The following is an 86,656-nucleotide window of genomic DNA, read 5'->3' as shown; positions in this document are numbered from 1 at the left end:
AACGACGACGACCGCATTGACCGAGATCTTTCTCCGTGAACTGCGCGAGAAACACGATGTCGAATCCGCAGTGTTTCTGGTCGATGGCGCTCAACACCTCCAAACTGCGCTGGCCAGAGCTTCACTCCGATTTCAAACCGAACGGAATGGAAATCGGAATGCCATCGAGCGAATCTTTCGAGAACTCAAGCGTCGCACCTCGTCGTTCTCCAACTGTTTCAGCCACGTTGAGCCGCAAACCGCCGAAAATTGGCTCCAAGCATTTGCCGCCTGGCTCAATGCTCCAAACTAAACACGACCGCCCACTGACAGCAAACATACAGGTGGGTTCGGTGAGATATGAACCGTATGGACCTCCAATCAACGCGAGCCAGGTCCGACGTGGACGACCTGTCTCCACAGGACGTCTTCTCGGAGTTCCTCGAGCGCGAGCTCCCACGACACCTCGCGTTGTTCTACGAATCTGTCGACACGCAACTGGCAGTCTGTGCAGCGTTCGCGAAGCGCGAACTTCAGCGGGGACGACAGTTTCTCTACCTCTACGAAGACAACGACGAGGCGGCTATCAGGGCGGCGCTCCGTTCGGTCGATATCGACGTCGCCGAACGGCTCGCCGACCGAGACGTGCGAATCGAGGACGCCGGCAACGTCTACCTCGAAGAGGGCTTCGACCCCGAGCAGATGATCGGCGAACTCGAGCGCGCTGCGCGCGCCGCGGTCGACGATGGATACGAGGGGCTCAGCGTCGCCGGCGAGAACACGTGGTGCTTCCACACGACGTACTCGTTCGACCGGATCGTCGGCTTCGAGTCTGACTTCGACGCGCGAGCGCCGGACCTCCCCGTCACGGCGCTCTGTCAGTACGACCTCGATCGATTCGATCCGGAATCCATCAGCAAAGCGCTGTGGACGCACGAGCAAATCATCTACCGGGGGCAGCTCTGCGAGAACCCGTTCTACATTCCGCCCGCCGAGTTCCAGTCGATCGAGTCCGAAGCGTCGCAGTTCGACGCTCGGTTGATGCTCGAACAGACCTACAGCCTCTCGCAGGCGCGACGAGACCTCTCGAACCGGGAACAGCGGATCGACGTCCTGAATCGGACGCTACGACATAACATCCGCAACGAGATCAACGTGATTCTCGGCTACCTCAGAGAGATCCTGAGCGACGGAGCGCTGACGCCGGAGGACCGCGAGCGGGTCGAGATCGCGCGACGGTACGCAGAGAACATCTCCCGAACGTCCGAAAAGGCTCGGTTCGTGCAGCAGACGCTCTCTAAAGAGGAGTTGCAGCCGACCGACCTCGGTCCGACCGTCCGCGAGGCCGTCGACGTGGCTCGCTCACGGTATCCCGACGCCACGATCGACGTGTCGGTCGCCGACTCCCCGACGTTGCTGGCGGACCGCAACCTCCGACGGGCGGTCGAGGAACTGCTCGAAAACGCCATCCACCACCAGAACCGCACCCCGGCGGAGGTCGGGGTGACTGTCGAATCGCGGAGCGATACGGTCGTTATCGACGTCAGCAACCCCGGCCCGCCGATCCCCGAAGACGACCAGCGGGCGCTTCGTGAGGGCCGAGAGACGTCGCTACGGCACGGGCGCGGACTCGGCCTCTGGATGGTGAAGTGGGTCGCCGAGAACTCGCACGGATGGGTGCGGTTCCCCCAGCGGGAAGACGAGTGTCGGGTCCGCATCGAACTGCCAAGGACGGCCGCTTCGTAGCCGTCTCGTCCGCGGGACCGACGGGCCCCGTGAACTCGGTCTCCGCCGTTCGAGACGCTTATCCTCTCGTAACCCCGACAGCAACGTATGAGCGAGACAGCCGGTGACGACGCGGCGCTTTCGGATCTCGATCGCGCCGTGATCAACGCGTTCCAGGGTGGGTTTCCGGTGGTCGAACGACCGTTCGAGCCGGCTTCGGCCGCCCTCCGGGAACGCGGGATCGACGTGACCGCGGCGGAACTTCTCGAGCGCGTCCGGGAACTCGACGAGGACGGGACACTGAGCCGCTTCGGCGCGCTGGTCAACGCCGAGGAGATCGGCGGGAGCGCAACGCTGGTCGCGATGCACGCGCCGGCGGACCGCTTCGACGAGATCGCAGAGACGGTCAACGCCCACCGCGAAGTCGCACACAACTACGAGCGGGAGCATCCGCATCTGAATATGTGGTTCGTCGTCAGCGTCGCCGACGAGGACCGCGTGCGAGCGGTGCTTGATGAGATCGAGGCCGAGACGGGTCAGCCGACGTACAACCTCCCGAAGCAGCAGGAGTTCCGCGTCGAGGCCAAGTTCCTGGTCGACGGCCCGATCTCCGAGGGCGACGTCGACCTCTCGGGCCTCGGCCCCGACGTGACCCCGACAGACGCGCAGACGCTCTCGCCGGCCGAACGCGACCTGGTGGTCGAAATCCAGGGCGGGTTGCCCATCTCGCCGACGCCGTACGCCGACGTCGCGGCGGCCATCGAGCAGCCGACCTCGTGGGTCGTCGAGACGATCAAGCGCTTCGAGCGCGAGGGGAAAATCCGCCGCGTCGGCGTCGTGCCGAACCACTACGCGCTCGGCTACACCGAAAACGGGATGACCGTCTGGAACGTCCCCGACGAGCGCGTCGACGAAGTCGGCCCGGCCATCGCGTCGCTGCCCTTCGTCACCCACTGCTATCAGCGCCCCCGACACGAGGGCGTCTGGCCGTACAACTTCTTCGCGATGACGCACGGGCGCTCGGCGGCCGAAAGCGACCGTCGGATCGAGCAGGTGCGCGAACGGATGGCCGAGTACTGGGACGTCGGCGACGACGACTGGGACTCGCTGTTCTCGACGCAGATCCTGAAGAAGACCGGCATCAGGCTCGACGAGCGGGCCGCGGCGAACACCGAGTGACCGCGGCGTGAGAGCCGACAGCGAAGGAGACCGATGATCCCACTGTATCACGACTTCACCGGCGAGACGGTCTTGATCTTCGGTGGCGGCCCGGTCGGTGCGCGGAAGGCCCGTCGGTTCGCGGGCGAGGCCCGGGTCGTCGTCGTCAGTCCCGAGTTCGCCGACGCCGACTTCGGCGACGCGGAACTGGTGCGCGCCCGGCCCGCGCCGGCCGACGTGGCGCTATGGATCGACCGGATCGAACCGGCGCTCGTCGTGGTCGCGACCGATGCCCAGGCGGTCAACGACGAAGTCGCCGCCGCCGGAGCCGAGCGCGGCCTGCTCGTCAACCACGCCAATCGGAGTGCGAGCGCCGGGTCCGCCGCGGACGACGGAGCCGACAGGGAGGACGTGGACGCCGCTGACGACGGTACGCCCCCGGCTCACCGCGACGTCGTCGTGCCCGCGACGGTCGAAGACGGCGACGTCCGCGTCGCGATCTCGACGGGCGGGCGGAGCCCCGCGCTGGCGAAGTACCTCAGAGAACGGTTGGAGAGCGAACTGGAGGGTGCAGAGGCGATGGCGGCACTGACCGCGACGCTCAGAACGGAGCTCAGAGAATCGGGCCTCGATCCGTCGACGCGTCGTGATGCGATTCGTGCCGTGGTTCGGGACCCGATGGTTTGGAAGGCTTTACGTACGGGGACATCCAATCCCCGTCGAGAGGCGACACGCGTGATACGGAACACGGCGGGGGGTGACCGATGGACACCGGAGTGATTTGTGGGGCTCGTGTGTCGCACCGTCGCGCTACCGTCGACGAGATCGAGGCCGCGGCGGGCGAGGACACCCGTACGGTTATCGAAGAGCTCCTGACAGCCGACGGCGTCACCGAAGCGTTCGCCATCCAGACGTGCAACCGCGCCGAGGCGTACGTCGTCGCGAGCAGCCGCGCGAAGGGCCGCCAGGCACTATCCGCTTTCGGCGACGACGTCGACGACAGCGTCGTCGTCGAGATGAGCCACGAGGAGAGTCTCAAGCACCTGATGCGTGTCGCTGCAGGGCTCGAATCGCTCGTCCTCGGCGAGGACCAGATTCTCGGCCAGTTCAAGCGGGCCGTCGAGATCGCCCGCGGCGCGGGCGCACTCGGCCCCACGCTCGAAACCGGGCTGACGAAGGCGGTCCACGTCGGCGAGCGAGCCCGCACCGAAACGCAGATCAACGAGGGAGCGATCTCGATCGGATCGGCCGCCGCTCGGCTCGCCGAGACGGAGATCGACCTCGAAGGGACGACGGCGCTCGTGGTCGGCGCGGGCGAGATGGGCAAACTCGCCGCTGAAGCGCTCGCCGACGCCGGCGTGACCGAACTGCTCATCGCGAACCGGACGATCGCGCACGCGGAGCGGCTCGCGGAGTCGATCGCGGTTGCCGCCCGGGCGCTCCCGCTCGATTCGGTCACCGACGCGCTCGCGTCGGTGTCGGTCGTCGTGACCGCGACGAGTCATCCCGAGTACCTCCTCGTCCCCGAGGACGTCGACGGCGCGGGCGAGACGCTCGTGATCGACCTCGCTCAGCCGCGGGACGTCGACCCCGACGCGGGGACGGTCGACCAGGTCGCCGTCCACGACATCGACGCGCTCGAATCGGTGACCGAGGCGACCAAAGAGACCAGAGAGCGGGCCGCCGAGACGGTCGAGGCGATGATCGACACCGAGTTCGACAGGCTGCTGGACGCCTACAAGCGACGACAGGCCGACGAGGCGATCAGCACGATGTACGAGGCCGCAGAGCGGGTGAAAGATCGCGAAGTCGAGACCGCACTCTCGCGGCTCGAATCGCAGGGCGATCTCTCTGACGAACAGCGCGAGACCATCGAGTCGATGGCCGACGCCCTCGTCGGACAGTTGCTTTCGGCCCCGACGAAGAGCCTCCGCGAGGCGGCCGTCGAGGACGACTGGTCGACGATCCAGACGGCGATGGCGCTGTTCGACCCCAACTTCAGCGGACGCCCGCGGACCACCGGGCCGGCGACCCCCTCAGAGGACGACGCCGAGGCGGCGACCGAAGAGGCCGCCGACGAGATCCCCAACTACGTTCTCGAGAGCGTCTCCGACGACTAACCGGTCGCGGGCGTCGGGCTTTTTCGAGCCGGGATCCCGATACGTTGAGGCGAAACGTTAACTCCTCGGCGAAAGACATTCACCGATATGGCCGAGTTACTCTCCGATGACGAAATCAGCACGCAACTGCCGAGCGAGTGGGAGCGCGACGGTGACGAAATCGTCCGGACCTACGAGTTCGACGATTATCTCTCGGGGATCTCATTCGTCACCCAGGTCGGCGAGGTCGCCGAAGAAGAGTTCCACCACCCCGAGATCGTGATCGGATACAAAGAGGTCGAAGTCCGACTGACTAGCCACGAGGAGGGCGGCATCACCGACCAGGACATCCGTCTCGCGAACCTCTTCGACGCCGAATTCTGACGTGTCGGCGGCGTACGTTTTCCGAGTCACGGTCCGCCTCAGCGCCGCCAGTGACGTGACCGTCACGCCCGACACCGTCGAGACGGTCGTCGACGTCGAGGCCGCACCACCCGGAGACGACGGGTGGTTGCTCTTTCGCGACGCTCTCTGGCACGGCGATGTCGCCGACGAGCGGCACGCTCGCGACCTCGCGGCGTCGTGGGTGGCGGCTCCCGTCGTCGACGTCTCGTTCAGCGAACTCCGACTCGACGAGGCGTACCGCGACGCGTTACGAGCGGCGATCGCGGCGAATCCGTCGTCCTTCCGCGGCGATCACCCACAGGATGTGCTCCACCGACACCTCGGCTCCAGCATCCGCGTCGTCGACGAGTGACGGCATCGACAGGCGGTCGGCCGCGCCGTCGAGACGGCACGCTCGGAGACCCAGTGCGAACAGTCGGCACCCGCCGTTCCCGGGATCGCTCTCCGGGTTGCCCCGCGCCGGTGTGCCGAACACCCGCTGTCCAACGGAGGCAATCGCTCGACGCACACGGGTGCTGGCCGCGGCTTCGTATATAAACCTCACACCGGTGCCGGCGAAACCCACTTACCCCGGTGTCCCGTACTTTTGGTTCAATGGGAGCCGACGGATCCGCCGCTTACGACTTCTGGCTGTTCGATCTCGACGGGACGCTCGTCGACGCCGAATGGTCCTACACCCGGGACGTGTTCGACCGGGTCGGCGACCGGTTGGGCCGGACGTTCACCGACCGCGAGGCCGAGATCATCTGGCACGGCCTCGGCGGCGCGCGCGATCCGCAACTCCGCGCGTGGGGAATCGACGCCGACGCGTTCTGGACGGCCTTTCACGACGTCGAGGACCCCCAGGCCCGCGCGGAGGCGACGTACCTCCACGACGACGCCGCGGCGCTCGTCTCAGACCTCGTCGCCGCCGGCCGCCCGGTCGGCGTCGTGACGCACTGTCAGGAGTTCCTCGCGGACCCGGTGATCGACCACCTCGACGTCGGCGACTGGTTCGACGCCTTCGTCTCCTGTACCCACGAGACCGGCTGGAAGCCGGATCCGACGCCGGTCCGACGCGCGATCGAAGACCTCGGTCTCGACCCCGACCGACCGGGCCGCGGCGTCCTCGCCGGCGACGGGGCGAGCGACGTCGGGGCGGCCTGGAACGCCGGCCTCGACGGTATCCACGTCGAGCGCCACTCGCCGACGCGCCGGGGGCGGTGTGTCCTCGCCGACCACCGCGTTTCGTCGTTCGCGGACCTGTCGCTGAACGGTGAGCCGTTCAGTCGCGACGTGGCCGCCGACGGCGGCACCGTTCGCGAGTGAGGACCGACCGCCGGGAGACCGACGATTACTCCACGCGTTCGTAGCCGGCGAGCGATTCGAACACGTCCGTCTCCGCGATCACTTCTCGCAGTTCGGCGACACCCGCCTTCTCCGCCCGCTCCGGGTTCGCCAGCACGCGCATCGACTCAGTCCCCAGCGAGACGAACCCCAGTCCGGGCCCGTCGGCTGTCGCCCGGAGACCGACTCCCGCGTCGGCGTCGCCGCGGGCGACCGTCCGCGCGGGACTCTCGAACCCCTTCGTGCCGATCTCGTAGCCGCGGATCGACTCGACGAGTTCCCGCCGCTCGACGCCGCGGTCGGCGGCGACTTCCGAGAGCGCGGCGTCGAGCGTCCCCCGTAGACCAGCGTCGCGCCCACGGTTGACGAACGCGAGGTCGCGATCGACCAGGTCGGCGAGGCCGTCGATGCCCGCGGGATTGCCCTCGGGAACGACGAGCCCCCACTCGCGCTCCCACCCGCCGAGATCGACGCTGTCGACGTCGCGTTCGATCGGTCCCGCGGTGACAGCGACGTCTGGAACCGCGTTCGAGAGGCGTCGCAGCCCCTCACGGCTCCCGACCGGCAGGAACCGGGGTCGTTCGAGTCGATCTAGCAGTCGCGAGAGCGCGGGATCGTCCTCGCCGGCGGCGAGCAGCGTCGGGGCGCGAACGTCCGGCGAGAACAACTGGACCTCGACGTCCTCGCCCGCATCGAGGTACTCGGTGTCGGGATCGACCGCGACGACCCCGTCGGCTTCGACGAGTGACGTCGTCGCGCCAGAGCCCTTATCCACCGGATACACGAGCGTCTCGCCGTCGGCACCGGTGACGAGGCCCGCCGGCATCAGGCGCAGTCGGCCCTCGCTGTAGCGTTCGCGAACGGCCATCCGCCCGGTCGCGATCGCGGTCTGTGGTTCGGGCAGGCCCGCCGCCTCGCGGATCGCCGGGGCCACGAACGTTCGGAAGATGGTGAGCGCCGAGACCGGGTAGCCGGGGAGGCCGACGTACGCGCTGTCACCGAGTTCGCCGATCAGCATCGGCTTCCCGGGCTTGACCGCGACGCCGTGCAGCAGGAGTTCGCCGCGCGCTTCGACGACGCGGTAGATCACGTCGACCGCCGAGGCCGACGTCGAGCCAGACGAGAGGACCAAGTCGCACTCGTCTGCAGCCTCCAGCAACAGGCGTTCCATCTCGTCGTAGTCGTCGCCGGCGTGGGGGTAGAGCCGTGCTTCGCCGCCCGCCTCCTCGACGCCCGCGGCGATGGTGTAGCTGTTCACGTCGTAGATCTGGCCGCGCGCGCTCTCGAGGTCGCCGCCGGGACGGACCAGTTCGTCGCCCGTCGAGACGATGGCGACCGTCGGCCGGCCACGAACCGGGACCGCATCGCGGCCGAGCGCCGAGAGCAGGCCGATGTCGCGGGCGGTGAGGCGCGTTCCCGGCCCGAGCGCTCGCGAGCCAGCGGCGATGTCGCTGCCGGCGAGCATCACGTTGTCCCCGGGCGCGACGGCGGTGCGGACGGCGACGGCGTCCGGGCGATCCCCGCCGTCGCCGACGGTCTCGGTTCGCTCGACCATCACGACCGCGTCCGCGCCGTCGGGCATCACCGCACCGGTCGAGATCTCTGCGGCCTCGCCCTCGCCGACGACGACCTCGGGTTCGACGCCCGCGTGGACGTCGCCGACGAGATCCAGCGTGATGGGATCGGCCTCGTCGGCTCCGAAGGTGTCGCGTCCGCGGACGGCGTACCCGTCCACCGACGCGCGGTCGAATCCGGGCACGTCGAGGCCGGCGTCGACCCGCTCTGCGAGCACGCGCCCGCGGGCCTCGGCGAGCGGGACCGTCTCAGCGTCGGGCGTGAGGTCCAGGCCGTCGATGGCGTCGTGAGCGACCGCGGGATCGACGAGGTCGCGGAACTGTTTGCGATCGCTCACGCCGACCACTCCCAGTGCTCGACGGCGACCGTCTCGCCCTCGTCGAAGCCCTCGCGCTCTTCGGGGACGGCGACCCAGCCGTCCGCGAGCGCGACCGAGGAGAGGACGCCCGACCCGGACGCGCGGGTCGGGGTCGCCGTCGCGCGATCGGGGTCGGTCTCGTCAGCCTCGGCGACGTCGTCGAGTTTCACGCGGGCGAACGTCCGCACGCCGGGCTCGCTCGGGATCTTCCGCGACAGGACCGCCTCGGTTGTCGGCGGCGCGTCGTCGGGGAAGTGACCCAGGTACTTCACGAGCGGACGGAGGAACTGCACGGCGTTGATGATCGCGGCGACGGGGTAACCCGGGAGCATCACCACGGGCGTCTCCTCGACGATCCCGAGGGCGACGGGGTGCCCGGGCTTGAGCGCGACGCCGTGGACCAGCACCTCGCCGAGTTCGTCGACCACCTCGGGGATGAGATCGCGCTCGCCGACGGAGGAGCCGCCGGTCGTCACGACGATGTCTTTGGTCAGGTCGCGCTGGATCGCCGCCCGGAGCGCGGCTTCGTCGTCGGTGACGACGTTCCGATACGTGGGCACCCCGCCCCAGCGCTCGACCAGTTGCGAGACGGTGAGGCCGTTGGTCTCGATCACTTCGCCGGGACCGGGGTCGTCCTGCACGAGTTCTTCGCCGGTCGGAATGACCCCGACCGTCGGTCGCTCGTAGGCCGTCACGCGGTCGACGCCGACGGATTTCAGGAGGCCCAGATCCGATGGTCGGAGGCGGTGGCCCGGCTCGAAGAGCTGCTGGTCCTCGGACACGTCCTCGCCGACGGGCGCGACGTTCTCGCCCTCGGTCACCGCGTCGAACACCTCGAGGTCGTCGCCGACCTTATCGGCGTGTTCGATCATCACGACCGCGTCGGCACCCTCCGGGAGTTCGCTCCCGGTGTGGACGCGGACCGCCGAGTCGGGGCCGACGGCCGTCTCTGGGGCCGTCTGTGGCTCTGCATCCGCCACCCGGAGGAGACCCGGCGAGCGGTCCGACGAACCGAAGGTATCGCGGGCCCGGACCGCCCACCCGTCCATCGCCGCGCGTTCGTAGCCCGGTACCGCAGTCGGCGAGGTGACTGTCTCGGCGAGCGCGCGGCCGTCCGCGGGGATGAGCGAGAGGCGCTCGGTCCGCTCGTGGGGCGTCGCCGCCGAGAGCAACTGCTCCCGCGCGGCGGCCAGCCTTGTCCGATCTTTGAATCCAGCCGACTTGCGGTCGGGGGCCGTCTCGTCGGTATCCGGGGAGGTCATACAACCCAATCCGCGCGCGAGTACAAAAAGAGCCGCGGCACGAACCGCGTCAGCCCGCGTCGGTCACTCCGAACTGTGCAGTCGAACGCCTCGGCGATCCACGGCGATTGATACTGTCGGACAGAAGTTCGTGAATCATTTTGGCACCCACGAGGTGCCGATGATTTTCACATAGTTCTGTCCGACAGTATCACGTGTCGTATAGCCCTTTTGGCCGGTGCTGCCGGCACGCAACCGCGACCTTTTTCGATCCGCCGTCCCAAACTGTTCGTATGACAGCACTGCGGGACGCGCTACAGGAGCTTCCGGAGTCGGTGTTCGCCGACCTGCTGGAGTCCGACGACGCCTATCTGATCGTGCTCGATCTCCCTGGTGTGACGGCCGACACTGCCGAACTCCGCGTGGAGCGCGGGCGACTCATCGTCGAGGCCCGCCGCGAGAAGGCGGTGCCGCCGGAGTTCCGCTACGTCAGCGAGGATCGGCCGCTGTTCGTCGACGCCGAACTCCCGCTGCCCCCGGACGCCACCGGCGCGGGCGCGTCGGCGGAGGTCGACAGCGGCGTGTTCACCGTTCGCGTACCGAAGCGCGACGCCGCACCGGAGCAGACGATTCCGATCACGTCGGCTGGGGACGACGCGTAACCGCCGGGTGGTCACGCTAGTGAATCTCCGTGCGTACTGGCGGTTCTTCGTCGTCATCCGACAGTTCTTCCCGTTGATCGTCGCGTACAGCCGCGACCGTCGGAAGTACCTCCTCTTCGGCGGGAGTCGACAGGTGGACCCGGAGACGAGATCCCGACGAGCGGAAATCCTCCTAGACTCGCTCTTGACTCTCGGTCCGACGTTCATCAAACTCGGCCAACTCCTGTCCACCCGGCCGGACATCCTCCCAGCGGAGTACATCGACGTCCTGTCGAGTCTTCAGGACGACGTGCCGCCGGCTCCCTGGGACGAGTCGAAGACCGTCATCGAGGACGAACTCGGCCCCGTCGACGAGGCCTTCGACGACTTCGACCGCGAGCCGATCAGCGGCGCGAGCCTCGGACAGGTATACACCGCCAAACACGAGGGGGACCCCGTCGCCGTCAAGATCCGCCGGCCGGGGATCGAGGACCTCGTCGAGGCCGACCTGCGGGTGATCCGGTGGTCGCTGCCGATCGTCCGCCGGTTCATCGGCCAGGGCCGTGCGTTCTCTCTGGAAAACCTCGCCGACGAGTTCGCGAAGACGATCCGCCAGGAGATGAACTACAGTCGGGAGAAGCGGATCTTAGCGGAGATCCGCGACAACTTCGCCGACAACCGACAGATCCGGATCCCGAACCCGATCGACGAGCGTTCGGGACCCCGGGTGCTCACGATGGAGTACCTCCCGGGGACGAAGATCAACGACGTCGAGGAACTGGACCGGAAGGGCATCGATCGCACCGAGTTAGCGACGACGCTACAGCGGGTCTACCTCCAGATGATCGTCGACGACGGCGTCTTCCACGCCGACCCACACCCCGGAAATCTGGCCGTCGACGACAGCGGGCGGATCATCTTCTACGACTTCGGGATGTCCGGCACGGTCGACCCGTTCATCCAGGACAAGATCATCGACTTCTACCTCGCGGTGGCGAACCAGAACATCGACGCGATCCTCGACACGCTGATCGAGATGGGAACGCTCTCGCCGGAGGCCGACCGGCAGGTGATGGGTGACGTGATGGAACTGGCCATCGCGGACGCCCGCGGCGAGGATATCGAGCAGTACCGCGTCCAGCAGATCATCGAACAGGTCGAATCGACCATCTACGAGTTCCCGCTGCGACTCCCGCGGAACCTCGCGCTGGTCCTGCGGGTCGCGACCGTCGTCGAGGGCGTCTGTGTCACGCTCGACCCCGAGTTCGACTTCATCTCGGTCGCCACGGACTACCTCCAGGACGAGGGGTACTACGAGCAGACCGCTCGCGAGTTCGTCGAACGCGGCGGCGAACAGCTTCAGGAGACCACGCGGGCGCTCTTCGAGGTACCGCCGAAACTGGACAGCGCGCTCGACCGGGTCGAAAACGAGAATCTCACGGTCAACGTCAGACTCGAAGACGAGAACGACGTCCTCTCACGGCTCGCCCGGCGCATCGTCTACGGCCTGTTCGTCGCGGTCGGCGCGCTCTCGACGTCGATTCTGTACGCGTTCGAGGGCGCGAGCGTCGTCCCTGCCGCCGTCGCGGCTGCGCTGACGATCCCCCCGCTCGTGGCACTGTACCGATCGTTCCGTCGACAGCGCGGCATCCGTGCGAAGCCGCAGTTCACCCGGCAGAGTATGCGCGAGCGTCGCGACGGCCGGGAGTAGTCTCCGACTCCGCCGCGGTTCCAGTTATCACAGTTGATCACTTGACACGTACCTTTATTCGGTGAGACGAGGTACGGGTGGGTATGACGCGGTGGCGCGCTGTCGTAGCCGGGTTCGTTCTCGCGGCCTGTAGCGAGGCGCTCGTGTTCGCGTGGACCGGCCGCGTCACGCTGGTCGGGGGACTCGCCGGGAGCGCGCTGGCCGGCTATCTGGCCGGCGGCGAACCCGCAGACGGCGCGTGGTACGGCCTGCTCACGGCGATGGCGTGGGGCATCGTGCTGATCCCCGGACTGGTCGTCCTCTCGGTTCTCACCGATGCACCGTTGCCGTTCCCGATGGAGTTCCTTCTCCCGTACCTCGAAACCGCCGGTGAGGCCACGGTGATCATCCTCCTGTCTGCGAGCCTGCCGAACGTCGCCGCCGGCGCGATCGGGAGTCACGCCCGCCGCCAGGACGATCAGTCGAACCGGAGCGAACGGTCCTCTCGGACGTCCAACAGCGACGTCGAGGAAGCGTAGCCGACCGCCGCGATCCGCCTGTCGAGTGATCTCGATTCCGGCGCGTTACACGGCCGACCGGTATCCAAACCGTTTATACCGGGCACACAACAATCCCGAAGTATGCCGAAAGAGCAGAAGCAGGTCCGTGAACTCCAGGAAGGCAGCTATGTGATGATGGAGGAGTCGCCGTGCAAAATCAACGCGTACAGCACAGCCAAGCCCGGGAAACACGGAAGCGCGAAGGCGCGTGTCGAGGGGCGCGGCGTCTTCGACGGCAGGAAGCGATCGCTGAGCCAGCCGGTCGACGCGAAGGTCTGGGTTCCGATCATCGAGCGCAAGCAGGGTCAGGTCGTCTCTGTGACCGGCGAGGACGCACAGATTATGGACCTCGAGACCTACGAGACGTTCACGATGCGCATCCCCGAGGAGGAGGAACTCTCCCCCGACGACGAGATCGAGTACCTCGAGTACGAAGGTCAGCGGAAGATCGTCTGATCGGAGATGTTCCCCGGGGCGACTGCATCGCGTGACGACGCCGCGTACGTCGTCGTGGGCGCCCCGCTGGACCTCTCCACTTCGTTCCGACCTGGGACCCGTTTCGGTCCCGAGAGAATCCGGCGGTTCGCCCGGCCGTTCGACGACTACGACCGGCGAACCGACCTGCACTTTTCCGACTGTTCCGTCCACGACCACGGCGACGTCCGCGCGTGGGACGACGCCTCGGAGTACCTCGCGTGGCTCGCGGGCGAACTCCGAGACGTCGTTGCCGACGACGCCGTCCCCCTCGTGTTGGGTGGTGAACACACCGTCTCGGCGGCCGCCGTCGAGGCCGTCGCCCCAGAGGTGTTCGTCTGCCTGGACGCCCACCTGGACCTCCGACGGGACCTCGACGGCAACGAACACAGCCACGCGACAGTGACGCGGCGCATCCTCGACGGCGGTGACCCGGCTGACTCGTCCGACGACGCGGCAGCAGGTGTCGAAGCGGCGGTCGTTCTCGGTGCACGGACCGGCTCCCCCGAGGAGTGGGACCGCGCCGCGGCGGCCGACGTGACCGTCGTCGCACCCGAAGACGTCGCCGAATTCGACCTCCGCTCGTGGCTCGACGGTCGGACGGCGTACCTGAGCGTCGACGTCGACGCCGCGGACCCGGGCTTCGCGCCCGGCACTGGCACGCCGGAACCCTTCGGCCTCGAACCCCGGGTCCTCCGCGACGTGGTCCGGACCGTCGCCCCGCACGCCGCGGGGTTCGATGTCGTCGAGGTAAACGACCGCGACGACGGTCAGGCGGCGTCGCTCGCGGCCAAACTCTGCCGCGAGTTCGTCTACTCGCACGCCGCAGGGCGCGAGTGAGCACTCGGGTCTCGCAGCCGTGAGGCAAGACCTATCGGCCGGAAGGCCGAGAAGTCGGGTATGGATCTGCCGACGCTCACCGACCGCCTCGACGATCGCCTCGAGACCGAGGACTACGCGGACGTCGACGCCAGCGCGAACGGACTGCAGGTCGGTCCCGGCGAGTTGCATCGCACGGCCCGCGAGTCGCCGCCAGAGATCGAACACGTCGCGTTCGCCGTCGACGCGGCGGCGGCGACGATCGAGGCCGCGGCCGACGCGGGTGCGGACCTCCTGGTGACTCATCACGGCCTCGTCTGGGGCGGTCTCGACCGCCTCACCGGGCGGGAGTACGCCAACGTCGCCGCGCTCATCGACCACGACCTCGCGCTGTACGTCTCACACCTCCCGCTGGACGGCCATCCCTCCCTGGGCAACGCCGCCGGCCTCGCCGACCACCTATCGCTCCGGGAACAGGTGGCGTTCGGCCACCTCGGTCCGGTGACCATCGGGCGTCGCGGCCGCACGCCCGAGGCGGTCGACGTCGCAGAACTCGAAGCGTCGCTCGCCGATCTCGACAACGACGGGCACGCACCGCAGGTCCTCGAATTCGGCCCCGATGAGATCCGCGACGTCGCCATCGTCACCGGGTCGGGTGCGGACTGGCTCGGCGAGGCCGCCGACGCCGACGTCGACGCCCTCGTGACGGGCGAAGGCAAACAGCAGGTGTACCACGAGGCCCGCGAGGCCGGTGTGAACGTCTTCCTGGCGGGCCACTACGCCACCGAGACGTTCGGCGTCGAACGGCTCGCCAGTCTCGTCTCCGAGTGGGGCATCGAAACGACGACTCTGTCGCACCCCACGGGGCTGTAACGCAGTATCATCCAAGATAATTAGGGGGGTGGCTTTTTACTTTAAACGTCGGAATACTGCGTAGATGCAACGCAACGGACTGTTCGAATCCATCCGATCGAGTTTTGGGGCCAAACTCGCCGTGGCGCTGTTAGCCGTGGTCGCCCTGGTCGTGGGGTTCGGCGTCGTCGTCCAAGAGCAGACGTCGGCGACGCTTCAGGAAGAGGTCAGAAACGAACTGAGTACCTCTGCTGAGGCGCGGGCAGCCGAACTCGACACTTGGATCAGTGGTATCGAACGCCAGACGCGGCTCCACTCGAGCCGTACGGTACTCCAATCGGGAACGGACGAGGAAATATCGACTCACTTACAAGAGACAGTCGAGAGCGAAGCGGTTCCGGAGGGGGTCGTCGGTATCCACTACTACGACACCGAGTCGCAGACGATCCTCGCCAGTTCGATGTCGCAAATGGAAGGCGTGAGCCCCGCCGAACAGGGCGCGCCGTTCGCGACTGACCCGCCGAGCTTCTCGGGGACTGACGACACGCACGTCACCGCGCCGTTCACGGTGCCGGTCGTCGACTTCCCCGTGGTTTCGGTGATTTCACCGATCGAGGGTGCTGACGGCAAGGCGCTCGTGTACATGATCAACCTCCAGGACCACGCGGCCGGCTTCGCCGACATCGCCGGGCAGGGATCGACCGTCGTCGTCGACGGGCAGGGGCGCGTCGTCGCCCACCCCGACAGCAGCGAGGACGGTCACGAGGCGGAACTGCTCAGCGAGTACGAGGGTAACGTCGGCTCGCTCTCGGAGGGCGGCATCGAACGCCAGGGCGACCTGCTCGTGGCGGGGGCGGGGATGCAGACGCTGGACTGGACAGTGCTCGTCCGGGCTGACCGAGCGAGCGCCTTCGCGCTGGGATCACAGATCACGTCTTCGATCCTGGGACTGATCCTCTTGGCGCTCGTGAGCCTCTCGTTCGTCGGCGTCGTCGTCGGCTCGAACACCATCGTCTCGCTCCGGTATCTCGCTCAGCGCGCGAACGCGATGGCCGAGGGCGACCTCGACGTCGACCTCTCGACCACCCGGACCGACGAGTTCGGGACGCTGTATCACTCCTTCGACGAGATGCGCGGTGCCCTCCGCGAACAGATCCGCGCGACCGAGGAGAAGAACGAGCGGCTCGAAGCCACCGCGGCCGAGTACGGCCGAGTGATGGACGACGTCGCCGACGGCGACCTGACCCGTCGGCTCGACCCCGACACCGAGCACGAGGCGATGTCCGACATCGCGGTCTCGTTCAACGAGATGCTGGACGCGGTCGCCGACACGATGGCGGAGGTGAAGGCGTTCTCCGAACACGTCGTCACGACCGCCGAGCGCGTCGACGACGGCGCAGAGGAGGTCCAGGAGGCCTCCGCGAAGGTGACGACGGCGACGACTGAGATCTCCGACGGGGCCGAAGAGCAGACCGAGGCGCTCCACGAGGTCTCGACGGAGATGGACGCGCTGTCGTCGTCCGCCGAGGAGATTGCCGCGACCGTCGACGAGGTCGCGCAGGCGTCCGAGCGTGCGGCCGAAGTCGGTACCGAGGGACAGTCCCACGCCGAGGCGGCCGTCGAGGAGATGGACGCCGTCGAGCAGACGACTGCGGAGACCGCCCAAGAGGTGACCGATCTCGCCGAGGAACTCGACGCCGTCGGCGAGGTCGTCGAGGTGATCAGCGACATCGCCGAGGAGACGAACCTCCTGGCGCTGAACGCCTCGATCGAGGCGGCGCGGACGGGTGAGGCCGGCGACGGCTTCGCCGTCGTCGCCGACGAAGTCAAACAGCTCGCCGAGGAGACCGCCGAGTCCGCAGCCGAGATCGAAGACCGGATCGAGCGGATTCAGTCCCGCGCCGACGAGACGACGACCGCGATGCTCTCGACGCAAGAGCGGATCGAGAGCGGCGTCGACACCGTCGAGGACGCGATCGACGCCCTCGAAACCGTCGCCAAGGCGGTCGAGGAGACCGACGGATCCATCCAGGAGATCCGCGACGCGACGGCCCAGCAGGCCTCCTCGGCGACGGCGGTCGTCGACCGCGTCGACGACGTGGCAGCGATCGGCGATCAGACCGCCGAGGAAGCGACGGACGCGGCAGCCGCGGCCCAACAGCAGACGAGTACGATGACGAACGTAAGCGAGGCAGCGGAACGGTTGACCGGACAGGCACGCGAACTCAGAACGGCGTTAGAGGACTTCACCGTCCCCGAGGACGCCGGCAGCGGCCTCGGCGCGAGCGGCGCACCGAGCGGGCCGGGAACCGAGAGTGCGTCGTCCGAACCGGCGCTCCGGACCGACGGCGCTGACTGGCCCGGCGAGTGGGACTCCGAGGGGGGTGCCTGAGATGGAGTTCACGATGAACCTCTGGCTGTGGATCGGCGCCGCGGGGATGACCGCCGGGACGCTGCCGACCGCGTATCGGCTCCTGACCGGTGGCAAGTACCGGACCCTCACCGCGACGCTCTTCGGGATCACCGGTATCGCCGCCGTCGCGTACATCATTATGGGGTTCGGCTACGGCATCGTCTCGATCGGCTCACAGGAGGTCGAAGTGGTCCGCTACGCCGACTGGCTCCTGACGACGCCGCTCATGGTCCTGTATCTCGGGCTGCTGTCGCGTCCGGGACGGGCCATCCTCCAGCGACTCGTCGCGGTGGACGTCGTCGTCATCCTCGCCGGCGTCGCCGCGACCGCCGTCCCCGGGATCGTACAGTACGTGTTCTTCGGGATCGGGATGATCGCCTACCTGGCTCTCGTCCGACTCCTCGTCGACACGCTCCCAGAGCGGGCGACCTTCACCTCGCCCCGCGAGGAGTCCTCGTTCGTGACCCTGCGGAACCTCACGGTGATCGTCTGGACGCTCTACCCGGTGGTGTGGGTGCTGGCGCCGACGGGCGCTGGATTGCTCCTCCCCGAGACCCAGGCGCTGGTGTTCACCTACCTCGACATCGTCTCGAAGGTCGGCTTCGTCCTCGTCGCGCTCCGCGGGATGACGGCGCTCACGGACGCGCCGTCCGAGATGTCGGTTAGCGCCGACTGAGACACCCGGCCGACCCCGTCGACGCTCAGCTTTGGTTTCTCTCGACGCTCGCGATGCGCGCTGTCCCGGGTCGTCAGCGGATCGCGAGACATAACCGATCGGACCCCCCACCACGGCGTATGAGCGACGAGCCGTCCGAGTCCGAGACGGGCGAGGGATCGCCCCACGAGCACGATCCGAGCCGCGACGAGTTCCACGAGGCACCGATCGGACACGCCCAGGTCCGCGGCGGGATGTCCGTCGGCGAACTGGCGACAGAGTACGGCAAGGCCGGTATCGGTGCGGCCAGCGTCGAGCGCGCCGTCGACGTCTACGCGGAGATGCTCCGCGAGGACGACGTGACTAACTTCTTCGGACTGGCGGGCGCGATGGTGCCGACGGGGATGCGTCAGATCGTCGCCGATCTGATCCGCGACGGACACATCGACGCGCTCGTGACGACCGGAGCGAACCTCACCCACGACTCGATCGAGGCGATCGGCGGCAAGCACCACCACGGCCGGGCGGAGCCGCACGACCCCCACCCCGCGAACCCCGACGCCGAACCGACGGGCGAGACCGCGCGCGATCACGACGAACACCTCCGCGACGAGGGCGTCGATCGGATCTACAACGTCTATCTCCCACAGGAGCACTTCTCGCTATTCGAGTCGCACCTCCGCGACAACGTGTTTCCGGCGGTCGAGCGTCGCGTGTCGATCCAGGAGTTCACCGCGGAACTGGGCCGCGCGAACGCCGAGCAGAACCGCGAGCGCGACGTCGCAGAGGACGCCGGCATCGCCGCCGCCGCGTACGAGAACGACGTGCCGATCTACTGCCCGGCGATTCAGGACTCCGTGCTCGGCATTCAGGCGTGGATCTACGCACAGACCTCCGACTTCGGACTGAACGCCCTCGGCGATATGACGCACCTCTCGGATCTCGCGTTCGACGCCGAGCGAGCCGGGGCGATGCTCGTCGGCGGCGGCGTCCCCAAGAACTACGTGTTACAGACGATGCTGACCATCCCCGACGCCTACGACTACGCGGTCCAGTTGACGATGGACTCACACACCACCGGCGGTCTTTCGGGCGCGACCCTCGACGAGGCCCGCTCGTGGGGGAAACTAGAGAAGTCGGCCCGAAACGTCACCGTCGTCGCCGATGCCACTGTCACGCTCCCGCTTGTCGTCGCCGCCGCTCGGGAACGGGCCGGCGAGAATCAAACATAAACTTTTATTATATTTACCGCCGAGCACAAGCGTATGCCCCTCGTACGCGGACACGAGTAATCCCCTTCTCCACGCCGTGTACCGCCGTACGACCGCCTGCGACGTTCCACGACCCGATCTACTGTGAGCACAACTCCCGGACACGCACGCCAGACTCGCACCGACCGACCGACCACGACGACGAGCGAAGACGCTCCGGCGACGCCGACTGACTCGACGGCGACCGCATCCGAGACCGCGGCCGCGACGAGAGATGCAACGACGACAGACGGAACGACGGGGAACGCCGGCAGGACGGCACCGAACGCCGGAACTGCGGCCGCCACCGACTCGACACCGGGAGCCGCACCCGGTGCCTGGACCCGTCGCTGTCAGCGCCAGTTCGACGCCACCGCGACAGACCGCCTGGGGAATCTCGTCGACGAGGCGAACCAGGTGAGCATTTCGCCCGGCGACGACTGACAGCGCACCCCCGGTCGTGCGCGAACGCGACTCACGGAATGGCTATACGTCCCCGCCCATTCTGGAGCGTATGAACTACGCTGATTCGCTGGACCGAGCGCTGGAGGCGCTCCCGGAGCGGAACGAAGAACAGTCTCGACTCGACGTGCCGGATCCCGCCGGCGAGACCGACGGGGCGTTCACACGCCTGACGAACCTCGGCGAGATCGCCGACGCCCTCGGCCGCGAAGCCGAACACGTCCACAGCAACGTTCAGCGCGAACTCGGCACCAACGGCCAGTTTAACACCGACCGCGCACGGTACAATGGCTCGTTCACCGTCGCGGACTTCCAGGCGGCGCTCGATGAGTACATCGCCGAGTACGTCACCTGCAGCGAGTGTGGGCTGCCCGACACCCGCCTCGTCACCGAGGACGGCGTCGACATGCTCCGCTGTGAGGCCTGCGGGGCGTTCCGCCCCGTCACGAAGCGCTCGGCACAGACCCAGTCGTCCTCCGGCCCGGCCGTCGAGGAGGGAACGACCTACGAACTGGAGATCACCGGCACCGGACGGAAGGGCGACGGCGTCGCCGAGAAGGGCAAATTTACGATCTTCGTCTCCGGGGCGCGCGAGGGGCAGACTGTCCGTGCCATCGTCGAGCGAACCAGCGGTACACTCGCATTCGCCCGGGTCGTCTGAACCCACGAGCGCGCCGAAGCTTCTTTTCACCGGCGGCCGTACTTTCGACCGGCCGATGACGACGGCACCACTCCGAGCCGGGGTGGCGCTCGGCGACGACGAGCCCTATGAGTGCTGAGGCCACTTCCCGACACAGGTGCGAGGCGTCGCGGACGCCCACGGCGATCCTGTGCAACGGTCCCCGAGCGAGTGCCGAACGACTCTGTACAGGAACGAGACGGTTGTGCTGTCCGACGGTGTTACTCGCCACTCGCGTTCGCTGTGGATCGAAAAATCACGGAGTTACCTGTGTGGGGGCGCCGGGCTACTCGTCACGCTCCGCCAGCAGCTGTTTGATCTCTTCGAGCTTGAAGTACGACGCGAGGCTGAGTATCGTGACGGGCCAGAAGCCGACGAACTGGCCACGCTGTTTGTCGCCGCGCACGTAGTAGAAGTACAGCGCCAGGGCGACTGAACCGACTGATGCCAGCACGGCGGGGGTGAGACCGTCGGCACTCATTCCGTCCGCGGTCTCTATCGTCGTCTCTTCGGATGTTTCGCTCACGTCTATTGATACGTCCGTGCAGGTAAAGCACTTCCCCAGGAGACGGTCTCCCGACCGTTGCCTCCGGCCGGCGTGTCCATTCCTCACGAACGGCCCGGGCATAGCGACCGGAGCGACCCCGAATCGGCCTCTCGTTGAGACGGACCGCGAGAAACAGCACCGCCAAGAGACGAATCGCCCGAAGGGCGAACACCGCTTCGCTGCTGCGCCGATCGCGCTCGCTCGGTACAGTCGTTGCCCGTCCGGTTCTCTGCTCTGTGTGTGCATATCGCTTCCTTTTGACGGCGTTATTCCGACTGGGGGCCGTCCGCTTTTCCGACGGGACCAGAAGCACCGGGAGGCCTCAGGTGTGCCAAACTGTTTCATATCTCCGACACCCTGTGTTCGTATGGACGAAACCGACTCGGATACCACGATGATCGTCGCCGGCGTCGTGATCAGCCTCATCGCCATCCTGGAGTACTATCTCGCCTGGAAGCGAACCCGACAGACGTGATCGCCCCACGGATCCGTACGAGGACGTGAGCCGTCGAGTCGGCGTTCGCCACCGACGACAGAGACGAGCAGTCCAACAACACCGACCGCGAGAACCGAGCCAGTGTCCGTGACGGAGGAGACTCGCTGGAGACCGTTCGGGGCCCCGCCCCGGTACCGCTGCTTCGACGATCCGCCACTTTCGACCCCGACTGGTGCGCTTAGGCGCCCGTTCCCCCGTCGGCCCGCGGGAGTTCGACGACGAACGTCGCTCCGCCGCGCTCGTTGTCCTCGACCCAGACGTTCCCCTCGTAGCGGTTGACCAGCGTTCTGACGAGGTAGAGTCCGAGTCCGGTACCCTCACTGTCGATGCCGCGCTCTCCCTCGTCGAAGATCTTCTCTTTCCGCTCGTCGGGGATTCCGGGTCCGTTGTCCGCGATGAACACTCGGACGCGGTCTTCTGATCCCGTCGTCGAGACGCGTATCTCCGGGACGTCGGCGTCGTTGTGAAGAATCGCGTTCTGGAGGAGGTTCCGGAAGACCGAACCCAGCATATCGTCGGCCAGCACTGACGCGTTCGAGACGCCGCCGACCGTCGTTATCAGCGCGTTGTGGTCTCCCGCCTGTGCGTCGTCGATCCGGTGCTGGAGGACGTGACGCAGATTCGTCGGCGTACGTTCCGTTTCGGCCTGCAGCAGCAGTTCGGTCACTTCTCGCGCCGAAGTCGTGATGTCGACCGCCTCGCGCGCGGCGTTCAAGACCGGGTCGAGGTACTCGGCACCGGCCTCGTCGACGTGCGCTTCGAGGTACTCGGCGTAGCCCAGCACGATGTTCAGGTTGTTCCGGATGTCGTGCCGGACGATCTGATTGAGGATCTTGAGGTTGTCTCGCTGTTCTTCGAGTCGCTGTTCGTACGATTTGAGATCGGTGATGTCGCGGGCGTAACCGAGCACGGCGTTCGTGTCGCTTCCCGCGACCGTGTAGGGGATCTTCGTCGTCCGGAGGAGACGCGTCTCGCCGTCGGCCCTCGTCAGTTCTTCCTGCGGGATCTCGAGCGGTTCGCCGGACTCGATCACCTGGCGGTCGTCCTTGCGGAAGTCGGCCGACTCGTCGGCGTTGGGGATGATCTCGCGTTCGGTCTTCCCCTCGACGGCCTCCGGCGTCAGACCGTACGCGTCGGCCGTGGTCTCGTTGGCGAGCAAGTAGACTCCCTCTTCCTCCTTGGCGAAGATCAGGTCCGGAACCAGATCGATGATCTGTCGCAGTTCCTCGCGGGTCTGTTCGAGCGTTTCCTCGTACTGCTTGCGCTGATCGATGTCCAGATGGATGCCGACGGCCCGAACCGGAGTCCCGTCGGCGTCGCGCTCGACGACCCGCCCGACGTCCCTGATCCACTTCCAATCGCCGTCGGCGGTACGCATCCGATGTTCGCAGTCGTACAGTTCGGCCTCGCCCTCCAGATGCGCCGTGAGGCTCGCCTCGACGTGAGCCATATCGTCCGGGTGGACCCGCTCTTCCCACGAGTCGAGGTGCGGTTCGATCTCATTCGGCGACAGTCCGAGCATCGTCGCCCACCGATCGTTGAACGTGACGGCGTCGGTCTCGAGGTTCCAGTCCCAGATCCCGAGATTCGCGCCTTCCACCGCGAGATCGAGGCGTTCTTTCGTCTCACGCAACTCCTGTTCTCTCTCCTTGCGCTCGGTCACGTCCTGAAAGATGCCCAGGGCGCCGACCACTGTGTCGTCTCCGTCGAACTGAGGTTCGCCGACGGCCCGGATCCAGCGGGTCTGCTCGCTCGTCGTCTGGATCCGCAGTTCGCGGTCGAAGGACTCCCCCTCGGACTGTAGTCGCTCGAACGCCTCGGCCATCTCCTGTCGGTCGTCGGGATGGTAGAACCCGAACGAGTCCGTCACTGAGACGTCGGTGTCCGGTGTCACCCCGTGGATTCGGTAGACCTCGTCCGTCCAGCGGAGGGTGTCGTCCCGAACGTCTACCTCCCACCCGCCGATCGACGCGGTCTCCTGTGCCTTCTCGATGAACTCTCGGGTCCGCCTGAGTTCCCGCTCGCGCGTCTTCCGATCCGTGATGTCGCGATCCAGCGCGATGTACTGCTCGGTCCCGTCGACGATCACCTTGTTGACCCAGATCTCGACGGGGAACACTTCCCCGTCGGATCGGCGGTGCTCGCCCTCGACTTTGAGCACTTCTCCCTCGTCCATCTCGGCCCACATCGCTTTGAGGTCCTCGCGGTCGTAGCCGACCTCGAACTCGGCGACGTTCTTCGAGAGGAGTTCCTCTCGGTCGATTCCGAGGGTCTCGCACTCGGTGTCGTTCGCGTCCAACACGTTGCCGTCGGCGTCGTGGACGACGATGCCGTCGGGCGACTTATCGAACAGCGCGCGAATCCGCGTGCGCTGCTGTGCGAGCTCTCGCCCGTACTGCTTCCGCGAGGTGATTTCTCGGCCCGTCCAGACCACGCGGCCGTCGGCTACCTCCGAGACGGTGACCGCTTGCTCGACCGACTCACCGTCCCGGCTCTCACCGACGAGTTCTCCCTGCCATCGACCACGCTGGGCGACGGCCGGCAGTACCTCGGTCTCGATGCGTGCGGTCGTCGCGTCGTCGTACAGTCGCCGCCAGTCGTGGCCGACCAGGTCGTCCGAGTCGAATCCGAACGCGCTCGCGTAGTCGCGGTCCACGTGGACGAACTCCCCGTCGTCGAGCACCGCGATCCCGTCTACACCCTCGGTGACTGCGCTCGGCGCAAGCGCCCCCGTCTGCTCGGCGTACTCACGCACTCGGACGGTGAGACCGTCGCGAAACGGGAACGCTGTGACCCGAATCCACGACCCGAGCGGATCGGCGTACGTCTCGAATCCGGTCTCTTCTCCGGCCGCTATCGCCTGGTCGAGTTTGTCCTGGACGTACGAGCCCAACCGGTCGCTGAGCCGCCCTAAGAGCGGCTCGCCGGTAAGTGCCGCACGATCCGCCTCTAGCAGGTCCGCCCCTCGGTCGTTGACGAACACGGTGGTCCCCGCACCGTCGAGCGCGAACAGCGGTTCGTCGAGGCTTCGCAACACGTCGTCGGGTGGCGCTGTCGAAGAAAACTGATCCGTACTCACGTCGTCAGATCTCCTTGGAATACTAGCCACAGACGGTTCACGCTCTATTGACTGTTCGGGTCCGGTTATCGGAGATAATAGCCCCTTCGCCCCTCCGATACCACCCTCGGGTGTGTATGCTTTCGGCCGCTCGAATCCGTCGGGCGACAGATGAATCAGGCGGCAGTGTACGGGCCAGCGTCAGCGGCGTGCACTGGATGCGGCCGCTCGTCGGTAGTCGAGCATTTTTGTAGGAGCATCGTCAGATGAGCGTATGGATACAGTACGAACACACCGTCACCCCTCCCCGCCGCGATGGTAAACGTCGCGCTCTCCGTTGGACAACTCGTCGTCGCCCTGCTGCTCGTCCTGCTGAACGGCCTGTTCGTCGCCGCCGAGTTCGCCTTCGTTCGAGTGCGCGGGACGTCGGTCGACCAGCTCGCCGAGGAGGGGCGACCGGGATCGGGGTCGCTCCAGGCGGTGATGACAGATCTGGACAACTACCTCGCGGTGACACAACTGGGCATCACGCTGGCCTCGCTGGGGCTGGGGTGGGTCGGTGAACCCGCCGTGGCGTCGCTTCTCGAACCGGTGTTGGCCTCGGTCCTTCCGTCGAGTCTCATCCACGCGGTCGCGTTCGCGGTCGGATTCGGGATCATCACGTTCCTCCACGTGGTCTTCGGCGAACTCGCACCGAAGACGTTCGCGATCGCCCAGACCGAGCGGATCTCGCTGCTGCTCGCGCCGCCGATGCAGTTCTTCTATTACCTGTTTTACCCCGGAATCGTCGTATTCAACGGGACAGCGAACGCGTTCACGCAACTGCTCGGCGTCCCGCCCGCCTCCGAGACCGACGAGACGCTCGGCGAGCGGGAGATCCGCCGGGTGCTCGCACAGTCCGGCGATGAGGGCGCCATCGACGCGTCGGAGGTCGCGATGATCGAGCGGGTCTTCGACCTCGACGACACGCCCGTGCGTGAAGTAATGGTCCCGCGGCCGGACGTCGTGAGCGTACCCGCGGACGCGTCGCTCGCCGACATCAGATCGCTCGTCTTCGAGTCGGGACACACGCGCTATCCCGTGCTCGACGCCGACGATAGCGACCAGGTGATCGGATTCATCGACGTCAAAGACGTGCTGCGAGCGAGTCACGAGGACGAGCACGCCACGACGACTGCGGGCGACATCGCTCACGAGATCTTAGTCGTCCCCGAGACGACGGCGACAGACACGCTCCTGTTGCAGTTCAGCGACGAGCGGCGACAGATGGCCGCCGTCATCGACGAGTGGGGCTCTTTCGAGGGAATCGCGACGGTCGAAGACGTCGTCGAAGCGGTCGTCGGCGACCTCCGCGACGGGTTCGACGTCGACGAGCGCGAACCGACGATCCATCAGCGCAGCGACGGCTCCTCCGACGTCGACGGGAGCGTCCCGATCTCGGACGTCAACGACGCGATCGGTGCCGACTTCCAGAGCGACGAGGTCGAAACGATCGGCGGCCTCGTGCTCAGCCGACTCGACCGCGCGCCGGCGGCCGGCGATACCGTCACCGTCGCCGGGCACACCGTCGAAGTGACCGCGGTCGAGGGCACGCGTATCTTGACGGTCCGAGTCCGTCCCGAAGCGGAAGCAGACGCAGAAGCAGCAGACGAGGAGAGCGGCGAGTAGATTTCGGAAGCAGCAGACGAAGAGAGCGCGGAGCGGGCTGCGGAATTACCAGACGTAGAACAGCGCGGTGAAGGCGAGGTACGCCCCGAGGGTCGAGAGGATCGGGACGACGTTCTGCATCACGATCACGCGGCCGGTCGTCGTCGGGTCGAAGAGATCGGCGGCCGAAGGAATCGCGTCGTCCTCTTCCTCGCCGATCGGAGGGGCCGCGTCACCCGGTTCTTCGGCCGTGAGTGCCCCGACGGAGACGTTCGGCGACTGATCGCCCCGAGCGACCTCCGCGAGCGTGGCGGTCCGGGTTGCCCGCCCCCACCCGAGGCCGACGATGGACGTCGTGGCGATGATGACGAACGAGGCGGGAATGCCGATCGCCGAGAGCCCGACGACGATCACCGACGAGACGATCGCGACGATGATAGCGGCCGTCAGCGGGAGGTCGGTGATGTCGCTGCCGAGCGTGTCGAGCGTCCGGCGAGCGATGGTGAATGCACCGACCGCGACCGCGGCGCAGCCGAGCAGGATCAGCACGTCGATGTCGATCCCGACGCCCACGAGCGGTGCGATCGCGTTCGCGATGTTCGAGGTTCCCGAGGAGAACGCCATCAGACAGCCGATGGCGACGACCACGGCCGCGCCAGTCAATTCCCTGCGCGTGGTGTTCGGCCCGGCTCTGGGTCTGGGGAGAGTCCCGGAGCGGTCGAACTCGAGGAGCGGCCCGGGCGTACTGACGATCGCGACCCAGCGGTTGATCCGCGGGTAGAGATACCGGCCGATCATCCCGGACACCCAGAAGCCGACGATCGGGGCGACGATCCACCAGATCGCGATCTCGCCCATCACCGCCCAGTCCAGTTCCCCGGCCGCGACTCCGAGACCGGCGATGGCGCCGACAGCGGTCATCGACGTCGACGCGGGGACGCCGTAGTAGTTCCCGACGAACAGCGCGCCGCCGATGAAAAAGAGTACGACGATGCTGGCTTCGATGCTGAAGACGCCGGGATCGGTCACCAGTTCCGTCCCGAGCGTGTCGACGACCCGTCGCCCGATGGTCCACGCGCCCACCAGGAAGAATACCGACATCAAGGCTGCCGCGCCCGTCTTCGAGATCGCGTCCGAGCCGACCGCCGGTCCGAACGCCGGTCCGGTCGTCGACCCGCCGATGTTGAAGCCGACGAACAGCGCGACGCCCACCCCGACCAGAAGAAGAAGTTCGACCATACCGATGTGAGACAGCGCAATCGCTTAAGCAACCGGACTGAGGTACGCCCCTCCGGAGAACGGACGGTATACCCGTCTCGGGTTCGAATAGCCGATATGGACGTCAGAAACCAGCCTTTCGACCCGACAGTGACGGAGTACCGATGACGCCGGCCCGCGCCGACTTCATTGTCGATCTCGCGTACGGGATCACGATCTTCATCGCGATCGGCCTCATTCTCCTCGTCGAGACGGCCGTCGGGATCGCGTTCGGTCTGGGCGTACTGCTCTCGTACATCATCCACATCGGGTGGAAGATGTCCCGGTTCGACCCCGACTGGATGACGCGAGAGGTGGCCGAGAAGATCGAGGATACCGTGGGCGAGACGGTGACCGAGGAGGTCGAAAAGACGGTCGGCGAGACGGTGAGTGAGGAAGTCGAAAAGACGGTCGGCGAGACAGTGAGTGAGGAAGTCGAGAAGACGGTCGGCGAGACGGTGAGCGAAGAGGTGGAAAAGACGGTCGGTGAGACGGTGAGCGAAGAGGTGGAAAAGACGGTGGGTGAGACGGTGAGCGAAGAGGTGGAGAAGACGGTCGGTGAGACGGTGAGCGAGGAAGTCGAAAAGACAGTGGGCGAGACGGTGAGTGAAGAAGTCGAAAAGACGGTCGAAGACACCGTGAGCGAGGAAGTCGATCAGGTCGCCGAGAAGGTCGGTGAGACGGTGACTGAGGAGGTCACCGAAGAAGTCACCGAGACCGTCGAGGAGACCGTCAGTCAGGAGATCGACGAGGCGATGCACGACGACGGCGGCAGCGAGGCCGGTGACGGCGACTCGCGGGACGATGCGGGCGATGGACCTGCCGACACCGACGACGACAGCGGCACCGACGACAACAGCGACTCCGACGCCGAGTCGACGACGGGGGCGTAACGGACCGCCACACCTGCCGGATTCGTCCACGGCGGTGTCGCCGCGAAGGCGACGCGTTCCGAGTCAGACCGCGCGTCTCGTCGACGCGGGCGCTCCCGCTATCTCGCGGCGTCCCTGATCCGGTCTAAGACGACCCGTCTGTCGCCACCGGGGCGGGCCTCGATGGTCACGTCGGTCGTGCCGTCGACGCGTTCGACCGCCGCTTCGAGGTCCTCCAGCGGGTAGATTCCACCGGCCATCTCGAAGGAATCCGCGGTCGGCCAGATGGCGGCCCACACGCGCACGGCGAGCGTTGGCGTCGCGTCCGGCCTGCCGACCGCCGCGCCGTCGAGCGGGTAGTCGGCGTCGTACTGGAAGGCACTCGCCGTCCGGCGGCCGCGGAGCCGCAGGTCCTGTGAGTCGGCCTGTCGGACGTTCCGGAGGCCGTCCTCGGCGAGACTCCGCTCGAACTCGCGGCTGGCGTACTTCGCCGCGATCGGGAGCAGGCGCTCGGGGGTCTTGTCTCCCGGCGGGGGCGGGTCGAAGGCGAGGCCGGTGGTGAACATCGCCCGCGGCGTCTGATCGATGCCTGTGGGGACGAGTTCCTCGACGGCATCGAGGAACTCGGGGTCCTCGTAGACGGCGTTCGTCGCCTCGACGGTGACGAAGCGGTTCTGGAACGCCGTCTCTGTCCACTCCTCGGTTTGCGTCCAGGGCGCAGCGTCGATAGCCGGGGGATCGGACACGTCCGGTAGTGGGAACCGAACGGTGGTGAACGCACCGGCCGGATCCTCGCTGCGGACCGGATTCGCTCAGGGCACATACCAGATGCCCCGCTCGGTGTCGAGGACCGACCCGACGACGACGTGCGGGAGTGCGATGACGCTGATGAAGACGCTCCAAAAGGCCACCGCTCCCGGGAGGATCCCGGCGTTCGCCAGCGGATTCGGGACGGCCCAGTAGACCGCCCCCAGCACGGCGAAGGTCGCGAACGCCCCGGCGACGAGGATGGCCCACGCCCGCAGCGCCACCCGTGATGCGGACGCCCCGCCGACGATGTCCCACTCGGCGTCCCCAACGGCGTCGTCGTCGACGGTCACCGTCCGGGCCACCTGGCGGGCCGAGTACCAGAACGGGAAGTAGAGACCGACCGCCACAAGCACCGGCACGACGGCGAAGTACGCCGCCAGCAGCAGGCTCTCCCCGGCGTCGATCAGCCACGACCGACCCCCGCCACGGACGTACCCGAGGCCCACGTGGGCCGCCAACGCGAGTCCGTATCCCCCCGCGGCGAGCATCCGGGTGGTCTCGAAGTGCGCGGCGTACGGTTCGAGCGCCCCGGATTCGACCAGCCCGACCATCAGCGAGCTGAACGTGTGGAAGGTGTCCGGATGGAACACTAACGGGACGAGCATCACGGCTCCCCCTCGGACGGCAATCGCCAGGAAGCGCTGCGTTCGCGTCTCGAGGTGCTCCGTGCCGGACGTCGCCTCGAGGACTTTCAGCCCGCCGAGGCCACCTTTCGCCATCGCGACGCCGATAGCGAGCGCCACGCCGGCGACCGGGGCCGCGAGCAGGAGGGCGACGAACCCCGCGACGACAGCCAGATAGACGGCGACGTACCGCCAGCGGAACGACGGCCGTCGCCGGCGAAGGTTCTCGAAGTGCTCGTAGCCGCCGTGCGGGAGGTTCAGCGCCACCATCCCCACCAGGTAGACGACCATCTGGGCTCTGAACGGGATCGTCACGCCGGCCGCGGTCGTTGCCGCAAACCCGACGAGCAATACGAAGAGCGCGGCCCGGGAGAGGCCGAGCGAGGGGTGTGCGTCACTGTACACCAGCCGTCGACGCACCGCACCGAGTCCGATCGCGCTCATCGTGGAATCGTTAGGATGTACCACACATAAACGACCGACGAGAATCCAAGTGACTGGGAACCGCGGTGAGGCCGAAGGCGGTCGCGTCCGTTGAATCGGGTATGGCACCGTCTGATCGGCTTCCAGCGGATGCGACGATCACCGTCGTCGGCGGCGGGTTCGGGGGGCTCTCGGCGGCCGCGTACCTCGCTGCGAACGGGGCCGACGTGCGACTCCTCGAACAGCACGATCACCTCGGCGGGCACGCCGGCGTCCTGGAACGCGAGGGGTTCCGGTTCGACACCGGGCCCTCCTGGTATCTGATGCCGGACGCCTTCGAGCGCTTCTTCGGGCACTTCGACAGCGACCCGACAGACTACTACGACCTGGAACGGCTGGATCCGCAGTATCGCGTCTTCTGGAAGGACGGCGACCGGGTGACGATCCGCCCGAACCGCGAGAACGTTCACGAGGTGTTCGAGTCCTACGAGTCCGGCGCAGGCGAGGCACTCCGGACGTATCTCGACCGGGCCGAACGAAACTACGAACTGGCGATGGACCGGGTCGTCTACGAGCGCCGCGAGCGCCTCCGCGACTTCGTGGATCCCGACCTGCTCCCGCTGGCTCCCCGAATCCGGCTGTTCGGCACGATGGACGACTACGTCTCCCGGTACGTCGAGCACCCGAAACTGCGGCAACTCCTCGAATACACGCTCGTTTTCTTAGGTGGCTCACCGCACAACACGCCGGCGCTGTACAGCATTATGAGCCACGTCGATCTGAACCTGAACGTGTTCTACCCCGGGGGCGGCATCGCGGGCGTGGTCGACGGCCTCGCCGACCTCGCGCGAGAGCAGGGGGTCGAGATCGAGACCGGAGTCGAGGTCCAGGCGATCACGGGCGCCGCCGGCGACTTCGTGCTCCAGACGGACGCGGGCCCCTGCGAGTCCGAACTCGTCGTCAGCAACGCGAACCCGGCCTACACGGAGCGGGAGTTACTCCCGCCGACGGCCCGGTCGCACGACGCCGACTACTGGGAGTCGCGGACCTACGCGCCCTCGGCGTACCTCCTGTATCTCGGCGTCGAGGGCGATGTCGACCCGCTTGCGCACCACACGCTCGTCTTCCCCACCGACTGGGACGACCACTTCGAGGCCATCTTCGAGGAACCGCGCTGGCCGGACGATCCGGCCTATTACCTCTCTGTGACCTCTCAGACCGACGACGACGTCGCGCCCGACGGGCATCACGCCGTCGTCGTTCTCGTCCCCATCGCTCCCGGACTCGACGACGGGCCGGAGATCCGCGAGCGCGTTCGCGACACGATACTCGACGATCTCGCAGCGACCACCGGGGTCGACCTCCGCGATCGGATCGTCGTCGAGGAGGCGGCCTGCGTCAGCGACTTCGCGGCGCGGTACGACGATCCGCGCGGGTCGGCGATGGGACTGGCGCACACGCTCTCACAGACCGGGCCGTTCCGGCCGGCTCACCGGGCCGGACTGGACGGACTCTTTTACGCCGGCGCCTACACCGCACCGGGCATCGGGATGCCGATGTGTCTCATCAGCGGCGAACACGCCGCTGAAGCGCTCCTGGAGGAATATCCACGGGCTGCTGATCGCCCGCAACCGACCGTAAAATAACTATAGAGCATATATTCTGAGAATTTACTACCATAAGTCATATTAGGGGCGAAATCGACTGTCAAGACGACAAATGACTGAGGACCGAATTCTGACGACGCACATCGGAAGTCTCCCGCGAGCGCCGGACCTGCTCGAACTGCTGAAGCGTCGCCAGGAAGGGGAGGACGTCGACGAAGACCAGTGGCACGAGACGGTCGTCGAGGCCACCGAACACACCATCCAGAAGCAGGCCGACATCGGCCTCGATATCGTGAACAACGGCGAGCAGCCGCGCGTCTCGTTCAACTGGTACGTCGCCAATCGCCTGACGGGCATCGGAGACGAACGCGACGCGCCGCTGTGGGACGACCTCGCTGACTTCCCCGGCTACGCCGATGACGCGTTCTCTGCGGAGGGGATCGACCTCACGAAGCAGCCGTCAGTGGTGGGCCCCGTCGAGTACGACGGTGAGGCGGCCGCCCGCGAGGAGATCGACACGTTCTACGACTGCTTGGCGGAGTCCGAGGCCGACTTCGAGGGGACATTTATCACCGCCGCGTCACCCGGCGTCGCGGCGGCGACGCTCGTCGACGACCACTACGGCTCCCACGAGGAGTTCCTCTCGGTCGTCGGCGACGCCCTCAAGCAGGAGTACGAACTCATCGCGGAGACCGGCGCGACGCTCCAACTCGACGCGCCCGATCTGCTGACGACCGGGCACCGCGGCTTCGGCGACCGCCCCATCGAGAAGCTCAAACCCGTCGTGCGGATGCACGTCGACGCCCTCAACGAGGCCACTGAATCGATCCCCGACGAGCAAATCCGGGTCCACACCTGCTGGGGGAGTTACGAGGGGCCGCACCACCGCGATAAGCCGCTCGAGGCGGTCTTACCGATCCTCTACGACATGAACATCGGCGGGCTCTCGATCGAAGAGGCCAACCCCCGCCACCAGCACGAGTACCGCGTCTTCCGCGAGCACCCCCTCCCCGAGGACTGGACGCTCATCCCCGGCGTCGTCGACGTGAAGACCAACGTCGTCGAGCACCCGGAGGTGATCGCCGACCGCCTAGAGCGCGTCGCCGACGCAGTCGAGGACCCCTCCCGGATCGTCGCCGCGCCGGACTGCGGATTCGACACGCAGGCGGGCCTCGCGATGGTGCACCCCGACATCGCCTGGAAGAAACTCGACGCGCTCGTCGAGGGCGCGGCGGTCGCGACCGAGCGGCTCTTCTGATCGCGCCGGCTGCCACTCCCGTTGCTGTCGCGCCCGGACGGATCCTCCCCCGCCACGGGCGTCGAGCAGTCACTGACCACCACCGGCGGCCGGTCGTCGCCGGCGAATAGTTTTTTGCCTCCGTTGGGATTGTACCCGATATGGACGATCCGATCCGGACGCTGTTCGTTGTCGAAGATCCGGGAGCCGACCCGAGCGGTCCGGACCGGTTAGCGCGTGCGAGCGACTGTATCGAAGTGACGACAGAGCCGGTAGCCGACGCGATCGAACACCTGTCGACGTCGGAGGTCGACTGTGTCGTCGCCGACTACGACCTCCCGGGGTACGACGGGTTGGCGTTTCTGGAGGCGGTCCGAGACTCACACCCTCAGGTGCCGTTCGTGCTGTTCACCGACGACGGTTCCGAGCAGCTCGCCGGGGCGGCCGTCGCCGCCGGCGCGACCGGCTATCTGCCGAAGTCCGAGGATCCGGACACCTACCAGACGCTCGCTGCGCGGATCGAAGAGAGCGTCGATCGGGTCCGCGGCAGCGTGGGCCCCGGCCTGGAAGGCCAGACGACGATCGAACTGCTCAGTGACCTCTATGCGGTCACCACCGATACCGAACTCACGTTCGAGGAGAAGATCACACGGCTGCTGGGACTGGGCTGCGATCGGCTCGGGCTCGCGTACGGGTTCCTCTCGAAGATCGATCCCGGGGACGGAGACGAGACCGACGGCACCCAACGAATCGTGCTGTCACACGGCGACCACACCCTGCTTCAGCCGGGCTCGTCGTGTCCGCTTTCGGAGGCGTACTGTCGGAAGACGATCCAGAGCGACGGCCTGCTTGCGGTCTCGGACGCGCTCAGAGAGGGCTGGGCCGATGACCCGGCCTACGACGTCTTCGAACTCGGCAGTTACATCGGAGGGAAGGTGATCGTCAGCGACGAACTCTACGGAACGCTCTGCTTCGCGTCGACGGATCCCCGCGGCGCAGCGTTCACCGACGCCGAGCGGACGCTCATCCGCCTGATGAGCAAGTGGGCGAGTTACGAACTCGAACACGACCGCGTGACGTCCGAACTCGAACGGCAGAACGAGCGTCTCGAGGACTTCGCGAGCGTCCTCGCGCACGACCTCCGGAATCCGTTGAACGTCGTCGACGGCCGGCTCGAACTGGCGCGAGCGGAGTGCGATAGCGAGCACTTGGCACCCATCGGCCAGTCGGTCGCCCGGATGGAGGTACTGATCGAAGACGTCCTCGACCTCGCCCGGGAGGGCCGGACCGTGACCGAGACAGCGTGGGTCGATCTGGCCGCGGTGGCCGAGGAGTCCTGGGACCACGTCGCGACGGCCGAAGCGACGCTCCAGATCGAAACCGACTACGCCGTGATGGCCGAGCGCAACCGGCTCAAGCGGCTCTTCGAGAACCTCTTTCGAAACGCCGTCGAGCACGCCGGCGAGACCGTGACGGTCACGATCGGGTCACTCGACGACGGGTTCTTCGTCGCAGACGACGGCCCGGGCGTTCCCGAGTCAGACCGTCAGCAGGTCTTCGAGCTGGGTTACACGACCGACGAGGACGGCACCGGGTACGGGCTGGCGATCGTGAGCGAGATCGTCGACGCTCACGGGTGGTCGATCGAGATCGGTGACAGCGACGACGGCGCCCGGTTCGAGATCCGCACGCGGTGAGCGCACCGGGGCTCGTCGGGCCGCCGAAGTTATCACGAGGAACCTGACTTAGTATATAAATCGGGCGCTCGTCCTCCCCCAGAATCGCCGGACGTGACGGCAGTATCCGACGGCACAACGCATATATGCGGTGAAATACCTATATACGGGTATGTCGCGGTCCGCGCTAGTCGGAAACGTCACGTCGATGCTCGAGGACGCCGGGTTCCTCGTGAGCGACCGCTGTGCGATCCGGCCAAAGAGTTTCGACGTCGCCGCGAGGCGGGGCGAGGACCTGCTTCTGTTGAAGGTCCTGGGGAACATCGACGCGTTCGACGGCACCACCGGCGAGGAGATGCGACGGCTCGGGACCTACCTCGAGGCGACGCCGATGGTGATCGGACTTCGAACTCGCGACGAGGACCTCGAACCGGGCGTCGTCTACTTCCGTCACGGCGTCCCGGTGTTGAACCCCGATACCGCGCTCGACCTCTTCGTCGAGGGCGTGCCGCCGCTCATCTACGCCGCGCCGGGCGGGCTCTACGTCAACATCGACGGCGACCTCCTCGCCGACGAACGCGAAGAACGCGGGTGGAGTCTCGGGCAGTTGGCGACCGAACTCGGCGTCTCGCGGCGCACCGTCTCGAAGTACGAGGACGGGATGAACGCCAGCATCGAGGTGGCCATCCAGTTGGAAGAGATGTTCGACCAGCCGTTCTCCAGCCCCGTCGAAGTGATGGACGGGGCCGAAGAGGTGCGAGACGCCGACCCGATGCCGGACGACCCCGACCCCGAGTCGGACGACCAGCACGTCGTACACGTGTTGACCCGGGCGGGCTTCACGGTCCACCCGACTGCCCGCGCGCCGTTCAAAGCCGTCAGCGAGGACGACGGGCGCCGGCGGGACTTCACGCCGATGCTCACGGGTCACTCCTCGTTCACGCGCAGCGCAGAGAAGCGCGCCCGGATTATGTCCTCGCTCGGCGAGGTCACCCGGACGCGATCGGTCTACTTCACCGAGGATCAATCCAAGCGCGACTCCGTCGAGGGGACGGCGCTGGTCAGCTGTGAGGAGTTGGCCGCGATGGACGATCCCGAACGGATCCGAGAACTGATTCGGGACCGCTCACAGGAACCGAGCGAGGCCTGACGGCCGGGTCGGGATGCTGTTTTCGGAAGTCGGGAGCGTAGCGCTCAGGACGCCTCGCCGTACGTCTTCTCCAGATAGGCGACAATGTCGTCGCTCTCCGGCATCCCGTCGACGTCGTTCGCCTCATCGACTAAGACCGGAACGCCGGTCTGGCCGCTGATCTCCTCGACTTCGGTCCGTTCCGCGTGCGCCGAGGGTACCATCACCGACTCGTATTCGAGGTCGAGGTCGGCGAGTTTGTCCTTCACCTTCGCGCAGTACGGACAGCCTTCGAGTTCGTACAGGACGAGATCTGACATCGGTATCCGCTATGGGGGCCCCGCTAATGAGTCGCCCGGTCCCGTGCGCCGGATGCGCACGTGAGCCGCCGCAGTCAGTCAATGAGTCGCTTCGCTCCGGCGGCGATCCGGCCTCGACGAGCCACCAGTTCGCCGCTCGCCCAGGCCAGTCCGACGAGCCCGGCACCGATGGCCCAGACGAACTCCCAGCCCGACATCCAGATCGGGCGAAGCCACGGCGTCACGTGTGCCCAGCGCGTCGCGAACTCGGTCATCGGTCCCTCCAGTAGCGTGCCCGAGAAGGTGGCGCGGATCCGCCCCGCGAAGCCGACGCTGTCGCTTCCGCCCGCCGTGAGATTGGCGCTGCCGGTAATGGCGTACTTCCCGCTCGCGTTCAGGTCCCGGATGGTCGGCCCGGAGGACTCCGGTCCGGTCCCGATCCGTTCGGCGTCGTAGGGGCCCCAGGTGGCGTAGTACTCCCAGACGACCTCCCCGGTCGGGGTGATCTCTATCACGCGGTGGTTCAGCGTATCGGTGACGAGCGTGTTGCCGTTCGGAAGCCGGTCGGCGTCCCGTGGCCAGTTCAGCGAGTCGGTGCCGACTTCCCAGGTCCGCACCCACTCGCCGTTCTCTTTGGCGTACTCGACGACCCGGTTGTTGCCGCTGTCTGCGACCAGGATCGTCGGCGTGCCGTTCTCGCTCACGAGCCAGTCGGGGTTGTGCTGCTCGCGCATCACGTCGTACTCGTCGTCGGAGCCGAGTCGCTCGACGATCTCTTTGCTCTCCATATCGACGACGATCGCCTGATCGAAGTTGCGCGGCGACAGCAACAGGCGGTTCTCGCCGACGGGATCGACGTCGTTGACGTGCGACCAGTCGTCGTTGTAGCCGCCGTCGGTGCTCGCCGGGAAGTGGTTCTTGAAGTACCACTCCCACGTGATCTCGTCGGTCGAGCGGTTGTAGACGACGACTCGGTCGTCGCTCACCCCTGCGGATTCGTTCCACTCCCGCATATTCGCGATCGCGATGCGGTTCTCTCCGATGGCAGTCACGTCGTGGGTATCGGTCATGTTGAACCGCTTCTCCCAGACGCGCTCTTGGGTGTCGGGATCCAACTCGAAGACGAGCGTGTCGCCGGCGCGCGGCGAGGAGACAAGCAGATTGCCGTTCGGCAGCGGGTCGACGTCGAAGAACCACGCGTCGCCGCCGACCTCGTCGTCGTGCGTCCACTCGAGGTCACCACGTCGACCCACCGAGATCACCCGCGCGGGCTTCTTCGGGTTGGTGTTGCCCTGGAACGTGTATCCCTGGGTACTGATGACGGTCGAGTCGTTCGCGGGGCTCGTGATCGTGCCTTGCTCCAGACTCGTCTCTTCGGCGGGGTCGTAGGTCAGTGCGGAGACCGCAGACGGCGCGAGGAGTCCGAGAACGAGCAGCAACGCAACGGCGCGCACCGCAGTCGTCCGAGAGATCGAGAGCGGAGTCACACGAGCGATTCGGGATGTGGCTCCTGAATCTCTTGCGGTCCGCAGCCCGCAGCGGCCCGGGCGGATCGCCGTTACACCTGCGCGGTGAGGATCCCGCCGGTCCGCACGACGAAGTAGACGACGAACGCGCCCGCCAGCGCCCAGTGGCCGAGTCGAACGTCCCTGCGTTCGCCGGCGGCGAGTTTGATCAGGGGGTATGAGACGATCCCCGCGGCGATGCCGTACGCGATAGAGTACGCGAAGGGCATCACGAGGATGGTCATCCCGGCCGGGATCGCCTGCGTGAGGTCGTTCCACGCGATGTCGACGACGTTCCTGAGCATCACGACGCCGATGACGACCAGGGCGATGTGGGAGGCGTACTGCGGGATCGCCGCCGCGAGCGGCACGATCGCCAGCGAGAGGACGAACAGCACGGCGACGGTGAGCGCGGTCAGTCCGGTTCGACCGCCTTCCTCGACGCCGGTAGCGGACTCGATGTACGTCGTGACCGTCGAGGTCCCGAGCATCCCCCCGACGGTGGTGCCGATAGCGTCAGCCATCAGCGGTTTGTCGATGTCGGGGAGATTTCCGTCTTCGTCTAGGAAGCCGCCGGCCTGACCGACTCCGACGAGCGTGCCCGCAGTGTCGAAGAAATCGACGAAGAAGAACGTGAAGACCACGAGGGCGAACGTGAACGCCTCGACCTGCGCGAGTCCCGAGACGAACGCCCCGGCCAGCGGCGTGATGTCGTAGGTGACCGACGTCGACCCGGCCACGAGACCGGCCTCCGGCGTGATCGGGCCGAACGTGGTGATCGCCCACCCGACGACCGTCGTCCCGAGGATCCCGAGGATGATCGACCCCGGGACGTTCCGGGCGTAGAGCGCGAACGTGAAGAACAGTCCGACGACGGAGATGATCGCGACCGGGTCCGACGCGACCGAACCCAGCGTCACGAGCGTCGTGCCGTCGTCGACGACGATGCCCATCGCCTGGAGGCCGATGATCGCCAGAAAGAGCCCGATGCCGGTTCCGACGGCGAACTTGACCGGTTCCGGGAACAGGCCGATGACGTACTCTCGGGCACCGATCGCGGTCAGGATGATGAAGATGATTCCTTCGACGACGACGGCAGCGAGCGCCGTCTGCCAGGGGATGCCGAGTGCGCCGACGACCGTGAACGCGAAGAACGCGTTGAGACCGAGCCCCGGGGCCTGTGCGAACGGGCGGTTGGCGTAGACCGCCATGACGAACGTCGCCGTCGCGGCCGCGATGATCGTGACCACCGCGATCATCGACTGGACCTCCCCCGCCGACATCCCAGCGATCGCGATGCCGTCGGGGCCGGGGATCCCCGGTTGATCAGTCAGGATCGAGGGGTTGACGACGACGATGTACGACATCGTCAGGAACGTCGTCACCCCGGCGAGAATCTCGGTCCGGACCGACGATCCGTGTTCTTGCACATCAAAGAAACGTTCGAGGGATTCAGAGACTCCCATAATGCACGTCTGAGCATACCTTCGATGAAACCGATAAGGGTTTCTATCGGGATCGACAGCCGCTCAGGCCGCTCACTCGGCGTCGAACGTCGAGAGCGCACCCACCGGAGCGTCGGTGAGTTCACGCGCTCGCCCGGTCCCCTCGTCTCCGACCGCGATGAGCGCGAAGACGCCCGTGACGTCGGCTCCCGCCTGCGCCACGATGTCGAGGAGCAGTTCCTGTGTCTCACCCGAACGGATGAGGTCGTCGACGACGAGGACGTTCTCTCCGCGGGCGATGGCCCGGCTCGGGAGGTAGTAGGTGAGTTCGATCCCGGAGGCGAGGCGCTGGCGCGACTCGATGAACTCTTCGACGGCCGTCTCCTTGGATTTCTTCGCGTACGCGACGCGGGCGTCGAAGTAGCCGGCCATCGCCGCGCCGAGCGTGATGCCGTCTGTCGCGGCGGTCAGGACGACGTCGGGGCGCTCGAAACCGAGCGCGTTGGCGGCGACCGGAGCGACGAGATCGAGGAAGGACTGATCGAAGACGATACTGGAGTTGTCGACGTATCCCTCGTCGTCGAACTCGACGCGGGCGCGCAGTTCTGCGGCGAGTGCGTCGCGACCGACGCCGTCGACGACGTCGCGGGCGCGCTCGATGCCCGGGAGGACGTGCCCGTTGACGTACCGGTTGAGATCACCGGGGGGAAGCTCGGTGAGTTCGGCGAGTTCGTCGTACGTCCGGGTCTCCTTGAGCATCCGAAGGACGGCGACAGCCTGCAGTTGGAAGGCCGCTTTCTCCGCTCTGTTCATATCACGATGTGCGAAGGTACGCAAGTATGAATACGTCGATACGGAACGCCCGCGAAATAACCACGAACGTGGTCAGACACCGCGCGGCTGGGGCCTCGACTACTCAGTTCGACTCGTCGGCCAGCAGATCCTCGGCCGTGACGAGCGCGTCGAGTGCCACGTCGGCCTCGGCGAGTCGCTCCGCTGCGCCCTCCTGTCGGTCGACGACGACGCAGACGCGATCCACGACTGCGCCCGCCTCGCGCAGCGCTTCGACCGCATCGAGCGCGCTCTTGCCGGTCGTGGCGATGTCTTCGAGGACGACGACCTCCTCGCCGTCGGCGAGTCGGCCTTCGATACGGTTGCCGGTGCCGTACTCTTTGGCTTGCTTCCGCGCGATGACGTAGGGCTTCCCCGTCTCGACGCTCGTGACGGCGACGAGCGGGACGGCACCGAGGGCGACGCCGGCGAGCTTCTCCTCGGTGAGCTCCGCCGCGAACGCCTCGGCGATGAGGTCGAGGCAGTGCGGGTCGGTCTCGAAGAGGTACTTGTCGACGTAGTACTCCGAGGTGCCGCCGTGCGAGAGTTCGAACTCTCCGAACTTGACAGCGTCCGCGTCGCGGAGCGCGGCGATGAGTTCGTCGTTCGTCATTAGCCACAAGAGCGCGTGGGAGGCGTTTAAACGGGACGGTTCGGGTCAGCGGCGGACCCAGCCAGCCGTCGAGCCACACAGAAACGAACAGCGGCGTCACAGGCAGTCCCCACAGAAGGCCACACTATCGCGGTGCGGCCGGAGTGCGGAAGCGGAGCGGTGGCGGTAGCGGAAGCGGAGTCGCTAGGTGGCAGACCGCGAGGCACGCAGAGCGAGCCGAGCGGCCTTTTTCCCTCCAGGTTTTTGTCGGGGGTTCGAGGCCGCGCTTCGCGCGGCCGAGGACCCCCGAGAAAAAGGTGGGTTAGTAGGGCTCGTCTTTCAGCCCGAGCACGTACGCGACGACGTTGGTGGCGACGTGCAACACCGGTGTGAGGACGACGACGACGCCGAGCACGGGGAGGGAGAACGTCGTACTGAACCACGCGAAATCCAAGAGTGCGGCGCAGCCGAGCGCGCCGGCGACGAAATCGAGTTGATCGACGACCGGGAACGACGCCCCGCGTTCGCGGCCGGTCCGGCGCTTGAGGAACGAGGCCGTGATGTCGCCGAGCATCGCGCCGAACGCGAGGCCGAACGCCGCCGTGACCGGAAACGTCGGGACGGCGACTCCCGTCGTTCGGAGGACGACCGGCGCGAGGGCGGTGAGAGCCTGTGCGAGGACGAAGCCGGCGAGGGTGCCGACCGCCGTCCCGCGCCAGGTCTTTCCATCGCCCAGGAGGCGGCGACCGCCCATCGTCCGACCGCTGTCGATCGGCGTGCCCCCGCCGGCGAGGACGGCGACGTTGTTGGGAACGTACGCGGGCAACATCGCCCAGAACGCGACGGCCACCAGCTCGAGCAGCATAGTACCGCGTCCAGCGGGCGACCACAAAAGTGTCCACGGTTCGCGCGTCGCGTCCGCCGATCCCGTGTCGACCGTCGACGGAATCGGGGTGCTTCCGCTCGACCGGTCGCGTCAGGTCGCCTCCTCGAGCGAGTCGAATCCGTCCCAGCATTGACAGTCGAGATCTTCCAGGGAATCGACCTCGTCGGGGAGGTCAGAGATCGGCATCCCATCGCCGTAGCGTTCGCACCCGTCGGTGTGGATGGAAAAGTCGTCGGTCGACATCACGGGCATAGCCGTCGTTGGACGTGGTCACGCAAAAGTGTTCAGGCCGCGCCACGGCTCTGCGATTACTCGACGAGCGCCGCGATATGACGGGGAGCCGATCACGACGTCGCAAGCGTGGGAAACAGACGATCTCGTCGGTCGCGAACGAGGTCGTCCGGCACGTGTCGGGCACCGCCATCGGCCGTGGCCTGTTCGACGAGACACGGTCTGGCCTCCGCAGGGCGGCAGCCTCTTTACCCCCGCGGGGGCAGTTACAGTCGACAGATGTCTTCGTGGAGGCGTGATTTCGCAAGCGGGCTGATCGTCCTGGCACCGGTACTCGTCATCCTGTTCGTCCTGAATTACTTCTACTCGCGGATCGTCGACCTCCCCGTCATTCAACAGCTCCCGGGTCCGATCGGGTTCGTCGTCGCCGTCACGGTGTTCGTGATGCTCGTGTTCTCCGTCGGCTACCTGATGCGGACCACCGTGGGACGGTTGTTCGAGTCGTATCTCGACGCGGCGATGAACCGGGTTCCGCTCATTCGCGTGCTGTACAACGCGTCGAAACTGGCCGTCGAAACGGCCGTCTCCGGTACCGAAGACCTCCAGAAGCCGGTGAAAGTCGAACCCTGGGACGGGATGCGAATGACGGCGTTCAAGACGGGCAAGACCACCGACGACGGGCGCGTGGTGCTGTTTATGCCGACCGCGCCGAACATCACGACTGGATTCGTGATGGAAGTCGATCCCGCGGACATCACCGAGACCGACGAACGCGTCGAGGAGGCCCTCACCCGAGTGCTGTCTGCCGGTTTCGGCGAAGAAGAGCGCACCCCACCGATCGATATCGACACCCGCTCTGAGGACTAGCCGTCCGCGACGAAAAGCTACAATTATTTGATTCGGCTCAAAGAGACACCTGTATGCCCTCCCCGCTCGACAGTCCGGTGGTTCGCTACGGAATGAGTCTGATGAGTGCCGCTGCGGTCGCGGTTGTCGCGTTTGCGTTTCTCGACGGCACGATACGCTGGGTCGCGCTCGGGATTGCGGCCCTCGAACTCGTGGTCACTCCCCAGATTCTGAAACAGGCGGCGTAGCACACCACACAGCGGTCGCCGTCGGCCCGTTGTGCTGGACGCCGATCGCGCTAGCGTCGGGAGTCCGACTCAGACGTAGGTGAACCACTCGTCGTGGTCGTCATTCCGCCGCTCGACCAGATCGAAGAACGCCTGCTGGAGTTCCTCGGTAACGGGGCCGCGCGATCCGTTGCCGATCTCGACGTTGTCGACCTTGCGGATCGGCGTCACCTCCGCCGCGGTGCCCGAGAAGAACAGTTCGTCCGCCGTGTTGAGTTCGCCGCGGGAGATCGTCGCCTGGTCGTGGACCGTGTAGCCCCGCTCGCGAGCCAGTTCGATCACGGTGTTCCGGGTGATGCCGTCGAGGATGCTCTGGGCGAGGCCAGGGGTGTAGATTTCCCCGTCGCGGACGAGGAAGATGTTCTCGCCGGGGCCCTCGGCGACGTTGCCCTCCTTGTTGAGGACGATCGCCTCGGTGTAGCCGTTTCGGCGGGCCTCCTCGCCGGCGAGCATCGAGTTGACGTAGAGACCGGTCGTCTTCGCGTTCGTGGGGATCTGACTGGAGGCGTGCTTGCGCCACGAGGAGATCATCACTTCGACGCCCTCTTCGAGCGCGGCTTCACCCAGGTACGTACCCCACGGCCACGCCGCGATCGCGACGTTCACGGGGTTGTCCTTCGGGCTGACGCCGAGCGATCCGTACCCGTAGAAGGCCACCGGGCGAATGTAACACGACTCCAGTTCCTCGCGACGGACGAGTTCGAGTGTCGCCTGGGTGAGTTCCTCACGGGAGTACGGTAACTCCATATCGTACGGCTTCGTCGACTCGAAGAAGCGATCGAGGTGCTCCTCCCAGCGGAAGAGCGCTGGACCGTTCTCGGTGTCGTAGCAGCGGACGCCCTCGAAGACGCCGCTCCCGTAGTGGAGACCGTGCGTGAGAACGTGAACCGTCGCGTCGTCCCAGTCGACGAACGAACCGTCCTGCCAGATCGTATCGACGTCCATCTCGTCGAATCCCATATACTCCCGAATTGCACCCTGGGGTATATAACAGTAAGCGAACGAGGCGCTGGGGGTTCAGCGTCGGTACGGGTGCGGCACCGCGGTGTTCGGTCACGCCCGGGTCACGGGCGCACCGTCCTCAGTTACTCCAACCGCTCGATCAGTGCCGCGCCCTCGACGTAGACGAAATCGTTACGACGCGCGTACTCGCGCGCGGCGGCCGGCGTCCGCGCACCGCCGGACTCCTCGTCCAGCATCTCACAGACGACGACCGCGGGAGGGAGCCCCGCGGCGTCCGCGAGCGCGAGGCCCAGTTCGGTGTGCCCGCGGCGGTCCGACAACAGGTCGGGCGCGCCTCGGAGCACGTGCACGTGGCCGGGCGTCCGGAAGTCGGCCGCGAAGTCCTCGGCGTCGTAGTTGCCGGTACTCGCCTGCTTTGCGACCCCCGCGAGCCGACGGATCGTGAGCGCACGGTCGTCGTCAGTGATGCCGGTGAAGGTCTCCCGGTGGTTCACCGGCAGCGAGAACGACGAGCGATCGTCGTAGCCGAGTTCGTGATCCGCGGCCGCCGGGTGATCGAGTTCGTCCTCCAGGAACGGAAGTTCGATCGTCTCCGCGACGTCGTGAGAGACGGCCGCACAGATCAGTCCGCCCGCGTCGGCCCGGAGGTGGACGATAGCCTCGGCGTCGACCGCGCCGCCCGGATAGATGATGTCGGTCTCGCCTTCGCGATCGGCAGCGTCGTGGACGAGCACCGGTTCGCCGCGACGGAACGCGTCGATGGCCCGATCGACAGCGCTCGCGCCGTCGCCCTCGGCGTCGCTCGTGACGTCGGTCGTCGTCCGCGTCATTCGACCGCCTCCACGTCGACCGTCACCGTGTCGCCGTCCGCGAGGTCCAGATCGTCGCGGAGTCGGACCGGAGCGATGATCTCCAGTTGGGTCTCGTCGTGATGCGTGCGCTCGGGGACGATGATGTGGGTCGGCTCGGCGGTTCCGTCCTCGGCAGCGACGGTCGCGGCGTAACAGGTCGCGGGGCCAAACGTCCGTTCCTCGTCCTCCCAGCCGTCGATCGGAACCCCCGACAGCGACGCCATCGCCGAGCGCGATCGGATGCTGTCCTCCGTGAGATCGACGTTGAGCGTGCCGGGGAAGGGCTCGTAGCCGAGGCGCTCTGTGAACTGCTCCATATAGCCCGGCAGCGAAATGTAGTGTCGCCCCTCGCCCATCCCGCTCGTGACCGTCCCCTCGAGTTCGACCGTCGAGGGGTCCGTCCCCTCGAAGATTCGCCGGTAGTGAGAATATTCGCGGTGCAGGGCGGCTTCGCCCGATTCCGTGAGCGATACCCACTGCCCGTCGGCGACGACGTCGCGTTCGACGTGTCCGGCTTCTTCGAGGCGCTGAAGCCGTCGCGAAGCGGTCTGACTCGACGCGTCGAGCCGCGACGCGAGGCTGGAACAGGAGATCTTGACCGGCTCCGACCGACCGCCTTCGAGCGCGACGAATTTCAGCGCCGCCAACTCGTCGTGGCCGACGGTGGAGACTGCCGATTCTGACATTATCGGTACTTGGGAGTGGCCCCTGTTAAGAATAACGGCTTTGAGAAGCGTAACAGAATCGTTACACGAGCGGCATCAGTGAATCCCGGATTCGAGACTTAGTTCAGGCTTGCACCAGGCCGGTGGTAAAAGCGTCGGTGCAGCGGTCTCCGCGGAAGCCGGTGAGGCTCGCGGCCGTCGCCCTCCGCGAAGCGTTCGGAAAGGCCTTTAGTCGCCGTTCGACAACGGCGGGTATGTTCAGAGCCTTCCGCTCCGAGGTCGCGGCCGCGGTCGAGTCGGCGCTGACTGCGCTCGACCTCCCGACCGACGACCTCGGCGTCGAGGAACCGCCGGCGGAGATGCCGGCGACGCTGGCCTCGAGCGTCGCGTTCCGCCTCGCCAGCGAGGTGGGTGCGCCCCCGCCGTCGGTCGCCGAAGACGTCGCCGCTGAGATCGATGCCGACGACTACGAGTACGTCGCCCACGTCGACACGCAGGGCCCGTACGTGAACTTCTACGTCTCGGAGGCGTACTACGCGGATACGCTGACCGCCGGACGAGACGAGGCGTACGGCGAACTCCCCGCGACGGGGAAGTCCGTGGTCGTCGAACACACCAGTGCGAACCCGACCGGCCCGGTCCACGTCGGACGTGCGCGCAATCCGATCTTCGGCGACGCTGTCGCCCGGCTGCTCGAGTACGCGGGCAACGACGTGGAGACGCACTACTACGTCAACGACGCTGGCCGACAAATCGCGGTGTTCACGTGGGCCTACGAGACGTTCGACGAGTCGGAACTCCCCGAACCGGAGCGTGACCGGGCCGACTACGACCTCGTCCGGTACTACCGCGAGGGCAACGCCTTCCTCGAGTCTGCCGACGAGGCGGACGTCGCGGCCGCCGAGGCGGAGATCGCCGAGATTATGCAGGGACTCGAGGCGGGCGACGAAGACACCTACGAGCGGGTCGCGACCGTCGTCGATCAGGTGCTCGGCGGGATGCGGACGTCGCTCGAACGCCTGCCCGCGACGTTCGACGAGTTCGTCAAAGAGACCACGTTCATCCGAAACGGCGACGCCGACGAGATCGTCGCGCGCCTGAAGGAGTCCGACCACGCCGTCTACGAGGAGGACGCCTGGCAACTGGATCTCTCCGCGTTCGATCTCGAGAAGAACCTCGTCTTCCTCCGCTCGGACGACACCACGCTCTATACGACCCGCGACCTCGCACACCACGAGTGGAAGTTCGAACACTTCGACGAAGCGGTCACCGTGCTCGGCGAGGACCACAAACTCCAGGCCGAACAACTCGAAGCCGCACTGGAGATCCTCGGCAACGACACCGACCAGTTGCGACAGACGTTCTACTCGTGGGTGAACCTCCCCGAAGGCGGAATGTCGACCCGCGAGGGGACCGGCGTGGATCTCGACGACCTCCTCGACGAGTCGGTGCAGCGCGCTCGCGAGGAAGTCGAAGACCGTCTCGACTCGCGGATCAGGAACGACGAACTCGACGAAGCAGACATCGATCGGATCGCTCGACAGGTCGGGCTCGGGGCAGTCCGCTACGACATCGTCTCGAAACAGCCCACCAAGGGGATCACCTTCGAGTGGGAGCGCGCGCTCGACTTCGAGGCCCAGTCGGCCCCGTACGTCCAGTACGTCCACGCGCGCTGTTGCGGTATCGAGGGCGAAGCCGCTGACGCGGGCATCGAGCCCTCGGCCGACGTCTCGGTCCTCGACAGCGATGCCGAACTGGCGCTCCTCGAAGACGTGGCGCGGTTCCCGGTCGTGATCGAGCGCGCCGCAGCCGACCTGGAACCGCACGTCGTCGCGACGTTCGCCCGGGAGTTCGCAGAGACGTTCAACACCTTCTACCGCGAGTGTTCGGTGCTCAACGCCGAGGACGACGCGGTCGCGGCTGCCCGACTCGGCCTGGTCGAGGCCGCCCGCCACACGGTGGCCAACGCGCTCGACGTCCTCGGAATCGAGGCCCCGGAGTCGATGTAGCACGGGCCCGTCCGGGGCCGCTCGATGCGACTACAGGAGCGGTGCGACCGGGCCGACCGTGGCCGGAAGCAGCGAGCCGCCGACGGCGAACACCGTCGCGGCCCCCGCACCCAACGCCAACAGTAGGAATACGACGACCCACCAGAAGGGAACACCCGAATTTTTCTCTGCCATACCGACGACTCACCGCACCCGCATAAAAGAAGGTCCCGCTTCGCCGCGCGGCGTCGACGAACGACACTTCATCCGAAGAACCGGCTGAACAGGCCGCTCGCACCCTCGTCGTCTGACTCCTCGTCGTTGTCATCCACAGACGGGGAGGTGTCGCCCTCAGGGCCCTGTTGCTCGTCCGCGTCGACTGCGTCGGACGCCGCGTCACTGGTCGCGTCCGGCGCGGCCGTGCCCTCGACCGCCTCGTCGCTCGCGTCGGCACTCGCCTCCTCGGAACCGTCCTCGTCGGCCAGCGAGGTCGTGTAGACGCCGCTGTCGGGACTGTCAGCCGCAGCGGCCTCGCTGCCCGACTCGATCTCCTCGGGTTCGGCGGGTTCGACGAGGGGCTCGGACACAGCGCGCGCCACATCGTCGCCGTTGGACGGCTCCGCTTCGTCGGGACTGTCCGCAGCACCCGCCTCCTCCATCGCTTCGACCGTTTCCGGATCGAGATCGGACTCGTGGGAGCCGGCGACGACGATGTCTTCCTCTCCGGTGTCGACCGCGGGCGCATCGGTGCCTGCGGTCTGTGTGTCGTCGCCGTCGGTGGGGGCCTCCTGAGCGCCGGCCGACGCCGCGCCCGACTCCACCTCGTCCGGCTCCACTCCGTCCGATTCGGTGGCGCCTGTCTCGGCCGCATCTGGCTCAGTCGTATCAGACCCGGCCGTATCCGATTCGGCCGCATCCGGCTCAGTCGTATCAGATCCGGCCGTATCCGATTCGGCCGCATCCGGCTCAGTCGTATCAGACTCGGCCCCATTTGATCCCGCCGCATCCGAGTCGATCGCATCCGACTCGGGCGTCTCGGACTCCGTGGCTACGCTGTCGGGGCCCTCTCCCGTGGCTTCCCCCGCTTCGGCGTCGGTCTCGGCGGGGTCGTCGGTCGCGTCGGCCGACACCGAACCGGGTGCCGTGGCGCCGTCGTCGATCGTTTCGCCGGTCAGCGCCGTCGCGAGCGAGCGGAACGCCGCGGCCGCCTCGCTCCCGGGCGCGAACGTCGTGACCGCCTCGCCGGCGTCGGAGGCCTCCCGGATCGCGGCGGCGTCGGGGATCGTGCCCAGCACCGTCGCGTCGAGGCGGTCGGCCACGGCCACCGCGTCCGCGTCGCCCAGACTGGCCCGCGTGAGGACGGCACCTGCGATGTCCACGTCGAGTTGCTCGGCGACCTGGCGAGTCTTGTCCGTGTCGCCGAGCGCGTCCCGGTTCGGCGTCGAGACGAGCAGCACCTCGTCGACGTAGGTCAGCGGAAGGACGGTGTCGTTGCTCAACCCCGCGCCGGTGTCGAGGACGACGTACTTGTACTGGTCGGCGAGCGTATCCAGCACCGCCTCCAGTCCCTCGGGATCGGCACGTGAGAACGCGTCGAGGTCGGGCGATCCGGGGACGACCGCCAGCCCGTGGGGCCCCTCCCGGATCGCCTCCTCGATCTCGGCTCCGTCGGAGTCCCCCGCGTCGTCCGAGGCGCTCTGTGCGTCGCCGGCGAGGACGTCGTGGAGCGTCACCTCGCCGACGGAGACGCCGAGCGTCGCCGTGAGGTTCGCCATCCCCAGATCACCGTCCACGACGGCGACGCTCGATCCCGCGGCGGCGAGCGTCGCCGCGAGATTTGCCGCCGTCGTCGTCTTACCGACACCCCCTTTCGCACTGACGACTGCGTACACACGGCCCATTGTCTTATCTGAGACTCCCGCGTCGGGGTTATAAATCTGTCCGGGGATGTGGCCGTCTGGCGGACAGATCCGGTGCGAACCGGAGTACATCCCGTAGTCGCAGGTTACTTACCCGCTGGAAGGTCTATTAATAGTAATGAGTACCGACGCCGAAGAAGTAAACGAGGACCGTCGGAAGTACGAGTTCCGGAAGGTCATCGAGGAACTCAAAGAGTACGAGGGTTCCGGGACCCAACTCGTCACCATTTACATCCCCGAGGACAGGCAGGTCTCCGACGTCGTCGCCCACGTCACCCAGGAGCACTCGGAGGCGTCCAACATCAAGTCCAAGCAGACTCGGACGAACGTCCAGGATGCACTCACGTCGATCAAGGACCGACTCCGCTACTACGACACGTACCCGCCCAAGAACGGCACCGTTCTGTTCTCCGGCGCGGTCGACGCCGGCGGGGGCCAGACGGATATGGTGACGCGCGTGCTCGACAGTCCGCCCGAACCCATCCAGTCGTTCCGCTATCACTGCGACTCGAACTTCCTCACCGAGCCCCTAGAGGAGATGCTGACCGACAAGGGCCTCTTCGGCCTGATCGTCCTCGATCGCCGTGAGGCGAACGTCGGGTGGCTGAAGGGCAAGCGCGTCGAGCCTGTCAAGTCCGCCTCGTCGCTCGTCCCCGGGAAGCAGCGGAAGGGTGGTCAGTCAGCCCAGCGGTTCGCCCGCCTCCGACTCGAAGCCATCGACAACTTCTATCAGGAGGTCGCGGGGATGGCCGACGACCTGATGGTCCCGAAGCGCCACGAACTCGACGGCATCCTCGTGGGCGGCCCCTCGCCGACGAAAGACGAGTTCCTCGACGGCGACTATCTCCACCACGAACTGCAGGACCACGTCGTCGGGAAGTTCGACGTCTCTTACACCGACGAGTCCGGCCTCTACGACCTCGTCGACGCGGCCCAGGACGTCCTCGCCGACCAGGAGGTGATGAAGGATAAATCCCAGATGGAGGAGTTCTTCGAGCAGCTTCACACCGGCGAGAAAGCCACCTACGGATTCGGTCCGACGCGTCAGAACCTGATGATGGGCGCGGTGGATCGCCTCCTCCTCTCGGAGGATCTCCGTTCGGACGTCGTGGTCTACGAGTGTCCGAACGATCACGAGGAGTACGAAGTCATCGACAGCCGACACGACGATCCCGGACACGTCTGTAGCGAGTGCGGCGAGGAGGCCGAGAAGACCGATCGCGAGGACGTGATCGAGCACCTGATGGACATCGCCGAACAGCGCGGGACCGAGACGAAATTCATCTCTACGGACTTCGAGAAGGGCGAACAGCTCTACGACGCCTTCGGCGGCGTCGCGGGCATCCTGCGGTACTCGACCGGCGTCTAAGGCGCACCTCTTGCTGTCTTCGCCACGTTGCGTCCTTTCACACGCAGTTCGCGCCTCGACAGAATGGCCCGAGACACGTGCGTGCAGACTGCTTGCCCCCGGCTCGGGTCCGTTCGTACGCGTTCGTGCGTACTTCTATACGTGGGACCGTCGTCGTGTCCCCTATGCGAGAGTTCACCCTCCGAGCTGACGATACGGGCACCCTCGAACTCGTCTGTGAGCGGGCCGACAAAGAGGCCCCCGCACCGAGTATTCGGTCGTTCGCGGAACGCGACGAGTTCGGGCTTCTCATCGATGATCTGACGCCCGGAGAGCAGGTAGTGCTGTTCGTCAACGACACCACCTCTGAAGAGTAGCTCTGCGGGACGTGTCCGTCTCCGGTCGTTCGGTGGGATCGATCGGCTCTCTCACACTGCTCGGGACTCAACCCATCCTGACCGGTTCGAGTCACGTACCGCCGAGACCTGTTTCAGTTCCCATCCGTCTATCCGCTCAGTAATCGAGCAGCGATTCGAGTTGTCGACGTCGACGCGCCAACTCAGCGTGCGGGTCGACGGCGTCGTCGGCCGCGAGCCGATCGAGCGTCAGGAAGACGTCCGCGCCGCCACGCTCGGCGTGTTCGACGAACGCTTCGATCGCCGCGCGGTTCGTCGCTAGCGAGTCGAGGTGTCCGAGCACGAGCGCGACGGCGACCCGTCCGTCGCCGTCGGGAACCGCCTCGGGGAGGGTGGCGTCGTCGCTCTCGACCGCGTCGGCTGTCTCCGCCGCGACTGCGCTCGTCCGCAGACAGCGCGGGCAACTCCCGACGACCGCGGACGCTCCGGGCGCAAACTCCCTGAGTGGCGGCGGCACGTCCAGGGGGACGAGCGGGCGATCACAGTGCTGACAGTACGGGGCCATACCGGGGCTACGACCGCGGATCGGAAAGATGCTGTCGGTCCCCCGGCAATCTGCACGCACTGGATCGGTACCCATATTCACGCCGACACCGTAGCGTGCGGCGAGAATGGCATCACCGGCCCGCTCGCTAGACGACCCGCGCACGCACCTCCGGGCGCTCGGCGGCACGCTCCTCGTCGTCGTGCTCGTGGTGTTGCTCGCGGCGGTCTTCGTTTCGCTCGGCTATCCGCTTCTCGACGCTGCGGGCATCGCCCGCGAGAGTGCACTCGGCCTGGCGCTGCGGAGCGCCTTCCAGTTCGTCGGGTTCGGCGTCGCAGGCGTCGGCTACCTCGTCGCCACCGACCAGACCGAACTCGTGACCGTCCGGACGCCGACCCGGGAGGACGCGAAGTGGCTCGCCGGTGGGTTCGTGGCCCTCCTCGCGCTGTATCTGGGCGTGACGTCGCTGCTCTCCGTGTTCGGAATCGAGGGAGCCGAAAGCGCCATCGTCCAGCAGGGCAGCGACCAGCCGATCTACTTCCTGTATCTGGTCCCCGTGACGATCTTCCTCGTCGGCCCGACCGAGGAACTGATCTTCCGCGGCGTCGTCCAGGGGCTGTTCCGCCGGGCTTACGGCTCGGTGGTCGCCGTCGCGGGCGCGAGCGCGGTGTTCGCGGCGGTCCACGTGACCTCCTACAGCGGGCAGGGGCTGCTCGCGACGCTCGCCACGGTGCTGGTGCTCGGAGGCGTCTTGGGCGTCATCTACGAGAAGAGTCGGAACCTGGTGGTCCCCGCGATCGTCCACGGACTGTTCAACACGGTCCAGTTCGTGGCCGTCTACGCGACCTCGACGGGGCTCGTCAGCGGCTTCTGACGGTCGTCGGGCGTCAGGCCGGGTTCTTCCGCGCCAGTTCCGTGCCGCAGACCGGGCAGCGATCGCGGTTCTCCTCGAACTCTCGACCGCAACCCTGACATTGGAAGGTCCACTCGCGGGTCTCTGAGATGCCCTCGCGAGCGATGATCTTCACGGCGACGTCGACGTGATCCGCGACGTTCTGCATCGCGTAGTCGTCGGTGACGAGCGTGGCGTCGAGTTCGAAAGCCGCCGCGAGGAGTCGAACGTCGGTCTCAGAGAGCTCATCGGCGTCGCCGGTCTCTCTGGCCGCCCGCTGGATCTTCTCGACGGTCCCGGCGGCCGGAATGTGCACGTGCATTCCGGACCCTTCGTCGGCGTCGTAGCGGTACGACGCCTCTCCCTCCAGTTCCTCGCGAACCATCGGGATGGACGCAATCTCGTCAGTGGTGTGGTACTCGTGGATGAACGCGGAAGAATCGAGAACCTGCATCTGAATCTCCGTTCGCGGAAATTACTGTTGGACCACGACGCAGTCATCGACGCTCTTCACGCGAGAGACCGGGATCGCGAACTTCTGTTGGCCCTCGTCGGTCGTCGTCTCGAACCGATGCTGTTCCGGTCGGACGTTCTCGAACGGCGAGACGTAGAGGTCGCCGATCGTGCCCGTCTTGACGTCCATCTGGATGTTGTGCAGCTCGCCGATGTACGTCCCGTTCGACGTCATCACTTCCTTCCCGGAGAGGTTCTCCGCGAGTTCGTTCGGCATACCCCACGCTACTGCGCACGTCTACATAAACGCCACGGGCCGTCTGACGCGACGGTTGGCACGGTTCTCAGGCCCGCGACCGCCGACGCGCCTGCTTCTGTCCCCGGATGACGATGGACTTAACTACAGTCCAGCAGTCACCTATAGGTAAGGAACTTCTCCGGGGTGATTCTCTATGTCTGACACCGACTCCGACGCCGTCGACGGGGCCGAACCGGGCGGACTGCGGACGCCGATCGTCGCCGTCCTCGGCCACGTCGATCACGGCAAGACGACGCTACTGGACACGATTCGCGGCTCGGCGGTGAGCGAGGGTGAGGCCGGCGCCATCACGCAGCACATCGGCGCGACGGCCGTGCCCTTAGACACCGTCTCGGAGATGGCGGGCGACCTCGTCGACCCGACTGACTTCGACCTCCCGGGGCTGCTGTTCATCGACACGCCCGGACACCACTCGTTCACGACGCTGCGCTCCCGCGGAGGGGCCCTCGCGGACATCGCGGTCGTCGTCGTCGACGTCAACGACGGATTTCAGCCGCAGACGATCGAGGCGCTCGAGATCCTCCAGCGCACCGGCACCCCGTTCGTCGTCGCCGCCAACAAGATCGACACGACGCCCGGGTGGAACCCCAACGACGGACTGCCGATCCAGACGACCTACGAGAAGCAGTCCGACAGCGCGACGAGCCGCCTGGACGAGAACCTCTATGAGATCATCGGCGACCTCTCCGACGAGGGCTTCTCGGCCGATCTGTACTGGCGCGTCCAGAACTTCACGAAGAACGTGGGCGTCGTCCCCCTCTCGGCGATCACGAGCGAGGGCATCCCCGACCTGCTCGCCGTCCTGATGGGCCTCTCACAGCGGTACATGAAAGAGCAGATGGCTGTCGACGTCACCGGCCCTGGCGCGGGGACGGTGCTCGAAGTGAAAGACGAACGCGGCTTCGGGGCGACCGTCGACGTCGTGCTCTACGACGGGAGCATCCGCGCTGACGACGAGATCGTCGTCGGCGGACTCGATGGCCCGATCATCACCGAGGTCCGCGCCCTGCTGCAGCCCCGTCCCAACGCCGAGATCCGAGTCGAGAAGCGTTTCGACAAGGTCGACGAGGTCCGCGCCGCGGCGGGCATCAAAGTCGCCGCGCCCGAACTCGACGACGCGATGGCGGGCGCGCCGATCCGCGTCGTGAGAGATCAGAACCGCGAGGCCGTCATCGACGAAGTCGAGGCCGAACTCGCCGAGATCCAGGTCTCGACCGAAGAGGAGGGCGTCGTCGTCAAGGCCGATACGCTCGGGAGCCTCGAAGCGATGGCCAACGCCCTCCGGGAGTCGGAGATCCCGATCCTCCGCGCGGAGGTCGGCGACGTCGCCCCCCGAGACGTCGCGGTCGCCTCCACCGCGAACGAAGAGACGCACCGGGTGATCCTCGGCTTCAACGTCGACGTCCTCCAGAACGCCGAATCCGAACTGGAGGAGAGCGAGGTCCGACTGTTCGACGACGACGTCATCTACCAGTTGGTCGAGGAGTACGAGGGGTACGTCGAGGAGATCGAACGCGCACAGCAGGAGACAGTGCTGGACAAGATCGTCCGACCGTGTCGCTTCCGCATCCTCGAAGACCACGTCTTCCGGCAGTCGGATCCGGCGGTTGTCGGCGTCGAAGTCCTGTCCGGGACGCTGAAGAACAATCAGCGCGCCGTGAAGTGGGAGGGCAACGAGCCGACCCGCGTCGGACAGCTCTCGGGGATCCAAGAGCAGGGCGAAGACGTCTCCGAAGCCCGTTCGGGGTCGCGCGTCTCGGTCGCTATCGACGGCCCCACGGTGGGCCGCCAGATCGAGGAGGGCGACGAGTTGTGGATCGAACTGCCGGAGAAGCACGCGAAGATCCTCGAACAGGAACTGTCCGACGACATTCCGGCCGACGAACTGGAGGCGCTGACCAGCTACCTCGACAAACACCGGAGTCGGGATCCCTTCTGGGGCAAATAGCTCCGTCAGGAGTCGCGTTCGCGGGTCTCAGCGCGCCGTCGGCGTCAGTCCGTCACCGACGGTGTTCATCACCTGCAACGCCGCCGAGGCCGCGAGGCCGCGGGCCACCTCGTCGCGGTCCTCGTCGGTGAGGCCGGATTCGAGGTCCTCCTCGTCGGGAGTGAAGCCGGCGCTCACCGGGCGTCCGGCGGGCGGGCGGACAGCCACTGTCGCCTGGGGCCCGTTCGCGCCGTAGGAGAGTTCGGACCCGACCGCGTAGCCTTCGGGAAGGTACGCCTCCGTCCGGGAGACGATGCCGGCGACCGCACTCCGAAGTTGGCGTACTTCCGTCGCCGAGAGTTCGACGTCTTCGGGGCGGCCCGCGTCCACGACACCTGGAGCGCCCGCGTAAGGGTTGTTACCGTTCATACGATGAATAGAATTCAATAGGGGCACAGGCGGTATAAAGCCGTCGGCACCCTCAAAACGTTCGTCTTCCGCCTCGCGCGCCGCGTCAGAAGATCGACGCACTCTCGCCGTAGACGGCGAGGACGACCGCCGTGGCGTAGCCGTCGCCGTCGGCGTCGGCAGTCGTGACCGTGATCTGTTCGTCGACGAACTCCCAGTCCCGCAGACTCCGGCCGGCCTCGAGGCCGACGGCGACGCTCCGACGGACGGCCGTCGGGTCCTCGCCCGAGGCCTCATAGAACAGCCCCGGTCCGGGTCCGGTCGTCCAGCCGAGCGCCGCCGAGACGGTCCCGACGCCACCGGTCGTCGCGCGGGCCTCCACGACGGTGAGACGCTCGCCCGCCGGCCCCAGATCGGGCGCGGTTCCGACCGCTTCGACGGTCGCGTCGCTGGGGATTACCGACGAGACGGTCACGAGGTTGTAGTTGTGAACGTTCGCGTCCGCGAGCGCGGCGTCGTAGGAGGCCATCTTCGTGGCCGCCTCACCCACGCCGTGGACGACCCGAATCGTGTTCATACGAATACACACCGGCGCGGCGAATAAGCGGTTACGGATCGGGGACGGCAGACGGCTTCCGACGGCCTCAGTACTGGTAGGTCGTCGGCCCGGGAATCGTCGTCTGTTCGTCGGCGTCTTCGACCTTCGCGTAGGCGGCGTCGAAGTCGGCTCGGCGGATCTCGGTGCGCTCGTCGCGGATGGCGAACATCCCCGCCTCGGTCGCGAGCGCGGCGATGTCGGCTCCGGAGTAGTCGTCGAGCGACGTCGCGATGTCCGCGAAGTCGACGTCGTCGTCGACGTTCATATTGCGCGTGTGGATCTTGAGGATGTGCTCGCGACCCTCGACGTTGGGCTTGGGGACCTCGATGAGCCGGTCGAAGCGACCGGGACGGAGGATCGCCTCGTCGAGCATATCGAAGCGGTTCGTCGCGGCGATGATGCGCACTTCGCCGCGGTCCTCGAAGCCGTCCATCTCCGAGAGGAGTTGCATCATCGTCCGCTGGACTTCGGCGTCCCCGGAGGTCTTCGAGTCCGTCCGTTTGGAGGCGACGGCGTCGATCTCGTCGATGAAGATGACCGCGGGCTCGCGCTCGGCGGCCAGATCGAAGAGGTCCCGGACCAGCCTGGAGCCCTCGCCGATGAACTTGCGAACGAGCTCGGAGCCGGCCATCTTGATGAAGGTCGCATCCGTCTCGTTGGCGACGGCTTTCGCGAGCATCGTCTTCCCGGTCCCCGGCGGGCCGTAGAGCAGCACGCCGGACGGCGGTTCGACGCCGACTGTCTCGAACATCTCGGGGTTTGTGAGCGGGTCCTCGACGGCCTCGCGGACCTCTCGGACCTGCTCGTCGATCCCGCCGATGTCGTCGTAGACGATCTCGGGTGAGGCGTCGATCTCCATCGCCTGCGCACGCGAGTCGGTCTCGTCGTCGAGCAGTTGCTGGATGGCGAAGGAGTCGTTGATCGCGACGCGATCGCCCGCTTCGAGGTCGCTTTCGAGGTGTGGCGACGCCTCCGTGAGCACCTCCTGGTTGTTGCCGTGTTGCTTGATAACGACGCCGTCGTCGGTGAGTTCTTCGACCGTTGCGAGATACAGTGACGAGGTCTTCAGCGTCTCGTTACGGCGCTTCAGCTGTTCGACCTCCTCGCGTAGTTCCTCCCGGCGGTCGGTGGCCTCCGAGAGCCGCTGGTCGAGCTCGTCGTTGACCGAGACGAGCCGTTCGTAATGCTGACGGATGGCCGCCAGGCGCTCGGCCTCGGACATCTCTGGGTCTAGATCCAGACGCGGCCGGTCTGGGAGAGACGGACTCCGGGACATCAGTCGACCGCACTTAGAGGTGGGCGTAAATGTGCTTTTGGGTACGCCCGGTTCCTGTCGGTTTCGGCTACTCCTCGAGTCGCTCGCGCTGGTACGTGCCGTCGTAGACGCCGTCGTGCTCGGCCTCAGCGAGGACGAGCTGTGCCACGCGGGCGCCCGCTTCGAGCCGAACCGGATGGTGAACCTGCAGCAGTCCCTCGCCCTTCCCTTCGTAGCCGGCGTCCCAGACCGCCGTGTTCAGCATACAGGAGTTGCGCATCAGCGTCGACCGCGGGTAGAGGAACCCGACGTGGTCGGCGGGGATCGAGATCGTCTCCGCGTACTGCAGTATGTACCCACCGGGATCGAGCGCGTAGACGTCGGCGTCCGAGTCATCGGCCCGGACGGTGTCGACGGGTTCGCGTGCACCGACGCGCTTCCCGTCGACGCCCACGACGCCCGGTTCGGTCTGTTTGAGGACGCCACCGAGCGTGAGGTCGACACCGTTCGGTTGCACTTGCTCGTCGTCGACGGGGTTGATCTGCTCGGCGACGAACGCACCTGCACGGAACATATCGGAGGACCCGCGGCGGACGACAAATGGGTGTCGCTCTCCGAATTAAGCGGTCGCCGCGTCACTGGTTGTCCGTATCGAATTAGGTCAAACTATGTGTATAAGGGACATATCTCTGACCTCAAACACGCGGGATTTATAATCGTAGACGGTCGATTCTCGGCTGTTATGGGACAGACGCTCACGGAAAAAATTCTCGACGACCACCTCGTCGAAGGCGATCTCGAACCCGGAGAGGAGATCGGGATCGAGATCGATCAGGTTCTCGCCCAAGACACGACTGGAACGATGGTATGGCTCCAGTTCGAGGCGCTCGAACTGGACGAAGTCCAGACCGAACTGGCAGCGCAGTACTGCGATCATCAGACGTACCAGTTCGACTTCAAGAACACCGACGACCACCGCTTCCTGCGATCCGCGGCCGGGACGTACGGCGCGTACTTCTCCCGTCCGGGCAACGGCATCTGCCACAACGTCCACAAGGAGAACTTCGCCGCCCCCGGCAAGACGCTGCTGGGCTCTGACTCGCACACCCCGACGCCGGGTGGCCTCGGCCAGCTCGCGATCGGCGCTGGTGGCCTCGACATCTCCGTCGCGATGGGCGGCGGGCCGTACTACGTCGAGATGCCCGAAGTCGTCAACGTGCGACTGGAAGGCGAACTGCCGGAGTGGTCGAGCGCGAAGGACGTCATCCTCGAGATGCTCCGCCGGCTCTCGGTGAAGGGCGGCGTCGGCAAGGTCTTCGAGTACACCGGCCCCGGCGTCGAGACGCTCTCCGTACCGGAGCGAACGACGATCACCAATATGGGGACGGAACTCGGTGCGACGTCCTCGATCTTCCCGACCGACGAGAAGACGAAAGACTACCTCGATCGGCAGGGTCGCGCCGACGAGTACGTCGAGCTCGCACCCGACGAGGACGCCGAGTACGCCGACGAGATCGTCGTCGATCTCTCGGAGATCGAGCCGCTCGTCGCGAAACCGTCGATGCCGGACAACGTCGTGCCCGTCCGCGAGGTCGCCGGCGAGTCCGTCGAGCAGGTGATGGTCGGGTCCTGTACCAACGGCGGCTACGAGGACATCCTTCCGGCCGCGAAGATGCTCGAGGGTCGCGAGGTCGATATGAAGACCGAGATGATCGTCGCGCCCGGCTCGAAGCAGGCGTCGGAGATCCTCGCTCGCGAAGGCTGGACCGCGGAGATGATGGCGGCCGGCGTCAACTTCTCGGAGGCGACCTGCGGTGCCTGTATCGGCATCGGTCACGTCCCCTCCTCGGATTCGGTTTCCGTCCGGACGTTCAACCGCAACTTCGAGGGCCGCTCGGGCATCGAGGACGACTCCGTCTTCCTCGCCTCGCCGGAGGTCGCCGCCGCCGCGGCGATCAAGGGCGAACTGGTCGACCCCCGCGACCTCGCTGAAGAACTCGGCGACCTCGAGGCGCCCGGCTTCGAGCTCCCCGAGCAGTACGACGGCTCGAAGACCGACATCATCGAGCCCGACGAGGCCGTCGACGAAGAACTCGTCAAGGGGCCGAACATCGGCTCCGCGCCGATCGGCGAGCCGCTCGAGGCCGACATCGAGGGTGAAGTCCTCCTGAAGATGGCGGACAACATCACGACCGACCACATCATCCCCGCGACGTCGGACATCCTCAAGTACCGCTCGAACATCGAGAAGCTCTCGGAGTTCACGCTCTCGCGCGTCGACGACACGTTCGCACAGCGGTCGCTCGACGCTGACGGCGGCGTCCTCGTCGCCGGTGAGAACTACGGCCAGGGCTCCTCGCGTGAGCACGCCGCGATGTGTCCGCAGTTCCTGGGCATCGAGGCCGTCCTCGCGGAGTCGTTCGCCCGCATCCACAAGGCGAATCTGTTCAACTTCGGGATCCTCCCGCTCGCGATCGACGAGGAGACCTACGAGCAGATCGAGCAGGGCGACGACGTCGAGATCGTCACGGACGTCGCCGAGGCTGTCGCCTCCGGCGAGACCGAGTTCACCGTCCGCGTGAACGACGACTGGGAGGCCACCGCCGAACTCGACGCCTCCGAGCGCGAGCGCCGCATCCTCGAGGCCGGCGGCAAACTCCGCCTCACCAAGGAACAGAACCGGAGCGACAGCGGCGGCGCGGCTCCCGCCGACGACTGAGCGCGGTCGCCTCCGACCCCTCGCCGTTCGGCTTTTTTGCTGATCGCAGAGCGCTGGTGACGTCTCGTGAGCCAGCGGCTTTTTGACCGTCAGCGTCGAAGCAGCCTTTGTGAGCGACTCGGACCCCGAGGAGGCCCAATCGGCGGCGGACGGCGATGCGCCGAGCGGCGGCCCGGCCGACGTGTGGATTCGGCCCGTCGAGCGCGCGGACCTCCTCGACGTTCTCAGCATCGAGCGCGCCTCCTTCTCGGAGCCGTGGCCGTACGCGGCCTTCGAATCGGTGCTCGACGCACCGGCGTTCCTCGTCGCGATCCGGCCCACAGACCGGGAGGGTGGCGACATCGTCGGCTACGTCGTCGGCGACGTGATGCCAAACCACGGCCGCGACATCGGCCACATCAAAGACCTCGCGGTGCGACCCGACGCCCGCGGTGAGGGCCTCGGCCGGCGACTGCTCCGCGAAGCCCTCTTCTCGCTGTCGCTGGCTGGTGCGGTCGTCGTAAAACTGGAGGCCCGAGAGAGCAACGAGCGCGCGCTGTCGCTGTACCGTGACGAGGGGTTCGAGCCAACGCGGCGGATGCCGAACTACTACGACGACGGCGAGGACGCGCTGCTCCTGGTCGTCAATCTGGATAGCTGACCGATCCCAGATGCCAGACTGGTGAGGAGAGAACCACACGCCCTTGTACGGTGAGGCCCTATCGTCGCCGACAATGGGCTTCGCCTGTCCGGTGTGTGAGACCCCGCAACAGGACGCAACGCACCTCGCGAACCACCTGGCGTTCACCGCGATGGTGCACGGCGACGAACACGAGGGTTGGTTGGACGACCACGTCCCCGAGTGGGAGACGTTGGGAGAGGCAGAACTCGCCCCCGAGGTGGCGGCGCTGGCTCCGGACGCGGACTACGAGCAAGTCTTCGAGGACACCGCAAACGCGCACGCGGGCCACGATCATCAGCACCGGCACACCGGCTCCGGCGGGCCGCCCGGCGGCGTGGATCCAGAGACCGCTGCGGCCGCCGGAAACGGGTCGCTCGACGAGGAAACCCAGCAGATCATCGCCGAGGCGCGCGAGATGACCGCTGAGATGTTCGCGGACGCGGCCGACGCCGAGGGTGAGGACGGACCTACGGACGAAGCCGAGGGTGATGGCGGACCTACGGACGACGCCGAGGATGAGAACGACCCTGGGGACGACGCCGCTGACGGCGGGGCTGCGAACGATCGGTGAGGGGCCCCGACGTCTCGGACGGCGACGGCCCAGAGACCACCGATTCTCTGTATCAGGAACGGTGGTGTGATCGAGCGTCTCGCAGAGGTTGACGAGACGCCCGACCGATGGCGAACAACCGACACGACTGTCTCCGGTCCGGTGCCCACGCCGTCGTGCCGGACGACCGCGTTCCGGCGCGGGAGGATTCTCACCGCACACGCCGGATGGCCGCGGGTTCGTATATAAACGCTCGCCCGCGAGAGCCCGAAAACGTTTGTGCGCGAGTCGCCGACGGACGCGTATGGAAACGGAGGGTACGCTATCGCCGGAAACGTTCGAGGAGGCCCGAGAGGTCTTCGAGGCTGTCGGTCCGACCGCCCAGCAGGTGGTCCGCGAGGCGGCGAAAGCGATGGCGTTCGACCGCGAGGAGTACCGCGAGCGAGTGACCAGTGACGTGATCGAACGGGCGCGGAACGTCATATTCGCCGAGCGACTGCTGGTCACGATCGGCTCCCGCACGGAGTTCGAGACGTGGCGGGAGTCCCACCCGGCGTACGACGTCGAACGCCAGGGCAGCGACGACGTCGAGCGGATCGTCTGGCACCCTGCCCCCTTCGCCGAGACGGTCGTCGCGGCGACGTTTCAGAACGAGCCCGACGCCGCAGTCGGAACGGTCCGACGGCAGGCCTTCGGGCAGCTCTACCAACCTCGGTTCGAGGACGGATCGGAACCGGGCGATGACTCCGGGGCTCACAGCGCGGGGGCGGGCGACGAATGACCGACGACGGCCGGAGACACGAACCGCTCCCGGATCCCGAGTGGCCCGTCCGCGAATCGGCAACCGAGTACGAGACCGGCTGGTACACCGGCGGCTACGACCTCGTCGAACAGCCCAACGGGACCACCAAGCAGTACTACTGGGCGGAACTCGCGACCGCGGTCGTCGTCGTCGCCGTCGAGGACGATTCGGTCGTGTTCGTCGAGCAGTACCGACCGACGATCCGCCAGACGCAACTGGAACTGCCGGCCGGCATCGTCGAGGCCGGCGAGTCGTTCACGACTGCCGCCGAGCGCGAACTCCGCGAGGAGACCGGCTTCGCCGCCGACAGCCTCGCGCTCCTGCAGAGCGTCTGGTGCTCGACGGGCGTCCTGCGCCACCTGCGCGGCTACGTGCTCGCGACTGACCTCACGCCCGTCGAGCGCGACCTCGACGAGAACGAGTTCCTCTCCGTCCGATCGGTTCCCGTGGGCGATGCGATCGAGACGGTTCGCGGCGACGGCACGCCGAACGACGCGACCCTCGAAGCGCTGCTCTTAGCCCGTGAAGACGGGGTGTTGTGAGTCACCGAGCGTCGAGGCGAAACCCCGCAGAACGTCACCGTTAACCCCGCCCACGGCGTGGCTCCTGCTATGTTTGAAGAGCGCCCGGACCGAGAGGAAGTCGTCCTCGCCGGCCGGTCGAACGTCGGGAAGTCGACGCTGATGCGGGAGCTGACCGGCCACTCGAAGTTTACCACGGGCCAGAAGCCCGGCGTGACCCGATCGCCGAACCACTTCGATTGGAACGCGGAGGGATTTATGTTCACGGACCTCCCGGGCTTCGGGTTTATGTCCGGTGTCGAGGAGGGACGCCGCGAGCAGATCAAGACCGACGTCGTGCGGTACATCGAAGGCAACGCCGAGGACATCCTCGCAGCCGTACTCGTCGTCGACGGCAAGAGCGTGATCGACATCATCGATCGGCACTCCGGCCCCGACGAGATCCCCCACGACGTCGAACTGTTTCACTTCCTGTGGGAACTCGACGTGCCGACGGTCGTCGCCGTCAACAAGATGGACAAAGTCGACAACCGCGACGAACGCCTCGACGACCTCTGTGACCGCCTCGGCCTCCATCCGCCGTGGAAACAGTGGCAGAACACGATTGCGCCGATCAGCGCGAAGCGCGGTGACATCGAGTCGCTCAACGAAGCGCTTCAGACGCACTTCCACGAGCAGAAGCGCGACGACTTGCTGAAGTTCGTCACCTGAGTGGCGGCCGACGCTGCTCCCGAGACGAGCAGAAGGTGGCTCGGCGAGAAGGTGTCATCACACGGGGCTGAGTGGGGGTAACCCTCGTCATCGCCACCGTTTCCTCGTCGACGCGCCCGGGGCAAGAATCCCTCGCTTGCGGGTCCGACGTCGACCCGTCGCTGGCCGCTCCCGCCGCGGTCACTCGACGGCCCACTGTGCGTCCGCCGCGTACCGCTCGGCGATCTGGCTGACCTCCTCGCGGTGAAGGAACCCGCCCTCGGTCGCAATCCCGTCGACGAGTTCCCCCGGGACGAACTCGAACGTCGGCGCGTGCACCTCGACGTCGGCGTCGCCGTCGTAGACGCTCTCCGGCCGTGACTGTTCAGTTGTGGCGGACCGCCCGGTCTCGGAGTCGCTGTCTGCGGCCACAACCTTGTCGCGCGCACTCACGACGAACACCGGGACTCCTTGCGCTTGCGCCGCGAGTCCGAGGACCCTGGTCCCGGTCTTGTTGACGACGGTCCCGTCGGGCAGCACGGCGTCGGCCCCGACGAGTGCGGCGTCGACGTCGCGGGCTGCAAGCGCGCTCGGGAGCGCCGCCTCCGTCGTCACCGTCACGTCCGAATTCGTTGCGTCGGCGGCCCACTCAGCCACCTCGATGCCCTCGCGCTCGGGGCGGGACTCGGCGACGACGACCGCTTCGGGATCGCACGTTTCGAGTGCCTCTCGCACGGTTCCCGATCGCGAGAGGGTCGCGACACGGGTCGCGCCGTCGGCGCGCAACCGGTCCGCGGCTGTCTGTGCCGCATCGCTGTCTGCGTCCAACGCCGCGTCGCGCGCACTGATCGCTCGCTTCACCACCGAATCGGGCGATCGCGACGCCGCGCTCATCACCCGGTTCACGCGGTTGCGCACCGCAGCCATCCCCGACCGAGCGTCGCGGAGGTCGCGTGCGACCGCGGCGATCGTCGCCCACTCGTCGGCGTCGGCGGCCGCATCGCGGAGCGCTTCGAGTGCCCGGGCCGCGATCCAGGCCGACCCGTGGGTGCGATCGCTCCGGACGGTTTCGACCGTCGGCCCGACGCGCCGCCAGGTGTCCCAGAGGCGCGGCACCGTCCGTCGCGAGCGGATCGCCGTCGGATCGACCCACTCGACGGCCGCGAGTTCCTCGTTCGTCCGCACCTCGCGGGTGTCGCTCTCGAAGAGAAACGGATGCACCGTGAACGAGCCCTCCTCGTCGTCCACCGTGAGCGAGTCACCCGCCCGAACGAGCTCGAGGTCCTCGCGAGTGAGCCCCGTCTCCTCGCGGAGTTCGCGCCACGCGTCGCGTTCGGCAGCCGCCGGACCACCCTCGACGTAGCCCGAGACGCCGGCCCAGTGCCCCCGGTAGGTCCCGACGGCGTCGCTCCGCCGAGTCAGGAGGATCTGTCCACGCTCCCGGACGAAACACGTGACCACGTGTGCCATCGCCGGTCCCTTCACGCCGGGCGGAAACGACTCTTGGGGTCCGGCCGTCGGCCGCCGTCGCGACGCTTTTCACGGACCGGCGCGCGCTTTCGATATGGAACTGTTCGCCGTCCCCGACCTCCCGGAGATCCGCCCGGACGACGATCTCGCGGCGTTGATCCGCCAGCGGGTCGACCTCCGTCCGGACGACGTCGTCTGCGTCGCGTCCACGGTCGTCTCGAAAGCCGAGGGTCGAAGCGCCGATCTCGCGGACTTCCCGGCGGGCCCTCGGGCCCGCGAGATCGCCGCGACGCTCGAACAGGCGACGGGCGAGACGAAGGATCCGCGATTCGCGCAGGCGGTCCTCGAAGAGAGCGTCGAGATCCTGATCGAATCGCCGTTTCTCCTCACGGAGACGCGTTTCGGTCACGTCGGCGTCAACGCCGGCATCGACCGCTCGAACGTCCCCGACGGGGACCTACTGTTGCTCCCGAAACGGCCCGCAGAGAGCGCGGCTCGCCTCCGATCGGGCCTCGCGGTCGACCGGGTGATCGTCACCGACACGTGCGGTCGCCCGTTCCGACACGGCCAACGCGGGGTCGCGATCGGCTGGGACGGCCTCGCGCCCGGCCGCGACTGGCGAGGCGAGACCGACAGGGACGGCCGCGAGTTGGGCGTCGCCGTAGAGAACGTCGCCGACGAACTGGCCGCGGCCGCGAACCTCATCGCCGGTGAGGGCGACGGGGGCACCCCGGTCGTGGTCGTCCGCGACTTCGAGTGGGGCGACCACGACGAGAGCGACGCGCACTTCCGGGAGATCGAGACCGATTTCGTTCGACAGGCGATCCGTGACTGGTCGTTCGACGCTTGAGGGGTGCGATCCGGGTCCACAGCCGTCGTTGCTTACTTCGTCGGGTGCTTCGGTTCGGACTCCCGCGCGCTCGATCCGAGGCCGGTGAACTGATTCACGACCGCGCCCACGACGAGGTACGCGAAGTACGCGACCGTCGCGGTCGTCAGCCCCGCCCCGACCAGGAACGAGATCGCACTGAGCGGATCGACCCCGAGGAAGACCTCGAAGAGGAAAATCCTGACGAGATCGACGACGCTCGTGACCAACTGCACGACGAAGCCGAGTATCGAGACCATACGACCCACTTCGGACCCATCGTATATGTGTGGTGCGGAAGCCGGTTTGCGGTCCCCGAGGGCACAGCCTGTGCGGTCGGTGGACCGGCGGGGGCGACGTGCGGAACCGGAACGCGTTAGGGATGCCCCGCAGAATGAGCGCGTATGACCGACGCCGCCGACGACCCGGACGCGGAATCGCTCGCCGAACGGGTCCGCGACGGGGACCTCGCGCTGCACGAACTCGACGAGCACGCCGACGCCGACACGGCGACGGCGGCCCGACGCCTCGTCGTCGACGCCGACACGGGCGCGTCGCTCGAGACGGTCGGCAACTACGGCTTCCCGGCCGAGCGCGCCGAGTCGAACATCGAGAATATGCTCGGGACCGTCCAGATCCCGGTCGGCGTCGCCGGCCCGGTCGACGTGAACGGTGGGGCGGCCGACGGCGAGGGGTATCTGCCGCTCGCGACTACCGAGGGCGCGCTGCTCGCGAGCGTCAACCGCGGCTGCTCAGTGCTCTCCCAGGCCGGCGGCGCGAACGCCCGCGTCCTCAAATCGGGGATGACTCGCGCCCCCGTCTTCCGCGTGACCGACGTCGTCGAGGCCGAAGCCCTCGTCTCGTGGGTCCGCGACAACGTCGATCGGCTGACCGAGGCCGCCGAGTCGACGACGAGCCACGGCGAACTCGACGACGTGACGCCGTACGTCGTCGGTAACTCGGTGTACCTGCGCTTCCGGTACGACACCAAGGACGCGATGGGGATGAACATGGCCACGATCGCGACCGAAGCCGCCTGCGACGTCGTCGAGACGGAGACCGAGGCCGAACTCGTGGCCCTGTCGGGCAACCTCTGTACTGACAAGAAGCCAGCCGCGATCAACGCGGTCGAGGGGCGCGGCCGCACCGTGACGGCCGACGTGACGATCCCCCGCGAGGTCGTCGAGAACCGTCTCCACACGACGCCCGGCGACATCGCCGAACTCAACGTGCGGAAGAACCTGGTCGGGTCGGCGAAGGCCGGCAGCCTCGGATTCAACGCCCACGTCGCCAACGTCGTCGCCGCGATGTTCCTCGCGACCGGGCAGGACGAGGCCCAGGTCGTCGAGGGCGCGAACGCCATCACGACCGCTGAGGAGCGCGACGGCGACCTCTATCTCTCCGTCTCGCTCGCCTCGCTCGAAGTCGGCACTGTCGGCGGCGGGACGAAGCTTCCCACGCAGGCGGAGGCGCTCGATATCCTCGGCATCCGCGGCGGCGGCGACCCCGCGGGCTCGAACGCGGACGCCCTCGCGGAGTACGTCGCGGTCGGCGCACTCGCGGGCGAACTCTCGCTGCTCTCGGCGCTGGCCTCCCGACACCTCTCCAGCGCGCACGCCGAACTGGGCCGGTAGTCGACCCGTTTCGACGTCTCCGTCGCGGTTCAGCCGCCGAACGGTCCGACGAGCAGCAGCGTGCCGGCGGCCACGAGCCCGAGACCGCCGACGAGCAGGGGCGTCTCAAGCGACGAGCCGGCGCCCTGCTGTCCGAGTGCCAGCCCCAGCGAGGTCAGGAGCCAGCCGACACCCGAGAACGAGAGCCCGACGCTCCGCCGCCGCTGCCCCTGGATCACTGCCGCCGCGGCCAACATCGTGTGTCCGGCGAGGAAGCCGCCCCCAGCCAGGACGAGTCGGCCGGTGAGCGCTGCGACAGCGCCCCCGACGAAACAGGCACCGACGACGATCCGCAGGGCGGTCCCGACGATCCCCGCCCCTGCGGCCGCTCCTGTTTCCGACATTCTCAGAGGAGGCGGTAGCGCCCTCGGGACTCGGAGGCGTCACCCCGCCGTGCGAGTTTCTCCAGCAGTTCGCGCGATTGGTCGCTCGGAACGCCGCGTTCCTCGGCGTACTCCGCGACCTCCTCGGCGGTCGGTTGATCGAGGGTCCGGAGGGCGTCACGAACGACGTCGAGGCGGTTCGACCCCGATCCACCCGAACCTGTCGACGCCCGCTCGCCCGCCGCCGCAACCGCGTCGGCGTCGAGGCCCGATCCCTCGAGGTACTCCCGATCGTCGACGCCGCGCTCGTCGATCTCGCGTTCCATCTCGGCGACGTGGGCCGTCTCCGCGAACGATTCACTGTTGCCGCCCCGTTTCGCGAGCAGCGCCGAGCGTGCCTGTCGGGCGGCCTCGCGGTCGTCCTCCTCGACGAACCGGCGGAGTTTCTTCGTCTGATGGGTCCGCCCACACTGTGGGCACGTGGCGGTCTCGGCCGTCCGCGCGTCCTTCAGCAGCCAGAGGTGCTCGCAGTCGGTACAGCCCACGACGGCGTACATACTCCCGAGTTCCGCGCGATCGGATTTGAACCTTCGGCTCCGGCGTCGGCGGGGTCGCGGCCGACCGCCGCTCACTCGACGTCGGGCGCGGTCTCGTCGGTGCGTCCCGGCAGCTCCAGTTCGATCTCCAGTTCGGGCTCGCCCACGCCCTCGAAGTCGATCTCCAGCCCGACGGGTTCGCCGAAGGCGAAGGGCAGCTCCCACTCGTCGGTGGCGATCGTCAGCTCGTCTCCGTCCCGAAGCTGTTCGCCCAGTTCGATCAGGAACCGACCCGCCTCCTCGGCGTCGAGGCGGTACTCCTCCTCGAAGTCTCGGCCCGTCCGGATCGTCGTGCGCTCCGTCCTGTCGTCCGATCCGGGTTCCACGTCGGCTTCGGCGTCCGCGTCGGCCTCGATATCTGCGTCGGTCATCGTCGCTACCGGCGCACCTCGATCGTCAGGTCGCTCGCGATCCAGCCGTCGGTGTTCCCCGATTCGAGAAACACCGATCTCCCCGGACAACTCTCACAGACGGTGATCTCCGGGTTCCGATGCGACTCCGACTCCGGCGACGGATCGCCGTGCGAGCGGGTACCAGCGGCCATCATAACGATTTAGGCAACCCTAAATCAAAAAGGATGCGGTTCGGTCCCGAGGTCGCGGCCGCTCAGGCGAGTTCGTGAATGTTCTCGATAACGGCGTCGGCGAACTCGCTCGTCGCGAGTTTGGTGCCGCCTTCGATCTGCCGTTCGAGATCGTAGGTGACCTGCCCCTCGGAGATGGTTTTCTCGACGGCGTCACGGATGAGAGTCCCGGCGTCGTTCCAGCCGAGATACTCGAACATCAGTCGACCGGAGAGGATCATCGCGGTCGGGTTGACCTTGTCTTCGCCCGCGTACTTGGGTGCGGAGCCGTGGACCGGTTCGGCCAGGCAGAGCCCTTCACCGAAGTTCGCGCCGGGGGCGATGCCGAGCCCGCCGATCTGTGCGCCGGCGGCGTCGGACATATAGTCCCCGTTGAGATTCATCGTCGCGATGACGTCGTACTCGCCGGTGCGGGTGAGGAGTTGCTGGAGCATATTGTCGGCGATGCGGTCGTTGACGACCAGCGTGTCCTCGGGAGCCTCGCCGTCGTACTCCTCCCAGAGTTCGTCCTCGGTGATGACGTCCTCGCCGTACTCCTCCGTTGCGACCTCGTAGCCCCAGTCCCGGAACGCCCCCTCGGTGAACTTCATGATGTTCCCCTTGTGGACGAGCGTGACCGTGTCGCGGTCGTTTTCGATGGCGTAGTCGATGGCCTCGCGGACCAGGCGCTTCGTCCCGAACTCGGTGATGGGTTTGACGCCGATACCGACTGCTCCGTCGTGAATGACGTCGTCTTCGCCCATCTCCTCCTCGACGAACTCCTTGACCTGCTGGACCTCGTCGGTGCCGGCTTCCCACTCGATGCCGGCGTAGACGTCCTCGGTGTTCTCCCGGAAGGTGATCATATCCATCTCGCCGGGGTCTTTCACCGGCGAGGGGACGCCGTCGATGTGGTACGTCGGGCGGACGTTCGCATAGAGGTCGAGTTTCTTCCGGAGGGCGACGTTGAGCGAGCGGAAGCCGGCACCGACCGGCGTCGTGAGCGGCCCCTTGATCGCGACACGGTGTTCGCGAATCGCACGTACCGTGTCGTCGGGGAGGTTCTCGCCGTAGCGCTCGCGGGCGGACCCGCCCGCATAGAGGCGCATCCACGAGACGGACCGGCCGGTCGCTTCGGCGGCGGCGTCGAGTACCTTCTGGGCTGCCGGTCCGACGTCCGTGCCGATACCGTCGCCGTGGATGATCGGGATGATCGGCGTGTCAGGGACGTTCAACTCACCCGTCTCGGGGTCCGCGAGCGTGATTTTCTCCCCAGCGTCGGGGACTTCGACCTGATCGTAGCTCATAAACATCCGGAACTTTCCGTACCGAGCCTAAATTACTGCCGTTATCAGTCCGAGCGAACCGGCCGAATCGCAATTGTTGCCGGTCGACTCGGCCGTTCGCCGCGTCGCTCCGAGAACCCCGGACGGCACCACCCTCACGCCCGCACCGACGGGACGGCTTCTTGTGTCCAGACCGTCTTCTCGGACACACGATGTCCAACGCATCCGACGCCGAGACTGACAGTCGCCCCGAGGAGGAAGTCATCACGGTCTACTCCGATTACGTCTGTCCATTCTGTTATCTCGGCCGCCAGTCACTCGACAACTTTCAGGAGACGCGCGAGGTCGAACTGCAGATCGACTGGCGACCGTTCGACCTCCGCTCGGGGAAGCGGAACCCCGACGGCTCGATCGACCACGATGCCGACGACGGCAAGGACGACGCGTACTACGAGCAGGCCAGAGAGAACGTTCGACGCCTCCAGGAACAGTACGGAGCCGACGAGATGGAACTGGATCTCGCGACGGACGTCGACTCGCTCCCCGCCCAGCTCGTCTCGGTCGCGATCCGGGAGCGCGAGGGGTACGAACGGTGGCTCGACTTCGACGAGGCCGTCTTCGCGGCGCTCTGGGAGGCGGGTCGCGACATCGGCTCCGAGGACGTGCTGGTCGACCTCGCGACGGACGTCGGCGTCGACGCCGACGTCGTCCGCGAGACGCTCGCTGACGACGACCGACGGAGTGCCCTCCGCGAACAGTTCCGAGCGGCCAGCCAGCGCGGCGTCACGGGCGTGCCGACGTTCGTCTACGACGGCCACGCCGCCCGCGGCGCGGTCCCGCCGGAGCAACTCGAACGGCTGGTCGAGGGCGCGTAAGGGACGCCGGGCCGATAGAGCCAGGCGCCAATCCGGCACTCACACCGGCTTGCCCGCGTGGAAGAGCACGTCGCCCTCGAGACGGAATCGCCCGAGCGCCCTCGCCCCGAGATCGAGCGACTGCAACGGCTCGGCCTTCGGGTGTGGCCCGAACGACACCGAGACGCGATCGCTGAACGGCCAGCCACCGATCTCGGCGTCGACCTCGCTCGGGACCTCGAGGAGTTCACCGTCTTGGTGCGTGTACGACCGTCCGTCGCGTCGGACGGCTGTCGTGGGCGGTCGATCGACTGCGAGGCTGACGAACCGCTCGCCGTCGAGCCGAACGGTCGTCTCGCGGACGGACCCCCTGTCGGCGTGGTCGATCGCTGCGACCGCCTTGGGGAAGCCCCAGATGTCGACGCCGAACGCCGTCGCCGGCTCGGTCGTGACCGGCATCGTCCAGACGTACCCGTTCGTCGCCTCCAGCAGCGCAGACACGTAGGGCACGCTCGACCGTGTCGTCCGACTCGCCGGGATGATGACGGCGAACTCGTCGTAGGGGTCCAGTCCGGGAACGTCGACCGCGTGGTACTCGACGCTGAGCAGTGTCACCGCCGCGTCGCCCGCCAGGGTGGCCCGAATCGGCTCCAGTCGATCCGGCAGCAACGCCGAGACCGCGGTTTTCGGCGCGGCGAACGTCGCTCCCAGCATCGTCGCCTGGAGCCTGACTGGCAGTTCGACCCTGTGACCGGTCGAGATGGTCACGGGCTCCTGTGCGGTCGATTCAGTCCCCCGAACGGCTGTGTTCGGCTCCTGATGCTCGTCGCTCGACATACCCGGTGAACGGTGGCAACGACAAAAACGGTCGTGGCGGTCGTCCCGTGAGTCTGCCCGTCGAGCGTGGAGTTGTCGCCGGTGACACCGAAGCGTGTCGCCGCCGCAGTGACCGAGGCGTGGACCGCCTACTCCGCCGCCTCGTCGGGCTGTCCGTCCTCGACGTTCGACGAACCGCCATCAGCGGCCACCGTCGCCGGGTCAGCACCCGTCGGCGTCGCGTGCAGCCACTCGTCGGCCCACGCCTCGATCTCGTCGAAGACGGGACACAGCGAACGGCCCTTCGGGGTCAGCGAGTAGAACGTCGCGACCGGCGCGTCCTCTTCGAGCCGCCGGTTGACGAACCCCAGTTCCTGGAGGTCGTCGAGGACGCGCGAGAGCGTCCGCGAACTGGCGTCGGTCGATCGTTTGAGTTCGTTGAACCGCTTCTCTCCGTCCTGGAGGTCGTGGAGGACGATCAGTCGCCACTGCGAGCCGATCTGTTCGAGCGAGTCGATCACCGAGCACGGTTCCTCGTCGGATTTCTCGTCGGGTTCTGGGGACACGAACGTCACCTGGTCACCCGTTCGTCCGCGAAGGTACAAACCCTTTCGGCTTTATAGTAGGTAACAGAGCGATACTACCTACGCTTCACCTATGCAAACAAACGGAATCCACCACGTCACGGCCGTCGCGGGCGACCCCGAGGCGAACCTCGCGTTCTACACCGGGGTCCTGGGGCTGCGGTTCGTCAAGCGCACGGTCAACTTCGACGACACGGCGACGTATCACCTGTACTACGGCGACGAGACGGGAACGCCGGGCACTGCGCTCACGTTCTTCCCGTTCGACGGCGCACGCGCCGGGCGTCCGGGGCGCGGTCAGGCGGTCGCGACCGCCTTCGCCGTCCCCGAGGGGAGCCTCGACTACTGGGCTGACCGCCTCGCCGACACCGACGCGACGGTCGACGGCCGACACACCCGATTCGGGACGGACGTGCTCTCGTTCACCGATCCGGACGGCCAACCGCTCGAACTCGTCACGGCCGACGCTCCGATCGACCCCTGGTCGGAGGGGCCCGTCCCCGAGGCGTACGGGATCCGCGGCTTCTTCGGCGTCACGCTGCACTCCGCGGACCCGGACGCGACCGCGAACGTCTTGGACCTCCTCGGATTCAGCCGGGTCGGCTCGGAGACCGAACCCGACGACGGCGCCGACCGCGTTCGATACACCACCGAGGGCGAGCACGCGACCGTCGTCGACGTGGTCCATCGCGGTCCGCCGCGCGGCCGCCCCGGGGTCGGCACCGTCCACCACGTGGCCTTCCGTGCCCCCGACGAGGACACGCAGTTGGCCTGGCGCGACGAACTCACGGACGCGGGCCAGTTCGTGACGCCGCAGAAGGACCGCCAGTACTTCAGATCGATCTACTTCCGCGAACCGGGCGGCATCCTCTTCGAGATCGCGACCGATGGTCCCGGATTCACGGCCGACGAATCGGTCGCAGAACTGGGTTCGGAACTCAAACTGCCCGCGTGGCTCGAAGACGAACGCGATCAGATCGAAGCGTCGCTCCCGCCGCTCACTGCCGAGGCCAGTCCCGAGCCCAAGGCCGCCGCGGCTGACGGAGGTGACGAGGAATGAGCCGTGCCGATCCCCACGGCGACCAGCCGCTCCGGACCGCGGGTGTCTCGCCCGAGGCGGCCGACGCGGCGGTGGTCCTCGTCCACGGCCGGGGTGCGCGCGCCGACGGTATGCTCCAGTTCGCACAGGAGTTCGGTCGCGACGACGTTCACTACGTCGCGCCACAGGCGCAGCGCGGCACGTGGTATCCCAACCGCTTTCTCGCGCCGATCGAACAGAATCAGCCGCACCTCGACTCCGCACTCGCCCACCTCGGCCGCGCGGTCGACGCAGCGCAGTCTGGCGGCCTCCCGGCGGAGAAGGTCCTCCTCGTCGGGTTCTCGCAGGGAGCGTGTCTCGTCTCTCACTTCGTCGCGCGCGAACCGAAGCGCTACGGCGGCCTGACGCTGCTCTCTGGGGGCCTGATCGGCAAGGAGGGCACCGAGTTCGACTTCACGGGCGACGTCGACGGGATGCCGTTCTTCCTCGGCGTGAGCGACGACGACCCACACATCCCGATGTCCCGCGCCGAAGCGACCGTCGACGTCTTCGAGGCGCTGAACGCCGACGTGCGGTTCGACCGCTATCACGGTCGTGGACACGGCATCTTCACCGAGGAGATCGAGTACCTCGGCGACGCCCTCGACGCCGTCGTCGACGAGTAGACCACCCGACCGGGCGACCGCGTCGACCGTCGGGTTCGGAACCTCTTTTGCATCTTCGGCCGACAGTCCTTCTATGAGCCACGGATCTCTCGACGACGAGACGATGGAGAAGTACCGGGAGGCGGGGTCGGTCCTCCGACAGGTGCTCGACGAGGCGGCCGAAAAAGTCGAACCGGGCGTGACCCAACTGTCGGTCGCCGAATTCGCCGAGGACCGCATCCGGGAACTCGCCGACGGGTGCGCCTTCCCCGCGAACATCAGCGTCGACGAGGAAGCCTCCCACGCCAGTCCCGGCCGCGACGACGACACCGAGTTCGGCGAGGAGATGGTCTGTCTCGACTGCGGCGTCCACGTCGACGGCTACATCGCCGACGCCGCGGTGACGGTCGATCTCTCCGGGACGCCCGAACTCGTCGAGGCGGCCGAGGAGGCTCTCGACGCCGCGCTCGACGCCGTCGGGCCGGGCGTCGAGACCGGCGAAGTCGGAGCGGAGATCGAAGACGTGATCCGCGGCTACGGCTACACCCCCGTGTTGAACCTCTCGGGGCACGGCGTCGCCCAGTGGGACGCCCACACCGGGCCGACGATCCCGAACCGCGGCACCGAGCGCGGCGTCGAACTCGAGGTCGGCGACGTCGTCGCCATCGAGCCGTTCGCGACAACCGGGAGCGGAAAGGTCTCCGAGGGCACGAACGCGGAAATTTACAGCTTAGAGAACGACCGCTCGGTCCGGAATCGCGCCGCCCGGCAGGTCCTCGATCAGGTGAAAGACGAGTACAAGACGCTGCCCTTCGCGGCGCGCTGGCTGGAGGGCTCCCGCTCGGAGATGGCGGTCCGCCGGTTGGAACAACAGGGCGTGCTCCACGGCTATCCGGTGCTGAAAGAAGACGACGGGGAACTGATCAGCCAAGCCGAGCACACTGTCGTCGTCACCGAGGACGGCTGCGAGATCATCACGGCGTGAGCGAGATGGATCAGGTCTTCGCCCCCTGGCGGATCGAGTGGGTCGAACGCGACGACCACGAAGACGACGTCGACGGCTGTCCGTTCTGCGTGCTCCCCGAGCGCGACGAGGACAGAGACAGCCGGATCGTGGCGCGCACCGACCACTCGTTCGTCATCCTGAACAACTACCCGTACAACCCCGGTCACGTGATGGTCATCCCCGATCGCCACACCGGCGAGTGGGGCGCGCTCTCCGACGCGGAACTGCTGGATCACGCCCGTCTCAAGGTCGCGACCATCGACGCGCTCGAGGCCGCCCTCGGCCCCGACGGGGTCAACGCCGGCGAGAATCTGGGCGGATCGGCCGCGGGCGGTTCGATCGCCGATCACGTCCACACGCACCTCGTGCCGCGCTGGAGCGGCGATACGAACTTTATGCCCGTGATCGGCGACACGAAGGTGCTCGTCGAGGCGCTGGACGACACCTACGATCGGCTCCACGAGGCCTTCGCGTCGTTGCCGGCGGCAGCGCCCCGCGACGGGGACGGACGAGACGATCAGGGGGCAGCCCACGACGCAGACCCCGATCGTGCGGTCCGGCTCAGTTTCGAGACCTGATCGTCCACTGCGCTGTCTCGGTTCGCATCATCAAATTCTGCGCTGTCTCTGCTCGCGTCGTTTCCCTCTGCGCTGTCGTTCGGGACCGAAGCGACTTAGCCGTCACACGGGAAGATGCGACCAATGAGCGAGGACCGCAGACGCGTCGTCCGCCGGGTCGGGGCGGTCGTCCTCGGGGTCAACCTCGCGCTCGTGCTGGCGAAGGGCAGCGTCTGGTGGGGGACCGGCAGCCTCGCCGTCGGATCGGAGGCCGTCAACAGCCTCGCCGACAGCGTCTACAGCCTCGTCGTCCTCGCCGGGCTCTATCTGACGACCCAGCCGCCGGATTTCGAGCATCCCCACGGCCACGAACGGATCGAGCCGTTCGTCTCGCTGTTCGTCGCCGTCGGCGTCTTCGTCGCCGGCGGCGCGGTCCTCTGGAACGCCGCCACCTCGATCCTCTCGGGATCGTACGGCGTCAACGGGGGAACCGCGGCGGTCGCGGTCCTCGTCGCCACCGCCGGCGCGAAGTACGGCCTCTACCGCTACTGCCTCCGGATCGGCGAGGAGCGACACTCCCCCGCCATCGTCGCCGCGGCGCTCGACAACCGGAACGACATCCTCACCGCCGGTGCGGCGCTCGTCGGCGTGCTCGGCGCGTCCGCCGGCGTCCCGGTCCTCGATCCGATCGCCGGGGCCGTCGTCTCGATCGGGATCTTCTACACCGGGTACGAGATCGTCCGCGACAACGTGAACTACCTCGTCGGGGCCGCTCCCCCGGAGGAACTCCGCCGTGAGATCCTCGAACGTGCGCTCGAACATCCGCAGGTCCGCGGCGCACACGACGTCGTGGCGCACTACGTCGGCCCCGAGATCGACGTGAGCCTCCACATCGAGGTCGAGGGTCAGATGACGCTCTTCGAGGCGCACGACATCGAATCCGAAGTCGTCGAAGCCGTGCGCGCGATGCCGGAGGTCGACGACGTATTCGTCCACGTCGATCCGAAGGAACTCGGCGAGTGGAAGCCCGACGACGAGGCGGATCGACTCGTCGAGTCCGAGTCCGAACTGTCCGGCCGCGACGGAGACGGTGGTGGCGGTGGTAGAACCGAATCCGGCAGCCACGCCGACGATGATTCTGACAGCGACGACGAGTCGAGATCCGATGGTGACGACGACGAGTCGAGCCCCGACGACGACGATGCACGCGACCGCTCGGTCGGGGCCGCTGAAGACCGTTCGTCGGTCTGATCGGCTACGCGAACGCCTTCCCGGTGATGAGCAATCGGATCCAGCCTAACTCGGGGATGCGGAACTGCGCCTTCGCTTCGATCCACGACGGCCGCACGACCGGTGCGATCCCGGTGGCCTGGTCGTACTCGCCGTTGTTGTCCCCCTTCGTGACGTAGCCGTCGTAGGGCGCCGGACAGGCGCTCAACTCTGCGCAGCTATCGGCGTCTCCGAGGTACGAGGCGTTGGCCTCGCCGTACCAGTTCTCGCCCGCCTCGACACGGAGCTGCGCCCGGTGGATGATCGGCGCGCCGGTCCGTCCGGGCGGGTCGAAGACGATCACGTCGCCGGCACCACCCAGCCGGCCGTATCCGTCGGCCGCCGCGGCGGTGACGACCCCGCGATCGTCGGCGGCTGTCTCGCTGAACCGATCTGGGTCCGAGATCGCGACCATATCGCCGCGCTCGACGGACGGCTCCATACTCGGGCTCTCGATCGCAACGAGCGGCGGCCACACGCCGGCCGCGGCAAAGAGCACGGCTCCCACGACCAAGACGGAGCCCACGACGACGGCGACGTCGCGGAGGTACAGTATCGCACGCGGCCGACTCATCGGTGTCCCGTCCGGGACCGACGCGAAAAAAGCAACCGATCAGCGGGCTCGGCTCCGGCCGTGTCGTCGTCGACTCAGATCGGATCGCCGAACGCGTAGACGGTCTGGTGGCTCGTCACGTCCACCTCGAACGTCATTCCGGGTTCGATGCCCCTCTCGGAGGCGTTCTGCACGATGATCTGCCGATAGGCGTCGTCGCGGCACTTCATCGAGTCGCCGGTTCCCTCCCTGACGGCCATCACTTCGCGGGTCTCGCCGACCATTGACTCGTAGGCTTCCGCGACGATTTCGTGCTTCAGTTCGGACATCTCCTTCGAGCGCTCCTTCTTGACCGTCCCGCCGAGCCCCTTCAACTCGGCGGCGTCGGTACCGGGTCGCTTCGAGAAGCGGGTGACGTTCACCTTCTCCGGGCGCACCTCACGGAAGAGCGCTATGCTCTGGGCGTGGTCCTCCGCCGTTTCCGTGGGGAAGCCGACGATGAAGTCGGTCGAGAGCGTCCAGTAGTCTAACGTCTCGTCGAACGTCTCGACGATCTCGGTGAACTTCTCGACGCGGTGCTGGCGGCGCATCTCTTCGAGCACCGTATCAGAACCGGACTGTACGGGCAGGTGGATGAAGTTGTACAGTTCGTCGTGACGCGCGAACACGTCGGCCAGTTCGTCGCGGATGCCGTGGATTCCACCGGGGTTCGCCATCCCCAGCCGAACTCTGAACTCGCCATCGATCTCCGTACAGATCCGATCCAGGAGTTCGGGGAGTTCGCGCTCGCCGTCGTCCCAGCCGTAGACGCCGGTGTCTTGGCCCGTGATTCGGAGTTCGTTCGCCCCGGCGTGAACCAGCGCGCGGGCCTTCTCGACGTTCTCCTCGACCGACGGGGAGTCGACGCGGCCGGTCGCGAACTTCGTGATGCAGTACGAGCAGTTCGACAGGCAGCCCCGGGCGATCGGCAGGATGCCGACGACGCCATCGAGAACCGGTTCGGTGCCCGGACCGGGCGTGGGGCACTCGCCGTTCGTGACCGCCGCGGGGACGTCGTCCCAGTGGAGGATCTGCGCGTCGATCTCCTCGTCGCGGAACTCCTCGCCCTGTGCGAGCGCCATACAGCCCGTGATGATGAGATCCGCTGTCTCTGCTTCGAGTTCTTTGGCCCGGCGGAGCATATTGCGCTCCGTCTTCTCGACCACCGTGCAGGTGTTCATAATGGCGACGTCGGCCGCCTCCGGGCCATCGACGGGGTAGTGGCCGGCGTCTCGGAGCGCACTCTCTATCTGCCGGCTCTCACCGCGGTTGGAGGTACAACCGTACGTCTCGATGTGGTATCGGGCCATCCAGTCGCTCTCAGTTACCGGATCTGCGGGCAAAAGCGCGACGGTTCGGCCGACGACTGGAGCCAGTTCTCACACCTCAGCTCCGAAGTGCCTCGACGGGTGGGTCGTTCGCGGCCTTCCACGCCGGGTAGAGCCCGCTCAGCAGGCTGGCGACGACCGCGAAGCCGAAGCCGAGCAGGAGGTAGCGGACGCTCGCCCAGCCGAACACGAGCGTCGCGTCCCCGGCGAGGACCTCGAAAGCGACGAGGCCGACGCCCAGCGAGAGCGCTGCGCCGACGAACCCGCCGATGATGCCCAGAAACGCGGCCTCGGCGAGGATCATCCGCAAGACTTCCCCACGGCGGATACCGACTGCGCGGAGGACGCCGATTTCGCCGCGGCGTTCGATCGTACTCATCAACATCACGTTGAGAATCGCGACGCTCGCGACGATCAGCGAAATCGAGCCGATCCCGAGCAGCGCGAGGTTCAGCGTATCCAGAAACGACCCGACGTTCTCCTGGATGCTCGCGAAACTGGTGACGCTCAGGATCTCCTCGTCGCCCTCGTTGAACCGCGTTTCGACCGCGTCGGAGATCCGCTGCGCCTCGTCGCCGTCGGACGCGACGATCGTCACCGAGTCGTAGTAGTTCTGGTCTCTGAGCGCTGAGAGCGGGAGGACGAGTTCGCTGCCCCCACCGAAGCCGCCGCCGCCGGACTCGATCAGCCCCCTGATCCGATAGAGTTGGCCGTCGTACTCGACGGGGTCGCCGATTTCGAGCCCGAGCTGTCGTGCGGTGCTGTTCGTGAGCAACGCCCCGGACCGGAGCCGATCGGGGTTGTCGCCCGAAGAGACCTCATACAGGGTGCTCGCACGCGTCAATCCGGTGACGCTCACGAACCGCTCACTCCCGTCACGCGCCGTCAGCGTGGTGCTGTTCGTCTTCTCGGGGATGACGGTGGCGTCGCCGGCGACGTCTCGGATGCGATCCACCTGCTCCTGGGTGACGCCGTCGGTGGTGCTGTCCGTGCCGGACCTGATCGTCACCTCGTCGGCGATCCCGCCGAGATTCGACGTCGCCTGCTGCTGGATCGCGACGCCAGCCATCCCGAGCGAGGCGATCGCGACGACGCCGATGATGATGCCGAGCGTCGCCAGCGCCGTGCGGACCCGGCTCCGCCCGAGGTTCCGCCAGGCCATTCCGACGCTCGGCAGTTGCCACAGCAGGTCCCTGATGCTCATTCTCCGATCTCCCCATCGACGAGGTTGACTTCGCGATCGGCGTACTCGACCAACTGCTCGTCGTGGGTGACCGCCACGATGGCGATGTCTTCCTCCTCTTTGAGACGCGTGAGTTCGTCGAGGATGGTCGCGCCGGTGTCCTGATCGAGGTTGCCAGTCGGCTCGTCGGCGAGCAGAATGTCGGGTTCGTTGATCAGCGCCCGCGCGATGGCGACGCGCTGTTGTTGTCCCCCCGATAGCTGATCCGGCGTGTGACTCAACCGATCGCTGAGACCGACGCGTCCGAGGAGATCGATCGCCCGGTCACGCCGGTCGACGTCGGTGTCCCACATCGAGGGGAGTTCGACGTTCTCGGTCGCGGTCAGCATCGGAAGCAGGTGAAACGCCTGGAAGACGAAGCCGATCCCCGAGCGGCGTTCCTCGGTGAGTTCGTCCTCGCTGAAGTCCGTCACGTCGCGGCCGTCGAGGTGGACGCTCCCTTCGCTCGGCGTATCGAGCAGGCCGATCATATTGAGCATCGTGCTCTTGCCCGAACCGGAGGGCCCGATCACGGTCACCATCTCGCCGCGGTTTGCGGTAAAGTCGACGCCCTTCAGCGCCTCGATCGTCTCCTCACCGCTCTGGTAGCGCTTCACGACGCCATCGAGTTCGATGACGCTCGTGCTCATTGTCGCCAGCGGTAGACCCCGGCTCCAACGAGGACGAGAACCACGACGGCACCGCCGATCAGCGTGAGCGGCAGGCCGCCGGAGCCTCCCGGCGGTCCGGCACCACCCGGTCCGCTTCCACCGGCGGCTTGACCGGCTCCGAGCGACATCGCGGGCGCGGGGTCCACCTGTAACTGCTGGGTCTTCGTCACGCGCTCGTCGTCGACGACGTAGGTGATCTCGACGGGAACTTCGGACACCGACGTATTTGGCGGGGTCGACGCAGTGAGTTCGAACGTGGCGAATTCGCTGCCCTCGACCGCACCGACGAAGTACTCGCCGGACGGGGCGACCGGTCGCACCGTGTCCGTCTCCGGAATCCGGACGAGGACCGACTCCGCGTCCGTGGTCCCGAGGTTGGCGGCGTCGCCCTCGATCCGGAGGCCGCTTCCGGTCTGTGTCGCCTCGACGCTCGTCAGGCGAACGTCGCCGCGGACCGGCGCGTTCTCGTCGAGATCGACGGCCAGCGTGGTGTTGTGAGACCCACCGGCGGCTTCGTACTGTGCGGTGACCGTCAGCTGATCGCTCGCGAGGTCGTCGGTGTCGAAGGTGGTCGACTGGCTCGCACCGGGTTCGACGTCGAACAGGAAGTTCCGATCGATCTGCTCACCGTCGACGCTCGCCGTGAGTTCCACGTCAGTGAGGTTTGCGTTCCCGTAGTTCGTGAGCGAGACACTGGTGCCGGACCCATTGGCCCCGGGCCCGGCTGTCAGCTCGGCCTTCACGTTCGGTTCACTCACGTCGATGTAGATCGGGTAGTTGTATCGCTGGAAGCTGTTGCCGTTGTTGTACCGCACAGCGACACTGACAGTGAGGCGTTTCTGGCCGGACGTCTCGAATGTCGTCGACATCGGGATCGAGACCGATCCGCCGGGCGCAACCGAGCCAAGATCCTCGACGCGTGCGTACTCGGTCGTCGTGCCGGGTTTCCGGACGTAGATGTCGGTTATCGTGACCGTGGTGTCACTCTCTTGGAGATTCGAGATTTCGGTCTCGATCGTGACCTGTTCGCCGGTGTTGGGATCGTCGGGCGTCACCGTGACCGACGACACCTGGATCGCCGGTGCGGCAGCGACCGGCGTGATCGCGGCACCGGCACCGCTGATGAGGAGGGACAGTACGACTAGCACTCTGGGGATGGAGGACCAGTTCATCGTCTTGTAGGGCGTCTTTCGCGGAGGGACTCTGCTCCTGCTCCTCTTCATTCTCTCCCCTTGCAAACGTTTCGGTTCAATTATGTAGTACGATGGGACACCGCGGGGTCGCAGAATCACGCGCCGGGCGACGCCATCCCCCCGTATTCAGTTCGTGATGAAGCGTGAGAGTATCTGCAGGGCTCTGGCCTTGACAATACGATCCGTTACTCCGGTGTTGTCTGGTGATTTGCTAAGATAAGAAAAGTGATATATATGTCGGAGTTAGAACCTATCGACCCGAGCAAAGCACTCGAATTGTACCTCGAAGATCGCAGAGGAAACCTCTCTCGGGGCACCATCATCAACCACCGGTCGCGCCTCTCTTCGTTCGTCGAGTGGCTCGACGAGCGGGAGATCACCAACCTGAACGAACTCACGGGCCGCCTCATCAAGGAGTACCAGATCGAGGGTCGCAAGGACAGTGACTGGGCGCCAGCGACGGAGAAGGGGATGATGGACACCACTCGCGTCTTCATCCGCTGGTGTGAGAGCATCGAGGCCGTCGAGAGTGGACTCTCCCAGCGCGTTCAGTCGCCCGCTGTCAAAGACACGGATATGGCGCGACACGAGCAACTCGACTCTCAGACCGCCCAATCGGTCCTGAATAACCTCGAACGATACCACTACTGCAGCCGGGCACACGTGACGCTCGCAGTAATGTGGCACACGATGGCTCGGAAGGGGGCCGTCCGATCTCTCGATCTTCAGGATTACGATGCTGACGAGCGGTATCTGCAGTTCAAACACCGACCCGACACCGACACGCCGCTCAAGAACAAGACGAAGTCCCAGCGTCACGTCGCCATCTCGGAGTCGATCGCCGATCTTCTCGACGACTGGATCGAGCACAAACGTCCCGACGTCACGGACGACTACGGCCGAGAGCCGCTCATTACGACCTCGAAGGGGCGTATCGCTGGGAGCACGATCTCGAGGTATGCGTACAAGTGGACACAACCGTGTCGGCACGACGGAACGTGTCCGCTCGGGCGAGATCCGAAGACTTGTGACGCGACCGATCACAGTCGGGTCAGTACCTGTCCCGAATCGGTCTCACCCCACCCGTTCCGGCGCGGATCGATCACTCACTGGCTACGGTCGGACGTCCCGTCGCAGGCCGTTTCAGGTCGTGCTGACGTCTCCGAACGAGTGATTGAGAAGCATTACGACGAGCGGTCCGAACGGGAGCGAATGGAACAGCGGCGGTCGTATCTGGGGAATATCTAGCTGTCGTGCTGCGCGGTTTTCGTTGCATCACCCGCAAATAGTGAGACGAGAAGGATAGCAATCGTCCGAGTTGAGCCTATTGGCGTGTGGGGTGCCTTCTCTGACACCCCGAATCGCATCTCCGCCGAGAGTGGCTTCTCTGGTCATAGCTCGACTTCGTACTCATCGGCCAGTGCTTCGAATTCTGCCCACTGAGGCGTTGCTGGAGACGACTTCTCGCCTTCTGTCTCCAGAAACTCCACCAGCGATTCGACGGTTTCCGTGATCCCGTAGTCACCCGCGGTCGTTTGCAGACGCTCTGGTGAGAGTTCCATCTTCGCCGCGAGCAAGAAGACGTATTTCCGGTGGCGAGAGTCATTTTCGATGAGGAGCAGGTGGCAGAACAGGTCTTCCGGCCCCAGCGATTCACGATCCTCTGAATAGAAGTAGTACCGTTCGGATGTCGTGAAAAATTGGAGTCCGTACTCGGCAAAGGCATCGAGACCTGTCCGGTAGTAGTCAGGGTGTTCGACATCAGTATCGGTGCGAACGAGAAACTCCTCGTGTGACTCCCATACGATCGTTCCGCTTCCAACATCTTGTCTAATTCGGACGAGGTGGGTGTGATGCTGGAGTTCGTATGCAAAGACGTGGAGATCGTTGAACGCATCGGTAAGCCTGTATCGACTATGCTGCTTGACAGCCATCGCTCGATTCGTGAGCGTCCTGAGTCCGCGATAGATCGTTGCCCGTGCGTGGCCTGTTTGCTCTGCCAGTTCGGTTGCCGTCCACGCATCGTCACTACTCAAATAGTACAAGATATTCACCATCGAAGGGGTGAGCAAATCCGGGAAATCAACGTGCGGATTCGATTGTGTGAGGGACTGAAACACCTCAACACAGCGCGCATTACTCGGTTTGGCAATGATTCTGTTTCCCTCCCGCTCTTTGTCGATGAGATCACGCTGAGCCAAGTCGTTGAGAGCAGCCGATACTGTGTCCTCTCGGTAATCTAGTTCGTCCGCCAGCTCCTGACGACCCTTTGGGGTGTCAAGTGCTATGAGAACCCGGAGCTCTCGTTCTCTTATCATATTGTCTCATAATCGCCCGTTTAGTATTTAAATACCTTGGCGAATACGGGACAAATAGTAGGTTAGATGATATAATTCGGCCCGTTCTATGGTTGCTTGATTAGCCTACCTCTTTGCAATCATCAACACGCCGAGTTCGAGAACTGAATTCCAACGGAGATACTCTGGACAGCGCTCGATCGGCTATTCGAAGATGGAATTCACCTCCTCACGGTGACAACGAACCCGTCCCGGCGACCGTTAGAGGTCCTCAACGAAGGCACGCCGCGCCTCACGACGTTCTGCTTTCGTACTCATATCGTACCACTGTTCGATCGTATCCGGATTGGCGTCACACCGTTTCGAGATCACGTCCTCGGTGGGGACGCCGTTGGCTCGGAGGTGAGTAATATAGCCCCGACGGATCGGATGTGGTGAAACCGACTCCGGACACTTGTACGCGTCATTGTTCGTCTGTGCCGCCTCACACGTCTCTGGGTGCTCCCCGACCGGGCAGTCCTTCCCAATCGCACACGGCCGGGACCAGGCGTACGCGTACTTGCGAATCGTACTCTTTTGGAGACGGCCATTCTTGGTCGTTAGTAGTGGTTCCCTGCCGTATTCGTCGGTTACAGCGTTCCGATTCGCCTGGATGTATCCATCGAGAACCTGGGCCGCCTCACTCGATATTGTGATTTCGCGTTCTCCCTTGGCGCCGTTCTTCAATCGCGTGCCCGTGTCCTCGCGGTTGACCGCCTCGATGTACCGGTCGGTCGCGTCGTAATCGTCGAGGTCGAAGGCGTACAGCGTGGACTGCCGAATCCCCGTTTCGGCGAGGAGGGTCCAGATCACGTGGGCCTTCGAGAACGGTTCGAACTTCCCCAGGTAGTCGATAATCTCCTTGGCGTCGTCGTGAGAGAGCCACGTTTCGTCCTTCCCCCCGCCATTGGAGAGCGTCGGGAGGATGATGAGCTTGTGGAAGCCACCGTCGACCACGCCGCGCCGCTCGCAGTACCGGATGAACTTCCGAAGCGCCGACAGACAGCCCTTGATCGAGGAGCGGGCTTCGAGCTGGGGTTGCTTGCGGAGGTAGTTGTGGTACTCGTCCATATGGGACGGCTGGAGCTCTCGAAGGTTCTCGATGTCTTCCTCCGCGCAGAATTGGCGGAAGTGTCCCAGTCGCGAACGATAAGAACTGATGGTTCCCTGCGACACGCCCCACGGGTTGGTTTCGAGATAGAAATCGAGGACGTCGTTCACCGGGGCAGGCCCCGAGAACAACTCGTCTCCGTCTCGGACCCCGTTGGACTCGGAATTGGTCGGCTCTTCGGGATCGTTTGTCGGCGGAGTTGCGGTACGGTCGTGACTGGAACCTGTTTGCGGGGCCGAGGTCGTGTCGACGCTGGGTGTTCCCTGATTGGCCGGATTCTCCGGTGTTTCGATCCGAGTGGATTGGTCGAGATTGGCCGATCCGGTGGCGACCGTCCCGCCGTCGGTCCGCAGTTCTCGGCTTTTGCTGTTGGGGTCCGTGTTCGATTGGTCGGGATCCTCCTGTAATTGGTCGGGGGCTTCCGCTAATTGGTCTGCGTCGTCGGCGTCGTCGGGAGTCTCGGTCGGGTCGGTCACGCGCCGATCCCTCCAGTGCGGGATTTCGCACTCCCCGAAATGGGGACCAGGCGAGTCGTTACTCCGGTATCGCCTTGGGCGGCCCGATCAATTTCGGAGCCGGGGGCGTCTGTTATCGGGGTGGCTTCGGAGGGTTCCAAATCACGCGTAGTCTGTTTCCCCCGAACAGCCAGTTCGACGGTTCCAGTCGTCCATTCTCCGACCAATTTTTCGGAATTGGCCCACCAATTCCATCCCAGATCGCCCGTCGATGACGACGGATGTTGGTCGGGGAATTGGTAATCGTTGAGTGGGATCGTGGAGCGCATTCTACCAGTATAGAGCCTGTAAATGAAGGTTACTCGGCGACTCCGGAACTGATTATTCGGATGTATCTCCGAGTTCGGTGCCAGTCGCCTCCCGACCGACCTCGGTTGTGCAGAAGTTGGTCGAGGAACCGTTTTGCGTGTGAATATGATCGTCATCTTCTCCGTCCAGGTACGGTATTCGGCTCGGCCCAACAAAGTATTAACGGGTGAAAAGTTATTTAGAATTAGTCGATAATAGCCTAAGTATGGTTGAGGACTCGAACGGACGGACCGACGAACTGTTCACCGGCGTCGACGACGTCACAGATGACGACAGCGAACGTGAGCCGGTGCTCACGCCCGAGGATCGACCACGGGGGATACTCACTCCGACCGACCGAGAGTACCTCTGTGGGCTCAAGGAGTACGCCCAACCGCAGACGGACGCGAACCGGCGGCAGGAGATCCGCGAGCGGGTCGTCAACGGGCTCCAGGACTTCGTGCTACTGAGTTTGTTCTTGGGATCGGATGAGCGCGAGAAGATCTTCGCAGAACTTGGCTCCGAGGAGACCGACGACACGCTCGCTGCGATGGTCGCGTTCGGCTACCTCGGGCTCGACAGGGATCGCCTCCGGCTCGAAGCGTGTATCGAGCACGGCGTCCTCCAGGGAGCGAACGTCGACAAACTCTTTCAGTCGTCGGGGCGGGCGACCAACGTGGACGTCTCGATCTCGGTTGAGTACAACCCCGACATCGAAAAATTGTACCGGCGTTTCGAGGACGGCCAGGAGCTGACCGA

At 66.2% G+C, this 86,656-nt stretch carries 88 protein-coding genes and 2 pseudogenes; 48 read left to right on the top strand and 42 right to left on the bottom strand.

All coding sequences use genetic code 11. The annotated features are described in order from the left end of the window. The 8 genes and pseudogenes from BLU74_RS15605 to BLU74_RS15570 form a co-directional block, all read left to right on the top strand. A pseudogene (locus BLU74_RS15605) lies at positions 1–292 on the top strand (IS6 family transposase); the annotation flags it as partial. Positions 293–348: 56 nt separating this feature from the next. After that, entirely contained in the window at positions 349–1,725 is a 1,377-nt protein-coding gene (locus BLU74_RS15600) for an MEDS domain-containing protein (protein ID WP_175454680.1), read from the top strand. 87 nt (positions 1,726–1,812) lie between these two features. Beyond that, entirely contained in the window at positions 1,813–2,883 is a 1,071-nt protein-coding gene (gene ahbB / locus BLU74_RS15595; RefSeq protein WP_089769016.1) for a siroheme decarboxylase subunit beta, read from the top strand. 33 nt (positions 2,884–2,916) lie between these two features. Further along, entirely contained in the window at positions 2,917–3,642 is a 726-nt protein-coding gene (locus tag BLU74_RS15590; protein WP_089769014.1) for a precorrin-2 dehydrogenase/sirohydrochlorin ferrochelatase family protein, read from the top strand. Beyond that, complete coding sequence (gene hemA / locus BLU74_RS15585; protein ID WP_089769012.1) at positions 3,627–4,982, top strand: glutamyl-tRNA reductase; 1,356 nt, start codon at positions 3,627–3,629, stop codon at positions 4,980–4,982. The genes BLU74_RS15590 and hemA overlap by 16 nt, the downstream gene beginning before the upstream one ends. An 87-nt stretch (positions 4,983–5,069) precedes the next feature. Then, positions 5,070–5,345, top strand: a complete 276-nt coding sequence (locus BLU74_RS15580) for a 4a-hydroxytetrahydrobiopterin dehydratase (protein ID WP_089769010.1) — start codon at positions 5,070–5,072, stop codon at positions 5,343–5,345. 1 nt (position 5,346) lies between these two features. Next, positions 5,347–5,718 (top strand): LWR-salt protein, encoded by a 372-nt coding sequence (gene lwrS, locus BLU74_RS15575; RefSeq protein ID WP_089769008.1) that lies wholly within the window; start codon positions 5,347–5,349, stop codon positions 5,716–5,718. 242 nt (positions 5,719–5,960) lie between these two features. Further along, positions 5,961–6,674 carry an HAD family hydrolase gene (locus BLU74_RS15570; protein ID WP_089769006.1) on the top strand — a complete coding sequence of 238 codons (714 nt, stop codon included), beginning with the start codon at positions 5,961–5,963 and terminating at the stop codon, positions 6,672–6,674. Positions 6,675–6,699: 25 nt separating this feature from the next. Here the strand turns inward: BLU74_RS15570 and BLU74_RS15565 are convergent, their stop codons facing one another. Further along, entirely contained in the window at positions 6,700–8,604 is a 1,905-nt protein-coding gene (locus tag BLU74_RS15565) for a molybdopterin biosynthesis protein (protein ID WP_175454679.1), read from the bottom strand. Then, the gene (locus BLU74_RS15560) at positions 8,601–9,887 is read right to left on the bottom strand and encodes a molybdopterin molybdotransferase MoeA (protein WP_089769002.1); all 1,287 of its coding nucleotides are present in this window, start codon (positions 9,885–9,887) and stop codon (positions 8,601–8,603) included. The genes BLU74_RS15565 and BLU74_RS15560 overlap by 4 nt, the downstream gene beginning before the upstream one ends. A gap of 272 nt (positions 9,888–10,159) precedes the next feature. Here BLU74_RS15560 and BLU74_RS15555 point away from each other — a divergent pair, with 272 nt between their 5' ends. From BLU74_RS15555 to BLU74_RS15505, 11 genes are all read left to right on the top strand, one after another. After that, positions 10,160–10,528: an Hsp20/alpha crystallin family protein gene (locus BLU74_RS15555; RefSeq protein WP_089769000.1), complete on the top strand. Its 369-nt coding sequence runs from the start codon at positions 10,160–10,162 to the stop codon at positions 10,526–10,528. A gap of 7 nt (positions 10,529–10,535) precedes the next feature. Beyond that, complete coding sequence (locus BLU74_RS15550; RefSeq protein WP_089768997.1) at positions 10,536–12,218, top strand: ABC1 kinase family protein; 1,683 nt, start codon at positions 10,536–10,538, stop codon at positions 12,216–12,218. A gap of 83 nt (positions 12,219–12,301) precedes the next feature. Beyond that, a complete protein-coding gene (locus tag BLU74_RS15545; protein WP_175454678.1) occupies positions 12,302–12,736 on the top strand; it encodes a DUF5518 domain-containing protein in 435 nt (144 codons plus the stop codon). 102 nt (positions 12,737–12,838) lie between these two features. After that, positions 12,839–13,213 carry a translation initiation factor IF-5A gene (locus BLU74_RS15540; RefSeq protein WP_089768996.1) on the top strand — a complete coding sequence of 125 codons (375 nt, stop codon included), beginning with the start codon at positions 12,839–12,841 and terminating at the stop codon, positions 13,211–13,213. Positions 13,214–13,219: 6 nt separating this feature from the next. Continuing rightward, positions 13,220–14,071: an arginase family protein gene (locus BLU74_RS15535; protein ID WP_089768994.1), complete on the top strand. Its 852-nt coding sequence runs from the start codon at positions 13,220–13,222 to the stop codon at positions 14,069–14,071. 60 nt (positions 14,072–14,131) lie between these two features. Next, the gene (locus tag BLU74_RS15530) at positions 14,132–14,923 is read left to right on the top strand and encodes a Nif3-like dinuclear metal center hexameric protein (RefSeq protein WP_089768991.1); all 792 of its coding nucleotides are present in this window, start codon (positions 14,132–14,134) and stop codon (positions 14,921–14,923) included. A 64-nt stretch (positions 14,924–14,987) separates the two neighbouring features. Next, positions 14,988–17,294: a methyl-accepting chemotaxis protein gene (locus BLU74_RS15525; protein ID WP_089768990.1), complete on the top strand. Its 2,307-nt coding sequence runs from the start codon at positions 14,988–14,990 to the stop codon at positions 17,292–17,294. 1 nt (position 17,295) lies between these two features. Beyond that, complete coding sequence (locus BLU74_RS15520; protein WP_089768988.1) at positions 17,296–17,991, top strand: bacteriorhodopsin; 696 nt, start codon at positions 17,296–17,298, stop codon at positions 17,989–17,991. Positions 17,992–18,110: 119 nt separating this feature from the next. Beyond that, positions 18,111–19,202, top strand: a complete 1,092-nt coding sequence (locus BLU74_RS15515) for a deoxyhypusine synthase (RefSeq protein ID WP_089768986.1) — start codon at positions 18,111–18,113, stop codon at positions 19,200–19,202. A 123-nt stretch (positions 19,203–19,325) separates the two neighbouring features. After that, positions 19,326–19,664: a hypothetical protein gene (locus BLU74_RS15510; protein WP_089768984.1), complete on the top strand. Its 339-nt coding sequence runs from the start codon at positions 19,326–19,328 to the stop codon at positions 19,662–19,664. 70 nt (positions 19,665–19,734) lie between these two features. After that, positions 19,735–20,343: a translation initiation factor IF-2 subunit beta gene (locus BLU74_RS15505; RefSeq protein WP_089768982.1), complete on the top strand. Its 609-nt coding sequence runs from the start codon at positions 19,735–19,737 to the stop codon at positions 20,341–20,343. Between the two features lie 304 nt (positions 20,344–20,647). Here the strand turns inward: BLU74_RS15505 and BLU74_RS15500 are convergent, their stop codons facing one another. Together BLU74_RS15500 and BLU74_RS15495 are read right to left on the bottom strand one after the other, a co-directional pair. After that, positions 20,648–20,887: a hypothetical protein gene (locus BLU74_RS15500; RefSeq protein WP_089768980.1), complete on the bottom strand. Its 240-nt coding sequence runs from the start codon at positions 20,885–20,887 to the stop codon at positions 20,648–20,650. 695 nt (positions 20,888–21,582) lie between these two features. After that, positions 21,583–24,483, bottom strand: a complete 2,901-nt coding sequence (locus BLU74_RS15495; protein ID WP_139175868.1) for a PAS domain S-box protein — start codon at positions 24,481–24,483, stop codon at positions 21,583–21,585. 294 nt (positions 24,484–24,777) lie between these two features. Between BLU74_RS15495 and BLU74_RS15490 the strand changes: the two genes are divergently transcribed. Further along, positions 24,778–26,130, top strand: coding sequence for a hemolysin family protein (locus BLU74_RS15490; RefSeq protein WP_089768976.1), 1,353 nt, complete (start codon positions 24,778–24,780; stop codon positions 26,128–26,130). Positions 26,131–26,175: 45 nt separating this feature from the next. On the opposite strand, the gene BLU74_RS15485 is transcribed toward BLU74_RS15490, so the two are convergent. Next, on the bottom strand, positions 26,176–27,348 hold the full coding sequence (locus BLU74_RS15485) for an inorganic phosphate transporter (RefSeq protein WP_089768974.1): 1,173 nt from the start codon (positions 27,346–27,348) through the stop codon (positions 26,176–26,178). A gap of 143 nt (positions 27,349–27,491) precedes the next feature. Between BLU74_RS15485 and BLU74_RS15480 the strand changes: the two genes are divergently transcribed. Continuing rightward, a complete protein-coding gene (locus BLU74_RS15480) occupies positions 27,492–28,259 on the top strand; it encodes a hypothetical protein (protein ID WP_089768971.1) in 768 nt (255 codons plus the stop codon). A 98-nt stretch (positions 28,260–28,357) separates the two neighbouring features. On the opposite strand, the gene BLU74_RS15475 is transcribed toward BLU74_RS15480, so the two are convergent. Then, complete coding sequence (locus BLU74_RS15475) at positions 28,358–28,984, bottom strand: DUF6517 family protein (protein ID WP_089768969.1); 627 nt, start codon at positions 28,982–28,984, stop codon at positions 28,358–28,360. A 66-nt stretch (positions 28,985–29,050) separates the two neighbouring features. Beyond that, positions 29,051–30,115 carry a Brp/Blh family beta-carotene 15,15'-dioxygenase gene (locus BLU74_RS15470; RefSeq protein ID WP_089768967.1) on the bottom strand — a complete coding sequence of 355 codons (1,065 nt, stop codon included), beginning with the start codon at positions 30,113–30,115 and terminating at the stop codon, positions 29,051–29,053. 101 nt (positions 30,116–30,216) lie between these two features. Between BLU74_RS15470 and BLU74_RS15465 the strand changes: the two genes are divergently transcribed. From BLU74_RS15465 to BLU74_RS15450, 4 genes are all read left to right on the top strand, one after another. Beyond that, positions 30,217–31,740 carry a phytoene desaturase family protein gene (locus BLU74_RS15465; protein WP_089768965.1) on the top strand — a complete coding sequence of 508 codons (1,524 nt, stop codon included), beginning with the start codon at positions 30,217–30,219 and terminating at the stop codon, positions 31,738–31,740. Between the two features lie 73 nt (positions 31,741–31,813). After that, entirely contained in the window at positions 31,814–32,959 is a 1,146-nt protein-coding gene (locus BLU74_RS15460; RefSeq protein ID WP_089768963.1) for a cobalamin-independent methionine synthase II family protein, read from the top strand. A 140-nt stretch (positions 32,960–33,099) separates the two neighbouring features. Further along, positions 33,100–34,635, top strand: a complete 1,536-nt coding sequence (locus BLU74_RS15455) for a sensor histidine kinase (protein ID WP_089768961.1) — start codon at positions 33,100–33,102, stop codon at positions 34,633–34,635. A 151-nt stretch (positions 34,636–34,786) separates the two neighbouring features. Continuing rightward, a complete protein-coding gene (locus tag BLU74_RS15450) occupies positions 34,787–35,764 on the top strand; it encodes a transcriptional regulator (protein WP_089768959.1) in 978 nt (325 codons plus the stop codon). 44 nt (positions 35,765–35,808) lie between these two features. Here BLU74_RS15450 and BLU74_RS15445 read toward each other — a convergent pair whose 3' ends face one another. The 7 genes from BLU74_RS15445 to BLU74_RS19070 form a co-directional block, all read right to left on the bottom strand. Continuing rightward, a complete protein-coding gene (locus tag BLU74_RS15445; protein WP_089768957.1) occupies positions 35,809–36,063 on the bottom strand; it encodes a glutathione S-transferase N-terminal domain-containing protein in 255 nt (84 codons plus the stop codon). 74 nt (positions 36,064–36,137) lie between these two features. After that, positions 36,138–37,529, bottom strand: coding sequence for an NHL repeat-containing protein (locus BLU74_RS15440; RefSeq protein WP_245705818.1), 1,392 nt, complete (start codon positions 37,527–37,529; stop codon positions 36,138–36,140). A 71-nt stretch (positions 37,530–37,600) separates the two neighbouring features. Then, the gene (locus tag BLU74_RS15435) at positions 37,601–39,013 is read right to left on the bottom strand and encodes an NCS2 family permease (RefSeq protein WP_089768956.1); all 1,413 of its coding nucleotides are present in this window, start codon (positions 39,011–39,013) and stop codon (positions 37,601–37,603) included. 72 nt (positions 39,014–39,085) lie between these two features. Continuing rightward, positions 39,086–39,805 carry a phosphoribosyltransferase family protein gene (locus tag BLU74_RS15430; RefSeq protein WP_089768954.1) on the bottom strand — a complete coding sequence of 240 codons (720 nt, stop codon included), beginning with the start codon at positions 39,803–39,805 and terminating at the stop codon, positions 39,086–39,088. A gap of 103 nt (positions 39,806–39,908) precedes the next feature. Then, entirely contained in the window at positions 39,909–40,436 is a 528-nt protein-coding gene (pyrE, locus tag BLU74_RS15425; RefSeq protein ID WP_089768952.1) for an orotate phosphoribosyltransferase, read from the bottom strand. A gap of 301 nt (positions 40,437–40,737) precedes the next feature. Beyond that, positions 40,738–41,280, bottom strand: a complete 543-nt coding sequence (locus BLU74_RS15420) for a CDP-2,3-bis-(O-geranylgeranyl)-sn-glycerol synthase (RefSeq protein WP_089768950.1) — start codon at positions 41,278–41,280, stop codon at positions 40,738–40,740. 111 nt (positions 41,281–41,391) lie between these two features. Further along, positions 41,392–41,553, bottom strand: a complete 162-nt coding sequence (locus BLU74_RS19070; RefSeq protein WP_175454677.1) for a hypothetical protein — start codon at positions 41,551–41,553, stop codon at positions 41,392–41,394. Positions 41,554–41,811: 258 nt separating this feature from the next. Here BLU74_RS19070 and BLU74_RS15415 point away from each other — a divergent pair, with 258 nt between their 5' ends. Then, positions 41,812–42,399: a DUF502 domain-containing protein gene (locus BLU74_RS15415; protein WP_089768948.1), complete on the top strand. Its 588-nt coding sequence runs from the start codon at positions 41,812–41,814 to the stop codon at positions 42,397–42,399. 53 nt (positions 42,400–42,452) lie between these two features. Next, positions 42,453–42,626 carry a hypothetical protein gene (locus BLU74_RS19065; protein WP_175454676.1) on the top strand — a complete coding sequence of 58 codons (174 nt, stop codon included), beginning with the start codon at positions 42,453–42,455 and terminating at the stop codon, positions 42,624–42,626. 69 nt (positions 42,627–42,695) lie between these two features. Here BLU74_RS19065 and BLU74_RS15410 read toward each other — a convergent pair whose 3' ends face one another. The 3 genes from BLU74_RS15410 to BLU74_RS15400 all read right to left on the bottom strand — a co-directional run bounded on the left by BLU74_RS15410 (position 42,696) and on the right by BLU74_RS15400 (position 45,165). Next, positions 42,696–43,625, bottom strand: coding sequence for a branched-chain amino acid transaminase (locus BLU74_RS15410; RefSeq protein ID WP_089768947.1), 930 nt, complete (start codon positions 43,623–43,625; stop codon positions 42,696–42,698). A gap of 125 nt (positions 43,626–43,750) precedes the next feature. Next, positions 43,751–44,458, bottom strand: a complete 708-nt coding sequence (gene ribB, locus BLU74_RS15405) for a 3,4-dihydroxy-2-butanone-4-phosphate synthase (protein WP_089768945.1) — start codon at positions 44,456–44,458, stop codon at positions 43,751–43,753. Next, the gene (locus tag BLU74_RS15400) at positions 44,455–45,165 is read right to left on the bottom strand and encodes a DUF120 domain-containing protein (protein ID WP_089768944.1); all 711 of its coding nucleotides are present in this window, start codon (positions 45,163–45,165) and stop codon (positions 44,455–44,457) included. Before BLU74_RS15400 ends, ribB begins: the two co-directional genes overlap by 4 nt. Before the next feature lie 233 nt (positions 45,166–45,398). Between BLU74_RS15400 and argS the strand changes: the two genes are divergently transcribed. Continuing rightward, complete coding sequence (argS, locus tag BLU74_RS15395; protein WP_089768942.1) at positions 45,399–47,153, top strand: arginine--tRNA ligase; 1,755 nt, start codon at positions 45,399–45,401, stop codon at positions 47,151–47,153. A 30-nt stretch (positions 47,154–47,183) separates the two neighbouring features. On the opposite strand, the gene BLU74_RS19060 is transcribed toward argS, so the two are convergent. Both BLU74_RS19060 and BLU74_RS15390 read right to left on the bottom strand, forming a co-directional pair. Next, on the bottom strand, positions 47,184–47,327 hold the full coding sequence (locus BLU74_RS19060) for a hypothetical protein (RefSeq protein WP_175454675.1): 144 nt from the start codon (positions 47,325–47,327) through the stop codon (positions 47,184–47,186). Between the two features lie 68 nt (positions 47,328–47,395). Continuing rightward, the gene (locus tag BLU74_RS15390; RefSeq protein WP_175454674.1) at positions 47,396–49,033 is read right to left on the bottom strand and encodes a P-loop NTPase; all 1,638 of its coding nucleotides are present in this window, start codon (positions 49,031–49,033) and stop codon (positions 47,396–47,398) included. A gap of 136 nt (positions 49,034–49,169) precedes the next feature. On the opposite strand from BLU74_RS15390, the gene prf1 reads away from it, so the two are divergent. Further along, positions 49,170–50,420 (top strand): peptide chain release factor aRF-1, encoded by a 1,251-nt coding sequence (gene prf1, locus BLU74_RS15385; RefSeq protein WP_089768939.1) that lies wholly within the window; start codon positions 49,170–49,172, stop codon positions 50,418–50,420. A 164-nt stretch (positions 50,421–50,584) separates the two neighbouring features. Further along, entirely contained in the window at positions 50,585–50,776 is a 192-nt protein-coding gene (locus BLU74_RS15380; RefSeq protein WP_089768937.1) for a hypothetical protein, read from the top strand. A 136-nt stretch (positions 50,777–50,912) separates the two neighbouring features. Here BLU74_RS15380 and BLU74_RS15375 read toward each other — a convergent pair whose 3' ends face one another. Next, positions 50,913–51,320: a DUF6276 family protein gene (locus BLU74_RS15375; RefSeq protein ID WP_089768935.1), complete on the bottom strand. Its 408-nt coding sequence runs from the start codon at positions 51,318–51,320 to the stop codon at positions 50,913–50,915. A gap of 106 nt (positions 51,321–51,426) precedes the next feature. On the opposite strand from BLU74_RS15375, the gene BLU74_RS15370 reads away from it, so the two are divergent. Continuing rightward, the gene (locus BLU74_RS15370; protein ID WP_089768933.1) at positions 51,427–52,173 is read left to right on the top strand and encodes a CPBP family intramembrane glutamic endopeptidase; all 747 of its coding nucleotides are present in this window, start codon (positions 51,427–51,429) and stop codon (positions 52,171–52,173) included. 13 nt (positions 52,174–52,186) lie between these two features. On the opposite strand, the gene BLU74_RS15365 is transcribed toward BLU74_RS15370, so the two are convergent. Further along, a complete protein-coding gene (locus BLU74_RS15365; RefSeq protein WP_089768931.1) occupies positions 52,187–52,645 on the bottom strand; it encodes an NOB1 family endonuclease in 459 nt (152 codons plus the stop codon). A gap of 21 nt (positions 52,646–52,666) precedes the next feature. Beyond that, the gene (locus tag BLU74_RS15360; protein ID WP_089768929.1) at positions 52,667–52,921 is read right to left on the bottom strand and encodes a PRC-barrel domain-containing protein; all 255 of its coding nucleotides are present in this window, start codon (positions 52,919–52,921) and stop codon (positions 52,667–52,669) included. A gap of 175 nt (positions 52,922–53,096) precedes the next feature. On the opposite strand from BLU74_RS15360, the gene infB reads away from it, so the two are divergent. Next, the gene (gene infB, locus BLU74_RS15355) at positions 53,097–54,911 is read left to right on the top strand and encodes a translation initiation factor IF-2 (protein ID WP_089768927.1); all 1,815 of its coding nucleotides are present in this window, start codon (positions 53,097–53,099) and stop codon (positions 54,909–54,911) included. Between the two features lie 27 nt (positions 54,912–54,938). Here infB and BLU74_RS15350 read toward each other — a convergent pair whose 3' ends face one another. The 4 genes from BLU74_RS15350 to BLU74_RS15335 all read right to left on the bottom strand — a co-directional run bounded on the left by BLU74_RS15350 (position 54,939) and on the right by BLU74_RS15335 (position 57,725). Further along, complete coding sequence (locus BLU74_RS15350; protein WP_089768925.1) at positions 54,939–55,319, bottom strand: DUF5811 family protein; 381 nt, start codon at positions 55,317–55,319, stop codon at positions 54,939–54,941. Positions 55,320–55,404: 85 nt separating this feature from the next. Continuing rightward, positions 55,405–55,875, bottom strand: coding sequence for a pyruvoyl-dependent arginine decarboxylase (locus BLU74_RS15345; RefSeq protein WP_089768923.1), 471 nt, complete (start codon positions 55,873–55,875; stop codon positions 55,405–55,407). Between the two features lie 67 nt (positions 55,876–55,942). Further along, positions 55,943–57,172: a proteasome-activating nucleotidase Pan2 gene (pan2, locus tag BLU74_RS15340; RefSeq protein WP_089768921.1), complete on the bottom strand. Its 1,230-nt coding sequence runs from the start codon at positions 57,170–57,172 to the stop codon at positions 55,943–55,945. A 67-nt stretch (positions 57,173–57,239) separates the two neighbouring features. Then, positions 57,240–57,725, bottom strand: a complete 486-nt coding sequence (locus BLU74_RS15335; protein WP_089768919.1) for a deoxyuridine 5'-triphosphate nucleotidohydrolase — start codon at positions 57,723–57,725, stop codon at positions 57,240–57,242. 168 nt (positions 57,726–57,893) lie between these two features. On the opposite strand from BLU74_RS15335, the gene BLU74_RS15330 reads away from it, so the two are divergent. The 6 genes from BLU74_RS15330 to engB all read left to right on the top strand — a co-directional run bounded on the left by BLU74_RS15330 (position 57,894) and on the right by engB (position 63,115). After that, the gene (locus BLU74_RS15330) at positions 57,894–59,870 is read left to right on the top strand and encodes an aconitate hydratase (RefSeq protein ID WP_089768917.1); all 1,977 of its coding nucleotides are present in this window, start codon (positions 57,894–57,896) and stop codon (positions 59,868–59,870) included. Between the two features lie 181 nt (positions 59,871–60,051). Further along, positions 60,052–60,510, top strand: coding sequence for a ribosomal protein S18-alanine N-acetyltransferase (gene rimI / locus BLU74_RS15325; protein ID WP_089769024.1), 459 nt, complete (start codon positions 60,052–60,054; stop codon positions 60,508–60,510). Positions 60,511–60,583: 73 nt separating this feature from the next. Further along, positions 60,584–61,102, top strand: a complete 519-nt coding sequence (locus BLU74_RS15320; protein WP_089768915.1) for a DUF5810 domain-containing protein — start codon at positions 60,584–60,586, stop codon at positions 61,100–61,102. Positions 61,103–61,385: 283 nt separating this feature from the next. Further along, positions 61,386–61,862 carry a DUF5809 family protein gene (locus BLU74_RS15315; RefSeq protein ID WP_089768913.1) on the top strand — a complete coding sequence of 159 codons (477 nt, stop codon included), beginning with the start codon at positions 61,386–61,388 and terminating at the stop codon, positions 61,860–61,862. Then, the gene (locus tag BLU74_RS15310) at positions 61,859–62,425 is read left to right on the top strand and encodes an NUDIX hydrolase (RefSeq protein ID WP_089768911.1); all 567 of its coding nucleotides are present in this window, start codon (positions 61,859–61,861) and stop codon (positions 62,423–62,425) included. The genes BLU74_RS15315 and BLU74_RS15310 overlap by 4 nt, the downstream gene beginning before the upstream one ends. Positions 62,426–62,494: 69 nt before the next feature. After that, complete coding sequence (gene engB, locus BLU74_RS15305) at positions 62,495–63,115, top strand: GTP-binding protein EngB (RefSeq protein ID WP_089768909.1); 621 nt, start codon at positions 62,495–62,497, stop codon at positions 63,113–63,115. 180 nt (positions 63,116–63,295) lie between these two features. Here the strand turns inward: engB and BLU74_RS15300 are convergent, their stop codons facing one another. Further along, positions 63,296–64,564 (bottom strand): eIF2B alpha/beta/delta subunit family protein, encoded by a 1,269-nt coding sequence (locus BLU74_RS15300; RefSeq protein ID WP_089768907.1) that lies wholly within the window; start codon positions 64,562–64,564, stop codon positions 63,296–63,298. 94 nt (positions 64,565–64,658) lie between these two features. Here BLU74_RS15300 and BLU74_RS15295 point away from each other — a divergent pair, with 94 nt between their 5' ends. After that, complete coding sequence (locus BLU74_RS15295) at positions 64,659–65,414, top strand: coenzyme F420-0:L-glutamate ligase (RefSeq protein WP_089768905.1); 756 nt, start codon at positions 64,659–64,661, stop codon at positions 65,412–65,414. 32 nt (positions 65,415–65,446) lie between these two features. On the opposite strand, the gene BLU74_RS15290 is transcribed toward BLU74_RS15295, so the two are convergent. After that, the gene (locus tag BLU74_RS15290; protein WP_089768903.1) at positions 65,447–65,692 is read right to left on the bottom strand and encodes a DUF8024 family protein; all 246 of its coding nucleotides are present in this window, start codon (positions 65,690–65,692) and stop codon (positions 65,447–65,449) included. Between the two features lie 144 nt (positions 65,693–65,836). On the opposite strand from BLU74_RS15290, the gene hmgA reads away from it, so the two are divergent. Further along, a complete protein-coding gene (hmgA, locus tag BLU74_RS15285) occupies positions 65,837–67,066 on the top strand; it encodes a hydroxymethylglutaryl-CoA reductase (NADPH) (protein ID WP_089768900.1) in 1,230 nt (409 codons plus the stop codon). Between the two features lie 29 nt (positions 67,067–67,095). Here the strand turns inward: hmgA and BLU74_RS15280 are convergent, their stop codons facing one another. The 5 genes from BLU74_RS15280 to icd all read right to left on the bottom strand — a co-directional run bounded on the left by BLU74_RS15280 (position 67,096) and on the right by icd (position 69,893). Next, a complete protein-coding gene (locus BLU74_RS15280; RefSeq protein WP_089768898.1) occupies positions 67,096–67,449 on the bottom strand; it encodes a hypothetical protein in 354 nt (117 codons plus the stop codon). 2 nt (positions 67,450–67,451) lie between these two features. Further along, positions 67,452–67,985 carry a DUF5817 domain-containing protein gene (locus BLU74_RS15275; RefSeq protein ID WP_089768896.1) on the bottom strand — a complete coding sequence of 178 codons (534 nt, stop codon included), beginning with the start codon at positions 67,983–67,985 and terminating at the stop codon, positions 67,452–67,454. 71 nt (positions 67,986–68,056) lie between these two features. After that, positions 68,057–68,395 (bottom strand): amphi-Trp domain-containing protein, encoded by a 339-nt coding sequence (locus BLU74_RS15270; RefSeq protein ID WP_089768894.1) that lies wholly within the window; start codon positions 68,393–68,395, stop codon positions 68,057–68,059. A 5-nt stretch (positions 68,396–68,400) separates the two neighbouring features. After that, the gene (locus tag BLU74_RS19055; protein ID WP_175454672.1) at positions 68,401–68,568 is read right to left on the bottom strand and encodes a hypothetical protein; all 168 of its coding nucleotides are present in this window, start codon (positions 68,566–68,568) and stop codon (positions 68,401–68,403) included. Positions 68,569–68,630: 62 nt separating this feature from the next. Then, entirely contained in the window at positions 68,631–69,893 is a 1,263-nt protein-coding gene (gene icd, locus BLU74_RS15265; RefSeq protein WP_089769022.1) for an isocitrate dehydrogenase (NADP(+)), read from the bottom strand. A gap of 191 nt (positions 69,894–70,084) precedes the next feature. On the opposite strand from icd, the gene BLU74_RS15260 reads away from it, so the two are divergent. Continuing rightward, positions 70,085–70,747 carry a DsbA family oxidoreductase gene (locus BLU74_RS15260; RefSeq protein ID WP_089768892.1) on the top strand — a complete coding sequence of 221 codons (663 nt, stop codon included), beginning with the start codon at positions 70,085–70,087 and terminating at the stop codon, positions 70,745–70,747. Positions 70,748–70,786: 39 nt separating this feature from the next. On the opposite strand, the gene BLU74_RS15255 is transcribed toward BLU74_RS15260, so the two are convergent. Together BLU74_RS15255 and BLU74_RS15250 are read right to left on the bottom strand one after the other, a co-directional pair. Beyond that, entirely contained in the window at positions 70,787–71,563 is a 777-nt protein-coding gene (locus BLU74_RS15255; protein ID WP_089768889.1) for an acetoacetate decarboxylase family protein, read from the bottom strand. A 128-nt stretch (positions 71,564–71,691) separates the two neighbouring features. Next, positions 71,692–72,108, bottom strand: coding sequence for a winged helix-turn-helix transcriptional regulator (locus tag BLU74_RS15250; RefSeq protein WP_089769020.1), 417 nt, complete (start codon positions 72,106–72,108; stop codon positions 71,692–71,694). Positions 72,109–72,199: 91 nt separating this feature from the next. On the opposite strand from BLU74_RS15250, the gene BLU74_RS15245 reads away from it, so the two are divergent. From BLU74_RS15245 to BLU74_RS15225, 5 genes are all read left to right on the top strand, one after another. After that, positions 72,200–73,186 (top strand): ring-cleaving dioxygenase, encoded by a 987-nt coding sequence (locus BLU74_RS15245; protein WP_089768887.1) that lies wholly within the window; start codon positions 72,200–72,202, stop codon positions 73,184–73,186. Next, positions 73,183–73,830 (top strand): alpha/beta hydrolase, encoded by a 648-nt coding sequence (locus tag BLU74_RS15240; RefSeq protein WP_089768884.1) that lies wholly within the window; start codon positions 73,183–73,185, stop codon positions 73,828–73,830. The genes BLU74_RS15245 and BLU74_RS15240 overlap by 4 nt, the downstream gene beginning before the upstream one ends. A 73-nt stretch (positions 73,831–73,903) precedes the next feature. Further along, positions 73,904–74,794, top strand: a complete 891-nt coding sequence (gene map / locus BLU74_RS15235) for a type II methionyl aminopeptidase (RefSeq protein WP_089768882.1) — start codon at positions 73,904–73,906, stop codon at positions 74,792–74,794. A gap of 5 nt (positions 74,795–74,799) precedes the next feature. After that, on the top strand, positions 74,800–75,393 hold the full coding sequence (locus BLU74_RS15230; protein WP_089768880.1) for an HIT family protein: 594 nt from the start codon (positions 74,800–74,802) through the stop codon (positions 75,391–75,393). Positions 75,394–75,516: 123 nt separating this feature from the next. Further along, the gene (locus BLU74_RS15225; RefSeq protein WP_089768877.1) at positions 75,517–76,623 is read left to right on the top strand and encodes a cation diffusion facilitator family transporter; all 1,107 of its coding nucleotides are present in this window, start codon (positions 75,517–75,519) and stop codon (positions 76,621–76,623) included. Positions 76,624–76,627: 4 nt separating this feature from the next. Here BLU74_RS15225 and BLU74_RS15220 read toward each other — a convergent pair whose 3' ends face one another. The 5 genes from BLU74_RS15220 to BLU74_RS15200 all read right to left on the bottom strand — a co-directional run bounded on the left by BLU74_RS15220 (position 76,628) and on the right by BLU74_RS15200 (position 81,626). After that, entirely contained in the window at positions 76,628–77,215 is a 588-nt protein-coding gene (locus BLU74_RS15220) for a S26 family signal peptidase (protein ID WP_089768875.1), read from the bottom strand. A gap of 74 nt (positions 77,216–77,289) precedes the next feature. Further along, positions 77,290–78,543, bottom strand: coding sequence for a tRNA (N(6)-L-threonylcarbamoyladenosine(37)-C(2))-methylthiotransferase (locus BLU74_RS15215; protein WP_089768873.1), 1,254 nt, complete (start codon positions 78,541–78,543; stop codon positions 77,290–77,292). A gap of 76 nt (positions 78,544–78,619) precedes the next feature. Next, complete coding sequence (locus BLU74_RS15210) at positions 78,620–79,765, bottom strand: ABC transporter permease (RefSeq protein ID WP_089768871.1); 1,146 nt, start codon at positions 79,763–79,765, stop codon at positions 78,620–78,622. Continuing rightward, positions 79,762–80,433 carry an ABC transporter ATP-binding protein gene (locus tag BLU74_RS15205; RefSeq protein WP_089768868.1) on the bottom strand — a complete coding sequence of 224 codons (672 nt, stop codon included), beginning with the start codon at positions 80,431–80,433 and terminating at the stop codon, positions 79,762–79,764. Before BLU74_RS15205 ends, BLU74_RS15210 begins: the two co-directional genes overlap by 4 nt. Further along, entirely contained in the window at positions 80,430–81,626 is a 1,197-nt protein-coding gene (locus BLU74_RS15200; RefSeq protein ID WP_089768866.1) for a COG1361 family protein, read from the bottom strand. The genes BLU74_RS15205 and BLU74_RS15200 overlap by 4 nt, the downstream gene beginning before the upstream one ends. A 255-nt stretch (positions 81,627–81,881) precedes the next feature. Between BLU74_RS15200 and BLU74_RS15195 the strand changes: the two genes are divergently transcribed. Beyond that, positions 81,882–82,895 carry a tyrosine-type recombinase/integrase gene (locus BLU74_RS15195; RefSeq protein WP_089768864.1) on the top strand — a complete coding sequence of 338 codons (1,014 nt, stop codon included), beginning with the start codon at positions 81,882–81,884 and terminating at the stop codon, positions 82,893–82,895. Positions 82,896–83,038: 143 nt separating this feature from the next. On the opposite strand, the gene BLU74_RS15190 is transcribed toward BLU74_RS15195, so the two are convergent. Together BLU74_RS15190 and BLU74_RS15185 are read right to left on the bottom strand one after the other, a co-directional pair. Next, a complete protein-coding gene (locus tag BLU74_RS15190; protein WP_089768861.1) occupies positions 83,039–83,965 on the bottom strand; it encodes a MarR family transcriptional regulator in 927 nt (308 codons plus the stop codon). A 240-nt stretch (positions 83,966–84,205) separates the two neighbouring features. Beyond that, the gene (locus tag BLU74_RS15185; protein ID WP_089768859.1) at positions 84,206–85,570 is read right to left on the bottom strand and encodes a tyrosine-type recombinase/integrase; all 1,365 of its coding nucleotides are present in this window, start codon (positions 85,568–85,570) and stop codon (positions 84,206–84,208) included. Between the two features lie 553 nt (positions 85,571–86,123). Here BLU74_RS15185 and BLU74_RS15180 point away from each other — a divergent pair. Continuing rightward, positions 86,124–86,656, top strand: a pseudogene (locus BLU74_RS15180) (hypothetical protein); the annotation flags it as partial.

Source organism: Halobellus clavatus (assembly GCF_900107195.1).
Classification (GTDB): domain Archaea; phylum Halobacteriota; class Halobacteria; order Halobacteriales; family Haloferacaceae; genus Haloquadratum; species Haloquadratum clavatum.
This window is presented reverse-complemented; position numbering and strand designations above follow the sequence as displayed.

Bases quoted from the DNA above. Each gene is read 5' to 3' on its own strand.
- BLU74_RS15330 (WP_089768917.1), top strand. From the start codon at position 57,894: ATGGGACAGACGCTCACGGAAAAAATTCTCGACGACCACCTCGTCGAA.
- BLU74_RS15560 (WP_089769002.1), bottom strand. From the start codon at position 9,887: ATGACCTCCCCGGATACCGACGAGACGGCCCCCGACCGCAAGTCGGCT.
- BLU74_RS15420 (WP_089768950.1), bottom strand. From the start codon at position 41,280: ATGCTGCTCGAGCTGGTGGCCGTCGCGTTCTGGGCGATGTTGCCCGCG.
- BLU74_RS15280 (WP_089768898.1), bottom strand. From the start codon at position 67,449: ATGTCGGAAACAGGAGCGGCCGCAGGGGCGGGGATCGTCGGGACCGCC.
- BLU74_RS15255 (WP_089768889.1), bottom strand. From the start codon at position 71,563: ATGTCGAGCGACGAGCATCAGGAGCCGAACACAGCCGTTCGGGGGACT.
- BLU74_RS15240 (WP_089768884.1), top strand. From the start codon at position 73,183: ATGAGCCGTGCCGATCCCCACGGCGACCAGCCGCTCCGGACCGCGGGT.
- BLU74_RS15300 (WP_089768907.1), bottom strand. From the start codon at position 64,564: ATGGCACACGTGGTCACGTGTTTCGTCCGGGAGCGTGGACAGATCCTC.
- prf1 (WP_089768939.1), top strand. From the start codon at position 49,170: ATGAGTACCGACGCCGAAGAAGTAAACGAGGACCGTCGGAAGTACGAG.
- pyrE (WP_089768952.1), bottom strand. From the start codon at position 40,436: ATGACGAACGACGAACTCATCGCCGCGCTCCGCGACGCGGACGCTGTC.
- BLU74_RS15380 (WP_089768937.1), top strand. From the start codon at position 50,585: ATGCGAGAGTTCACCCTCCGAGCTGACGATACGGGCACCCTCGAACTC.
- BLU74_RS15375 (WP_089768935.1), bottom strand. From the start codon at position 51,320: ATGGCCCCGTACTGTCAGCACTGTGATCGCCCGCTCGTCCCCCTGGAC.
- ahbB (WP_089769016.1), top strand. From the start codon at position 1,813: ATGAGCGAGACAGCCGGTGACGACGCGGCGCTTTCGGATCTCGATCGC.
- BLU74_RS15480 (WP_089768971.1), top strand. From the start codon at position 27,492: ATGACGCCGGCCCGCGCCGACTTCATTGTCGATCTCGCGTACGGGATC.
- BLU74_RS19060 (WP_175454675.1), bottom strand. From the start codon at position 47,327: ATGGCAGAGAAAAATTCGGGTGTTCCCTTCTGGTGGGTCGTCGTATTC.
- infB (WP_089768927.1), top strand. From the start codon at position 53,097: ATGTCTGACACCGACTCCGACGCCGTCGACGGGGCCGAACCGGGCGGA.
- BLU74_RS15525 (WP_089768990.1), top strand. From the start codon at position 14,988: ATGCAACGCAACGGACTGTTCGAATCCATCCGATCGAGTTTTGGGGCC.
- hmgA (WP_089768900.1), top strand. From the start codon at position 65,837: ATGACCGACGCCGCCGACGACCCGGACGCGGAATCGCTCGCCGAACGG.
- BLU74_RS15195 (WP_089768864.1), top strand. From the start codon at position 81,882: ATGTCGGAGTTAGAACCTATCGACCCGAGCAAAGCACTCGAATTGTAC.
- BLU74_RS15520 (WP_089768988.1), top strand. From the start codon at position 17,296: ATGGAGTTCACGATGAACCTCTGGCTGTGGATCGGCGCCGCGGGGATG.
- map (WP_089768882.1), top strand. From the start codon at position 73,904: ATGAGCCACGGATCTCTCGACGACGAGACGATGGAGAAGTACCGGGAG.
- BLU74_RS15535 (WP_089768994.1), top strand. From the start codon at position 13,220: ATGTTCCCCGGGGCGACTGCATCGCGTGACGACGCCGCGTACGTCGTC.
- BLU74_RS15485 (WP_089768974.1), bottom strand. From the start codon at position 27,348: ATGGTCGAACTTCTTCTTCTGGTCGGGGTGGGCGTCGCGCTGTTCGTC.
- BLU74_RS15365 (WP_089768931.1), bottom strand. From the start codon at position 52,645: ATGCAGGTTCTCGATTCTTCCGCGTTCATCCACGAGTACCACACCACT.
- BLU74_RS15390 (WP_175454674.1), bottom strand. From the start codon at position 49,033: ATGGGCCGTGTGTACGCAGTCGTCAGTGCGAAAGGGGGTGTCGGTAAG.
- pan2 (WP_089768921.1), bottom strand. From the start codon at position 57,172: ATGTCCCGGAGTCCGTCTCTCCCAGACCGGCCGCGTCTGGATCTAGAC.
- argS (WP_089768942.1), top strand. From the start codon at position 45,399: ATGTTCAGAGCCTTCCGCTCCGAGGTCGCGGCCGCGGTCGAGTCGGCG.
- BLU74_RS15205 (WP_089768868.1), bottom strand. From the start codon at position 80,433: ATGAGCACGAGCGTCATCGAACTCGATGGCGTCGTGAAGCGCTACCAG.
- BLU74_RS15400 (WP_089768944.1), bottom strand. From the start codon at position 45,165: ATGTCAGAATCGGCAGTCTCCACCGTCGGCCACGACGAGTTGGCGGCG.
- BLU74_RS15245 (WP_089768887.1), top strand. From the start codon at position 72,200: ATGCAAACAAACGGAATCCACCACGTCACGGCCGTCGCGGGCGACCCC.
- BLU74_RS19070 (WP_175454677.1), bottom strand. From the start codon at position 41,553: ATGCCCGTGATGTCGACCGACGACTTTTCCATCCACACCGACGGGTGC.
- BLU74_RS19055 (WP_175454672.1), bottom strand. From the start codon at position 68,568: ATGGCCGCTGGTACCCGCTCGCACGGCGATCCGTCGCCGGAGTCGGAG.
- BLU74_RS15445 (WP_089768957.1), bottom strand. From the start codon at position 36,063: ATGTCAGATCTCGTCCTGTACGAACTCGAAGGCTGTCCGTACTGCGCG.
- BLU74_RS15470 (WP_089768967.1), bottom strand. From the start codon at position 30,115: ATGAGCGCGATCGGACTCGGTGCGGTGCGTCGACGGCTGGTGTACAGT.
- BLU74_RS15335 (WP_089768919.1), bottom strand. From the start codon at position 57,725: ATGTTCCGTGCAGGTGCGTTCGTCGCCGAGCAGATCAACCCCGTCGAC.
- BLU74_RS15570 (WP_089769006.1), top strand. From the start codon at position 5,961: ATGGGAGCCGACGGATCCGCCGCTTACGACTTCTGGCTGTTCGATCTC.
- BLU74_RS15225 (WP_089768877.1), top strand. From the start codon at position 75,517: ATGAGCGAGGACCGCAGACGCGTCGTCCGCCGGGTCGGGGCGGTCGTC.
- BLU74_RS15455 (WP_089768961.1), top strand. From the start codon at position 33,100: ATGGACGATCCGATCCGGACGCTGTTCGTTGTCGAAGATCCGGGAGCC.
- icd (WP_089769022.1), bottom strand. From the start codon at position 69,893: ATGAGCTACGATCAGGTCGAAGTCCCCGACGCTGGGGAGAAAATCACG.
- BLU74_RS15200 (WP_089768866.1), bottom strand. From the start codon at position 81,626: ATGAACTGGTCCTCCATCCCCAGAGTGCTAGTCGTACTGTCCCTCCTC.
- hemA (WP_089769012.1), top strand. From the start codon at position 3,627: ATGGACACCGGAGTGATTTGTGGGGCTCGTGTGTCGCACCGTCGCGCT.
- BLU74_RS15275 (WP_089768896.1), bottom strand. From the start codon at position 67,985: ATGTACGCCGTCGTGGGCTGTACCGACTGCGAGCACCTCTGGCTGCTG.
- BLU74_RS15580 (WP_089769010.1), top strand. From the start codon at position 5,070: ATGGCCGAGTTACTCTCCGATGACGAAATCAGCACGCAACTGCCGAGC.
- BLU74_RS15540 (WP_089768996.1), top strand. From the start codon at position 12,839: ATGCCGAAAGAGCAGAAGCAGGTCCGTGAACTCCAGGAAGGCAGCTAT.
- BLU74_RS15320 (WP_089768915.1), top strand. From the start codon at position 60,584: ATGGGCTTCGCCTGTCCGGTGTGTGAGACCCCGCAACAGGACGCAACG.
- BLU74_RS15530 (WP_089768991.1), top strand. From the start codon at position 14,132: ATGGATCTGCCGACGCTCACCGACCGCCTCGACGATCGCCTCGAGACC.
- BLU74_RS15590 (WP_089769014.1), top strand. From the start codon at position 2,917: ATGATCCCACTGTATCACGACTTCACCGGCGAGACGGTCTTGATCTTC.
- BLU74_RS15190 (WP_089768861.1), bottom strand. From the start codon at position 83,965: ATGATAAGAGAACGAGAGCTCCGGGTTCTCATAGCACTTGACACCCCA.
- BLU74_RS15270 (WP_089768894.1), bottom strand. From the start codon at position 68,395: ATGACCGACGCAGATATCGAGGCCGACGCGGACGCCGAAGCCGACGTG.
- BLU74_RS15505 (WP_089768982.1), top strand. From the start codon at position 19,735: ATGAACTACGCTGATTCGCTGGACCGAGCGCTGGAGGCGCTCCCGGAG.
- BLU74_RS15430 (WP_089768954.1), bottom strand. From the start codon at position 39,805: ATGAACAGAGCGGAGAAAGCGGCCTTCCAACTGCAGGCTGTCGCCGTC.
- BLU74_RS15295 (WP_089768905.1), top strand. From the start codon at position 64,659: ATGGAACTGTTCGCCGTCCCCGACCTCCCGGAGATCCGCCCGGACGAC.
- BLU74_RS15600 (WP_175454680.1), top strand. From the start codon at position 349: ATGGACCTCCAATCAACGCGAGCCAGGTCCGACGTGGACGACCTGTCT.
- BLU74_RS15230 (WP_089768880.1), top strand. From the start codon at position 74,800: ATGGATCAGGTCTTCGCCCCCTGGCGGATCGAGTGGGTCGAACGCGAC.
- BLU74_RS15515 (WP_089768986.1), top strand. From the start codon at position 18,111: ATGAGCGACGAGCCGTCCGAGTCCGAGACGGGCGAGGGATCGCCCCAC.
- BLU74_RS15460 (WP_089768963.1), top strand. From the start codon at position 31,814: ATGACTGAGGACCGAATTCTGACGACGCACATCGGAAGTCTCCCGCGA.
- BLU74_RS15435 (WP_089768956.1), bottom strand. From the start codon at position 39,013: ATGGGAGTCTCTGAATCCCTCGAACGTTTCTTTGATGTGCAAGAACAC.
- BLU74_RS15415 (WP_089768948.1), top strand. From the start codon at position 41,812: ATGTCTTCGTGGAGGCGTGATTTCGCAAGCGGGCTGATCGTCCTGGCA.
- engB (WP_089768909.1), top strand. From the start codon at position 62,495: ATGTTTGAAGAGCGCCCGGACCGAGAGGAAGTCGTCCTCGCCGGCCGG.
- BLU74_RS15370 (WP_089768933.1), top strand. From the start codon at position 51,427: ATGGCATCACCGGCCCGCTCGCTAGACGACCCGCGCACGCACCTCCGG.
- BLU74_RS15555 (WP_089769000.1), top strand. From the start codon at position 10,160: ATGACAGCACTGCGGGACGCGCTACAGGAGCTTCCGGAGTCGGTGTTC.
- BLU74_RS15220 (WP_089768875.1), bottom strand. From the start codon at position 77,215: ATGAGTCGGCCGCGTGCGATACTGTACCTCCGCGACGTCGCCGTCGTC.
- BLU74_RS15450 (WP_089768959.1), top strand. From the start codon at position 34,787: ATGTCGCGGTCCGCGCTAGTCGGAAACGTCACGTCGATGCTCGAGGAC.
- BLU74_RS15465 (WP_089768965.1), top strand. From the start codon at position 30,217: ATGGCACCGTCTGATCGGCTTCCAGCGGATGCGACGATCACCGTCGTC.
- ribB (WP_089768945.1), bottom strand. From the start codon at position 44,458: ATGACGCGGACGACGACCGACGTCACGAGCGACGCCGAGGGCGACGGC.
- BLU74_RS15210 (WP_089768871.1), bottom strand. From the start codon at position 79,765: ATGAGCATCAGGGACCTGCTGTGGCAACTGCCGAGCGTCGGAATGGCC.
- BLU74_RS15310 (WP_089768911.1), top strand. From the start codon at position 61,859: ATGACCGACGACGGCCGGAGACACGAACCGCTCCCGGATCCCGAGTGG.
- BLU74_RS15315 (WP_089768913.1), top strand. From the start codon at position 61,386: ATGGAAACGGAGGGTACGCTATCGCCGGAAACGTTCGAGGAGGCCCGA.
- BLU74_RS15345 (WP_089768923.1), bottom strand. From the start codon at position 55,875: ATGAACACGATTCGGGTCGTCCACGGCGTGGGTGAGGCGGCCACGAAG.
- BLU74_RS19065 (WP_175454676.1), top strand. From the start codon at position 42,453: ATGCCCTCCCCGCTCGACAGTCCGGTGGTTCGCTACGGAATGAGTCTG.
- BLU74_RS15360 (WP_089768929.1), bottom strand. From the start codon at position 52,921: ATGCCGAACGAACTCGCGGAGAACCTCTCCGGGAAGGAAGTGATGACG.
- BLU74_RS15410 (WP_089768947.1), bottom strand. From the start codon at position 43,625: ATGGGATTCGACGAGATGGACGTCGATACGATCTGGCAGGACGGTTCG.
- BLU74_RS15290 (WP_089768903.1), bottom strand. From the start codon at position 65,692: ATGGTCTCGATACTCGGCTTCGTCGTGCAGTTGGTCACGAGCGTCGTC.
- BLU74_RS15545 (WP_175454678.1), top strand. From the start codon at position 12,302: ATGACGCGGTGGCGCGCTGTCGTAGCCGGGTTCGTTCTCGCGGCCTGT.
- BLU74_RS15215 (WP_089768873.1), bottom strand. From the start codon at position 78,543: ATGGCCCGATACCACATCGAGACGTACGGTTGTACCTCCAACCGCGGT.
- BLU74_RS15490 (WP_089768976.1), top strand. From the start codon at position 24,778: ATGGTAAACGTCGCGCTCTCCGTTGGACAACTCGTCGTCGCCCTGCTG.
- BLU74_RS15260 (WP_089768892.1), top strand. From the start codon at position 70,085: ATGTCCAACGCATCCGACGCCGAGACTGACAGTCGCCCCGAGGAGGAA.
- BLU74_RS15350 (WP_089768925.1), bottom strand. From the start codon at position 55,319: ATGAACGGTAACAACCCTTACGCGGGCGCTCCAGGTGTCGTGGACGCG.